We start from the raw sequence: 113178 nt of genomic DNA, 5'->3' as shown, positions 1-113178 counted from the left end.
TCGATGCGCGCCGCCTCCAGTAACTCCTTCGGCAAATCCTTGAAATATTGCGCGAAGAGGAAAATCGTCAGCCCGTCTGCAATCCATGGAATGATCTGCACATGCCAGGAGTTGAGCCATCCCCAGGTGAACCCGTTGCTGCCAATCCATGGCAGGTTGTTGACTTCCAGCAGCAGCGGCACGGCAATTGTTTCAAAGGGAATGATGAGCGTGGCGAGAATGATCGAGAAGAGAACATCCTTTCCGCGCCAGTTCAAAAAGGTGAAGGCGAAGGCGGCGAGCGAGCCAAGCAGCAGCGCGAGAAACACGGTAACGCCCGTCACCACAACCGAATTGAATATGAAGGTCGCAATCGGTGCCCGGGCGAAAGCTGCCGTATAGTTTTCAAGCGAGAGATTTCCCACCGGCAGGAAGGCTCGTATCGATGTGGCGTCACGCAGCAACTGGTCGTTCGGTTTTAGCGACGAGAACCCCATGAACAACAGGGGCAAAATGAAGATCGCCGCGAAGGCAAGCATGAGGGTATAGTTACCGATGAGAAAAGCGAGGCTTTTGCGTTGTCCGGCCTGCATCATGGCTTCTCCCTTGTGAGGTATCGCTGGGTTAGCGAGATACACAGGACAAGCAGGAACAGGACGACCGAAATTGCGGAACCGGCCGCGATGTCCTGCTGGCGGTATCCTCGCTCAACCGCCTGATAGACAATGCTCTGCGTGGAATCGCGAGGCCCGCCTTTGGTCATCACGTCGATCTGCGCAAAAAGGGCAAAAGCCTGCATGGTGATGACGATGATAATCAGCACGGCCGTGTTGCGCAGCAGCGGCCAGGTTATCATGCTGAACTTCTGCCAGCGGTTCGCGCCTTCGATATCGGCCGCCTCGTAAAAATCCGGAGAGATGGTTTGCAGACCGGAGAGCCATATGACCATGTGGAACCCGACGCCCTGCCAGACTGACATGATGAGGATGGCCCACAGGGCTGTATCCGTTTTGCCCAGCCAGTCGACTGGCTGGAACAGCCCGAAGCTCATATAACTCAAAAGGCTGTTCAGAAGCCCGTTATCCGCTGCGTAGATAAACCGCCAGAGCAGCGCCACCACCACCACCGACAGCACCACAGGCATGAAGTAGATCGCGCGGAAAATCGTGACGCCGGGGACCTTCTGGTTCACCAGCAGGGCAAGAAACAACGCCAGCGCCGCCTGAACCGGTGCAACGACCGCCACGAAGGCAAGCGTATTGACGAGCGCGGTCAAAAACACGACGTCGCGCGCCAGAATGACGATCTGGTTCTCACCCCAGGTGAAGCTCTTATATTCCCGCATCCCCTCCAGATGGGGATAGTCGGGATTGTTGCGGGTGAAATTGCGAATGCGCGGATAGGAGATGGCGCCATCTGCGCCCTGTTTAAGGCTCCCATCCGCCTCCCTTTCCGGCTCAAGCGTGAGCACACCAATACCCAGCAACCGGGTGTAATTTTCAACGCCGACAAACTCGGTTGGATTGGGAGATGTCAGCCGCTGGTTGGTGAAGGAAAAACCGAGCCCCAGCAGAAAGGGCGTGATCAGGAAAAGCCCGATCAGCACCAGCGCCGGTCCAGCCATGAACCAGCCCGTCAAGCCGTCCCGGGTCAGTTTCCCCTTTGAAGAAAAGAGCGCCATCGATCACACGCCCCTATTTGGGTTGGTAACCGGAATTGCGCTCTATGTTGTTGTTTATCTCGTCGGCCGCGTTGTCCAGCGTATCGGCAACATCCGCGCCGTTGGCAATGTCGGACACGGCCTTGGAAAAGACCGGTGAGATGAAGGCGTAAGCGGGCGTCACCGGGCGCAACGTTCCCTGACGTTTCGAGAGCTCGAAGAAAACCTCGAGCGGGCCGCCCTGTTTGTAGTTCTTCGTCATCTGGGCTGCCGAAGACGTGGCCGGGATGAGGCCGATCGCATCGGAGAACTGCGCGAGATATTTGTCCTGTATGGCGAATTCGATGAAGGCGGAGGCGCCTTCGGGATGTTTGCTGGTGGCTGAGACGCCAAACTGCCAGGAGCCTGCACCGATCTTTGGACCGTTCCCGAAATCAGGGGCAGGCAGGAACAGCAGGTCGTCTCCATATTTCTCCAGAGCCTTCACCGCAACCCAGTTGCCCATCCATTGCAGGGCATGGCGGCCTTCCAGAAAGCCGGTTTCATGGTCGGCAGGCGATTGCGATGTTCCGGGTGCGAGTTTTTTCTGGAACAGGGACTGCCACCATTCTCCGAACTTGATGGCGTTGTCTCCGTTGAGGGCGTTCTCGGCGGTTTGATAGTTTTCCTTGTCGATCAAACTGCCGCCGAAGCTTTCCAGAAACGGGCTGAAGGCATAGCTGTACCATTCGGTTTTATCGGCCATGCCGAGGTCGATCGCATATTCGAATTTGCCGCTGGCCGCGAGCTTTTCGAGCACTGCATTAAATTCCTCGCCGCTCCATGGCTGGTCCAGCGTTGGAATGCGAATGCCATTTTCATCGAGAATGGATTTACGGGCGAAGACCGCGACAGCCGCATCCCACAGGCCGACCGAATAGAGCTTGTCTCCCCACTTTCCCACCGCGCCGGGCAGAAAACCGGCAAGCTTTGCCTCATCGATCTGCAGTGGCTGCAGATAACCGGACCACGCCCAGTTCGGCATGTTGGGGCCGTCGACATCCAGAATGTCTGGCAGCTTGTTGGAGAGCGCGGCGGCGGTGACGGATTCGTTATAGGCGGTTTGGGGGAACTCCTGAAGCGACACCCGCCAGTCCGACTGGGACGAATTGAAGTCCTCGATGATGCCGGCCAGAATCTTGCGTTCTTCCACATTGCCCGCGCCGTGATACCACATGGTCAAGTCGGTCTGCGCCAGTGCCACGGTGGAAAAAAGCGTCGTCAGGGCAGCGGCTGCCCCCGCAAAAATGGCTTTGGTGATCATAGATTGTCCTCCTCCTGAGGAAGAGTAACTTCAGCATCCACCGATTGTTCCGCAGAAAATTTGTGTTCTGGCGGTCCGAAACAGACCATCAAAGTGAGGGGTTCTTTTCCACCGCTTCGACAGGCGTCGCCTGAATGACCTCCGGAGCGGCACCGTATTCCGATTTGTTTTGCCGCTGGAACGCGATAAATTGCCCGGCGGGGAGGGGCCTTGAAAAAAGCCAGCCCTGACCGAAGTCCACGCCGTGTTCCCGCAGATAGGCTGCCTGCTCCTCCGTCTCGATACCTTCGGCGACGGAGAACAGGCCAAGTTCACGCGCCATTCCGATAATATGGAGCGTGACGGTGCTGGTGGCGCTGTTCCTGCCGATCGTGTCGACGAAGGACTTGTCGATCTTCAGGGCATCCATGGGGAGCCCCTGCAAATATTGAAGGCTGGAATAGCCGGTGCCGAAGTCGTCTATTGCGACGGAATGACCCGCCCTGCGCGCTTTATCCAGGGTAATGCGGGCTGCGTCGATGTCGATGAAACCGCGCTCCGTCGCTTCGAGCCATATTTGCTCCTTGCGGATACCGGCAGGCGTCAGACGCTGATCGATGAAATCCAAAATTCGTCCGGTTTTGATGTCCTGGGCGCAGAGATTGACGGCGATGTGCAGCGTACGATCCTCAACGAGCATGGGCCCGATATCGGCAATAATGGCTTCGACGACCTGATCGGTAATAGGCTCTATCAATCCGGTCTCCTCAGCAAGGGGAATGAAAAAATCTGGTCTTACAAGGGTGCCATCGGGCCGTCTCCAGCGGACGAGCGCCTCTGCGCCGACGCATATATTGGTCTTCAGATCGATAATCGGCTGATAATGAACGACAAATTCGCGATTCCGAATTGCGATTTCCAATTCTGTTTGTGGGGACAACCGTTTGCGCGACATCCAGACGATGATTCCGACGATAAAGGACGCAATGAATGCTCCGATCGGCAAAAGAACCATCAGTTCGCGCAGGAGTTTCTCCCGCATAGCCGCCCTCGGTTCGAGGACGATTGCGGTCAGCCCATCGTCTTTTACGACAGAGTAAAGCGAAGCGTCATTGACACCCCGGCCCGCCTGCGCCGCAAGTGCCGTTACAACGCGCGCATCCGGCTGGTTCTGCGTGCTGATGACCTGCCCATGATCGTTGAGGAGCGCGAGGGATATTCCGTCTCGCAGTATGATATCGACAAAGCGGGAAGGCGCGACGAGCGCGTTGTGATGGCCGAGGTGCAGACTCGTCATCTGATCGCCATGGCTGACACCCGGCTGAATACGCAACGTCACTTCGATGCCTTCGGACGTGACATAATCGACATGGGATTTGGCGATATTTCCTGCGGTGCGGCCCCAGGACGTACATTTGATAACGCCGTTTTCGAAATAACCAATCTCCTCGATTGACGGAACATTGATCGTCACGATCCGCATTTGCGCGATATGTTGATCCGAACACGCAGGAAGATGCGCGGCTTCGATTGCTTCCAGCGCGCCTTGCGCTTCCTTGAATGTATTGTCGGCGCGCGCGAGTGACCTTTCGGCAACGAGAGCCAGGATGTCGAGTTCCTTTTGGACCGCGACCCGCCAGGAGGTCCAGGCCATGGCGGCAATGGGAAGCGCGGCTCCGATTATGGCCAGAAGTATCCCCACTGCTATTACGCGCCAACGCCGAGCCTGCATTGTTACTCTCCAACAGTAGCCGGAGAACAAATTGTCCTGTTCTCCTTAATTTTTGCTGTGCGCAAACTGGCGAAAGTCGTGGAGCAATTTTGGGTGCATCAGTTTCCAGAAGAGCCGCCAGCCACTGGGCGATGGTGACCGTTGCGGGCTTATTGCTTTGGCTTTCTCCTCAGATTCCCGACCCATCGAGCTCGCGGGCATCCTCGCCCTCCCATGGAGCGGGCATCGTGAGGCCATCGGTATTGGCGGAGGGCATAGGCATCCAGCACTTCAATTCCGGCTCCGAGTATTCGATGATCCGCCCCGGCGAAGAGTCCGAGGCACGCCAGCCTTCTGAACCGTACTGGTCGCCCTTCGACCAGTAGGCAAGGTCTACCTGGGACGGCCCTTGTTCGGACGACCGTATCGTGATGAGAATCCGATCTCCGTTTTTCGGCGCGCTTGCCATATGGCGCCATCGTTGTGGTTTGTCCATCATTTCCCCCTCGTTTCGGCATTCAAGTGTCGCCTCACCATCCAGGAGGGTCAACTCAAACTTTGTATGCAAGCGGGGTAGAAGCGGAACTCCAGGCTCTTTGGAACTTCTTCGCCGACAATTTTTTCGTATTCCATAGGTTCCAGTGTCAGCCCACCTTTCCCGTCGGTGCTCGCAGGGTCGTCCCGATCATGATCATCCTGACGGCATCTTCCGCCGCGCGCGCCTTCGGTGCCTATGAGATCGCGTCCTCCAGCGAGCAGGGTCGGATCAATATTGAGGCGAAAGCATCGATCCCGCAATCGAAATTGAGCCTGATACCCTTGCCGATCGTGCCTGCAAGGGCAATGACGGGAACGCCGGCCGTCTTGGCACGGCGGGCAATTTCAGCTGGAACCTTGCCGAAAGGTGTCTGCCCGTCGAGGCTTCCTTCCGCCGTGATTATGAGGTCGGCATCGTGGAGACGGGATGACGATCCACGGAAGAGGTCGGAAACGTTGCAGCGTTCTGGCCTACGCATCTCCGTGGGTAGAACTTCGTTCGCCCGGCTCCACTCCATCTCGACGCAATGCTGTCCGTAGTCAAAGAAGATGGGAAAAACATCCGCTCCCTCAGCGACGAGCGAATAGGTAAACGTAAGGACTGCTATTCGTACCGATCGTGGCGGCGGACCCAGTCCATTCCTTCGCCTTCGTTGCGTCCCTTCGGGGCGAGATCGAGTAGCTGATAGGTACCCATCATCGCCTCGACGCCGCGCCCATAGGTGGAGTAGGTGCGGAAGACCTGGCCGGCGTCGTCCTTGTAGAAGGCGCTGATGCCCGGCCACTCCTCGCCAAGTTCCGGCCACTCTCCGAAATTGTAGTCGATCTTGCCGGAGGCGACCTCGTCGGGTGTGAAGCTGACACGGAAATCGTGATTGAAGTCATTTCCGAAGGACGACACCCATTTGAAGCGCCAGCCCATCCGTTTACGGTAGCGCTCGAGGTCGGCGAGCGGTGCACGTGATATGGCGATCATGGTAACGTCGTGATGCGAAAGATGATTGTTCATGCCATCGGTATGATCGGCCATGAAAGAGCAGCTCGGGCAACCCTCCTTCCATCCCGGCGCGAACATGAAGTGCTGCACCAGAAGCTGCGATCGGCCATCGAACAGATCGGCAAGCGTTCTGGGGCCATCGAGCGTATCGAACACATATTCCTTTTCGATCTGCACCCATGGCAGCGCCAGCCGCTTTTGGGCGACCTCGTCACGGTGTCGAGTAAGCTCTTTCTCCGCTTTCAGAAAATCCCGCCGGGCGGCGAGCCAGTCTTTGGTTGAAACGATTTTGTGGTTCATTGTCAGTCTCCTCGGGTTTTAGGGGATGGACATTGCCGCCAGTAAGCGGAAGCGAGCTTCAGCCAGGGCGGCAGGTGAAAGAGGCTCATCAGCAGGTACATGAAGGCCATGTCGCTGATCGGCAGCGCGCCCGGCGAGGACGCGCAGATCCTCGCCTGCATGTCGTTCGCCGAAATCCAGGCCATCGACGCGAAGGTCGGCGAAGCTGCAAGAACGAGCCAGCCTGTGACATCGCATGATCGCAGCGTGTCCGAAGAGCGTTTTCTCGTTGGTTTGGACATTGCCATTTCTGAATTCCCAATTGAGGTTCGACAATGCTTCCTGCGACGCTTAACCTGACAAGAATCTATGTCCGAATGGCGGGAGAGTGTGAGTAACAAGTGTGACGGGATTTGAATGGACTCTCTGATTACCTTCGCGGCGCGGGCGCTTGCGGCGGGTGATCCGCTTGCAGCGCTCAAGCGCATCGCCTTACGCGCCGATGCCCCGGCGCTCGCCCTGCGCGGCATTGCCATGGCGCAGCTCGGCGACCTTGCACGCGCGAAGGAACTGCTGGGAAACGCGGCGCGCGCTTTCGGCAACCGGGAGCCCATGGCCCGTGCGCGATGTGCCGTTGCGGAGGCAGAGATCGCGTTGGTCTTGCGCGACCTCGGCCGTCCCATGGAGGGGCTCGCCGCCGCCCGGACAACGCTGGAGGCATTCGGCGACTTCGCGAACGCCGCGCATGCCGGCTATCTCGAAGCAAGGCGCTTGCTGTTGATCGGCCGTCTCGACGAGGCGGAGCGGGTTCTGAACGGCCTCGATGCTGGTGCGTTGCCGATGACATCGCGGGTAGGCTACGAGTTGGTGGTCGCGGGCATCGCGATGCGCCGCATACGCGCGAAGCCGGCTCGTGATGCGCTCGATCGCGCAGAAAACGCCGCGGAGGTCGTCGGCAATGCTGCATTGAAAGCCGAAGTCAATAGAGCCGTACGGGCCTTCGAAGCGCCTGCCGCGCGGCTGGTCGCGCGTAATGGAGAACGGCTTCTTCGGCTCGATGAGGTGGAGGCGCTCATTGCATCGGGGGCGCTTGTCATCGATGTGTGCCGGAACGTCGTGCGTGTCAATAAAGCCATCGTTTTTCTCGCGAATCGTCCGGTCCTGTTCGCGCTCATGCGCGTGCTTGGTCAGGCTTGGCCGGAAGATGTCCCGCGGGAGGAGCTTCTCGTCCGCGCCTTTCGTGCACGGGAAGCAGATGAATCGCACCGCGCTCGGCTGCGGGTTGAGATCGGGCGTCTGCGCGAGGCAATCAGGCCCTTGGCGCAGATACGCGCCACCGAGCAGGGGTTCGTATTGGAGTCACATGACGGCGGCGCGGTCGCGGTGCTTGCGCCGCCCGTCGAAGAAAAGCATAGCGACGTGCTGGCGCTTCTCGCCGATGGCGAGGCCTGGTCCAGCTCCGCGCTGGCGCTCGCGCTCGACGTCAGCCCGCGCACGGTGCAGCGGGCGCTCGATACCCTTGAGAAAAATGATAAGGTGGAGTGGTTCGGCCACGCACGCGCCCGTCGCTGGATTGCGACGAGCTTTCCGGGTTTTCCGACAAGCTTGTTACTCCCCGCCATCGGCATTTCAGGCTAGGATGAGGGCATGAAACACACAGCCGCCGAAATTATCCGTGAATATGGCCCTTTTCCCGGAGTGGATCACGTCCATGGGGTCAGCTTTGACGGCCGCCGCGTCTGGATGGCGACAGGTGCAAAACTGGAGGCGTTTGATCCCGACAGCGGAGACGTGCTGACCTCGCTCAATATTGCCGCGGATGCCGGCACGGCATTCGACGGCGAGTACCTGTTCCAGATTGCTGAAGCGGTGATTCGGAAGGTCGATCCACAGACTGGCGAGGTGCTCGCCACGATTCCCGCCCCCGGCAATGGAGGCGATTCCGGCCTTGCCTGGGCTGAAGGTTCGCTCTGGGTCGGGCAACATCGCGGCCGCAAAATCCATCAAATCGATCCCGAGACGGGAAAGGTGCTACGAACGATCGAAACCGATCGCTTCGTTACCGGGGTCACGTGGGTCGACGGCGAGCTCTGGCACGGTACGTGGGAGAACGACCAAAGCGATGTCCGCCGCATCGATCCTTCAACCGGTGAAGTGCTGGAGCGGTTGGATATGCCGGCGGAAATGGCAGTTTCGGGGCTTGAATCCGACGGACGCGATCGGTTCTTCTGCGGCGCTGGCGATAGCCCCAAAGTTCGCGCAATACGCAGGCCAAAGCGATCTGAAACCGCAATGTGAAACAAGAAGCAGTTCGCCGGCTTGTGCGATCTTTGTTCGATGGCCCTCTCGGCGGTAACCGTCGGCCTGCGAGAAAGTGGTTGTCGCTTTGCAGCGTCAGCCCGAACGAGGTTGCCAGCTCAGAACAATTACATGCACTGCCGTTCCGGGTCGCCGACAGTCCGCTCTCGCGGCGGCTCTGCCGTTTCGTGGTGCCGATCAAATGGCAGGTTTCAGGTGGCAGCATTGCATTGAATAGCTGACATCCCGTCGGGAGCCGTCAGAATCCTCAGTCGAAGGAGCTCTTTGACCTGTTGCAACCCTGCCTCGGATCTCCGGCAAGTCGAAGCTCGCTGAGGCGATACGTTATGTCGCCTCGCGTCGCTCTATCTTCGAGCGCTTTCTCACCGACGGCCGCATCGAGCTCGACAGCAACCTCGTTGAGCGGCTACAGCCATCACCCCTTGTTTTCGGCGCCGTCCTCCCACACTACCTCTTCGCGGGGCTGTGCCTTTAATCCAGCCACTTCGGTCTCCAGTCGATCCAGCCGTTTTTCCAATGCGGCGAGGTAGTCTCCCTGCGGATCGTCGATACCCAGGACGGCATCTTCCCACGATCGCCATTTTTCTCGAAAACGCTTCAACATTTCAAATCTCCATGGCCATCAATTTTACAAATCGGCGCTTGCAGGTCCCACAGTATGAGCGAGCATCACGCCATTCGCTCCGAAAGGTGGATCACCTCTGCCGGTTGTCTCAATCCGGTGGCGACAACGGAGACTCTCAGCCGCCCTTCAAGCGCATCATTGAATGTCGCGCCAACGACGATATTGGCGTCGTCATCGACTTCCTCGCGAACACGTGTTGCAGCTTCGTCGACATCAAAAAGGGTCATGTCCGGTCCGCCGGAGATCGAGACGAGAAGGCCTTTCGCTCCCCTGACGGACGCTTCATCGAACAGCGGATTGGCAATCGCTGCCTCGGCGGCATGTCGGGCGCGGGCGTCTCCTGTTGCCTCGCCCGTGCCCATGACCGCTCGACCCATGTCACGCATGACTGACCTTACATCGGCGAAGTCGAGATTGATCAATCCTTCCTTGACGATCAGATCGATGACGGAACTGACCCCGGCATGCAGCACATGATCTGCCATTTCGAAGGCATCCGCGAAGGTCGTCTTCGCATCGGCAACCCGGAAGAGGTTCTGATTGGGGATGACGATCACCGTGTCCGCGCATTCGCCGAGACGCTCGATTCCCTGCCGCGCTGTTCGCATTCGCTGGGTACCTTCGAATGTGAAGGGCATGGTGACGACGCCGACCGTCAGTATGCTTGCCTTGCGCGCAGCATGGGCGATAACGGGTGCGGCACCTGTTCCCGTTCCACCCCCCATGCCCGCCGTCACGAAACACATATGGGTTCCGTGGAGGTGATCCATGATCTCGTCAATCGACTCTTCGGCTGCCGCCTGTCCAATATCGGTCAATGATCCGGCGCCAAGTCCCTCCGTGACGGTCGGGCCAAGCTGGATAAGGCGTGGCGCTTTTGACATGGACAAAGCCTGGGCATCGGTGTTCGCAACGATAAACTCCGCGCCCTCGAGATCGTGCATGATCATGTTGTTGACAGCATTGCCGCCGCCACCGCCGACGCCGATGACGGCAATCCTTGGCTTGAGGAGCGTTATGCTGGGCGGCGAAACGACAGTCGTTGGTTGCATGGTGGGAGCGTCCTGGTGGAGACTATGTTCAAAGGGGACCGCGCACGAGGTTTAGTCAGCTAATGGCGTACGATTGCCTCTCCTCGGCCAGCGTCGAAACACTGCGCTGGCATTGACGCCACCGAAGCCGAAGCCATTGGATATTGCATATTCAACATCGAGGGGTCGGGCATCGTTTGCGACAAAGTCTATGCCATTGGCCTCAGGGTCCGGTGAACTGAGATTCAAGGTCGGGGGCGCGATCTGGTGCTGGAGCGCCAGGATCGTAAAAATAGCCTCAAGGCCGCCAGCGGCCCCCAGCAGGTGCCCCGTCGCCGATTTCGTCCCGCTGACCGCGATCGACTTTCTTTGGCCGAACAGGCTCTTGATCGCTCTGAGCTCTCCGAGATCTCCAACCGGGGTCGATGTCGCATGTGCGTTTAGATGGCCGATTTCGTGCGGCGCGATACCCGCCTGGGCGATGGCGATTTGCATTGCCCTGCGGGCGCCGCTTCCATCTTCCGGACCGGAGGTAATATGATGGGCGTCGGCCGTCGTTCCATATCCAACGAGTTCTGCTATCGGCGTCGCACCACGAGCAAGAGCGTGGCTTAACGCTTCAATGACGAGAATGCCTGCGCCTTCACCCATAACGAAGCCGTCGCGCGCGGTGTCGAAAGGACGTGACGCTTTGGCCGGAGTCTCGTTAAAGCCTGTCGATAGTGATCTTGCCGCTGCGAAACCACCAAGGCTGACAATGTTCATACAGGCCTCGGTGCCACCGCAAACCGCAATGTCGGCTTCATTGGACCTGATCAGTCGTGCTGCATCGCCAATCGCCTGAACGCCGGCGGCGCATGCCGTCACCGGCGCTCCCAGCGGGCCTCTAAAGCCATGCCGGATAGAGACTTGTCCGGCGGCGAGATTGACAAGAAAGGATGGAATGGTGAAGGGCGAGAGGCGGCGGACGCCGCGTTGGTCGACGGTACGCACCGCCTCCGTTATCGCGGGAAAGCCGCCGATGCCCGATGCGATGATGGTCGCCGTTCTCAGTTTTTCTTCTTCGGAAGCTGGCTTCCATTTCGCCTGCGCCAGAGCCTCTTCCGCCGCCGCCAGCGCAAAGATGATGAAGCGATCGACCTTCCGTTGATCCTTCGAGGACAGGGTCCTGTCAGGATCAAATCCTCCTTCAGGATCTGCTGCCAGTGAAGGGACAACACCTCCGATTTTTGAAGGCAAATCCCCGACGATGTCGTCATCCAGTCGCCGGATCCCGCTTTTGCCAGCAAGGAGCCGAGACCAGGAGATATCGACATTCGCACCAAGGGGGCTGACGGCTCCCATTCCCGTGACAACGACACGACGCATTTGCATTCCACCTGTCTATGATCAAAAATTTGGCATGCCTTCGGCGTGCGACCGAATGACCGGTCGTGAACTTGGGACATGCGGTTTGCGCTATACTCGCCTGATACGCGTCCGGATTCGGCTGAGCCGTGACAGCTATCGGCGACGAATATCCAAAAACTGTCTGTTAGTCGCTGCGATCGCGGCCAGCAATGCGCCGGACCTCGCTCGCTGCCGCGTCGAGTACACTCGTCGACAAAAGTTCATCCTCGATGATCCGGGATAGCGTCACTGCGCCGACCATCATGGACAATATTGCCATGGCCTTTCCGCTTCGAGCTCTATCGTCACCGTGTCCGATGAGTTCTTCGAGCACCTCGAAATGCGCCCGGATACCATCCTCAAACGGGCGCCGAACTTCGGCAGTCTGACGCGCAGCGTCGGAGCCGAGAGCAACAAGCGGGCATCCTTCCGCCTTCTCGCCGCTATGGTCTTTGGATAGGTAGAACCTGATGATCGACTCCAGGGGATCTGATGTGTCTCCTGCGGCATCAGACCACCTTCTCGTGGCGCTCTCGAGAGCACGCCGTGATGCGAGCGCCGCAAGATCGTCTTTCGATGCGAATTGCTTGTAGAATCCACCCTGGGTGAGGCCTGCACCCTTCATCAGGTCTTTCAGGCCGATCCCGTCGAAACCATGCTCTCGAAACAACCGGCTGGCGACGTTTATCACCCTCTCCCGGTTTTCCTCTGCCTGTACGCGGCTCACTCTCATGTGGATCTCCAATTAGATTTCATTTGACATCTATATGCCTTTTAGAGTTAGAGTGCAATCTAATATTTTTGAACAGGCCGTCAAGAAGGGACGATGAAATGAAACGGAAACTTGTTGTCACTGCAGCAGCAGTGCTGGCGCTGGCCGCAGGCGGAGCCGCAGCACTGCTGCTTCCGGCGCAGGCACCAGAGGCAAAGGCTGCCGATCCCCGGACCTTGGCGCCACTGGTCAACCTCGCGACGGCCAGGCTCCCTGGTAATTCGCGCAGCAGCTTTACCGGAACCGTTGGTGCCCGGGTCCAGAGCAATCTCGGCTTTCGCGTTCCCGGCAAGATCGTCGAACGTTTTGTCGACGTCGGGGAGCAGGTAAGCGCTGGACAGCCACTGATGAGGCTTGACGAAACTGATCTTCGCCTTGCTCTGACCGCCAAGCGAAACGCTGTCATTGCGGCACAGGCGACATTTGTCCAAGCGAAAGCCGATGAAAAACGTTTTGCCGTTCTGGTGAAGACCTCTGCTGCCTCGACGCAGCAATATGAACGATCGAAAGCCCTGCTGGATACGGCGACGGCACAGTTGGCCGCCGCTCAGGCTGAGGCGAATGTTGCCGAAAACGAGGCCCAATATACGGTTCTTGTTGCCGATGCAGATGGAACCATTGTCGAGACGCTCGGTGAACCGGGCCAGGTGGTAACCGCCGGGCAGCCGGTTGTCCGGCTCGCGAAGTCAGGTCCGCGCGAAGCCATTGTCTGGCTTCCCGAAACCATGCGCCCTGAAATCGGGGTTCAGGCTTCTGCCTCGGTGTACGGCAGAAACAATGTGGAGAAGGCCAAGCTGCGCCAGATCTCCGATTCTGCTGATCAGCAGACCCGCACTTATGAAACGCGCTGGGTACTTGAAGGGGGGGCTGCAAATGCGCCCCTGGGAGCGACCGTCACCATCGAAATCGAGAACAGGGATGTGCAGAATCATGCCGAACTGCCGATAGGCGCCCTGTTGGATGACGGGACGCGGACAGGCGTCTGGGTGATCGATCAGCAATCGTCCGTCGTGAAGTTTCGTGATGTGAACGTGGAGCGGGTGAGCGAAGAGAATGTGGTCGTCACTAATGTCAAGCCGGGAGAGGAGGTCGTTGCGCTTGGCGCACATCTTCTGAAGGATGGAGCGCAAGTTCGCACCAGTGTTGGTACAAAAGAGGCGGCAAACTGATGAACCTCAATCTGTCCGCCCTTGCGGTTCGCGAACGCGCCGTCACGCTATTCTTTATCGTCCTTCTGTCGCTTGCCGGCGTCTATGCCTTCGTCAAGCTGGGACGCGCTGAAGACCCCTCCTTTACCATCAAGACGTTGACGGTCACGACTGTCTGGCCGGGCGCAACCGCGCGCGAGATGCAGGATCTCGTTGCCGAGCCGCTGGAGAAGCGCATTCAGGAATTGGCCTGGTACGACCGGGTCGAGACAACGACGCGCCCCGGCTTTGCCTATCTTACCGTCACGCTCAAGGACAATACGCCGCCACACGCCGTCGCCGAAGAATTTTATCAGGCGCGCAAGAAGCTCGGCGATGAAGCCAGAAACCTGCCGCAGGGTGTTCTGGGACCGTTCGTGAACGACGAATATTCCGACGTCAGCTTCGGCCTTTACGCTCTCAAGGCGCAGGGCATGCCGATGCGCGATCTCGTCCGGGAGGCCGAAAAGATCAGACAGGACATGCTTCATGTTCCCGGCGTCAAGAAAATCAATATTCTCGGCGAACAGCCGGAGCAGATATTCGTAGAGTTCTCCTATGAGAAGCTCGCCACCCTCGGCATATCTTCTCAGGACATTGCCGCAGCCCTTCAACGGCGCAATACCGTTACGCCCGCTGGCTCAATAGATACGCAGGGTCCGCAGGTGTTCATTCGTCTCGACGGCGCCTATGACAGTGTTCAGTCTATCGCTGATACGCCCATCGTCGCTTCCGGCCGCTCGTTGAAGCTTTCCGACATTGCTGAGGTACGCCGGGGTTATCAGGAGCCGGCAAGCTATGTCATCCGTCATGACGGCGAGCCGGCCATCATGCTCGGTGTTGTCATGCAACAGGGCTGGAATGGTCTGGAGCTTGGCAAGGCTCTCGAGGAGCGCTCCAGCCGGATCGCACAGTCGTTACCCCTCGGCATAACGCTGACGAAGGTCAGCGATCAGGCCGTCAACATTGATGCGGCGGTGGGTGAATTCATGGTGAAGTTCGCCATGGCCCTCGGCGTCGTGCTCTTCGTCAGCCTCATTGCGCTCGGCTGGCGGGTGGGCATCGTCGTGGCTCTGGCCGTTCCGCTGACGCTCGCTGTTGTCTTCATCATCATGCTCGAGACGGGGCGCTTCTTCGACCGCATCACGCTCGGTGCATTGATCCTGGCACTTGGCCTGCTTGTCGACGATGCAATCATCGCCATCGAGGTGATGGTCGTGAAGATGGAGGAGGGCATGGATCGCATCAAGGCGGCTGCCTATGCCTGGAGCCACACTGCGGCACCGATGCTGTCGGGGACGCTTGTGACCATTATCGGCCTGATGCCGGTCGGTTTTGCCGCCTCTGCAGCCGGTGAATATGCGGGCAATATCTTCTGGATCGTCGGTTTCGCGCTGATCGTTTCGTGGTTCGTGGCGGTGATCTTTACGCCCTATCTCGGCGTAAAGCTGTTGCCCGATATCAAGCCGGTAGCAGGTGGCCATCATGCGATTTACGATACGCCGAACTACAGACGCCTGCGCGGCGCGATCGAATTCACCGTCAAGCACAAGTTCCTGACCTGCGCCATTGTCGGCGTCGTCATGGCGCTCTCAGTCGTCGGGATGGGTGCGGTGAAGCAGCAGTTCTTCCCCACATCGGACCGCCCTGAGGTTCTTGTCGAAGTCCGCTTGCCTGAAGGCACGAGCATCGAAACGACGACCGCCACGGTCAAGAAGCTCGAGGCCTGGTTGAAGCAGCAGCCCGAAACCAAGATCGCGACCAGTTACATCGGCCAGGGTGCGCCCCGCTTCTTCTTCGCCATGGCGCCCGAACTGCCCGATCCTGCCTTTGCAAAGATCGTTGTGCTGACATCCGACGCCCATGAGCGTGAGGTGCTGAAACTTCGTCTGCGGGAAGCCGTTGCGCAAGGGCTGGCGCCCGAGGCATTCGTCCGTGTGACGCAACTCGTCTTTGGCCCCTACACGCCATTCCCCGTCGAGTTTCGGATCAAAGGACCGGACGCCGAAGAGCTGTACAAAATCTCCGAACAGGCACTTGCTCTCATGAGCTCTGTACCTGACGTCAGAAATGCCAATCGTGACTGGGGTAACCGCACACCTGTTGTCCGGTTCGTTCCTGATCAGGATCGCCTGAACCTCATCGGCATGTCGTCCGCCGAGGCTGCCCAGCAGATACAGCTCCTGCTAAGTGGTGTTCCCGTCACACAAGTCCGTGAGAACATCCGAAACGTTCCTGTTGTGGCCAGAAGTGCCGGTGAAATCCGCCTCGATCCTGCAAGGCTAGCCGACTTCTCGCTCGTGACGAGAGACGGTCGTGCGATCCCGCTCGATCAGATCGGCCACACGGAGGTGCGCTTCGAGGAGCCGATCCTAAAGCGTCGTGACAGAACGCCGGTGGTGACGGTCCGGTCCGATATTAACGAGGCGACACAACCGCCGGAGGTTTCGCAACAGGTGATGACCGCTCTTCAGCCACTCGTTGCATCTCTGCCTGCTGGCTACACGATCGAGATGGGCGGCAATATAGAGGAATCACTCAAGGCGAATACTGCCCTGGTGAAGGTGTTCCCACTGATGATCGCGGCGACCCTGATCGTCATCATCCTTCAGGTACGCAGCCTGTCGACGATGACGATGGTGATGCTGACAGCACCGCTCGGTCTTGCAGGCGTCGTGCCGACCCTGATCCTGTTCAACCAGCCTTTCGGGTTTAACGCGATCCTGGGTCTTATCGGCCTGGCAGGCATCCTCATGCGCAACACGTTGATCCTGACCGAACAGATCAAGGAAAACAAGGCTGCGGGTCTGGACGACTACCATGCCGTTATCGAAGCCACGGTGCAGCGAACAAGGCCCGTCATCCTGACGGCGCTTGCCGCGGTCCTTGCCTTCATTCCCCTGACCCATTCGGTTTTCTGGGGTTCGATGGCCTACACGCTTATCGGCGGAACGGCGGTGGGCACGCTCATCATCCTGCTCTTCCTGCCGGCACTCTATGCTGCATGGTTCCGCATCAAGCCACCCAAGGCAGACATGGATTCGACGGAGCACGCGAATACGGAAACAGCTCAGCATTCGCTTGCTGCGGAATAGCCACCCGTCCCTCCGCAGCATCATCTGCTGCGGAGGGATCATACTGCTTGGTGAGATGTGGCCGTGTGTTTTGCGTGCCCAGGGCCCTTTCGGAAGCCATGTCTTCGTCCCGCCGAGAACCGCCGCATTAACTCGATCGATGTTTCGCGCGTCGAGGCGCCTCATCCCAAGTGTCGTGTGGGTTGACCACCCGTCTCCTCAATTTATGCAAACGCGTTTTATTACACTTGCAATCTAACGGAATTATAGATTACATATGAAATCTATATTAATTTCTAATCCAACGCTAATTTTGGAGAGCGTAGATGTCGACAGACAAGATTGTTGTGGTGACCGGAGCATCCTCCGGCATAGGGCAGGCGACCGTGAGGTTGCTGTCACAGAATGGGTTCAAGGTGTTTGCAGGATCGCGCAATCCGGACAAAAGTGGACCGGTTCCCGGTGTCGAGTACGGACGTCTCGATGTGGACAATGACGAGTCGGTGAGGCAATTCGTCGATTGGGTTCTGTCCCGTTCAGGCCGGATTGATGTCGTGGTGAACAATGCAGGCGTCTCTCTTGTCGGGCCGGTCGAAAGCACGTCGGACGATGAGGCGAAGGCCCTTTTTGAAACCAATCTCTTTGGCCCACTGCGCATGATGCGAGCGGTATTGCCCGCGATGCGGCAGCAGAATTCCGGCCTGATCGTCAATGTCAGCTCGGTCCTCGGCTTCCTCCCCGCACCGTACATGGGCCTCTATGCCAGTAGCAAGCATGCCCTGGAGGGACTGTCTGAAACGCTTGACCACGAAGTTCGGCAATTCAACATTCGCTCTGTCCTGGTCGAGCCGACGTTCACGAGGACAAGTCTCGATGTCAATGCGAAGCAGACGGAGGCGCGTATTGACGACTACGCTCCCCAATTTGCCAAATCCAATGAGGCCGTTCTTTCAGCCATTAAGACAGCAAGCAGCCCTCAGATTGTCGCTGCCGAAATCATGGCAGCAATCACAGGTCCTCACAAAATGCGCAGGCCGGTTGGAAAACAGGCTACGCTTCTGAGCCGCCTGAAACGGTTTGTTCCAGCCAAGGCATTGGATAGCGGCATCAGGAAGACGTTTGGGCTCTCCCGATCGTAAGCATTCGCGGAGCTTGCGCCCTAAAACCCGCAAAGTTAGGCATGCGGCATTCGGAAACTTCATGTCATCTATCGTCATGACTGACCGGGTGCCATAGTCGCGCCGACCGCCACATTCACTGCAGCGGTCGGTCGCACTGGCGAGAATATGTTTGCGCGCGCTCGGACCGACATGGGTCTAAAGCAGCGTTCACAACTGGCAGCCGCCAGTCGATGTCGAACGAGCGCAGCGTACGACGAAACGCTCTGCCGCCAGCGCCGACAGCAGTGCTGCCAGATAGACAAGTGGCGGAGGGAAGCGCGCACCCGCGCTAGCCGGTTCCATAGTCATCTCATCTTCCAATCTGTGCTTAAACCAACATCGACTGCTGGGCAAAGATACCCGCCATCGCGCCTTGCCATGTTGCGGTGGTGACAGAGGGGATTCCGGGGTTAGCGAGGTCGCCGGCGGCATAGATGCCGGGCATGCTGGTTTCGCGACACTCGTCGGTCTTGAGGGCGATGCCGGTTGGCGTATTGACCGTGGCGAGGTCCAGTGCTTCATGAAGGCTTGCGGACGGCTTGTTGCGCGGATGCGCGAACAGGATGTCGACTGCGACATCGGGGCCGATATCGAGCTTGATAGTGGCATTGTGGTCCCCATGACGGACGATCTCGGTGATCCGGCCATCAACGAGAGGTACCTTTCGGCCCGACAGATCGGCCCGGATGTCGGGTGCGATGTCGTGACCATCGGCAAAGACCGTCAAACTATCGGTCCAATCGTGAAAAAGCCTCACCTGATTCATCGACTGCGGACCCGACCACACGAGGCCCCAATGCTGGCCGGCGACTTCAAAGCCGTCGCAATAGGGGCATGGGATGACGGATGTACCCCAGCTTTCGGCAAAGCCTGGAACAACAGGCATCTGGTCGACAACGCCATAACTCAGGATCAGGCGGCGCGCGCTGAGGCTTTCGCCATCGCCAGTGAGGACGGAGAAATTGTCGATGGTACCGGAGATGCTGTCGGCCCGAGCGTTGACCAAATTGATCGCGGGATAACGCGCCAGTTGCTGCCGCGCCTCGGTCAGGATGTCCGATGGTGGCTTGTGATCGTGGCCGAGCACTCCGTGGGAACGGCCTGCGAAGCGATTGCGCGGCAGGCCGGTATCAAGAACGGTGACCTTGCGGCGGGCACGGCCGAGCTGCAGGGCAGCGGAGAGGCCGGCAAAGCTGCCGCCGATGATGATGACATCATTCATGGTGATGGGTTCCTTGTTGTGGATGGCGGGGGGCTGGGGCTGGCGGTGGCCTGAGCACGAGGAACGCTGATGGTGGAAAGCGCTGCCAGCTTCAGCAGTGTTCGTCGTTGCATGGCAACCTCGTGTTTTTCGACTGATTCTTTGGCTTGCTTATTTATGAAACTACATGGTATCTTAATTCACGAATAACGATACTGTCAAGGACTGTAATTATCGTGACTAAAAATAGTCAGAGCCGGCGCGGCCGGCCTGCCAACGAAACACTTGGCCAAACAATCGTCGACACCGCAGGGGAACTCTTTGCCGAACTGGGTTTTCAAGCGACGACCTTGGACAAGGTCGCTCAGCGGGCGAAGATATCCAAACTCAGCATCTATCGTCACTTCGAGAACAAGGAGGCGCTGTTTGGTGCAGCATTTGCGGCCCGCTGCCATCAGTTAATGCCGCAGGTCCTTTTTGAAGGCGTCGACGGTTCGGCCGAAGATCAGCTCATGGCGGTGGGATCATCCCTGCTTTGCACGCTGTTGCGCCCGGACGTTCGCAGTGTCGAAGCCATGGTCACGGCCGATGTCACAAGTCAAAAGTCGTTGAGCAAGATCCATTACGAAGCCGGTCCCGCCCATATGATCGCCCAAATCGAGGCCCTGCTGCGTCAATTGCATGCGAAGGCGCTTCTGAATGTGCCTGATCCTGTCCAGTCTGCCCGCCTGTTTGCCGCGCTTTTCAAAGGCTCTGATCTCCTGATTATCGCACGCTTCGATGAGGCGAGAGCAGAGGACGACAACGAAATCGAATCCTATTGCCGGTCGGCCGTCGCCATGTTCATGGCCGCGCACGGTGGCAACGACCACGCGGGCGCATAGCCTGGTTGAGAACGGATCGGAAAAGGAAGGATGTGGACATGGCAGAACAAAATGCCGATCAGATTGCCGACTGGAAAGGACAAAGCGGGGAGCGCTGGGGCGCCTACCAGACCCGGCTCGATACCATGATGGCGCCATTCGGCCAGGCTGCGATCAAAGCCGCCGCGCCCGCTACGGGTGAACGCGTGCTGGACGTCGGCTGCGGCGCGGGGGCGTCTAGCCGAGATCTGGCCGCTCGCGTCGGCGCGGAGGGCCATGTGCTGGGCGTGGACATATCCGAACCGCTGATCGATAGAGCGCGCCTGCTGGCGCAGGATACACCGGTCCTGTTCCAAGTGGCTGACGCCAGCAGCACCGAATTTCCCAAGGGTGCCTTCGACATCCTGTTCTCGCGGTTTGGAGTGATGTTCTTTGACGATCCTACAGCGGCGTTTACCCATATGCGCCACGCGCTCGCGCCGGGAGCGCGAGTTGCTTTTGTCTGTTGGCGCGACATCGCCGAGAACGATTGGGTACGTTTGCCGATGGGCGCGATTAAGGGCATCCTCCCGTCGATGACGCCGCCCGGTCCGGAAGCCCCTGGCCCGTTCTCGTTTGGCGACCCGGAGCGTGTGGAGCGTATTCTAACGGCGGCCAGTTTCACGGATGTTGCTATCGCGCCATTCAATGCCTCCATCCCGTTCGGCAAGGGGGAGACGCGAGACGCAGCGCTCGATGACGCGGTGAAGATGACACTCGAGGTCGGCCCGCTGGCGCGCGCGCTCGCTGATCAGTCCGACGATATCCGCGCCCGCGCCTCGGCTGCGGTTCGTGCCGTCTTCGCGGGGTGCCCTGGTGAGCGGTCAGTGATTATCGACGGCGCAGCGTGGATCGTCACCGCGCACAACCCGACAAGGTGACGGGATTAACAGTCGGCGGGTCTGAGAGCCCGACAAGAAGGCTGCCATGTTCGGACTCAACGTATTCCAGTAGGCATGGCCGATATGATTATGCCGTTTCCGTGCACAGCAGGTGCCCTATTCGGCGGCCAAGGCCCTGGTGAATCGCGACTCATCGACAATCGTTTCGGGGTAGCTCTCTTGCTTTGGAGGCTTGAGCCGGAACCACACGGCGTACAGCGCCGGAAGGCTTGTCGAGTTCACGTGTCGTTACGACCAGAATTGTCTGTTGTAGAGCGCCGTGCGCCGGCTTTACGACTTTCAAGGTCGCTTGGCTTAGCCTCGCACAGGAGCCCAGGAGAAAAAGGGCAGAAACACTAAGCAAGAGGCATAATGCCTGAACGGCGGATACTTAAAATATCTTGGTTTCCCTACCACGAAGACTAAAACACAGCTAGGTTGTCATGGTAAATAGGAACACGCTGAACGTTTCGTTGAAGCCAACATGGATTGGTGAATGGACGGCTTGTCATCCCAAGATTGTTGTTACAGCGTAGGGATCGATGTTTGCCAATTTACAAGTCTCCGCGCACTCAAGCCCCCGCAGCCAGATTACTACAAGACTGTCAAGACTTCGGCCTCCCAACGGGAGGCCGAAGTCTTTTACGGCTCGCACAGTTCGCCACCGCTCCACAGCACACTGTGCTATCCAAAATTACTATCCAGTCCGGGAACTCCGGTCGATGGTTCGCATCCCAAGGCGGCCACAAGTAAATTCACCTAAATCGTGATCCTAACAAATTCTCCATACCCGACTGTTGCGAGGGAACGACAAGCGTCAAGCGAATTAGTCCTGCTTTGTCCGAATGCGCAGGCAACGTTGGAGGCTACTCTCTTCCCTCGCCCCTAACCTCGGAACCATCTGCTTTTTCCTTTGTTAGTGCCATCCAAACGCAGCGCACGTTACAGAACCGCCGCTCTTGGGCGATAGGACAGGTGCGTTTTGCCTCAGCATCGGTGTCAGCCGTCAGGTGCAGTACGCTATGAACAGGTTCTTCACACTTTTTGCCAGCCGTACCGCGTCTTTTTCCGGCTCACCAACCGCATTTGTCGTCGCGCTCGGCACGATCATCGTCTGGGGAGTAAGCGGGCCGCTGTTTGGCTTTTCGGAGGTCTGGCAACTGGTCATCAATACGGGCACGACCATTGTCACCTTCCTCATGATTTTCCTCGTGCAGAACTCGCAGAACCGGGATTCCGCAGCGATGGAAGCAAAGCTGGACGAGCTTTTGAGGGCTGTTGAGCAGGCACGCGCGGATTTTATCGGGATCGAGCATCTCACGGAAGAAGAAATCGAGGAGATTCGTGCCCGGCTGGAAAAGGAAAACGGGCCTGAAGGCGAAAAGCCGCCTCCGTATCACGCCATGGCGCGGTTGCTTTCCCGGCGTTAGGTCAGACGGTTTGGCAGACGGAGGCGTCGGCCTCTCCCGCTCGCCGGGATATGGCCACCAAAACCAACATGCGGCAAAGGCCGCTGACAGAAGGAGCTATCATGTCTCTCAAAGTCCTCGCATTGAATGCGACACTCAAGTCCTCCGCTTCGACGGAGCCGTCCTCGACTGAAAGACTGCTGGCGTTGATCCTTCGGGAACTCGGCGATCATGATGTGCAAATCGAGACGGTCAGGCTTGCCGATCATGACATCAAAGCCGGCGTAACGTCCGATGAAGGCGAGGGGGACGCCTGGCCGGCCATCCGTCAAAAGATCGTCGCAGCCGACATTCTTCTGTTTGGAACGCCGATATGGCTCGGACAGCCCTCAAGCGTGTGCAAAAGAGCGCTGGAGCGCATGGATGCATTTCTGGACGAAACCGACGAACAGGGACGTATGGTGTCCTATGGCAAGGTCGCCGCGGCGGCGGTCGTGGGGAATGAGGACGGCGCCCACCATGTTTCGGCGGAACTTTTCCAGGCCCTGAATGATGTCGGCTTCACTATTCCTGCAAATGCGGTTGCCTACTGGGTAGGGGAGGCAATGGGTTCGAAGAATTTCGTTGATCTCGATGAAACCCCTGATGCCGTTAAAACCATGGTGAGCATGCTTGTGCGCAACACGGTGCATCTGGCTCTGCTCCTGAAGAACAGCCAATATCCGGGCGATGGGGCCTGAGATCATCAGTGCCGGCCTGCCGGATTTTCCTCACTCCTGGCCGTGAAGGGAGTCGTATAAAAACGACTGCTACCAGTTTTGGGCCATGCCCGTCCGGCGACGCGGGCAAGGCGATCATCGTGTGAGGCGGCATTCTCCCCTGCCGATAATTATTTTCGGAACTCTCTGCATGTCGGTTTGTTCGAGAGGCGTTCATGCCGGCCCGAGATGGGTTTCCCGTCTCTCGGAGGAAAACTCCCGAAAGGGAGGCTCGCAATCCACGATCCTAGCGGAGGAAAAATCCAAATGAAGAAAACTGTTTTCGTTGCGTTGCTCTTGGGCGGCGGTGCGCTGTCGGCTTTCGCCCAGCAGACGCCAACCGCCAATCCCGGTGGCGATACGCCGGCTGTCGCGACACCGGGCGCCAATAATCCTACGGCTCCGGTGGAGGGAGCAAACAGCTTCACCGAAGCGCAAGCCAAACAGAGGATGGAAGATGCCGGTTACACGCAGGTCAAGAACCTGACGAAAGACGACAAGGGTGTGTGGATGGCATCGGGCATGAAGGGCGGCAAGACCGTGGCCATAGCGCTCGATTATCAGGGCAACGTCGTCGCCAAGTAAGGCGCGCAGGATTTTGGGAGAAGTGACATGAGAACCGTAACCGGACTTTTCGACGACTATGATGATGCAAGCGCCGCCGTCTCGGAACTGGAAAGAGCGGGCGTGCCGTCAAGCGATATCAGCATCGTGGGCAGCAATGCCGACAGGCGGCATGGAGAGGATTCAGATTCCAACGCAGCTGAGGGCGCCGGCACAGGCGCCGGCATCGGTGCGCTTGTGGGTGGCGCCGGCGGTCTGCTGACGGGGCTTGGATTGATGGCGATCCCGGGCGTTGGGCCGGTGGTTGCAGCGGGCTGGCTTGCCGCAACGGCAGTCGGGGCAGCGGGCGGCGCTGTCGCCGGTGGCGCTGCCGGCGGGCTTATCGGAGCCATGACCCGCTCGGGCGTTTCCGAAGAGGATGCCAATCTTTACGCCGAAGGGGTGCGCAGGGGCGGTACGCTGGTAACCGCCCGCGTGGAAGATAATCTGGTGCCGGAGGCGGAGGCCGTGCTCAAGCGGCAAGGCTGGGTAGACCCTGCGGAACGCCGCGCAGCCTATCGCGAGCAGGGCTGGACGGGCTTCGACGAGGCCTCGAGACCCTATGCGCCGGAAGACGTTGAACAGGAGCGGAACCGGTACCGCCGCTCGGCGATTTGACGAGGTCACCGTCAATCCGGGGGCATGGTTCTGTCATGCCCCTGGTCAACGCCTTGCAGGAGCTAACATGGCCAGAAAACCAGATTCCACCTCTTCATCCGCCACCGCCACCGTTCACGACCAGAAGCTTGTTCGGGGGCCGGGCGGCGAACTGCACCAGACTGCCGCCGGGGACGAGCCCGTGCTGACGACCGCCCAGGGTGGGCCGGTGGCGGACGACCAGAATTCCCTTCGGGTTGGTCCTCGCGGGCCGCTTGTCGTGGATGATTTCCATTTTCGCGAGAAGATTTTCCATTTCGATCACGAAAGAATCCCCGAGCGCGTGGTTCACGCCCGCGGTTATGGTGCGCATGGCTACTTCGAGACCTATGAATCCCTTGCCGCCCACACCAGCGCCGATCTGTTTCAGCGGGCGGGTGAAAAGACCCCGGCCTTCGTGCGGTTCTCGACCGTCGCCGGCAACAAGGGGTCGGCCGACCTCGCGCGGGATGTGCGCGGTTTCGCCGTGAAGCTCTATACCAAGGAGAGTAACTGGGATCTCGTCGGCAACAATATCCCGGTATTCTTCATTCAGGACGCGATCAAGTTTCCGGATCTCATCCATGCCGCCAAGCAGGAGCCTGATCGCGCCTTTCCGCAGGCGCAAACCGCGCATGACACCTTCTGGGATTTCATTAGCCTTACGCCTGAAAGCATGAACATGGTGATGTGGATCATGTCCGATAGGACCATTCCGCGCTCCTTCCGGTTCATGGAAGGTTTTGGGGTGCACACCTTCCGCTTCATCAACGCGAAGGGGCAATCGACCTTCGTGAAGTTTCACTGGAAGCCGAAGCTCGGATTGCAGTCGGTGGCGTGGAACGAAGCGGTCAAGATCAACGGCGCCGATCCCGATTTTCACCGGCGCGATCTCTGGACTGCGATCCAGTCTGGCAACTTTCCGGAATGGGAGCTGCAGGTTCAGCTTTTCGATCAGGATTTCGCCGACAGCTTCGATTTCGATGTGCTCGACCCCACCAAGATCATCCCCGAGGAGATATTGGCGCCCAAACCGGTCGGCCGGCTTGTCCTCGACCGTATGCCGGACAATTTCTTTGCCGAGACCGAACAGGTGGCGTTCATGACGCAGAACGTTCCGCCTGGCATCGATTTCAGCAATGATCCGCTGTTGCAGGGCAGGAATTTTTCCTATCTCGATACGCAGTTGAAGCGTCTTGGCGGGCCGAACTTCACGCATCTGCCCATCAATGCGCCCAAGTGTCCTTTCGCGCATTTCCAGCAGGACGGCCATATGGCGATGCGCAATCCGACTGGACGGGCGAATTATCAGCCCAATTCCTTCGGGGAAGGGCCAAGGGAATCACCGACGCGCGGTTTCCAGCATTTCCCGGCCGAGGAGCAGGGCGCCAAGGCAAGGTTGCGGCCGGAAAGTTTCGCCGATCACTACAGCCAGGCACGCCAGTTCTACATCAGCCAGACGCCACCCGAGCAGCGCCATATCGCATGGGCGCTCACCTTCGAACTCAGCAAGGTGGAAACTCCCGTCATTCGTGAGAGGATGGTTTCGCATCTTCTCAATATCGATGAAACGCTTGCGGCAACGGTGGCGCAGAAGCTCGGCTTTCAGACCATGCCGAAACCGGCAGACGCCGCCATGCCGACCCGTCAGGATCTGGAGCCGTCGCCGGCCCTCAGCATCGTTCAACGGGGTCCCAAACGGTTCGAGGGTCGCAAGCTCGGCATTCTCATCACGGACGGGGTGGACGCCAAGCTGCTGAAGGGGCTGACCAAAGCGGTCGAGGTAGAAAAAGCTGTCTTCGAGTTTATCGCGCCCAAGGTCGGCGGGGTAACGGCGTCGGACGGCACCTTCATCGAGGCACATCACATGATTGATGGCGGGCCTTCGGTGCTGTTCGATGCCGTGGCGCTGCTGACATCGGCGGCGGCGATCGATGAGTTGATCAAGGAAGCAACTGCCAGGGATTTCGTCGCCGACGCGTTCCAGCACTGCAAGTTCATTGGCTACGACCAGTCGGCGCTGCCGTTGCTGGAAAAAGCGGGAATTGCCGATGTCATGGATGAAGGCATGCTGCCATTGCCGGGTGAAGGGGGGCTGGCTGCCTTCGTGTCAGAGCTCGGCAAACTTCGAGTCTGGGCGCGCGAACCGTCGCTCAAGCTCGGCAAGGCCTCCGTCCCCGTCGATAAGCAATGAAACATCCACTCCCACTCACCAACCAAAGCAACAGGAGACTAAAAATGGCTGAGAAGACATTGGAAGACCTTTTCCTCGATACGGTGAAGGATATTTATTTCGCGGAACGGCAGATTCTGAAGGTGCTTCCCAAAATGGCGCGGGCTGCGCAGTCAGCGGATTTGAAGGCGGCATTCGAAAAGCACAGGGACGAGACCGAGGTCCATGTGGAGCGATTGCAGAATGTCTTCGAGCTGCTCGGCAAGCCGGCACGCGGCAAGACCTGCGAGGCGATCCAGGGCATTATCTCGGAAGGCGAGGAAATCATGGAGGAGTTCAAGGGCTCACCCGCGCTCGATGCCGGGCTGATTTCTTCGGCGCAGGCCGTGGAGCACTACGAGATCACCCGTTATGGCACCTTGAAGACATGGGCGGTCGAACTCGGCATGAAGGAAGCGGCCAAATTGTTCGAGCAGACGCTGGGCGAAGAAAGCGCGACGGATACGGCTCTCTCTTCGCTTGCCCAGGCACGCGCAAACGTGAAGGCCAAATCCAGGGCGGCGTGAGCCGTCACGCGGACGTGCCGCTGATACCGGCGGCACGTTCAATTTTGCTGTTGTCTCTTTCCTGCGGAGCTGAACCATGAGGCTGTTTCGCGACAATGGATTGACGATTGTCCTTGTCCTGACTTCCCTGTTGACGATCGGTGGCATGCTCGCGACCGGCTGGGCTGTTTACAACGAGGAGCTTGCGCAGCATCAGGCGACGCCCCTTACGCTTTTTTCCTACGCAAAGAGCGGCCATTTTCTTTCCGCCCTGTTCGAAAACTGGGAGAGCGAATTTCTCCAGATGTCGGCGTATGTCATGCTGACCGCGTTTCTTTTTCAAAGAGGCTCGGCGGAATCCAAGGACCCCGATAAAGCGACATCGCAGGACGAAGATTCCGCGCAAAGAGCAGATGATGCCGAGGCGCCCTGGCCGGTGAAGGCAGGTGGATTCATCCGCACCCTCTATTCCTATTCTCTGGGATTGGCGCTGTTCTTCCTTTTCATCGTCAGTTTTGTTCTCCATCTGAAATACAGCGCTGATGCGGGGGCATTGGAAGCCGCCATGCATGGTGAGCCAGAGACATCGCTGTTTGCGCATCTGGGAAGTGTGGAGTTCTGGTTCGAATCCTTTCAGAACTGGCAATCGGAGTTTCTTTCGACCGCGGTTCTCGTCGTTCTCTCCATCTTTCTGCGCTTCCGCGGATCGCCGGAATCGAAGCCCGTTGCCGCTCCTCACAGTGAGACCGGCGGATAGGGGAGGAGGAAATTGGTCGCGTTTTCTGCCGAGGGAGACTGGCGGCATCTGTGCGTCGACATGCAGCGTATCTTCGCCGAGGATACGCCGTGGCATGTCGAATGGATGGACCGTATCAGCGAAGAGGTGGAGGCTGTGGTTCAAGGCGATCCCGCCCGATGCATCTTCACCTGTTTTGTACCGCCGAAGACCGTTGGGGAAGCCCCAGGTGCATGGCGGGCTTATTATGAAAAATGGCCGATGATGACGCGACAGGCGCTGGCGCCTGAACTCATCGACGTCATCCCCTCACTATCGCGCTACATTCCGCCCGCCCGTGTCTTTCGTAAAAGCGTGTATTCCCCGTGGCAGCATGGAGGCCTCGGCGAAATTCTGCGGCAGGAACAGGTCTCAACCCTGGTGATTACCGGTGGAGAAACCGATGTCTGCGTCCTCGCCACAGTTCTGGGCGCGATCGACCAGGGATTTCACGTCATTTTGGTCGAAGACGCGCTTTGCAGTGGAAGGGATGCGACACACGATGCGGCGTTGAAGCTGCTGTCCGGCCGTTTTTCGACGCAGTTGCAGGTGTGCGATACGGCGACCCTCCTTGCGGCGCTTCCCATGCAATCCGCTCCGCGCTTCCTGAGACCCTGACATCAGAATTGTCTCGGACGATCAGCGGAACCGGCCAGCGGTGTGCCACAAAGGTTCCGCGCCGTTTTGGTGATCGTAAGTGGTGGTAGGACGTCACCAAAGAAAGGAACAAGCCTGCCCGTGCGAAGTTAGGCCGCCTATCTTCACATGAACCGGAGGTTCCGCCGTGGCCCAGACCGTCGATCACGAAACCAGCAACAGCCTAAATATCGAGGCGGCGACCCCCAAGGTGATTAAGATCATAGTGGGGGAGCGGACGGTACTCGAGGGCGTGCTGAACACCGGCAGCGTCTTGAGGGTGCAGACAAAAGAAGGCGCCGAGCCACAATCCATCGAACTTGTGATCGAAGACCTGGCTCGGTGAAGGTTGTCGTGTGCGACCGGATTAACCCTGGAAATTGCCGTCGCTGGTGTCTCGTTCGTCGTAGTTCAAATCCCAGTCCTTCTCGGGTTTCTTGACGCCGGGCGGCAGCTTGTTGACCGTTGCGTCGTCCGAACCGGTGATAACCCTTGGCTTCGCGCTCGCCACGCCGTTGTTTTTCGAGGTTTTCTTGCCGCGCGCAAATTGCGGTTCACTGTCCTTGTGAATCTGCTTCAGCTTGTCGTTCTTGTTCATGACATCCTCCTTGATCCCTCCCAAACCGTTTTCCCGCGCCACTGTTCCCTCAATGCCTCAGCAAGATCGGAACCTCTTCATGGAGCTGCGGTTAGAAAGACCGGCCGGATAGCGGATCCGTCATTCCTGTAACCATAAGCGGAGATGAAGCGATGAACCGACTCGACAAGGATACCCAGCCGGAGCCCGGTACGGACGACGCCCGTTCCGGTGATAGTGAAGAAAGCCGCCGCGACAGGGAACAGACGAGAAAGAACGCTGAACGCATGATCGAACAGAGGCGGCGGAGGCAACCGGCCGGCCGCGAGGATGAGGCCTGAAATCACCCTGTCCCGCCTCAAGTATACGCGCGCCTGTGGTTTTCCAATCAATTCAGCCGCAATCTTCATTGATTGCGCCATTGTACGTTGGCGTACAGCAACCAAGCGTCTGCCGGGACATTTCCCCATAGTGAAAGGATGGGAAAATGGCCAAGCACGCTGTGAGTGGAGTTTCCGGAAACACATTGAGTGAAGCGCAGCTGGAGGTGTTGCGCATCGGTATTGCGGATCTGGCGCCGGCCCTGACGGCGTTTGCGCGCCGCTTCGTCAGAAATGAGGAGGATGTTGACGATCTCGTCCAGGAGACGATGTTGCGGGGGCTTCGGGCTCTGCACGGTTTTACCCCCGGCACGGCGTTGAAATCATGGCTCTTCACCATTTTGCGCAACACGTTCTGCACCCGCTACAAGGTGTCGAGGCGTGAATGCGTCGGTTTGCCGGTCGGTATCGAGCAATCCATGTCTACTCCTGCCAGCCAGGAATGGCGCGTGCAGCATCAGGAGGTCATGCGAGCTATCCGCCATCTCGACAAGGACCAGAAAAAAGCTCTGCTGCTCGTGGCGGCAGGGACGAGTTATTCCGATGCCGCCGCCATCTGCGGCTGCCGTGTTGGCACCATCAAAAGCCGCGTCAACAGGGCGAGGGAGTCGCTACGTCGAAATCTGGACTGAGTGCTGCTGGTGACAGCCAGCCATCTGCCGCGGACAGGCGGGCGCTACCTGTCCTGCTGGTGACCTTGATGTGTCGTGTTTATCTTTATGTTTGCCTGCCTGCCGGTCTGCGTTGAAACCTTCTGTTCCTTAACGACGGAGGTTTCTTCTGTGTTCAGACGGTCGTTGTCGCCGGGCCCTTGCTGGCTTCTGTTCTCTTCGGGAATGGGGAGTGTTTTCCTGGTCATGTTATACCTCGTCCGGCATGAGTTCAGTGGAGCCACCCGAACCATGCTTGCGCAGGTTTGTTCCCCTGTCCCTTGGCATGACGAGGCACGCGATTATCCGAAACCGTAGAGGAACGTCCTTTCAGACGTCACCGAACCTGAGACCAAGGCGAACGACAGCGGGGTAAGGCCGGAAAATCAGCCGACAAGCAATTTTGTTCGAAAATAGAGAGTTGCGAGCCGCTGAAGTTTCAGGGGATCGACAACGCCGCGATCATACATTTTCAGGACATAGCGGGCGACATCTGCCCGGCACAAAGCCGGGTCGCGTTCTGCGGACAGAACATTCTCGTAGGCTGCCTTAACGATGTTGATGTCTTCGTTCAGAAAAATTCCGGAACTCTGGTACTCGTGACTGGCGTGCATTTCACCTCCTTGAAACGCGTCCTGCATTTCACAGCGTGAGGGAAGATGAATCCATACTATAGGGAAACGGCCAAACGTAAATGTTCGGAAGCGTACCAACGACGATTGAGAAGGCCGTCCGGACTACCGAACCCCGCTGCTTTCGACAATGGTTAGGTCGCCAAGCGGGATTTCAGGCCGGAAGTCGGGCAGAAAGCGGGCGAACATACGATTGCTTTCCTCCTCGGGCATGCCGTAGAGATCGCGCGCATAGGTCTCGAGCATCTCGCGGTTCCTGATCGTAATTCTGCCCCTTTCGGAACGAATGAACCCATGGCTTTCGAGAACATGGAGGGCGTCCGTTACACTCGCGCGCCTGACGGCGAGCATGGTTGACAAAAAGTCGTGCGTCAGTGGCAGGTGATTGCCTTCTACGCGGTCGTGGCACATCAGCAGCCACCGGGCGAGCCGCTCCGTTACGGACTGGGTGGCATTGGAAGACGCCGTGTATTCCACCTGGGTTCTTGAGATGTGCAGGGCACAGACAAGGATATCGGAAAAGACGCGATATTTTGCAAGAAGCGCTTCAAACGACCGCATGTCCATGAAAAGCGCTTCGCCGGGAGCCTGTACCACGATTTCGGTCAGGTTCGTTTCCGCGCCAGCGACCGCCCCTGTCGGCACAAATCCCTCTCTCCCGACAAGTCCCGCTTCGGTTTTGCGTTCCGATTTGGTGACTACCACGACGGAGGCAATGCCGGATGACAGGAAGAAAACATGCTCGATGGGCGCGCCGGCGGATATCAGCACATCGCCCAATGCGAGCTTGATGGGTTTGCAGACGCCCGTTACTTCACGCCGGACGTCATCGGGCAGGAGAGAAAGCAGAAAATTCGCTTCGCCATGGCCATCGGGTTGTTCCAGCATGACACGTGCCTCGCTTCAATGTCTGATGCCCCCTCCTTGCGCCATCAAAGCGGAAACAATGTTTTCGATGTCTTCCGAACGTCCGGAGAGGACAAAAGGTCCCGGCTCGCTGTCGATAACCGTCTCCGGCACGAAAAAAAGATAAGGAATTGCCTCTTCGTCCAGTTGCTCGGTGAGACGCAGCATGACGTCCGCCTCGTAACGAACGTCAATAATCGCTGCGGCAAATTTGAGAGCGTCTTCACTTTCTATGAAGCTGGCGGAGTAGGGCCCTTCCAGGCCGATCTGGGCATGAAACCAGGCCATTCTGATTTCCGATGTAACAGTATCTGTCATGCCGATGATCGCTATGGTGAGGCGTTTAACAGTCTGCATGCTTTACTCCTCGCCTGCCATCGGCATGCGTGTGCCTGTTCCCCACCATAACGCCGGAGCAAGATGATTTCAGCCGCCCGGTGACTGAATTTATCAAATAAGCGCGAGGGGAATATTGCGGTGTCAGAAATCGATCCCGAAAAACGGCGGCCCATGCTCGAGTTCGAGAAGCAATGACCTGATGTTGCAAGCGTCCTGCTGCGGAACAATTGCGGATGGATGGGGTTAGGCGCGGTGGCACATGAGGGAATATCCGATGCACGCCAAAAATGAGGACATGGCCGATGCGCCGCGGGAAAGCATCAGGCCCGAGCAAGACATGAACAGACCATTGAGCGAAAGGCTCGATTCGAAATTCTCGCCCGTCGGCATAGATGACGGCGATTTTCGCGGGCGCAAACGGACGTGGAAAACCATGATGGTCTACACGCTGGTCATATTCGCGCTCGCTGTCGCGATTGCGCTCTATTTTCTGACAGGAACGCATCCCGGCCGCCCGGCTTGAGATGAAGCCGGCCCCGCCATCCGGTCTATATTTTGCCGGCTGCCAGATTGCGGCCGCCGATCAATGGACAGCTGACTTCTTCGCTTCTTCGCCGCAAGGGAATATCCACCTGATAGGGCACAGCCACCATCACCTGCAGGGAGGTGCGCAACCGGTTCGGCGCCGTGGTGTCGGTCAGGGTCAGATAGGTGGTGGCGGCAAGGCGTTCCGCCTCTTGCGTCGGGACCACATCGCTCTCCAGCAGCTTTGCAGCCGCCAAAGCCAGATGGCGGCTGGGGTAAACAGCCCTCACGACGTCAGAAACGACAACGGCCCACCCATTTTCATGCGCGATGATCTGGTATTCGATGTTCTTGTCCATGGTGTTCAAGCCTCCCGGTTCGGTCGCCCCTAACCACGATGGGAAAAGCTTGTTCCTGGCATTGCGGACGAATGCGGCAGGTCGGTTTCGCTAGGTCATCTCGCCAAGGATTTCGCCTATTTTGTGCAGGTCGGAAACAAAGGCGCGCTGCTGTCGCTCCGCCTCCTGCCGGTCGCGAAGGCGCAGCAGATAAGAGGGATGGATGGTGACGAGAAGGCGTGTGCCGCCCGGCGTCAAAAGAATATGCCCGCGTTCCTTCGTCACACCGCTCGTGCGTCCCGTCAGCGCATAAAAGGCCGTGGCGCCCATGGCCACGATAAGATCCGGATCGATAAGGCGCAGTTCTGCACCCAGCCACCAGGCGCAGCGCTGCACTTCCCCGCTGTTCGGGCGGGCATGCAGCCGTCGTTTCCCACGCTGCTCGAATTTAAAATGTTTTACGGCGTTGGTCACATAACATTGCGAACGATCTATCTCGGCTTCCTTGAGGCATTCCTCGAGCAGACGGCCTGCCGGGCCGACGAAAGGCCGGCCCTTCAGGTCTTCTTCATTGCCGGGCTGTTCGCCAACGAGGACCACGCGCGCCCGGCTGTCGCCGTCACTAAAAACCAGTTGGGTGGCGTGCCTGTAGAGGTCACATCTTTCGCAGCTTTCCGCCTCCTCATGTAAGACGCGGAGCGAGGGCGCGCCGGCGCTGTCGGGCTGGAAGGCGGGTGGTGGACGGTTTCTGCGCGTGCTTCTAGCCAAGGCGGTGGCTCCCGCTGTTACGGTCGCCCCGATTTCTGTGACGGTGCGGGGGCGACATACCCAATGACCGGGTTTCGATGTATGATGCTGCCTGAAAAATGGGCCAAAATTTGGAGTTGCGGCCATTCTGCGGCGCAGGAACGATCCGTTCTACAAAATGGTACGGAAACGTACTCACTGTTTTCATGTGATTTTCCGCTGCTAATATGACTGCTGCAGGTTGATGTTTTCGAGCAGAGGGGCGAACCGGCGAACCGCTATGCTTGGATCAGATTTTCTTGTTTATAACCGATTGTTGAAGACCCTCGGCGCAGAACGGCTGTCGCAGCTTGCGTCCCGGCTGGAGCCCGTGGATCTGCCGGCCGGGCATCAGCTCGTTGCCGCTGGCAAGCCCATTTCTCATCTCTGTTTTATCGAAACCGGCCTTGCATCGACCGTTGTTCATGATGACGGCGGCAAAAGCATTGAAACCGTGCTTGTCGGGCGGGAGGGCATCACCGGCTGGCCCGTTCTGCTGGGCGCGGAAACCACGCCGGATGAAACCACCATGGGCGTGGGCGGTCGCGGTTTCCTGATTCCGGCTGTTGAAATACGGCGGGAAATGGAGGAGGACGCGCGCCTGCGAGAGCTTTTGCTGGGCTATATCAATGTCTGCGTGCTTCAGGTTGGCCAGCTTGTGCTTGCAAATGGGCAATATAGTCTGCGGGAAAGGCTCGCACGCTGGCTGCTGATGTGTCATGACCGGCTCGATACGGATGATTTGCCCATTACCCATGAGTTTCTCTCCACGGTTCTGGGGGTGCGGCGGCCGGGCATCACCAACGAGCTGCATGTTCTCGAAGGCATTCATGCAATCCGCGCCAGCCGCGGAAACGTCCGGATCGTCAACCGCGGGATATTGGAAGATGTCGCCGACATGACCTATGGCGTTCCGGAAAGAGAATACGAAACACTGATGGCCCGTATGCAGTCGGATATTGCCGCGCCGTCAGTCTTTTCTGTCTAGAGCCTCGGAGAAGCGGACGACTTTCAGCACCTCGTGCTGCTTGTCCTGGATGATGATGGAACCTTCGGAAATGTCGCGCCCTTGCAGGATCGCCTCGCTCATCAAGGCGCGCGCGTCCTTGAGCGCCTCTTCAATCGCCCGGTCCAGTGAGGGTAGGTCGCTCCCCTCCTGGTCATCAAGGACGCTTTTGCCGCTGATCACAGTGAAGAAAAATCTTGGCATGGCGATATTCCCAAGAAATGACTTGTTCGCCGCTGGCGCTTGCAACGGCTGTTCCTCAGCCGAACTGCCGCAGATATTGGGCCTGTTTCTCAAGCCGTGTGGCAAGTTCGGAAATGCTCATATTTGTCGCGCATAAATGGATCGCGCATTCCAGAAATTGCAGCGACGAGCGCCTGAGAAAGTCCTGCTGCTGCTCATACGCAATTCTGGAGATGCGATCAGATTTGCCGGGTTTGTCCGTCATCGTCTGTCCCTCGGATTGAGTGTCTGGCCCGCCTAACCGGGGGGGAGCGCAATTGTTTCGAAAAAAATCCCCCTTTTGCCTCCCGGTCTTTGCGGAACATTGCCCCAGCAAAGTGGTTGGGGAGCGTTGAAACCCAACCGGAGGCAATCATGACCAATAATTCTCCACGAGACGGCGCTCCCGGCACCACAGACCAATCGCCGCGCTGGGAGGGGCCGAAGGAAAGCCGACCCAGAGGCTATATGAAACCCACCGACGACCCCGAGCACGATCGGGACGCTGTGGGTGAAAACCTCAAGGACCCACGGAAGAAGCGTGTTTCCGATGCGATGAAAACCCGCGACGACCAATAGGCCAGCGGTTTATCCGCTGCCACCCAACGACAGGAGGAATAAATGTCCACCTCGACAAAAACACCGGCAAGCATCCGGCAGGGCGGGCCGGGCTCTTCGCATGAAAACGCAAAGGCCCCGTTGGAGATCAAGAAACCTGCGGCAGACAATGACAAACGTTCGAAGAGCAGGGTTTCCGGCGGAGGGGGTGAACGTGACAGCCACCACACCCATGACCCCGAACGGAAATAATGATCGGCCGGGAGAAGAACGATGAAAAAGGCAAAAAAGAAAAAGAAGTGGTCACAGAAGGTGACGAGGGAAAGCGATGCGCTCGATCTTGAGAAGGAGGTGTTCACCAAGGACGATCCCTCGCAGATCGCACGGTCGCTGAAAGCCTCGGCGGAACAATCCTCCAGGCGCAAGACTAGCCCTTTCCGGTCTGCAATGTCGATGCTGGTGTTTTACATCAACCGTGCTGGCCGGACGTTGCCCGGAAAACGCAGGGAAGTGCTGGAAGATGCGAAGGATGAGCTTCGCAAGGAATTCGGAAAATCGCGATAGACGCATGTACGCCTGCCCTTCGCCCCTATTGCTCGAAGCCAGGCCGGGCTCGGGGCTGTTCCGTAAAAAATCGCTCCTCACGAAATATTAAATCTCGGAACTCCTGTGGCGCGGCATGGTTGGTCTAGGGCGGGCCACAAGGCACGCAAGTGAAAAATCACCATATGAGGAGTGACATATCATGCCAAATCAAGGTGGTACGCACGAACAGCACGTGAAGGCCGGCCAGCAGAGCCACAAGAACAGCGACAAGCGTTCGCAGTCCGCATCGGCCTCCAATAATGGCGACAATGGCAAGACCCGCGGTGGCACACATGAGCAACATGTGAAGGCGGGTCAGCAGAGCCACAAAAACTCCTAACGCTGACAGACTGGGAATCCCCGCGCGCGTCGTGGGGATTTCCTTGTTTTATTCCCTGACGAGACAGGCAGTTTCATGACCGCTTTCGATGGCCGGTCTGGAACGACCGCTGAGAGTTGAGGAACTGATCATGACGACCGCAGCAGATGTTCTGGTGGAGACATTGATCGACTGGAAGGTCCACACGATATTCGGCCTTCCAGGAGATGGCATCAATGGCGTCATGGAGGCGCTTCGCAAACGTCAGGATGCGATAAGGTTTGTCCAGGTCCGACACGAGCAATCCGCTGCCTTCATGGCGACGGCCTATGCCAAATGGACCGGCAGGCTCGGCGTCTGTCTTGCCACTTCGGGTCCCGGTGGCACCAATCTCCTGACCGGTCTTTATGACGCCAAGCTGGACCAAGTTCCTGTCCTCGCGATCACCGGCATGCAATATCACGACCTGATCGAAACTTTCACGCAGCAGGACGTCAACCTGACCCGGGTTTTTGAGGATGTCAGCGTTTATAATACCGTCGTTAGCGATGCTGCGCATGTGGAAAATGTCGCCAGCCTCGCCTGCCGCACGGCTATCGCGCGGCGTGGCGTCGCGCATCTCTCGATAGCAAACGACACGCAGGAAAAGCCAGCCGAGGAAGGACGGTCTCGCCGCAACCTGCCCAGGCATGTTCCGAATGACTGGTTCTCGTATCGTCCGAAACCCGCTGACGAACTCATCCACGAGGCAGCGTCCTTGCTCAATCGTGGCAGTAGGGTTGCGATACTTGCCGGACGCGGCGCCCTTGGCGCTGAGGAAGAATTGAAGCGAACCGCCGAACTGCTCGGCGCGCCGGTGGCGAAAGCGCTTCTGGGCAAGGCGGTCATGGATGATGACGACCCCTTTACCACCGGCGGAATTGGCATTCTGGGAACCGCCGCCTCCCAGGACATCATGAAAAATTGCGATACCCTGCTTATCGTGGGGTCGACATTTCCTTACATCGAATTTTATCCGGATCCAAACACCGTCAAGGCGGTTCAAATCGATCTTGACCCGCAGCGTATCGGACTTCGGCATCCCGTGCAGTGTGGCCTGGTGGGTGACGCAGGTGACATACTGAACCGGTTGAATTCGCTGCTGGAGAAAAAGAGCGACCGGAGTTTTCTGGAAGCCGCGCGGAAAGGAATGCGCACCTGGCGTGAACAGATGGCCGTCCTGACATCGGAGCAATCAACAAGGTTGAAACCGCAGCCAGTGGTGCATGCCTTCGGCAGGCGTATCGATGCAGACGGAATGCTTGTGACCGACTCCGGTCAGAACACGGAACTGGCTGCGCGTCACATCGATCTGAAAACCAGCAACGCCTTTGCCGTTTCGGGTGCGCTCGCTTCGATGGCCTCCGGCTTGCCCTACGCCATTGCCGCCGGATTGGCCTATTCCGGCCGTAACGTATATGCGGTTGTGGGCGATGGCGGACTTGCCATGCAACTCGGCGAATTCTCCACCGCCGTCCGGCATTGGTTGCCTCTGAAGATTCTGGCTATCTGCAATGGGATGCTGAATCAGATTGCATGGGAGCAGATGATGTTCCTTGGCCATCCGCAATTCGCCTGCGAACTCGCACCCATAGACTTTGCCAGTGCGGCCGATGCAATGGGCGGAAAGGGTTTTACGATTTCCGGGTTTGACGAGATAGAACCGGTCCTTGACGCGGCGTTCGCCGAGGATGGCCCTGTTATCATCCAGTCGATTGTCGATAAATACGAGCCGATGATGCCGCCGAAAATGCCGGACGACTATGCGGCGAATTTCAAGAAGGCGCTGCCCGATACGCCGGGGCATCGGCAGATAGAAGAGAATATGGCGCGCGAGCCGCTGCGGACGATGATGCGTGGAAAAGGTCTGCCAAAGGCTGACCCGTGATAACCGACGGCCATATCAGCTGTCCGACGCCGACAGAGGCATGGCGGAGCAATCATCTCTGCGCGCCGCCAACCCTTGCGCTGAGGCGTTCGTCGATTGCGTTCATTCGCTCGATTTCGATCCGCTGGCCGCGGGAAATTTCCGAACAGAGCGCCATCAGTTCCAGGTCAGTGATTACCGCTTTCCGGCACATGAGAATGGCGCCGGAATGATGGGGAACCATCGAAGCAATGAATTGCCGGTCGCCGATCAGGGTCTGGCTACGCGTCCCGGTGAAGGCCGCCACGAAGAGGAGGGCGAGACCGGCATGGAGAAAAAGGTTCAACCGCTTGTTTGGATACATCCCACCCATCGTCGCGAGCATGAGGATGCCCATCGGCGCAACCATGGTCAGCGCCATGTAAACCATGTTGAGATTGTGCCGGAAGTCGCCCCAGCCATCGATCATGGAGAACATGACGAGATACATGACCACAAGGCTGAGAACCATGTTAAGGGCGAAAGCCGCATAGGAATGGCTGGCGGTGTGGGCTTTCCTTTGACGAGGGGTGCCGTGATTGTCGTCCATCTGGTGCTCCCGTTGCCGCGCAGCGACTTGCCCGGGGAGGATTACAGCCCTCGCCGGTGAAGATCTAATCGGCCGGGACTGTCAAAACAGCCCCCGGGGCCATCGGTTTAATGCGGCTGCACGCCGGACTGGCTGTGGGTGCCGCCGGGACGGGAGATCGCTGCCAATGCCTCACCCACGCCGTTGCCGTCGGTTTCCACGGCGACATCGCCGAGGGACAGGATTCCCACCAGTTGCTTGTTGCGGTCGAGGACGGGAATACGGCGGATCTGCTGATCGCCGAGATTGCCGCAGGCATCTTCCACATCCTCGTCATCGAAGCAATATTTCACTTCTCTGGACATGATGTCGCTCGCTTTTGTGTCCGGACCTTTGCCTTCGGCAACCGCGCGAATTGCGATATCGCGGTCGGTCAGCATTCCTACCAGTTTGCCTTCCTTGCCGACCGGCAGCACACCGGCATCGATTTCCGCCATGATGCGGGCTGCTTCCTGAATGGTTTCTTCCGCATTTACGACACGCACATCATGCGTCATGACTTCCTGGACTTTCATCGCGGTAACTCCTTCTGACGGTAAATCCTTGCTGCGCACCCTTAGTGCTGGGCGTGCTGCTCATTGCGCTTGCGGGTGGCGGCGGCCTTTTTGGCGGAAGCGGATCGCTCTGCCTTCGGTCTTGCAGCAGCGGCCTCGCCGCCTTTGCGGCCACCCTTTTCGGAAGAGTCGTGGTTCTCGGCATGACCGCGACCGGAGCCGGATTTCTTGCCGCCGCCGCTTTCCTTGTTCACGGTGGCCCAGGCACGCCGCTCGGCCTCTTTCTCGCCAACGCCGCGATCCTCATATCCTTCTTCGATATGCTCGGCCTTGCGCTTCTGTTTGTCCGTATAGGAAGACTTGTCGCCACGGGGCATCGTGCTTCTCCTCTTGGTTGAAGCGCCCCTAACTACAGTGGTCAAACGATGTTCCCGAAGATGTGAGATCGGTTTTTCGTGTTCTGTGTCACTTCCGTTTGTAAATGGAAGGCTGCGATGCGCGCCCGTATTTTCGTTTTTAACGGCTCTAGCCAACCTGAATATGCTTGCTGGATCTGGCTCCGGGCAGCCCGAGCGCCTGCTGGAAATAGCTGCGAAATGCGAGCATCGCAGGTGTCAAGGTCGACCCCGTCCGCCAGGCAAGGCCGATGTCCATCGCCGGTATTTGCTCTTGAATGTTGATGGTCTCGATACGCCGGCCCTCGAGCGACCAGGGCCGATGAACCATGTCCGATAAAATGGCGATACCCTGGTTGTTGGCAACCATGGATCGCACGGCTTCGACCGAAGACGTGCGGAGAATCACGTTCGGGTGATAGGGTGTCCCGCTCCAATATCTCAAGGCGGACTTCTCCGCTTCATCGACCGTGAGCATGATATAGGGTTCTCTGGATACGTCCTGTAAGCTCACGATTGTATGCTGTAGCAGGTGATGCTGCGCCGACACCCACAATCGTCTGGCCGAACTCATCAGCGTTTCTGTCGTCAGCAGGGGATTTACGATGTTCGATGTCAGCAAAACCGACATGTCATAGCGGTTCGTCAGCAAACCTTCCTCGATGGCATCACGGTTCATTTCATAAAGCTGCACGCGAATCTTCGGGAACAGCCTGCGCATGCGTTCGATGTGCAGCGGCAGAAAATAGCCGATGACCGTGTAGGTGGCCGCGACGACCAGTTCGCCTTCAATGTCGCTGTTGATGAAATTGAGATGCATTGCCTCGTCAATCTTGGACAATATCTCATAGGCGTGAGAAAGGAATTCGCGTCCGGGCGGCGTCAATTCCATCCCCTGGCTCGTGCGATTGAACAACGGCACGCCGACGATCTGCTCAAGATCCTTGACAGCGGCCGTGATCGCCGATTGCGAAATGTTCTGGTTTATCGCGGCCTATGAAACCTGACCGAATTCCGCTCTGGCAACGAAATATCGAAGTTGCCGGATGCTGAGTGCCATAGGCGCAAATTTCCCTTATTTCCCAAATGTTGCATTGCAAAACCAAATAATGCCGCGCAATAAAGCGCCATATCTGAGTACAATTTTTGTGCAAATTTCGTAAATATTTGTTTATTATTGATGATTTTTGTTCGTGTCGAGACCGCAATATCTAAAATACAGATAATTGAGCGTAAAAGAATCTATTTTCAAGAGCTGAAATGGCGCTTACGCTGACGCTAACAATCAGGGACTGGCGAGCGCAAATAAGATGCATGCGCCCCGCGCAAGGGAGAACACGTTGAAAGCGACTGTCGATATCATCTGCGATATGGGGGAGGCTTTTGCGGAAGCTCTTGAATATGGCATGGTCGGCGTCAATACCGGCCTCATCTCGACCGAGACCGCGCCGTTCGGAGGCATCAAGCAATCGGGTCTTGGACGTGAGGGAGTCCAGGCACGGCGTCGAGGACTATCTCGAAATGAAATATATCTGCATGGGCGGTCTTTAACGGAGGACCTATGCCACTCGTGGCAAAACCTTTCCACAGGACGGGGGTATATAGAGGCTTGCGTTGGCACTCTCAGAGTGCGCGAGCCTCGATGAAATTTCTGAGGTGGGTAGACGGAGCCGGCCTTCTGTCATCCTGAGAGGAGATATTGTGAAACCGATCGTCGGAATAGTCCTGCTGGCGGCCGGTATGGCGCGGCGCATGGGATCGGACAGAAACCACAAGCTATTGGCGGAGTTCGATGGAGTGCCGCTCGTTCGCCGCTCGGCTTTCACTGCGGTGGATAGCGATGCCGCTTCGGTAACGGTTGTCGTCGGTCACCGCCAAAACGATATTCGCAGAGCGCTGGCCGGTCTGCCTGTGGCCATCGTTGCCAATCCCGACTATGCGACCGGGATTGCAAGCTCATTGAGGGTTGGAATTGCGGCTTTAGAGGAGAATGATGTCGACGGCGCCCTGGTCATGCTTGCCGATATGCCTGGGGTGACTGCGGCAGTTCTCAACCGGCTGATCGCAGCCTTTCGAAATGCTGATGGCCTGTCCGTCATCCGCGCAGTCGCACGCGGCAAGAATGGAAACCCCGTCATCCTGCCCCGTTCTCTATACGCGGCCATCTATCAGCTGGAGGGAGATGTCGGCGCCCGCCACCTTATCCAGAGTTCAGGACTCTCGGTGATTGATGTGGAGATCGGCGACGCAGCCGAGATGGACATAGATACACCCGAAGCAGTCAGAGCCGCCGGAGGCATTCCAGAGGATGATCTGGGATGATTTGACCTGACGGCTTCCTTGAACTTTTCCGACGAACCGAGCGCGAGGCCACCCGAACTTCAGGCTTCGACAGCTTCGCTGACATCATCCAGAAGAAAGTGCACGTTCACATAGCGCGTCGTGTATTTCTGACCGCTATCGGAGACGCTTTCGATGCTGCCGCCGTCGGAGGGGTGCCATTTCTGGTAATGGGGGTTGTTGGTGATCAGCGTAATCGCTTTGTCAGAGAACCTGCCGTTCAGCCGGTAGCGGGCCTCTGCGAGATGCCAGATTTTTTCAAAATCCTGCTGGCTGATCCGGGCTTTCAAGGCCTTTCTGGATATTGTTTTTCCGGGCGAACCATCGTCATGCGCCGCCGATGGAATATGTAGGTCAACCTCTTCTGCACCGTCCAGCAGAAACGCAAATTCGTCTGGCCACATCCGTCTCACGTATCGCTCCTCCCAAAGCTTACCGTCCTACAGCGTCGTCATGATAGCGTCTCCGCCGCGAGAGGCAATGGCGGATATGCACCTGTGTTTCCCTCGCGCGCCCTCAATCGATGCCGCGAGTTCGAATAGCTGGAACTTGAAATTGACCTGGAGATCGTGCTTGTTCACGGTCAACAGGGCACGTGCGCGTTCCCGCCGGTCGACGAACTGCATCGAGGAGCAAGGCATGAAGAAACTCATCAACGATCCAGCTACCGTTGTGCGGGACATGCTCGAAGGCGTGGTGGCCCTCAGCCCTGCAACCGTCCTGCTTGCGGATGAGAATGTCGTTATCCGGTCTGGCCTTCTGGACCCGGAAAAGCGCAGGGTGGCGGTCCTGTCGGGCGGGGGCAGCGGCCATGAGCCGGCCCATGCGGGTTATGTCGGCGCGGGCATGCTCACCGTTGCGGTGGCAGGCGATGTCTTCACCTCGCCGAGCACCGATGCGGTTCTTGCGGGCATCAGGGCTGCGGCCGGACCCGCCGGCGCTCTGGTTATCGTCAAGAACTACACGGGCGATCGGCTGAATTTCGGATTGGCGGCCGAACTGGCGCGGGCTGAGGGCATTCCGGTCGAGATCGTGGTCGTCGCCGATGACGTTGCGTTGAAGGACACAGTTCCCGACGATCGCCGCCGGGGTATTGCGGGCACAGTGCTTGTGCATAAGCTCGCCGGCGCGGCCGCGGAGCAGGGACTTCCCCTTCAAGAGGTGGCCCGCATCGCCCGGGAAGCTGCCGGAAAATTGGCCTCCATGGGAATATCGCTGGGGTCCTGCACGCTCCCTGCCGTCGGCAAGCCGGGCTTCGCCCTTGGCGACGCTGAAATCGAAGTCGGGCTCGGCATCCATGGCGAGCAGGGTGTCCGGCGGATGTCCATCGCATCGGCGGACGAGCTCGTGAAGCTGGTCCTCGAGACGATCGAAGCCGATGGCAGGCTGAAGAGCGGGGACCGGGTTGCGCTTCTGGTCAACGGACTGGGATCGACGCCGCCAATGGAACTTGCGGTCGTGGCGCGATCCGCCGTCGCGCGCCTGGAAGCAAAAGGCGTCATGGTCGAACGGGCATGGGCCGGTACCTTCCTCTCCGCCCTCGACATGCCCGGCTTTTCCCTGTCGGTCATGCATGTGGACGATGCAATGGTCAACCTCATCGATGCGCCAACCGATGCCGGCGCATGGCCGCGCGGCGGTGCGGTGAACCGCAACCGCGTCTTGCCTTCGGCAGGTGTTAAGAAGAGCGTGACTGCGGAAATCAGGATAACAGCCGCCGGTGAACGACTGCGTTCCGCGGCGGAGCGGATCGCCCGAGCCCTGATCGCCGCAGAGCCCATACTGACGCAGCTGGACAGTGTCACGGGCGACGGTGACCTTGGAACAAGCATGGTGCGAGGCGCCGAAGCAATATCGGCGCTGCCCGGGGAGAGCTTCGCAGATGTGTCCGGTGGTTTGATGGCGATGGCAAATGCGATGCGGAAGGCAATCGGCGGAAGCTCGGGCCCCTTTTACGCCACGGGCCTGATGCGCGCTTCGCGCCATCTTGCCGGGATCGAAAAGCCGACGGCCCAACAGATGGCGGAAGCGTTCGTGGCTGCCGTTCTCGCCGTCTCGGAACTCGGCGGCGCGAAACCGGGGGATCGTACGATGATAGATGCGCTTCATCCGGCCGCGGAAACGTTCCGGGACAAGCTCGCAGCCGGAGCTTCGGCCGACGTGGCCTGGCGATCCGCCGCGGCGGCAGGCATCGCAGGCGCCGAGGCGACGACGTCGATGAAGCCGCGGCTCGGGCGCGCAAGCTATCTTGGCGAGCGGGCTATAGGACATCCCGATGCGGGAGCGGTCGCCGTCAGCATCTGGCTTGAAGCAATCGGGAACGATTAGCGCCGATGGGCGGCGGGCCGGAACATGCATGCGCCGCCCAGGCACCTCTAGAACCCTGCAATGCCGAGCGTTGCGGGAGCCGGATGAGAAAGCGGATTGCCGCCGTGGCCGTGACGCTCAGATGCGCCGCGCCTTGATCGTGTTCATGACGAAGCTGGTCTCGATGGTCTCGACGCATTTCAGCTTTGCAATCTTGTCCTTGATGAAACGCTCGTAATCCTCCAGCCCACCGCACATGACCTTAAGCATGTAGTCCCTCGGACCCGTGACCAGATGACATTCGAGAACCTCGTCCCAGTCAAGCACGGCCGCCTCGAACATCCGGATTTCGTCATCGTGCTGGCGGCTGAGGCGGACGGACGCAAGCGCGGTCATGGTCCATCCCTCGATTGCCGGATTGATGATCGCGGAGTACCCTTTGATGGCGCCCATCTCTTCCAGGCGTCGAAGCCGCCGCAGGCACGCCGATGCCGACAGTCCGACCCGCTCGGCCAGTTCGTTGTTCGTGATCCGCGCATCGGCAGACAATTCCTTGAGTATCCGCCTGTCGATCGGGTCCGCAATTTTTTGCGACATAAATGACCCTTCTCCGCAATATATTGCTTCATGAGACAACTCGACGCTTCAGAATGCAAGGTATTTTGGTTTCACTGCGTGTAACCTGCAGGTAGTTCAACGCCAGCTGAGGGATCATCGGAAATGACCGCGCCGCATCCGTCCAAAACCCATATCGGCAACCACGCTCTCCATCCTGAAACCCAGATGCTCAATTACGGTTATGATCCGGAATTGTCGGAGGGCGCCGTAAAGCCTCCCGTGTTCCTGACATCGACCTTCGTTTTCAAATCGGCGGAAGACGGGCGCGACTTCTTCGACTATGTCTCCGGCCGCAAGGAGCCGCCGGAGGGCAGGGGCGCCGGCCTCGTCTATTCGCGCTTCAACCATCCGAACAGCGAAATCGTCGAGGATCGTCTTGCCGTTTATGAGCGCACCGAGAGCTGTGCGCTGTTCTCCTCGGGCATGTCCGCCATTTCGACGACACTTTTCGCCTTCGTCCGGCCCGGTGACACCGTGCTCCATTCCCAGCCGCTGTATGGCGGCACGGAGACGCTGCTGGCCAAGACCTTCCATAATTTCGGCGTCTCGGCAGTGGGGTTCGCCGATGGTGTCAGCGAGACCTCGGTGATGGCTGCCGCAGAGGAGGCGATGGCGAAAGGCAGGGTCTCCGTCATCCTCACCGAGACCCCCGCCAATCCGACAAACAGCATTGTCGACATTTCGATGATGAGCCGGGTCGCCGACGTGATCGGCGAAAGGCAGGGGCACAGGCCGATCATCGCCTGCGATAATACGCTTCTCGGCCCGGTGTTCCAGCGGCCCATCGAATACGGTGCGGACATCTCGCTCTATTCGCTGACGAAATATGTTGGCGGGCATTCCGACCTCATTGCCGGGGCAGCGCTCGGCCGGAAGGATGTCATGAAACAGGTGAAGGCGTTGCGTGGAGCAATCGGCACGCAGCTCGATCCGCATTCGTGCTGGATGCTCGGACGTTCCCTTGAGACGCTGCAGATCCGGATGGAGCGGGCGGACAGCAACGCCAGGGTCGTGGCGGAATTCCTGAACGCGCATCCCAAGGTCGAGAAAATCCATTACCTGCCGTTCAGCGATCCGGCATCCGCGGTTGGCAGGGTATTCGCCGCTCAATGCTCCGGCGCGGGATCGACCTTCTCGTTCGACATCGTCGGCGGGCAGGCAGCCTCTTTCAAATTCCTCAATGCGCTCAACATATTCAAACTCGCGGTAAGCCTCGGCGGCACGGAGTCTCTTGCCTCTCACCCCGCAACGATGACGCATTCGGGAGTTCCTGCCGATGTTCGCCAGCGCATCGGTGTGCTGGATTCCACGATCCGGCTGTCAATCGGCATCGAACATCCCGACGATCTTGTCGCCGACCTGACCCTTGCCCTGGATCAGGCCTGACGGACAGGGTCGCCGACAATCCGTAACCGCGCGCGCCAGCAGCCATAAAGGTTGTTCTGTGCAGGTGAATCGATGCTCGTGGTCTTCTGGGACTAGCGATAAAATGGCTATTGGCAGAACTCTGCGATTGTTATGTTAGGCTGACATTTTATGCGCCTACCGCAGCATCCGGGAGCGAGACGGAAATGGAGAAAGTAATCCAGGAATTCGAACGCCAGTTCGCACTGGAATTGCCTCCCCGGTTACGGGAAGCATTGCTCAATGATCTCATTCCAAACGAGAATGTGATGTTCGAAACACTGGACCACAAAGTTGCCGGCTGGATAACCGAGTTCTTCCCCGTCGAATCCGATGATAATTCCAGCTATGCATCCGAATATGAGCAGATATCGCTGAGCCAATTGTTGCCGCGCAATCTCCTGCCAATCGCGTTGGTTGCCAACCACGACCGCATTGTCATCTCGCTGAGTGGAAGAGACAGGGGCCATATCTACTACTGGGCTTGGGGGGGAGGAGCCGGACCCCGAGTCAAATTCGTACCAATATCTTCGTCGCATCGCTGTAGACTTCGCAGAATTTCTTTCTGGTTTACGGCGAGAAACCTGACATAGGTAAGCAAAACACATACACACATCACATGGGGTGCTCAGCGTTCCGCCATTGCCCCATTCTCTTCCGACGCAGCGGGACTTTGTCGGAACAATGCAAGATGAATGTGTCGGAGGGGACGCATGAAACTCAGGAGCCAGATTCTCGCATTGGCCATCGGGCCTCTCGTTCTTGCGATTATCGTCATCACAGCGCTGATTACGTGGCAGTCTATGACGCTGGCGCGCACGAGCATCGATGCGTTCGAACGCAACATGCTCGCTGCAAAGGAGGCTGAACTCCTCAACCTCACCAATCTTGCCCTTTCGGCGATCCGCTCGGTCTATGACAGGGCAGGGCCTGATGACGAGGCCGCGAAGGAAGAGGTCAAGCGCATCCTGACCGGTCTCGACTACGGCACTGACGGCTATTTCTTCGTCTATGACTATGACGGGCTGAACGTGGTCCATCCGCGACAGAATTTCCGGCCGGGGAATAACTGGCTGGATCTCCATGATCCCGATGGCAACCGGGTGATCTACGATCTGATCGTCGAGGCGAAAAAGGGGGGAGGGCTGGTCCAGTACAAGTGGGAAAAACCTTCCACCAAAAAAATGGCCGACAAGCTTTCCTTTGCGGCCGGCCTCGACAAATGGCGCTGGATGATCGGTACCGGCGTTTACCTCGACGACGTTTTTGCGACGACGGCGGCGGCGAAGGAGGAGTTGCGGCATTCAATCACCTGGAACTTCCTGATCGTCGCCCTGTTTGCGGTTCCCGCCGTATTGCTGGTGTTTGCCACCTGCATGCTGCTCAATCTGCGCCAGCAGCGGCTGGCGGATGGCCGGCTCAAGGAATTGATGCAAAGGATCATCGATACCCAGGAGGAGGAGCGTCTGCGCATTGCCCGGGAGCTGCATGACGGCATTTCCCAAAATCTCGTCGGCGTGCGTTTTGCGATCGATCTTGCGCGGCGCAAGGTCACGCCGGATAATGTCGGCGCTGTCGAGGCAATCGGCAAAGGCGCCATTGCGCTGAACGAAGCGATCAAGGAAGTCCGCCGCATCTCGCATGATCTTCGCCCGCGCGTCCTCGACGATCTGGGGCTGACGGCGGCTCTGGAATCCCTCATCTCGAGTTTTTCCGAACGCACGGGAATTGCGGCGACGCTTGAATCCGTGGCCTTCAAGCATATGCTTGTCCCGGAGGCACGCGTTGCGCTTTACCGTGTCGCACAGGAGGCGCTGACCAATATCGAGCGCCATGCCGGCGCGACGCAGGTCGCCATCCGGTTTTCCAGCCGCGACGAACGGGTCCAGATGGATGTCAGCGACAATGGCCGCGGCTTTCCGGCCGTTCGGACAGAGAACGGGATGCCGGCAAGCAAGGGGCTCGGTTTGAGAAACATGCAGGAACGCATGACGCATTTCGGGGGCAGGCTGGATGTCGAAAGCTCCGCCAGGGGAACTGTTCTGCGGGCGGTGTTGCCCATCACCGCCATGAAGGATCGCAATAGCGGCTTACAGGAGGCCGCCGAGTGACCGTTCATCCGATCCGTGTGTTGTTGATCGACAACCATCCTCTGGTTCTGGATGGGTTGAGGGCCGTCCTCGAGACTTACGAGCATCTCGCAGTCGTTGGAACCGCGGTGTCCGCCATGGCCGGTATCGACGCGGCTGTCGCCACGCGGCCCGATGTGGTGCTGATGGATATCAACATGCCGCAGATCAATGGCATCGATGCCCTGGAGCTGTTCAAGGAAAAGCAGCTTTCCGCCCGGGTGCTGATGCTGTCGATGCATGACAGCCGGGAATATATATCGACCTCGGTCATGTATGGTGCGGCCGGTTACATTCTGAAGGATGTGGCGACCGAAGAAATAGTCGCCGCAATCGAAACCGTGGCTGCCGGCGGCACCTATTTTTCCTCTGGCGTTCGCGATGTGCTGATGGAGAGGTCTTCCGGCAGGCTGAAGGCGCTGACGACACGCGAGCAGGAGGTTCTGCTGCTGATCGCGCGCGGAAAGAGCAATCGCGATGCTGCCCTGGCGCTCGACATCGCCGAGCGCACGATGGAAACCCACCGCAAGAATATCAAGAGGAAACTGGATATAGCGACGACCGCCGGTCTCATCCGCTATGCGATCGATAACGGGCTTATCAAAGAATAGCCGCTAAGGGCTTGAGGCCCCGGAATGTCGCCATCCAGGGGCCTCGGTAAAGTCTATGTCGGCTTATTTGCCGGCCGTCTGCATGGCATAGCCGTAGCTGTCATAGGTATATTCGGCGACGCGGAACCATTCGAAGCTTTCGTCGCGGAACTTCTTCCAGCCCGGATAGATCTTGGCCCATGCGGGATGCTTCTGCGTGTACTCGTCATAAAGCTCGAAGGTCGCCTTGTAGGCGGCGTCGAGCACATCGCGGGGCAGCGGGCGAAGCTGCGTGCCCTTGGAAACCAGCGAGCGGATCGCATCCTTGTTCTTGACGTCGTACAGCGCCTGCATGTTGATGTTAGCGGCCTTGCAGGCGGTGTCGAGCGCTGCCTTATATTCATCAGGCAGTGCTGCATATTGGTCCTTGTTGACGAAGAAGTGGATCGTCAGCCCACCTTCCCAGAACGCGGGATAATAGTAATAAGGCGCGATCTGGTAGAAGCCGAGCTTTTCGTCGTCATAGGGGCCGACCCATTCCGCGGCATCAATGGTGCCCCGCTCCAGCGCCGGATAGATGTCGCCACCCGGAAGCTGCTGCGGCACCGCGCCAAGCTTGGCGAGCACCTGTCCGGCGACGCCGGCAATACGCATCTTGAGGCCCTTGATATCCTCGATGCTCTTGATCTCCTTGCGATACCAGCCGCCCATCTGGGCGCCCGTCGCTCCACCGGGAATGCCGATGACGCCGTAGTCGGAAAGGAATTCGTTGTAAGCCTCGTTGCCGCCGCCATGATAGAGCCATGCGTTCTGCTGGCGGGCGTTCAGGCCGAAGGGGATGGTCGAACCGATGGCGAATGTCGGATCTTTCCCGGTGAAATAGTAGCCGCAGGTATGGGAAATCTCGACGGTATTGGCTTTTACGGCGTCGATGGCCTGGGCGCCGGGAACGATTTCACCGGCCTGAAAGACCTGGATTTCGAACTTGCCGCCCGTAATGGCCTTCAATGCATTGGCCATGACGACGGCGCCGCCATAGATCGTGTCCAGATTGTTCGGGAAGCCGGACGTGAGACGCCAGCGAACGGTCGGCAAAGACTGGGCTATGGCGGGTGTCGCAAGTGCCGAAGCAGCCGCAGCCGCCCCTGCAAGTACGCCGCCCGACAAGAGTTGTCTGCGACCTGGGTTGACCTTCATAGATTACCTCCTCCTATTGAACGTCAGCGATTTTTGTTGCGGCGGGCGCTCTTGCGCCCGGCCGATTGTCAGGGGGTGGCCGGCTTTCCGAAGCTCGGTGCGCTGTTGCCGGGCGCCAGGAAAGGATTGGCGAAGGGGTCGGCGTCCGTGCCTGCGCCGGGCATCGGTACATTGATATGGACGGCGGAAGGATCGACCTGCTTGGCGCCTGACTTGTAGTGCATCACGATGCCGGGGAAGGCGATGATGATGACGACCATCGTCAGCTGAATGAACAGATAGGGGATGGCGCCCAGATATATCTGGGACGAGGTGACCGGCTGGATGGTCTGTCCCGTGATCCGGTCCTTATAGGCGCGCGTCGGTGCGACGGACCGCAGGAAGAACAGCGAAAAACCGAAGGGCGGGTGCATGAACGACGTCTGCATGTTGACCGCCAGCATCACGCCAAACCAGATCAGGTCGATGCCAAGCGCATCGGCGACCGGCGCCAGCAGCGGGATGATGATGAAGGCCAGCTCGAAATAATCGAGGAAGAAGGCCAGGAAAAAGACCAGCAGGTTGGCGACGATCAGGAAGCCGATCTCGCCGCCCGGGATTGATGTCATCAGATGCTCGACCCAGACGTGGCCGTTCACGCCATAGAAGGTCAGGGAAAAGACGCGCGCGCCGAGCAGGATGAGCAGCACGAAGGACGACAGCTTTGCCGTGGCATGCAGCGACTGCTGGATCAGGCCGAAATTGAGCTTGCGGTTGGCAAGCGCAAGGGCAAGCGCCCCGACGGCACCCATGGCCCCGCCTTCCGTGGGGGTGGCGATCCCGAGGAAGATCGTGCCGAGCACGAGGAATATCAATACGAGCGGCGGCACCAGCGAGGTGATGACCTTGAGCAGCAGCTTGGTGCCGCGCAGGGTCCGCGCCTCCAGCGGCAGGGCCGGGACTTTCGTGGGGCTGATGATCGAGGTCACGATGATATAAAGCGCATAGGCCGCCACGAGCATGAGACCCGGAACGAGCGCGCCCTTGTACATGTCGCCCACCGAACGGCCGAGCTGGTCGGCCAGCACGATCAACACGAGGCTGGGCGGGATGATCTGCGCCAGCGTGCCGGAAGCCGCGATCGTGCCGGCGGCGACCTTGCGGTCATAACCATAGCGCAACATGATGGGAAGCGAGATGAGGCCCATCGAGATAACCGAGGCGGCGACGACGCCGGTGGTGGCGGCCAGAATTGCCCCGACGAAGATCACGGCAAACGCAATGCCGCCGCGAACCGGTCCAAACAGCTGGCCGATCGTGTCCAGCAAATCCTCCGCCATGCCGCTCTTTTCAAGAATGAGCCCCATGAAGGTGAAGAACGGTATCGCCAGCAGCGTTTCGTTCGACATCTGGCCGAATATGCGATCGGGAATGGCCTGGAACAGCGTCGCCGGCAGCAGGCCGAGTTCGATCCCGATGAAGCCGAAGAAAAAGCCGACAAAGGCTAGCGCGAAGGCCACGGGATAACCGAGCAACAGCACGATGATGAGCGCCGCAAACATGATGGGCGCGAGATTTTCCGCAATGAATGCCATTATTGTTTTTTCCTTCGATCAGAGCATTGCCGCCGCGGCGTCAGCCTCTGCAACGGGATCGGGGATATCGCCGCGCAGGATCGCGACACGCTTGATGAGTTCCGAAACGCCCTGAATGGCGAGAAGGCTGAAGCCAATCGGTATCAGCGCCCAGACGGGCCATTGAATGAGGCCGCCCGTGTTGTTTGAAACCTCACCGGAAGCGAGCTTCTGCAGAAACACCGGCCAGGAGAGATAGACCGTGATGAGGCAGAAGGGCATGAGAAAGAAAATGGTCCCGAGAATGTCGACCCACAGCTGCCCTTTGCGCGGAAGATTTCCGTAGACCAGATCGACCTTCACGTGCTCGTTGTTAAGAAGCGTGTAGGCGGCGGCGATCAGAAACACGGCGGAAAACAAATACCACTGCGATTCAAGCCAGGCGTTGGAGCTCATCGAAAACGCCTTGCGCATGGCGGCATTGATGGCGCTGATGAAAATGGCCGCGAGAAGCAGCCAGGAAATGCCTTTGCCAATGGCTGAATTGGCGGCATCGATGGCGCGCGAAACGGCCAACAGAAACTTCATGATATCCTCCCCGAGAGCGGCCGCGTACTCCTCAATACGTGTGTGACCGCCATAATTCAGGCAGGATAACCATGGCGGCCTGACGCTCAAGGGCGCGCGCCGGCGAATTTCCTGAGACGTACCGAGAACTGGGTATGGGCGGGATCAAAACCCGCATCCGAGCTTAATTTCGCTTCCCGCTGCCGGCCCAAATGCGTGATTGCACCTGCCAGCAGATCACCAGGCGAAGCCCATCTGAACACCGGCCGTCTGTTCAAATCCGTTTAAGTAGCAAGATACAGGCCCCCGCACGGTCGGCTGCCATGTCACTATTTGGCTGCGGTCGCCTCTTTTACCGCCAGCTCCGCCATGGCCAGTGCGGCATCGCGGGTTCTGGCCGCCGCGACAAATCGGCCGTTGTGGCAGAAGCTCGCGCCTTCGATGCCGCAAACCGCTTCCAGATCTTTGTCCGTCAGGCCGGCCCAGGCCGCCGGCAGATCCGCCCGCAGTTCAAAGCCTTCGTCCGCGCGGCGGATGCCGGTCAGGCACCAGTCGTTGTTGCGTGGATGAACGACGAAGAGCAGATGGTCGGCGCCCGCCTTCTTGATGGCGGGCCGAAACGGCATTCCCATCGGCAGTTCCAGAATATGTCCGTCGCCGGCATCCACGATAGCCCGGCTCACGAGCGCTTCAGCCCGCAATTTCGCCGCGCTGTTGGCAATCTTTGCCTCCACGAAGCTGCGGGCGATGGCCAGCGCGGCGTGGAAACTGCGATTGTCCGCTTCGGGATCTGTCTCGTCGAAAACAGGTTTCAGAGTTTCGAGCAGGACGGGCAGGGTCAGCCCGGCGAGTGCCCCTGCGGTGGAGGGGCTGAGCGCGCCATTGTCGACCAGATCGACCGGCAGCACGAAGCTGGCATCGAAAGAGGCGTGAATGGTTTCGATATGGTCTTCAGGAACGCCGAAGGCGGCAAGATAATCGCGGCCGAAATGCTTCCAGATCAGTCCGAACGAACTATAGGGCTGACCGTCCTCCCGCAACGGTGCACCGCGCTGGTGGTGATCAAAGGCGCCCTTTGCCGCGTCATAAACACCGCCGACGTCATAGACGATGCGGTCTGCGCCGGGTGCGATCCATTCGGGCGCCCTGCTGCGGATCAGGCGTGCCTGCGGGAAAAGCCGGGTCAGCACGACGCTCGACAGCAGTTCGTCGGCATGGAAGCCACCGGAATGGGTGACGAGGAAGTCCGGGATCATGTCAGGATGCGCCTTGTTGCTTGCGGAAGCTCCGCCTGGGAGTGGCACCTGATACCCTTTGCCGGACGGCATCTCAACCCGCCATTCGCAATGGAGGCTAAAAGCAACGATATGCTGGACGTCGTGATTTGAATGAAAGGCGGTTTGTTACCGCGTTTCAAGCCGTCTTCAGGATCGACAGGTTGGGCGCCGACCGGTCATTCTCGCTCGTTTTCCAGCGGTCAAAGGCGGCGCGTCCGAGAATGGCGACCGAGGTGTCCTCCTGGGGAGCATGGACGAGAACCGACTGGATATCGCGGAAATGCCGCTCAAGGCCAAGATCGGCGTTGAGGCCGGGATTGCCGATGGCGCGAACGGCTATCTGGACGGCCTCGCGGATTTGCCTGCCGGCGAGAAGCCGGGCCCTTATCAGGTGTTCTGCATCGCCGATATGGTTTGCGAGCGCGCCAAAGATGATCTGCCGGGCGCCGGAGACCAAAAGGTCGATCTCGCCCGAAAGCGTAACGAAACGTTCTGTCCGCGCAATGGGGTGGCCGAGATTGGCGGGCACGCGTTCATGGGCGAAGCGAATGAACGCTTCCTGGGCGGCCTCAGCCGCACCCAGATAGATTGCGGTCAGCGCAAGCGTCATCGCCGCATGGCCGCGATTATCCTGCTGGGCAACGGAGGGATCAACGAGTTCCAGCACATTTTCTGCCGGAATTTCAACGTCGGTATATTCGACATCGTGCGAACCGGTCGCCCGCATTCCGAGGCTCTTCCAGTTCTCTATGATCTTGATGCCGGGCAGGCCGTTGGGCACGACGAAGGTGCCGACGCGAGCCTGAGCCTCGTCGGTGTGCGCCCAGACGAGGAAGTGCGTGAGGCCGTGCGCGCCCGTCACGAAGCGCTTGCGGCCCGTGATCGACCAGCCATTCGCCGTCCGGTGCGCACGCGTGGCCGGCAATCCGCCACGGGCCGGCGAGCCGAGCTCGGGTTCCACACGGGCGGCGTTCAGCAGCAGCGGCTGGTGTTTGGCCCTGGAAAGAAGGTCCCTGTAAAGCCCGTCGGGCCAATGGTCCTTCGCCGCCTGTCCCAGATGCGTGAAGATCGTCATCGCGCTGATGAGCGCCACAGAGGGATCGCCGCGTCCCAGCGCCGCCAGAATATGGGCCGCGGTGCTCAAGGTTCCTTCCGGGCCACCGTAACGCGTGGCCACGGTGCTTTCGAGAAGTCCAGCCTGATGAACGGCGCGAATACCGGTCCAGGGAAACTGACCGGTCTGATCCGCATCCGGTGCGGCTTCGGAAACGGCGCGCACGGCGGCGTCAAGTGCGGTGGGATCGTAGGACATGCGGTAACGGCTTTCTGAAGGTCGGCGGGCGGGATCATCCGTTGCGGGCGTGGATGATCCCGGGAAGAAGAGGTGGATGGGTCCGACGGCGTGGCCGGACCGCCGTGATCAGGCGGCTGCCTTCTTCTTTGCCTCTTCGCGTTCGCGAATGCCCTCGCGGACGAGGGGCAGGATGTATCGCCCGTAGTCGACGGCATCGTTATAATTGTCATATCCACGGATCGAAATCAGATCGGCACCGAGATCGATATAGTCGAGAATGGAGTCCGCGATGGTGCGCGGCGATCCGACCAGAGCGGTTGTTGCGCCGCTTGCATTGGTCGCGGTGACCGTCGGATACCACAGTGCGCGGTCATGGACATCGCCGCGTTTGGCGATATCGAGCAGGCGCTGGGAGCCGATATTGGCGGGTGGTGTTGCGTTGACCGGCGCGCGGGAAAGACCCTTCTGACGGTTCTCGTTCAGACGGTCGAGAACCCTGTGCGCCTTATCCCAGGCCAGCTCATCCGTTTCAGCCACGATCGGTCGGAAGGTAACCCAGATGCGCGGGCGATCGGTCCGACCCGCTTTTGCTGCTTCGGCGTAGATGCGGTCAATCTGCTGCTTGGTTTCAGCGAGTGGTTCACCCCATAGGCCGAAAATGTCGCACAGCGAGCCGCCGATACGATAGGCGGCATCCGACGAACCGCCGAGCGAAATCGGGATCAGGCCGTTGGTGGGACGCACAGCACTGCGAAACTGCTTGAACTGGTAATATTTGCCGTCGAAATCGAAGGGTTCGGTCGAACTCCAGGCAAGACGAAGTATGCGGATATATTCTTCCTGCCGCTCGTAACGCTCTTCCTTGTTGAGGAAATCTCCCTCGCGCGCCTGCTCGTCATCGCTTCCGCCCGCGATGAAGTGGACGACGACGCGGCCACCGCTCAACTGGTCGAGCGTGGCGAGAGATTTGGCCGCAACCGTCGGATAAACGGTGTTGGGCCGGAGTGCGACGATGATCTTGATGTTCTTCGTATGCGCAAGCACCGTTGCGCCCAATGTGAAGGGATCGAATGAGGAAGAGGAATAGGGGATGAGCGTGTAGTTGAACCCGTAATCGTCCAGCGCACGCGCATAACGTTCCAGGAAAAGCGGATCGACCGGAGCATCCGGGATGGGGTTCAGATCATTGGACGCGTTGGGAAAGCTGACGCTGATGAATTCCGCAGCCATGGGAGCTCCTTGGTGTTTCTGGGTGTCGGGTAGAGGCTAAAGCCGGCATGCCATATGAGGAAGACAGGTCTTTCTATTTCTATGGAAAATATAGAAAATATTGCCTTACTATGCTGGCGGTCTAGAACCCTGCATTGCCGCCTGTTCCGGCCCTTGCTGATCGGAAGCGGGTTTCCACCCCAGAGAGGGGGCAACCGTTGTCGCAAGATCGGTGAGCAATCTTATGTTTTCGGGCAATCCGAAAGCGGGAGGCAGAAACAGGACGAGTTCATCTGCGGCTGCCAGTCCCGGGTCGCTCAACACCGCCTCTATGACCGCATCCGGTGTGCCTTGAAAGACCGGAGAAATCAGCGCGCCAACCGGCTGGCCGGCAGGAGCCAGCGCACCCTTCGGGCGTGAGGCGGCAATTCCCGCCGTGCGGCGCTCAAGATCGTAGGCCGCGTATTTCTCTCTCAGCTCCGGGGTGGTGCCGACCAGAACGGAAGCCGCAACGGCGACCGGCGGCGGCGTCGTTTTCCAGATGCGCAGCCAGTGGGTGCGATAGGCATCGATAATCCGCGCCTGATATTGACCGAAAGTTTCGCCTTCGGCCTGATCGTGAAGGACGGTTCCTGAAATCAGGCCAATCCCGAGTTCGGCGGCCTGTATCGCTGAATCGAGGCTGGCGGAGCCCTGGCGGATACGGCTGCGCAGGGTGGGGCTATGTGGCGTTACCCGTAACTCGGCTCCCGCAGGCGCGCCAATGTCTCGCTCGGTAACAGTGTGCAGAACATCGCCGGCAATGGCGGCGAGGAAGCGCGACTGGCGCCGTTTTGCCTCTGTCCGGGCATCGGTATCGACGGTTCCGAAAACGGCATCGAAGGCGCCGTTGGCTCCGGTCGAAATGGCGAGCTCAAGCCGGCCGTCGATCAATAGGTCGGTCGTTCCCGCCGCCTCGGCCAATAGGATCGGGTCCTGATAACGCATCGGGATGACGGCGGAGCCAAGTGTGATGTGCCGCGTATGCTGACCGACTGCCGCAAAGAAAGGTAACGGGGAAGAAAGATAATGGTCGAAGTGACGCTGATAGGCCCAGCCTGACTGATAACCCAGCCTTTCCGCCTGCTTGAACAATTCTATGCCCTGCCGCAACCCCTGTGCCGGACCGTCATCGTCGTTGAACGACACCCGCGTATTGAAGCCAAGCCGCCGTTTCGGTCGAAACAACGCGGGAAGGTCGCGGGAAGCTGCTGCAATATTCATGCGAGTTGCTCCTTCCGCAGAGTGTGCCGGACCGCGGGAACGCGAACCGTCCCGGCAATGCCCGACGGGATGGAGTTCAGCAGCGACGCGGTATATTCGTGTCTCGGATTGCCGAAAATCTCGTTGACGGCTCCATGCTCAACGATGCGTCCCCTCTGCATCACCGAAACGCTGTGCGCAAGTTGCCGGACCAGGGCGAGGTCATGCGAAACGAAAACATAGGTCAGGCCGAGCTTGGCCTGCAGCGACAGCAGAACCTCGACGATGTCAGCCTGAACGCTGACATCAAGAGCGGATGTGGGTTCGTCCAGCACGATCACATCCGGTTTGAGGACTAGCGAGCGGGCGATTGCCACACGCTGACGCTGCCCGCCGGAGAGAGCCGACGGTTTGCGTTCCAGCAAATGCTCACTCAAGCCGACATTCGCGAGAGCTTCCCGTACCCGCTCGGAGCGCTCTTTCGGCGTCCCGATCTCGAACCGGTCGAGTGGTTCACGAACAAGCTGCCCCACCTTCCATGTCGGGTCGAGTGACGTAAACGGGTTCTGGTAAACCAGCTGAAGATGCCGCCAGACGGACCGGAGCGAAGCCCGGCTTTTGCTCGTGACGGTCTCGTCGGCAACCGTGATCGTGCCGCTTTCCGGCTCTTCGAGCCCCAGCAGCAGGCGGATCGTCGTCGTCTTGCCGGAGCCGGATTCGCCGACGAGGGCATGGGTCGTGCCCGCCGGAACCGTAAATGAAATATTGTCCACCGCCGTCAGGGTTTTGCCATCCACGGTGAAATGTTTGGTGACACCCTCTACCGCGATCTTCGGCGACGTATCACCCTTCAGGAAACCGAACCCCGGATCGCGAAACTTTGCATAGCGGTCAGGGTTGAGGGCTGGCACGTCCCCATGGAGTTTCTTCGCATAGGAAGAGGAAGGGGAGGAAAAAACGGCAGACGTTTTGCCTGCCTCCTGCACGACGCCGTTCTTCAGCACGACGAGCTTATCTGCCCGCTCTGCCGCTATCGCGAGATCATGGGTAATGAGAAGCAGGCTGATGCTCAGCTCATCCCGAAGGCGGGACAGGAGATCGAGGATGCGTTTCTGGATCGTTACGTCCAGCGCCGAGGTCGGCTCGTCCGCCACCAGCAGGGCAGGACGCGGCAATATTGCGAGCGCGATCAGCACGCGCTGCAGCATCCCGCCGGACAGTTGATGTGGATAGGAATCGTAGACCCGTTGCGGATTGTCGAGACCCACCTTGGCGAATGTTTCGAGAATAAGTGTCTTGCGGATCGAAGGGTTGGCCTCTTCCGTCAGCGCCGCGGCCTCCAGCGCCTGCGAGCCGATTGTTCTCACGGGATTGAGAGAGTTGCCGGGATCCTGCGGCACGAAACCGATTTCACGGCCCCGAAACGGCCTGAAGCGCCGTTCCGGCAGTGCGAGAATGTTCTGCCTGTCGAAAACGACCTGACCCGTGGCGTTCGCACCGTTGGGAAGAAGCCGCAGCACGGCTTTCGCGATTGTCGATTTTCCAGAACCGGATTCCCCGATGAGGGCAAGGCTTTCGCCGCGCCCGATTTCGAAGCCGACATTATGGACGACCTCCTGCCTCCGGTAGGCAACGACAAGATTTTCCACCGCGAGGAGGGGCGTCGCGTGTTGTGGAGACGCCGCCACGAACTCGGGAAGGATTGGCGCTGTTTTCAGTGCGATTTGCGAAGCCATCGGCTGATCCTGTTGACAGAGAGGACGGTCACGATCGTAACGAACGCGGGCGCATAAACGAGCCAGGGCCATTTGAGGTAGTCCTTGCCGATTGAAATCAGCAGGCCCCAGTCGGAAGAGGGTGGCGGATCGCCGTAGCCGAGGAAGGCGAGGCTGGCGATGACAAGAATGGACTCGCCGAATTGCAGGACGGCAAGCGGCAGCATCGAGCGAGATGCGTTTGGCAGGACATGTCTCAGCACGATGTATCCGCGTGAGCCACCTGCGAGGAAAGATGCCTCCACGAAGGTCGCCTGGCGGGTCTTGATGACCTCCGAACGCGCCACGCGGGCGAAGAAGGCGATCGCCGATATGCCTGTCGCAATGGCGGCGTTGATCGTCTCGAAGCCGATTGCCGTGACGATGATGACCGCGAGCAGGAACTTCGGGATGGACAGCAGTACGTCGACAAAACGCGCAAAGACGATATCCACCCATCCGCCGAAAAATCCAGCGAGCAGACCGATCACGCCGCCGACCAACACGCCAATGACGACGGCGACGAGCGCGCTCGATACCGAGGACGCGGTGCCATAAACGACGCGCGTGTAGAGATCGCGCCCCAGATGATCCGTGCCGAACCAATGTGCCACACTGGGCGCTAGGAGCTTGTTGGCCGGGACACCGTTGACCGGGCTCAGACTTGTGAAGAGCTGCGGTGCAACCGACCAGGCGACGACGATGGCAATGACAAGCAGGGAGAGGGCGACCGTCGCAGTTATGTTGAGACCTTTCAGTCTCTCCAACGGAATGCTGACGGAAACCGGGCTGGAGATAAGGCTCATGGTTTGGCCCCCGTTTCAAGGCCAAGCGACGTGTCGTCGATGGTCGACAGGCGGCGTTTTCGGCCAACGATAATTTTCACCCGTGGATCGAGCAGCGGATAGAGAAGATCGGCGACGAGGTTGACGATGACGAACACCACGGCTCCCAACGAGACGATCGCCTGCAGGACCGGCAGGTCCTGGGTGCTGACGGAACGCTGTACGAGACTGCCGATACCGGTCCGGCCGAATACGGTTTCCGTGATCAGCGAGTTGCCCAGAAGTTCGCCAACGGTCAAAGCGATAACCGTCACGACAGGCAAGGAGGCGGGCTTGAGGAGATGTGTTGCGAAAAGCCGTCTCGGCCCGATGCCGCGGCTGCGGGCAACCGCTGCGTAATCCTGCTCGGCCTCATGATCGAGATTGGCAATCAGGACTTCCGCGATCTGTGCGGAAAACGGTATGCCGATGGTGATCGCCGCAAACAGCGTGGCCCAGAAGCTGTCCGGTTCGATGACGCGGAACAGCCTGAGCTGAAAACCGAAGAGGTGGATCAGAAACAGGCCGATGACGAAATTAGGTGTCGACAGGAACAGAGATGGGAAAGCGCGCAGCAGTCCTTGGCCGTAACGCTTCGGCACGACCTGTGTGCCATAGGCAACCGCAAAGGCGAGGATCAAGGCGACCGTTAGCCCGGCGGAGGCCAAAACCAGCGTCGATGGCAGCACCTCGGCAATGAGTGTCGAGACCGGTCGGTTGGAGCGCATGGAAATGCCGAGGTCGCCCGTCAGGAATGCCGACAGGGAGTGCCAGAGCTGCACGACGATCGGCCTGTCCAGCCCCTGTGCAGCAATGATCTCGGCGATCTCCTGCTCGGTGAAACCGTTCTGCGGGTTGCGCAGAACGCTGGTGATCGGGTCGCCAGGCAAAACGCTGACGACCACGAAGGTGAAGACATAGGCCAGAAGGATGACGACGATCGCCTGGCCGAGCCGCTTTGCGGCATAGGTTAGGTAGGCATTGCTCATGCCGTCACCTCCTTGACGTTACTCGGTGGGTGCTCGCCTCATTCGGCAATGAACGCTGTGTAATAGCTGGCGTAAGCGACACCGTTATAGACTTCGCCCTTCAGCTTCGGCGATTGCACGTAAATGCGCTGAACGATTTGCGTGCGCGGTATGAAGTAGCCCTGTTCGAGCAGATATTTCTGCAGGCTGTCCAGAAGCGGCTTTCGGTCTTCGACGGAACCTGCACCGGCGATTTTGTCGCGCAGATCGTTGAGCGTCGCATCGCGCTCATCGAGTGCAAACCAGTTCTCGCCATTGTTGGCGTTGGTCAGGATGCTGGCAACCGTGCCGGCATCGATGAAGCTGCGCGTGACTTCATATGCGGGAACTGCGGCGCCGCCGAATTTGACCTTCTCGCCATAGGTCACGACATCATAAGCCCTGATGTTGACCTTCCATCCGAGCCGGCCGAGCTGCTGGGCAATCAGCTCATCGACGGATTTCGAAGTTGCCAGGTAAGGATTGGAATGGATCGTCAATTCCAGCGGCTTGCCGTCTTTCACCCGAACGCCGTCCGCGCCCTTGACCCATCCGGCTTCATCCAGAAGCTTCTGCGACTTGTCCGGGTTATAGGCGAGGAGATCGCTGTGATCCGTAGCGCCGGGGACGTTGCTCTGGATGAACGACGTCGCAAGCTTCCAGTCCTGCGTATAGACGGTGTCGATGATTTCCTGACGGTTGATGCCTACCTGGAGTGCTTGGCGCACCTTTACGTCATCATAGGGCTGTAGCTTGGTGTTGACGGCCCAGCCGTTGACGAAGCCGAGATAACGCGGGGTCGCAACAGTGAAGCCTTCTTCCTTCAGCGATTTCAGTTCCTGGGGCGAGGCGTTGTAGGCGACGTCCGCCTGACCGGACTGAACGGAGGCGACGCGAAGGGATGGCTCCGATACAAGTTTGTAAGTGATGGTATCGAGATAGGCAGGGCCGGTATGGCCGACGGCGGCTGGGCCCCAATTATAATCCTTGCGCTTGACGAGGGTGACATGGTCGCCCTCTTTCCACGACTCCACCACGTAAGGTCCGCTGCCGGCGGTCTTGCTGAGATCTGCCTGCGCGCTTGCGGGCTGGGCGATGCTCTTGGGGGAGATCAGGATGGAACCGTGATAGCCAAGCGTTGGAATGAAACCCAGCGTCGGCTTCTTGAAGAAAACCTTGACCGTCGTCGCATCAACGGCTTCGGCGTGATCGTAGGTCTTGGGGAAGAGGCCGATCGGGTTGATCCCCTCGTTCTTGCGGCCGGCATACCAGATGTCGAGATTGGCGACGACGGCCTTCGCATCAAGCGGTTCGCCATCCGAGAAAGTCACGCCGCTTTTGAGGTGGAGGGTGAATTCCGTTGCGGTGTCGTTCTGCTCCCAGCGTTCGGCGATCCATGGGCTGACCTTGCCTTCGGCATCGACGTAAAGCAGCTTATCCGTGACATGACCCCATATGTGGCCCTGGAAACTGGAGATCGCGCTGTTGTTGGGGATCCAGGTGTCACCCAGTGAATCGATCAGAAATGTGATGTCACCGCCATCGCGCGGCGTATCCGCCGCCAGTGCGCTCAGAGGTGCCGCTGTCGATAAAAACAGCGAGGCGGAGACTGCCAGAGAGGCCGTGAAAAGCAGCCGGCGACGTGACAGGGAGAATGAGAAAGAACGTCTTGTCATGATATGATCCTGAAAAATTCAAAGTTTTTTCGTTGCAATTTCGGCATCTCCTGCGGACGCACATGCGGCGGCCGTTATTGGCAGCAGGCATGTCAAACCGTTGCCGCGTCGGCCTTTCAGCCGAGCGGGAGAATGCTTGAATTCATTGGGCAGTCGGGTCGGGCGTCGCGAGGGTTAGCGAGCGGCTCGTGGGAGTTCGCTTGGCTGAGGAGCGCGCCCGCTTCTACATATTCCAGTCATGACGCGGTCCCTCGTTGCGTGTTTATCTTGCCCATAAACTAGCAGCCGGGCGTGAGGGAGAAAGACTGGTTATTCTTTTTCTATCGATTTAGTGAATTATTTTATCGCCATTTTGCCGACTGTTTGGATTGGCGTTTCAGACGCCCTGAATTGCCGTCGCGCTCCGGCGGTCGATGACGGTCTGGCGACGAAGACGCTTTGTCACGCGGCGCAAATGTCATGGCTTCGAAAACCCTGACGGGCGGCAAGTCGCCGGTGAAAAGCTCAATCTCCACCCTGGCGATCTGGCCGGTCGAACCCTGCGACAGTTTCGAAGTGCCGATGTCGCGGGTCAGGATATTGGGATTGCCATGGATGCAGATGGAATTGTCCACTGCGGGATCCTGTGGCTCGAACCATGCGCCGGTGGCAAGCTGCATCACGCCCGGCATGACGTCTTCACTGATGACGGCGCCAGCGAGACAGCTGCCGCGCGCATTAAAAAGCCTGACGATATCGCCGTCAGATATTCCACGGGCTGAAGCGTCGGCCGGATGGATACGGACGGGCTCCCGATCCCTGATCTTGGTCGAACGGCTGAAATCGCCATAATCCAGCTGGCTGTGCAGACGTTGATATGGCTGATTGCAGACAAGATGCAGGGGATGGAGGCGGGCATCATCGGGCGTCTCCATTCTTGGCGGATACCAGCGCGGATGACCTTTGCAGTCATCATATCCGAAGCTCTCGACAGTCTCGGAAAAGATTTCGATTTTTCCTGACGGTGTCGCCAGCGGCTTCGTCCCGGAGTCGTGAAGGAAAGCGCGCGCCGGGCCACCGTCGTCTGGCTTGACTGGAAGGAGCAGCTCCCCTCGCTTCCAGAAGGTCTCAAAGTCCGGTGCGTCGTGGCCGCCGGCCGCAAGCGCCTGACGGGTCGTCTCGTACAGGAAGGCGAGCCATTCTCTGCTGTTGCGGTTTTCGGTAAAGGCATCGAACCTGCCAAGTTCCCGCGCAATCCCGGCAAATATTTCATAATCGTCGCGTGCTTCGCCGACAGGGTCGATCAGGCGCTTCATGGCGATCATCAGCGGATCGCGATCGGCGGCGCCGATGTCGTCACGTTCAAGCGTGGTCGTGGCGGGTAGCACGATATCGGCGTGTCGCGCCGTCGAGGTCCAGGCCGACTCGTGGACGATGATCGTTTCGGGACGCCTGAAAGCGGCCCGCAGCCGGTTGATATCCTGGTGGTGGTGAAATGGATTGCCGCCCGCCCAATAGACAAGCCTGATATCGGGATAGTGAAGCGTGTGCCCGTTGTAATGGAACTCGGCACCGGGATTGAGCAGCATATCGGCGATGCGCGCGCAGGGGATATAGTCCGGCACGGGGTTTTTGAATTGCTGCAGCGTTGGCAAGGAAACGGCGAGCAGGTTCTTGCCGATATTACCCAACGCGCCGAGGGAATAGGAAAATCCGCCGCCGTCCAATCCGATCTGGCCGAGCAGGGCGGCAAGGACGATGCCCATCCACACCGGCTGTTCGCCATAATCGGCCCGCTGAAGCGAATGGCTGACCGTGATCAGGGTTCTCGAACCGGCCATCCTGCGCGCCAGCTTGCGGATCGTCTCCGGGGCGATGTTGCAGATCGCGGCCGCCCATTCCGGGCTTTTGTGCTGGCCGTCCTCCCTGCCAAGAAGATAGTTCTCGAACCGGTCATATCCAGCCGTATAACGGTCCAGAAACGCCCGGTCGTGCAGCTCTTCGGGGACGAGGACGTGCGCAAGCCCGAGCATCATCGCCACGTCCGTACCCGGAATAATGGGAAGCCACTCGGCACCCGCATCAGCGGGAAAATCGTCCGCCAAGGGGCTGATGAATGTGAAATGCGCACCGCGAGCCCTCGCGCCGGCCAGTTTCTGCCGGACCGTGTGCGTGCTGATCCCTCCGCCGTGGACATCGGCATTCTTGATTGCCATCCCGCCGAATGCGAGCACCAGCTCACTGCTGCGTTCGATCGCATCCCAGGTCACGCTCTTGCGGTCGAAACTGTCATACGGTCCAAGCACATGGGGGATTATAACCATGGCCGCGCCGGAACTATATGTGTTGACGGACCGGACATATCCGCCAAGAACATTCAAGAAGCGGTGAATCTGGCTTTGTGCATGATGAAACCGGCCGGCGCTCGACCAGCCATAGGAGCCGCCGAATACCGCGCTCGGACCATGACGGTCATAGACCCGTCTCAGCTCATCCGCGACCAGCTTCGTCGCTTCGGCCCAGCTGACTTCGACGTAGTCGTCAGCGCCGCGTCGCTGCGCGTGGCCGGTCTCGCGTTCAAGCCAGCCCCGCCGGACGGCAGGCCGTCTGATGCGAACGGGGCTGTCGGCAATCGCCGGAAGATTGCCCAGCAGCGGCGATGGATGCGGATCACCGGGATGGGGCTCGATCTCAAGTCGCCCATTTGCAAGCCGCCCGGAGAATGCCCCCCAGTGGGAACTGTGAGTTTTGAAGGAATTCATCGCATGGCCTCACGATCATCGACTGCAAAGTGGCAATTCTAGTTCGGCAGGATTTTCCCCGGATTCATGATGCCCGCAGGGTCGACCGCATGTTTGATGAGCGCCATCAGATCGACCGCGTCGCCATGTTCCTCGCGCAGATAAGCGATCTTCCCGGTGCCGACACCATGTTCGCCGGTCGAGGTGCCGCCGACAGACAGCGCGTATCGCACCATCTTCTTGTTGATCGCCGCCACTTCGCCGAGTTCTTCCGCATTGCCGGGATCAACCGCGAAGACGACATGATAATTGCCGTCGCCGACATGGCCGAGGATAGCCGCCGGTACGCTGCAATCTTTCAGAAGTTCGCGGGTCTTCAATATGCAATTGCTGAGCTGCGAGACCGGAACACAGACATCCGATGACCAGCCTTTGGCGTTTGGCCTCTGCGATACGACGGCATAAAACGCATTATGCCTCGCTTTCCAGAGACGGTTGCGATCTTCAGGCGCATTGGCCCACTCGAAATCCTTGCCGCCATGTTCCTCCACAATGGCGGATACCATGTCGACCTGCTCCTGAACGCCGGCGGGCGAGCCATGAAACTCGAAAGCCAACGTATCCTCGATCTTCAGGTCCAACCCGGAATAGGCGTTGACAGCCCTGATCAGGCCACGGTCCATCAGCTCCATGCGAGCGACCGGGATGCCAAGCTGCACGACCTGAATGGCAGCCGCCACCGCCTGTTCGACGCTCTCGAAAGAGCAGAGAGCGGCCGAGATGGTTTCCGGAATTCCGTAGAGACGCAGCGTTACCTCGGTGATGATCCCCAGCGTTCCTTCCGAGCCCACGAACAGCCGCGTCAGGTCATATCCGGCGGAAGATTTTCTGGCGCGACCGCCGGTTTTGATGATCTGACCGGTCGGCAGCACCACGGTCAGCCCGAGCACGTTTTCCCGCATCGTTCCGTAGCGGACGGCATTGGTTCCCGAAGCGCGGGTTGCAGCCATGCCGCCAATCGAGGCGTTTGCGCCGGGATCGATGGGAAAGAACAATCCCATGTCGCGCAGATATGTGTTCAACTGCTCCCGCGTGACACCGGCCTCAACCGTGCAATCCAGATCGTCACCGCTGATACGGGCGATCTTCGACATGCGCGAAAGGTCGATCGAGACCCCGCCATTAACGGCCGTCAAATGCCCCTCAAGCGAAGTGCCGGCGCCGAAAGCGATGACGGGCACCCCCTCCGCCGCGCATAGCCGCACGATCTCGGATACCTCCGACGTGGTTTCGGCGAAAGCGACCGCATCGGGAAACACGGCTGCATGATGGGCTTCGCCGCGCCCATGCTGCTCGCGCAGTGTCAGCGACGTTGAAAGACGCTCCCCGAGGAGGTTCCGCAGCGATTGGATGAGAGGAGGTGAGAGGTCAGGCATAAGAAAATTCCATGGGAATCTGCATTGAAGGCGAAGCGCCCCGCCCGGCAAAACGCCGGGACTGTCTCCGCTTTCTGGCGGCGATCTCAGGCGGCGAGCTTTTCACCTCTGAGATGACGCTCCAGGAACGGAAGGCTGTCCTGCCCCCAGTAGAGCTCATCCTGATAGCGATAGGTCGGCACCCCGAACACACCGGCTGTCTTGGCCGCCTCGAAGCTGGCCTTTTGCAATGCCACAACCGTATCGCTTTGGCCGTGCTCATCAAGCGCGGCACTATCAAAGCCTGCGGCTGTCGCAATCGCCCGGCGGACGTCCGCCTTGCCAATGTCTTCCCCGCGAACCCAGAAGGCTTCCTGAAGCGCAGCTGCCAGCTTCAGCCAGTCCTCGCCCGTTTCTATCGCCGCGGCAACCATCAGTCCGGCCGGTGAGGGATCCGAGAGAGCGGCGCGGTTGTCGAAATTCAGCACTTTTCCGCGCAATGCCGCCCAGCGCTTCAGATCCCTGATCCAGTAGGCGCGTCTGGCCTCCGGCCGGTTTCGCGAATAAATGCCGCCGTTTTCCTCGATCAGCGGAATGACATGGGGGCGGATCGTGGCGCCCTGTTCTTTCGCCAGCGCAGCAAACGGTTCAAGACCGATGAAGGCCCAGGGAGAGCCGATGCTGAAAAAATAATCGATCGTCTTTGTCATTGTCTGCTGCTTTCAGTTGGGTTGATCGGTGGAGGCGGCGGTGTCGAAGACGGAGAGCGCACAGTCACGCGCAATCAGCACTGCTTTGGGATCGCGTCCGACGGCAACGGTCGCCAACGCCCCTTCGTAGAGGAGCGAAAGATGGGCGGCGGCAATCTCCACGGTGCTGCCGGCTCTTGCAAGAACAGCGGCAAACACGTCCCTGACCTTCGCCTTATGGGCGCGCGCAACGACCACGACACGCTCGGATTCGCCATGTTCCGCAACCGCAAGAGCGAAGGCGCAGCCGCGAAAATCTGGGCTGTCGGCCTTTTCGTGGAGCTGCTCGAAGATCAACCGGATCTGCTCCTTCGGAGCCATGTCCGCATCCAGCACTTTCTGAAGCGAATAGATCACGCGCTCATGACGCGCTTCCAGATAGGCCGCAACGAGATGATCCTTCGACGGGAAATGCCGATAGAGCGTCGCCTTTGCAACATTCGCCTCTTCGATGATCCGATCTATGCCGACAGCCCGGATGCCCTCTCGATAGAAGAGCGTGCCAGCGGCGGCGAGGATATGGTCTGATATGGCTTCTCGCATTATCGTTTCACACGTCGTTTCAAAAGTCGCACTGCTACAGGCCGCCGCTCATGAAGAAGCGGCGGGATTGGCATGCGCCGTCCGGTCCGGGGCGGCGATGAGAGACGTGATTGCATCGAGTGGCAGCGGCTTTGAAAACCCGCCCTGATGCGCCAGTTTTCCGGCAAGCGTTTGAACGGCTTCGTTATAGGGCGTCGGAACATTGTGAAGCCGGCCCAGCAGAACGATTTCGCCGTTGAGGAAATCCACTTCGCTCGAGGCTCCGCGCCTGAAACTCTGCCATGTCGATTGCTGGCCCGGATGAATTCCGCTGTTCGGCGCCACCCGCCAGTTCGAAATGTCGACGGTTCGCTCGGAGGGCGAGGCTAGGGTGTAGCCTGCCGCTTCCAGCACATGACGGGCCTCATCCACCAGAGCCGCGGTGACCCTGTCGTTCAGATCGGCCGGACCGTCGAAAAGTTCGAGGACGTTGCGAACGTTGTGAAGGAGCTTCGCTGCTTTCCAGCGGCGAATATCGTCGCTTGCCTCGGCTAGATATCCAGCCCTGTTCAGGTCCGCCGCGACCTGCGCGGTCACGTCATCCTGTCCAAGCGGAAAACGCCCGACTGTCACGATGCCCAATTGCGGTTCGCCGCCCACCACTACCTTGCCGGTTTCAGTGAACCGCGCCGGTGTCAGAATGCTTGCACCATAGACCCGGGCAAATGTTCTCAGGGCATTCGGTTCTGTCGCCAGTCCGTTTTGAAAAGTCACGATAGGCAGGTTTGCCGCTGCCGGTGTTGTCGTGTTCGAGACGCTTTGCCAGGACCAGAAGGCGAGCGCGCTTACGGCATCCTGAGCTTTCACCGTGAGCAGGAGGATATCGTCCGGCGTCAATTCCGGAAGATCCGTCAGGTCGAAAACCTTCAGATCGATCTGCCGCGTCTCCGCGGGGCGCTGAAAGGTGAGGCCATGCTGCCTGATATGGCTGATCTGGGCGCCCCGTCCGAAAAGCGCATAGTCAATGCCGGAAAGTGCGAATTGTGCTGCAAGGCTCGCGCCCACCGCGCCGGCGCCAATGATAACGTAACGTGGCATCTGTCGTTTCTCGTCCTGTCTTTTGCGCTCCGGATTTTCCGGAGGATGTGGGTTATTGATTGGTTCGGCGGTCGGTGCGGGCGGGCGATTGAGGACGGTGGCAGGATGCGGTTCAGAAGCAGTCTGTAACGGATCGTAAGGCCTTCGAGCTATAAAGGAAGACCGGTCATTCTATATCTACTAATTTTATAGAAAATCAGTTCCCGAAATCGGCAATTTCGGGAGAGATTGCGCTGCCCTTCGCTTTCCTCGGAAGGCGGCAGCCGCATAGGTTTCCCCAGCGACCGCCGTCACTTTTATGTCTTCGATTGTCGCCGCGCCTATCCCGTTTCATGAAGAGCCGATCTGAGCTTTCTGCCGGCGCGGCGATGAGATTGCGAGGGGTAGCGCCGTTGCGACCACCGGCACGATCAGTGCGGACCATGCTGCCCCGTAGCCAAAATGATCGACCAGAAGGCCGAATATATAGGGGCCGATTGCCATGACACCCAGGCAGATCGTGGAAGCGAAGGCGATCGTCGACGCTATCGAACCTTCCGGTGCGCTTTCGGCGATCTGCAGAAGATAAAGTGGAAACCACCCGATCCCGAATATTCCCAGCACGACAAGCACGACGAGGATGACAGGTGCCGGGGCGTCGATGGACAGAGCCGCGAGGATTGCGGCAGCGCCTGCGGCAATGACGGATACCAGGCCGAAGGATTGCGTGCGAAGGCCGGGTCGGAAACGGTCGCTGAGCCATGGCAGCAAAATCCGGCCAGGAATGCCCGCAAGCTGCGTTGCGGCAAACATGGACGAAGCGGCAAAAAGGCCGAGCCCCAACCCATCCGCCATGAAGCCGATGACGTGTGCGGTGAGGGTGAATTGAAACGCGGACATGGCGATACCAAGCCGCAATACAGGCCAGAAGCTCGGATTCTGCCCTACCTCACGGGCGAGTCTTGCCAGGGGAAGCGGGCGCTCGGTTTTTGCGGCCGCATCGCCTCCCTCGCGATAGAGACCCCAGAAGAGTGCGGCGCCCATGACGGAAACACCGGCGCAGAGCCATGCTGCCGCGTGCCATCCGTAACGAACCGCCATGAACGGGAGGAGGGTGGCGGCGATCATCGTTCCGAAAGGAACCGCAGCCTGCCGAAACCCTGTCGCTATGCCGCGTTTGGCAGGCGGGAACCAGCGCATGATCGCCCGCGTGCCGCCCGGTTGGACCGCAGCATAGGTGCCGCCCAGAAACGCGATGCACAAAAGCAGCGCGGGCAGGCTGTTTGCGAATGCCGCCGCGCCGGCCATCGCGAGCGCCATGCCGAGCATGGCAATGCCGACAATGCGGCGCTCACCGTGAATATCGATGGCGCGGCCGAGCGTGAACATCGTCACGATCTGCACACCGTTCATGACGGTCACGGCAAGGGACGCGGATGCGAGGGAGATGCCGAATGCTTCCCGCCAAAAGGGCACGAGGATGTAAATCCCCTGGGATACGAACGAGCCGGCGGTTTGCGTTGCGACGGCGACGGCAAGGACTGCCCAGATCCGGCGGTCGGCGGCTGGCGTGAGCGAGGAAATCTGTGAAGACACGAAAAGCTCCTATCGAGAGTTTTCGTGTGCAATAGCGCTCGCGAGAACCCGATAGAATTAGGGGCTTGCGCATTTCAGCGATAACAGCTTGTTATGCAAAACATGCGCTCATTGGATCCCGAGGCCGTCGAGGCTTTCCTTCTCGTTGCCGAATTGCAGTCGTTCACGCGGGTTGCAGGCGTGATGAACACGTCACAGGCGGCGATATCGCTGCGCCTGCGCCGGCTTGAGGACATGTTGGGGCATCGTCTCGTCGAACGGACGCCGCGCCGCGTGCGTTTGACGGCCGCCGGCGAACGCTTTCTGGAGCCCGCGCGGGCTTATGTTGCGGCCGGTCGTCGTGCGCTCGATGTCTTTGGGCAGGAGCCGACCCGCCTCGCGATCGGTTTCACGCATCATTTGATCGGGGCCGACCTGCCCCGGATACTCCGGGTGATCAGCGAGCGTGAGACGAGCGTTACGCTTCATCTGCGCACCGCCGGCACCAGGACCCTGCTTGAGCTCTACGATGCCGGCGCGCTCGATGCGATCGTCGTGTTGCGGCATGACGACATCCGCCGCGATGGCGAGTTGCTGTTTCAGGAAAGCTTCGGCTGGTACTGCAGCGCGGATTTCGATCTGTCTTCGAACCTGCCGGTGCCGCTGGTGCTTCAACCGGAGCCCTGCAATTTGCGAGCCATGGCCCTTCGGGCGCTGGAGGCGGCGGACATCGCCTGGCGTGAGGTATTCGTCGGAACCGGGGCAACGGCGGTGGGAGCGGCTGCCGAAGCAGGGATCGGCGTCGCACTGCTGGCGCGAAGTGTAGCGTCTGCCGGTCTGCGGGAGGTGAGGGAAGGCCTGCTCCCAGAACTTTCAAAACTGGACGTGGTGATGATTTCCGCAGTCACCGGCGATCACGCGAACGCCGTGCTGCGACGGATCACCCGGGCATTTCAGTCCCCTCGAGCCTGAATGGCCTATTTTCGAGTTTCATCTTCGACCGTGATTGAATCTCATTGGCAACCTTACTAACATGTTAGATACATGCATTGGAGGTTCGCTCATTGGTAGAGAAAAAGAAAAAGGATGGCCGTAGCCTGAGAAATGCGGAGGGGCACGTCAATCAGAGAGACCGCGCCTATTCCAGTTTCACGGAGCACCTTCTTTCCCGCCAGCTTCGCCCCGGACAATTTGTTTCGCAACGGCAATTGGTCGAGCTTACCCAGTTGCCGCTTGCGGCGATCCGTGAGCTGATCCCGCGCCTTGAGGCCGAAGGGCTGCTGGTGACGGTTCCGCAGCGTGGCATGCAGATTGCACAGGTCGATCTCAATCTGGTGCAGGATGCATTTCAGGTCAGGCTGTTTCTGGAAAAGGAGGCTGTCCAGATATTCGCGCGGCTGGTTAGCGATGAGACGCTGGAGGCCATCCGGCAGGAACATTTGGATATCATCGATGCCTGCAATGCCGAACCGGACGCCAATCACGTCTCCAGAGCCCTTGTGGACAGGGCGCAGGAACTGGATTCCCGATTTCATCACGGGATGATCGATTCCCTGCAGAATTCGATCCTCACCAATATCTACCGCGTGAACGCCATAAAAATCCGGCTGATCCGCCAGGCGCATACACAGCTCAATCCTCCGCTCGTCCTGCCCACGATGTACGATCACCTGAACCTTCTCGATGCGATTGCCTCACGCGATCCGGCCGCTGCAGCAGCAGCGATGGAACAGCACATTCACAATGCCAAAAACCGCGCGATCGCACGGTAGCCGCCCTTCTGGCGGGCTTTCCGGGCTGTTTTCCCATGCTTGGGGCAGCCACCCCAGAGCGTGACGTCAAATGAAACCGCTGCCGAATGCATAAGGGCGCCGCAGGTGGAATGTTGCTATCAATCAAGGTAACATGTTAGCTATTGCGGCAGTGAAATTTTCCTGCTAGCTTCCGTCTGTCTTGAGGGAGGAGATGCGGTCGCGCAGCAAATCCGCGCCGACCGGGAGGGAGAGGTATGCGCCCGCATTCTCATCCGGGGCGATACGTCATTGAGGAAAATAACCGAGATTTGGGAGGACATGATTGACATGAAATTTTTCAGGAACAGTCTTGCGGCGGCGTCAAAAATGGCAGCCCTTGCATCATGCGTCGTTTTTACCGGTTCGATTGCGGGAGCCGCCGATTTCAACTGGCGTTCACAGGAAGGCCAGACAATAAATGTTCTGTTCACGAACCATCCCTGGCCGAACGCCATCAAGGATATGACCAGTGAATTTACGGAAAAGACCGGCATCAAGGTGCGTGTCGAGATTCTCAATGAAGACCCGATCCGCGCGCGTCTGTCGACGCTCATGCAGGCCAGGTCATCGGATGTCGATGCCTTCATTTCGCTGAAAATCCGTGAGGGCGCGGTCTACAACAAGGCTGGCTGGTATGCCGATCTCAACCCGCTGCTGAAGGATGCGAGCCTGACCTCGCCGGATTTCAATTTCGAGGATTTCGGCGAGGGACTGCGCAAGAACGAGATTTTCGATGGCAAGCTGACCGGCGTGCCGATCAATGTCGAAGGTCCGCTGTTCTACTGGCGCAAGGATATCTTTGCCAAGTGCAACGTTCCTGAACCGCAATATCTCGAAGACATTCCCGCCGCCGCAAAAACAATTTCGGAATGCGACAAGTCGGTCAACGCCTGGACGGCGCGCGGCGTGCGCAATGCGATACCCTATCCGATGGCGTCTTTCGTCTTCAATCTTGGCGGCGACTTCAAGTCCGCGGACAAGACCAAGCCGGGCCTGTGCCAGGAAAAGACCATAGCCGGCCTGCAGATGTATGGCGATCTTCTGAAAACCTATGGCGCCGTCGGTGCTTCCAACCATTCCTTCCCGCAGGTCGTCGAGCTTCTCGGTCAGGGCAAGGTCGCCATGACGCATGAGTCCTCCAACGAATTCTCCAATATCGTCAAATTCCCCGGCCGCGCTGAAGATCTTGCCATCAAGGTGCTGCCGCCCGGCAAGGAGACCGGCATTTCCAAGCCCGTTGCCTTCGGTTGGGGGCTTTCGATGTCGAATTTCTCCAAACGCAAGGAGGCCACCTGGCTGTTCATGCAATGGGCAACGTCGCCGGAGATCGAGGCCCGTCTCATTCAGGCCGGTGTCGCGCCGCCGCGCAGCTCGGTCTTTGATGGTGCGGATATGAAAAAATTCACCGACGAATTGCCGATCCGCAAGAGCTGGGCCGACGCCATCAGGCAGATCAGCAAAACCGGCACCGGCGACTACGCATCGCCGACCGACAAGGTGCCGCAGACCCGCGAGATCATCGGCAAGGTGGTTCAGGATTACCTGCTCGGCAACAATACGATCAAGGATGGCGCCTGCGAGGCGGACAAGGCCCTGCTCGCCCTGCAATAATTCGCCGGCTCCAGGAATTCCTCCCGGGAAATCCGGTTCCGTGCTGCAAAGTCCGGAGCCGGATCCCCGGCGGGAAATATTGCTCTCCCCAATCGTTGCCCAGGCCGCCGGTCAGTTTCACGGCGAGCGGCCTGGCGCGGCTTGGGCCACGCAATTGCAGACACAAATATCATTTTCATGAGGGATCCCCGTGTGATGACCGCTTCGATGCCTTCCCGCATCTCCGGCCCCGGCCAGACCGTTCTTTCCTTTCGCTGGATGATGGCGCCCGCCGTAGCATTCGTCGGCTTGATGATCGTTTTCCCCATTCTTTATGCGATCTGGCTTTCGCTTCGCGAAAACTCGCTCGGCATGGACGACCGTTTCGTCGGTCTTGCGAATTATCTCGAGCTGCTTTCAGACGGGGAATTTCACAACGCCTTCATTCTGACATGGGTGCTTTATGGACTCGCGCTCGCCATGCAGATGGTAATCGGCACCTGGCTCGGTTTCACCCTCAACCGGGTGCGTAGCGCGCGCAATCTCGTTCGCACGGTGGCTGTCATGCCCTTCATGATGCCGCCGGTGGTCGTGGGCATGATGGCTATCGTCATTCTCGATCCGGCCGTCGGCGTTGCGAACTGGCTGCTCGGGGAGGTGGGGATCGGCCCGAGCCTCTGGCTCGCCGATCCCAAGTGGGTCCTTCTGACGGTTGCCGCCGTCGATACCTGGCAATGGTCGCCGCTGATCGGACTTCTGGTTCTGGGTGGCCTTCAGTCCCTGCCGACGAAGGTGTTCGAGGCGGCGGAAATCGATGGCGTGATCGGCTGGAAGAGGCTCGTTCACATCACCCTGCCATTGCTTGCATCGACACTGCTGTCCGCCGCGATCCTGCGCTCGGTCGATCTGCTGCGTTTCTTCGACGTGATCTACATCACCACGCGCGGCGGGCCGGGCAATGCGTCGACCACGCTCAATATCTATGCCTACCAGCAGGGCTTCGAGTTTTCCCGTTTCGGCTACGCCTCGGCCGGCATGATCACGCTCGCAGCCGTCGTCATGGTCACCGTCGTCGCCTTTTCCCGACTGCGACAGGCCGTCACCTGGTAAATCGAGGAGGAATTTTCATGCACGAACACGAGGCATATCAGCCTTCCCTTGCCGAAAGACTGCGCGGCGGCCTAAGCACCGCCATTCTGGTCATCGCCGCGATCACCCCGATCCTCTGGATGATCCTGTCGTCCTTCAAGGATCGTTATGAGGTGACGAAGCTGCCGCCGAGCCTCTTTTTCACACCCACCCTGGACAATTACCGCCAGCTTTTCGAGCGCACGGAATTTCTGTCCAATACGCTGAATTCGCTCATCGTTTCGACGGGTGCGACATTGCTCGGCATCCTGCTCGCATTTCCGGCGGCCTTTGCCGTCTCTTGGCATCGCACCACATGGCCCGCGACACTGGCGCTGTTTTCACGCATGGCGCCGGGCACGCTGTTCCTGCTGCCCTGGTTCATCATCTTTTCCGAACTTGGGCTGGTCGGTTCCTACACGGTGTTGATCCTGACCCATGCCGTCATCGCCATGCCGGTCGCCCTGTGGACGATGCTGCCCTATTTCGACGCCATGCCGCGCGAACTGGTGGAAGCCGCTCAGATGGACGGTTGCCGTCCGCTGTCGGTGCTCTGGCGCATCGTTCTTCCGGTGGTCATGCCCGGCGTGGTGGTGTCATCCATTCTCTGCTTCATCTTCACCTGGAACTATTTCCTGTTCGCTCTGGCGCTCTCCGGCTTCGACACCAAGACCGCCATCGTCGCGTCGTTCAATTTCATCGGCGAGGGCGTCACCAACTGGGGTGCGCTGATGGCCGCCGCAACCATGATCGCTCTTCCGCCGCTCATTCTTACCCTGCTCGTCCAGCGCCGCCTTGTCGCGGGCCTGTCCGCAGGGGCAGTCAAAGGATAATTCCATGGCCACTCTTTCCATCCAGAACGTCGTCAAGGCTTACGGCGCGCACCGTGTCATCCATGGCCTCTCCTTCGATATTGTCGATGGCGAATTCATCGTCTTCGTCGGTCCTTCCGGCTGCGGAAAATCGACGCTGCTGCGCATGATTGCCGGTCTGGAGAATTTTCAGGAGGGTTCGATCTCCATTGACGGAACGGTCGTCAACAGGCTCCGCCCCTGGGAGCGGGATGTGGCGATGGTGTTTCAGGAATATGCGCTTTATCCGCATATGACCGTGGAAAAGAACATCGGCTTTGCCCTGCGGATGAACGGTGTGCCGGAAGCGCAGGTGAAGCAGCGCGTCGAAGACGTGTCGCGCACCCTGCAGCTTACCCATCTGCTGAAGCGGCGCCCGCGCGAACTTTCCGGTGGCCAGCGCCAGCGTGTGGCGATGGGGCGCGCCATGGTGCGCGGACCGAAGGTTTTTCTCTTTGATGAGCCGCTCTCCAATCTCGACGCGCAACTGCGTGTCGATCTGCGTGCGGAAATCAAGCAGCTCCACCAGCGGCTCGGCAGCACCATGATCTATGTCACCCACGATCAGGTGGAAGCCATGACCATGGCCGATCGTATCGTTGTGCTGAAGGACGGTCACATCCAGCAGATCGGTGCGCCGCAGGAGCTTTACCGCAACCCGAGAACCCGCTTCGTCGCCGGTTTTATCGGTGCGCCGGCCATGAATTTCCTGCCCGTGCAGCTTTCGAAGGGTGTCGCAACCTTGCCGGATGGCACGCGCATCCCCGTTTCGGTCGAACGCCGGGACTATGAAGGTGCAGCGGAACTCGGCGTGCGGCCAGAACATCTTTCGCTGGATTCGGCCCATCGGCCTTCGTCGTCCGCCACGATTTCCGGTCCCGTTCAACTGATCGAACCATTGGGGGCCGACACGCTCGCCTTGCTGGATATTGCCGGTAACCGGCTGAATTGCCGTCTGCCGGGCGATATGGCGCCTGCGCCGGGCGAAATCCTGACCGTGAGTTTCGATCCCGATCGCTGCGTTCTGTTCGATCAGGCCGGTGCACGTCTTTAATCCGATTTTCCGAGAGACACTGAAATGAGCAAGACCGTACTGGTAACGGCAACGAATTATTCCCGCTATTGCGCGGACGCCAAGGCGATGCTGGAGGCGGAAGGTATCGACGTCGTTGAAAACGGCTTCGGGCGGCCGATGACATTTGACGAATTATCGGCAAGACTTGGCGAAGTCGATGCCGTTATCGCCGGTGTCGATACCTGGAACGACCGTGTTTTCGACCTTGCCCCGCGACTGAAGGCGATCGCGCGTTTTGGCGTCGGTGTCGATAATATCGATATCGATGCGGCCCACCGGCATGGCATCGCGGTGACGAATGCGCCGGGCGGCAATGCCAATGCGGTGGCCGAGCTGACGCTCGGGCTGATCCTTTCGGCAATGCGCCGGATACCCTATCTGCACGATGCCTTGCGCGGTGGCGCGTGGGACCGGTTCGTCGGGCAGGAACTGATCGGCCGTCGTGTCGGCCTCCTCGGTTTCGGTAACATCGCCCGCAAGATCGCGCGCAAACTCTCCGGTTTTGATGTGGAGGTGATCGCTTACGACAAGTTTCCCGACCAGGCTGCCGCAACGAAGCTTGGTGTGCGGATGTGCGAGATGGATGAGGTGCTTTCGTCTTCCGACATTCTCGTGATGATGATGCCGAGCCTGCCGGAGACACGCCGTCTCATGGATGCCGGACGTTTTGCCCGGATGAAACCCGGCTCGATTTTCATAAACACGGCGCGCGGAGCCCTTGTGGATGAGAAGGCGCTTTACGACGCCATCGTCAGCGGCCATCTTCAGGCAGCGGCGATCGATGTCTATGAGATGGAGCCTGCCTTGCCCGATAATCCGCTCTTCACCCTGCCGCAGATCGTCACCACGCCGCACACGGCCGCGGAAACCTATGAAACCTACACGTCTATCGGCCGGATTACCGCCGAGGCCGTGATCGATGTGCTCGCGAACCGCCAGCCACGCAACCAGCTCTGATCCACGCCGGCAAGGCTCCGCATCGGAATGCCGGGACCACATATGTTTGACAGGACGAAAACAATGACCAAGCGTATCGAAGGCATCATTCCCGTGATGATCACCCCCTTCAGGGGCGGCAAGATAGATTTCGAGGGCGTCGCCAATCTCGTGGAATGGTACATCGCCAATGGATCGGACGCGCTGTTTGCCGTTTGCCAGTCTTCTGAAATGATGTTCCTCACCCTTCAGGAGCGCGTGGAACTGGCTGCCTTTGTCAAGAAGGCCGCAGCCGGCCGCATTCCCGTCATTGCCTCGGGCCATATCAGCGAGACGCTTGAAGATCAGCAGAAAGAGCTCAATGCCATCGCGCAGACGGGTGTTGACGGCATGGTGCTTGTCACCAACCGGCTGGATGCCCGGCAGGAGGGCGGCTCTAAGTTTCTCGACGATCTCGGCTGGCTCCTTGAGCGTCTGCCTTCGGACCTGCCACTTGGTCTTTACGAATGCCCGGCACCTTATCGCCGTCTTATGACCGATGCGGAAATTTCTTTCTGCGCCAATAGCGGTCGTTTCGTTATCCTGAAGGATGTCTCCTGTGATCTTGAAACGGTCAAGCGGCGTGTAGCGCTCACCGCGAATACGCCGCTCGCCATCGTCAACGCCAATGCGGCAATTGCATTCGACGCCATGAAAGCGGGATCGCGCGGTTTCACCGGGGTCTTCACCAATTTCCATCCCGATCTCTACAAATGGCTGCTGACGGAAGCCAGCCGGCAACCGGAACTGGCTAACGAGCTGTCGGTCTATCTGGCGCTCGCCGCCATGGCGGAGCCTATGGGCTATCCCAAACTGGCGAAGCTCTATCACCAGCGCCTCGGCACCATAAGCGACATCGAAAGCCGTGCGGTGACGTTCGATATTCAGGAGCGTTTCTGGGCGATAGAGGCTCTTCTGGACAAGATCATGCAGGGCACGGAGGAATTCCGGCGGCGCATATCCAGATAGCGGCGTCCCCTGTCATCAACGGCCAGACAAATGCGAAAAACAGTTCTGCCGGCCATGGCATGTCATGCCCAGCCTTTCAGCGCCCGCCCGGAATAATAGCTGGGCGTGGTGGCGCGGTAGATTGGTATGCTGGCGGCGCCCAGATGAGGCAGGTCGCTCATGATCGATTTGCGTATTTCCGGAGGCTCGACGAAAAAATCTTCCCCGAGTATGTCCAGCGAACCGATACGCCCCACGATATGTTCGAGAATCCAGTCAGGCAACGATCCACCAAAAATGATGGCTGCTGGATCCATTGTGCGGGCGACCGTCAGTGAAAGCAGGCGAAGCTGATCCGTTGCCCGCTCCAGCCACGACACCACGGCGGGATGGTCGGCATAACTCTCGTCAATGTCCTTCAGGCGTCGAATGCCGACGCCTTGAGCAGCCAGAGCGTCGCACAGGTCCTGTCCCGAGGGACGGGGATGGGATTTTGGAAACAATCCGCCGAACTCGCCGGCATTGCCATTGGTGCCGCGATAGAGATGGCGCTGCACCACCAGCGCGCCGCCAATGCCATATGTCAGCCAGATCATCGCGAAATTTCGGATATTGCGGCCTGCACCATAATAGAGTTCCGAAAGAATGACGGTGTTGCCGTCATTTTCGTGAAAGACCGGGAAATCGAAATATGGTTGGAAGTCCTTTTCGACGTCGATATCGCGCCAGCTTTCAAACTGCTTGATGCGGAAGACATGGCCGCGATCCCGCTTGAAATGGCCGGGAAAGCTGATGCCGCAGCCCAGCACATCTTTCTTTTTTATCTTCGCTTTTTCAAGCACTTGCAGGGCGGATGCCTCGGCCATCTCCATAATATGCTCGAAACTGTGCCCTTCCAGTTCCGATCTGATTTCCTGCCTTATCGTGCCGTTGAGATCGGCCACGCAGACACGGAGATCGTCTGGATTGAAGTAGACCCCCAGCGTGAAAAGCCCGTTCGGGTTGATTTCGATGGCGGTGGACGGTTTGCCCCTTTTACCGTCGTTGCGGGCCTCCTCCGCTTCGACGATGAGGCCGGATTCCAGGAGATTGGCCGTCAGACGGGTAAGGGTCGGTGCGGAAACATTCATCTCCCGCGCCAGTTCGATACGCGACATGCCTCCCTTGCCACGCAAAATCTCGAGCAGACGCCGCTCATTGTAGCCGAGATCGATCAAACAAGTCTCCCGCGAGAAGTCACCGCCGATGAATAGCGCAAATCGTGCGATTGTACACCTCGGTTTGCCGGAAAACCTGCCATTGAGATTGAAGGGTTGCAAGTGAAAATCATAAAAAATTCTTTCTTTTCAATTATATATTTTATTTTAGCGTTCACGATAAATTCCGGCTTGACTAATTAATTTACGTAAAGAAAATAAATAATAGGCAGCGGGTGGCGACAGGCAAAATCAAAAAGAAATCATGTCGCAGGGCCGGTCTGTCAGGGAACAAAAAAACGGAGACCCCTTATGCGTAAATCATGCACTATTTTCGCGCGCCTTTTTGCCGGCGCCACTTTCCTTGCCAGCGCGGCTTTCGCTCATGCCGAAGGTACCGTCGTGGTCTATTCCGCCGCCCCGCAGCAGCTCATGGACGAATTGCTGCCCATGTTCGAAAAGAAAACCGGCACCAAGGTCGAGCTTGTCAAAGCCGGGTCCGGCGAGCTGATGAACCGCATCAAGGCGGAGAGCGGCAAGGCGGCGGGCGATGTGATCTGGAGCGTCGACGGGACGGTCATCGATTTCTCCGCCGACCTTTTCGAGCCATACAAGCCGGTTGAGGCTGCGTCGATCAACCCTGCCTTCTCACCGAGCGCGAACTGGGTGCCTTTCACGGCTGTCGTCACGGCCTTTATCGTCAATAAGGAGGCCCTGAAAGGCGCTCCCGTTCCGACATCCTGGGCCGATCTCGCCAAGCCGGAATATAAGGGCCTGATTTCGTCGGCCCGCGCCGATCAGTCCGGCTCGGCCTATATTCAGATGGCAACGGTATTGCAGGATTTCGACAGCGAGGAAAAAGGCTGGGAAATTTATACCGGCATCCTCGGCAACTCGGTTCTTTCCACCTCTTCAGGCGCGGTTCCGCGTTTCGTCAACGATGGCGAACAGGCCGTTGGCATTACGCTGGAAGATGCCGCGCTCCGCTATAAGCTCGGCAGCGCGCCGGTCGAAATCGTTTATCCGAAAGAGGGTACGGCAATTGCGCCTGATGGCATGGCGCTCGTGAAGGGAGCGCCGAATGCCGACAATGGCAGGGCCTTCATCGATTTCATCGTCTCCAAGGAAGCGCAGGAAATCGTGGTGAAGGCGGGTCGTCGTTCGGTTCGAACCGATGTTCCCGCCAATCCGGCTCTCGTTCCGCTTTCCGATGTTCCAGACGCGAAATACGATTTCAAATGGGCTGCGGACAATCGCGCGCGCCTGATGGAAAAGTGGAACGAGACATTGCTCGACGTTCAGTAAGATAATTGCCGGGGACGGCGCAGAAGCGGCGTCCCCCTTTATCCCATTCACAATTCGCTTTTCGTTTGTCCAGCGTGGTCACCGGCCGTGCAGGATCTGTCATGGAGCAGCACATGGCCGCCGTGGAAATTACCAGCATCAAGAAGAGTTACCGGGATGTCGTCGCCCTCTCCGACATCAATATCTCCATCCCCTCGGGATCGTTTTTTACGCTTCTCGGTCCGAGCGGATGCGGCAAGACGACCCTCCTGCGCACGATTGCCGGGTTTCACCAGCAGGACAGCGGTAGTATCAGCATCGAAAGACAGGCGATCGAACATGTGCCTGCGCATAAGCGCGATGTTGGCATGGTCTTTCAGGATTATGCGGTCTTCCCGCATATTTCCGTATTTGACAACATCGCCTTCGGTTTGAAGCAGCGCAAGGCGTCTTCCGCCGAGATTCGTGAACGCGTCGGCAAGATTCTCAATATCGTGCAGCTCGCTCCCTACGCCAAGCGCATGCCACATGAATTATCCGGCGGTCAGCAGCAGCGCGTCGGCCTGGCGCGTGCGCTCGTCATCAATCCGAAAGTGCTGTTGATGGACGAGCCACTATCCAACCTCGATGCGAAACTGCGGGTGGATCTGCGGCGCGAGTTGCGCGAAATCCAGCAGGCCATGAACATTACCACGGTCTATGTGACCCACGATCAGGAGGAGGCGCTTGCCATGTCCGATCTGGTCTGTGTGATGTATGGCGGCGTCATCCAGCAGGCCGCAGCGCCCTGGGAAGTTTATAACAACCCCGCCAACCGTTTCGTCGCCTCCTTCGTGGGGGCAAACAACTTCCTGACGCTGGATCGTTCGGGTGGCCAGACATCCATTTCCGGGCACAGGGTGGGGCTGCCACAGGTCGATGCCATTGCGCCGCAACGAACGGTCGTTGCCGCCATCCGTCCCGAAGCGATTACCGTTGGCTCGCGGGCAACCGATGGCGGAGACCGCATCGAACTACCTGTCACCATAAGACAGGTGAGCTTCACCGGCCGCGAGATGAATGTTGCCGCGGTACTGTCGTCGGGAGAGGAAATCGAGGCTATCACCAAGCCGTCGGCTGATATCATCGCCCTTCAGCCCGGCCAAAAAACGGTTTTCTCCTGGCCTGCTGTTGATACCAAGCTCTTTGGCGAGGGCGTTACCGGGGAGCGCCTGTCATGACGGATATGACTGCGACTTCAATGCCTGAAGGTTTTCGCCTGCGAATGCCGGGTTTCTGGACAAGCGTAACGGTACTCGCCGCTATCCTCCTGGGGATATTCCTGATCCTGCCGATCTTCAGCGTATTCTTCATCAGTTTCTTCGATGCCAAGACGGGTGCTTTCGGTTTCGGCAACTATGTTCAGGTGTTGACGCGGCGTTTTTATACCGTAGCATTGTGGAATACGCTCGTCATCGGCGTGCTCGGCATGTTGGGGGCCTGCCTGCTCGGTATTCCGCTTGCCTTCTGCACCTCGCGATACCGCATCAAGGGCCGCACCTTCATTGCCACCTTTGCTGTGCTGGTTCTGTGCGCGCCGCCTTTCATCGGCGCCTATGCCTGGATCATGCTGTTCGGCGCCAACGGTGCGGTCACCAATCTCCTGTCTTTCGCCGGCATTTCACTGCCGACCATCTACGGGATACCCGGCATCGTGATGGTCTTCAGCCTGAAGTTCTTTCCCTACATCTTCCTGATGACGGAAAATGCGCTGAACACCATCAACAAATCCTATGAGGATGCGGCGGAAAACCTCGGCTGCACGGCGTTCCAACGGTTCCGCAAGATCACCTTGCCGCTGGTCTTTCCGGCAGTCAGCACCGGTGCGATCATCTGCTTCGTATTGTCCATTGCAGACTTCGGAACGCCGGCAATCCTCGGCAAGGGCATCAGGACGCTCTCGACCATCGCCTATGCGCAATATACCTCCGAAATGGCCGGCACACCGACCATGGCAGTCACGATTTCCATGGTGATGATCGCCATTTCCATGGCCGCACTTCTGTTGCAGCGGCACATTCTCGCCAAGCGCCGTTATGCCAGTTCATTGACCAACCGGCCGGTAAAGCGCTCCATGCGCCCGCTGAAATCGTTTATCGTGCACGGTTTCTGCTATCTGGTCGTCTTTGTCGCCATGCTGCCGTCCCTTACAGTCATCTATACATCGTTCCTCGCAACGAACGGTCCCGTCTTTACAGGCGGTTTCGGGTTGGACAGCTATGCCCGCATTCTTCGCGATTCACCGCAGGCGATTGCCAACAGCTTCACCTTTGCGATTGCCGCCGTGGTGTTGATCGCCATCGTTTCCGGCCTGCTCTCTTTCATCGTGGTCAGGCGGGACAATGCAGTATCGGGTTCGCTCGATCTTCTGCTGATGGTGCCCTATCTGATACCCGGCGTCGTCATGGCAATCGGCTATGTTACGACGTTCCGTTATCCGCCTTTTGACATTACCGGCACGGCACTCATCATCATCCTGCTAGTGTTTATCCGCCGCCTGCCTTACGGCGTGCGCTCCACGACCTCGATCCTGCGGCAGATCAAGCCGTCCATCGAGGAGGCCGCGGTCAATCTCGGCGCTTCGCCGGCAAAGACGTTCATATCGGTGACGGTGCCGCTGATGTTGCCGGGTCTCATCATCGGTTCGTTGATGAGCTTCATCACCGCCATCAACGAATTGTCCTCGACGCTGATCCTCTACACGGCGCGGACGATTACGATGCCCGTGCTGATCTATATTCAGGTGATTGACGGTGAGTTCGGCACGGCCGCGGCACTTTCCACCTTGCTTCTCGTCAGCACCGGACTTTGCGTCTTCGTCGTCTTCCGGCTTTCGGAAGACAAGGAAGCCTCTTTCGTCTGAAACCATCAAATATCATTCAAAACTGCAGCAGCGGCGACCCATGTGTCGCCGCCAGCCTCCCTCTGCAAGGACACAAGAAAGATGAATATCGCGAGCTTTTCGCAATCGAAATACAAGAACGCCGCAAAGCCGGGGGACGATGTGGCACTTCTCATACCCGGACGGGTTCTGGCCGTTTTCGATGGTGCGACCGATCCGACCGGAGCAAGTTACGGTGGGCTTAGTTCCGGCCGCATCGCAGCCCTTGCCGCCGCCAATGCCGTTGCTGAGATGAGCCTTGACGGCAGGCTGGAAACGCTCGCCGCGCCCGCGCTTTTTCAGAATATCAGCGATATTCTGAAAAAGGAGGCGCAGCGCATCAATGCCGGCCATCCGCCATCGACCACCCTGGCGATCGTGGCGGATATGGGCGACAACTTCCGCCTGCTGCTTGCCGGCGATTCCGGCGTGAGGGTCAATGGCACCCGTCTGTTTCAGCATACGAAGCTGATCGATACGGTAAGCACTTCGGCGCGTATATTCGTGTTCAAACAGCTTCTCGCCGCCATCGGTGATGGTGATGTGGCCGAGGCGCGCACGCGTGCGACGATCTTTTCAGGCCTGCGTTCGGCTGTCGCAAACGGCATCATGACGGCGCGGGATGCGGAAAATGTCGTCATTGCCGCAGCGGGCATGAGCGGTCTCGAGAATAACATCGAAACGGTCGAGGAATTCCTGATGGGTGGAATCCGTGTCCAGCCGCAATTCGCAAACCGGCATGGGCATGTACTGGGTTACGCCTCGGTGAATGGCGGAACCGTCATGCAGGAGGGGACGGTTGACCTCCGCATCGCCAAAGACGGACTCTCGAGCGTTGAAATATTCTCCGACGGCTATTTATCCCTGCCGGTGGGGACGGATGTTGCAGCCTGGGAAGCGGAATTCGCGCGTGTCGAAGCGGCGGATTTTCACAAGCTGGGTGAGTATCCGTCCGTCAAAGGTTCGACAACGGCGGAATTCAGCGATGACAGGACCGTCATTTGCCTCAACCTGGTTCAAGGGTAGTCCAGTCTACGAGCCTCACCTGAGCCGGCCGACATCGCGTATCGATGTCGGCATCATTCGCGGTCGGTCAGCTTGAGATGTTTGCTGACGGAGACGGCCATGCCGCGCCGGCTGACGCCAAGCTTCGCGTAGATGTTCTTCAGGTGGAATTTCACGGTCGCTTCCGAAAGGCCGAGATCGCGGGCCATTTCCTTGTTGCTGCGGCCTTCGGAGAGAAGTTTCAAAACGGTGGTCTCCCGCCCGCTCAGCAGTCCGGCGGCATGTGTTGCGCCGTCATCATTGCCACCCAGCGGCATCACCATACGCGGTTGGCGGCCAAGGCCGTGTCCGACAATGCGGCTCATGAATTCCACCGCGTTCGGGCTGAATACCTTCAGGCCGAAACGGCGCACGATGGCGCGCAATGTGGTGGCAAGATCGTGCCCTTCATCGGTAAAGAGCTGCGTCGCTTCGTGAGCGCGGGCAAGGGCGATGGCCGATTGCAGATAGGCGAAGGCCTGTTGTTGCCGGCCCGCTTTCCACGATGCCTGTACCGCCATGATTTCGGCCAGCATGCGGTGATAGGCGCGGCCGGATGTCTTGGCGGAAAGGATCAGGGCTTCGAGCCTCAGCAATGCCTGCGGCGCCTGCTCCTGCGCAAGCGCGAACCGGGCGCTGGCGATGTCGAAATCATAGGCCTCGCGCCAGGTCCAGTTGCCGGGACCGCCCGCCTGTTTCAGGGTTTCCACCCGCTCCATCGCCTGCGTTGCCGACTCGATCATGCCGGCTCTGACGAGCAGATCGACACGCATGATCGCAGCCGCAGTCTTCAGGCGGGGCAGGTTGCGCTCCACCGCCACTTCCTCCGCCTTGTCGATTGCGGCAGCGGCGGCGTCGAAGCCGCTGACCTGAAGACGGCTGCGGGCCAGCAGCCAGAACAGGCGCATGAAAAGGTCGACCCAGCTTTCGCCGCGTATCAGCGGCTCCACGCATTCCGTGAGCGTCTGCTCGACATGAAGCACCTCACCGTGCTGATAAAGCACATCGGCAGTTGCGAGGCGGACGATGGCGAGCAGGTTCCTGTCCGTCCAGTGCACCCGTTCCACCAGTTCCTCGGCCTCCCGGCAAAACTGCAGGGCGGCGGAAAATTCACCGGTCAGTGTGCTGACGAGGCCGAGATGGATGAGCATGAAGACCTGGGCATAGGGCGTTTTTTCCTCACGATAATATCCGAGCGCCTTCAACGCCGCCCGCCGCGCCTCCTCAAGCTCGCCGGTCCGGGTGTAAATGATGCAGAGGTGGTTGAAGAGCCAGGCGAGTTCCCACGTGGCATGCGGCGGCAGGGCGGCGGCGGCCCGTTCCAGCCGTTGCGCCTCGGCAGGGCTCATGCGGCGGTCTTCATAAACATCGATCAGGCTGTCGATATGGTCGAGGACGCTACGGTCGACGGCGGCAAGTGCGGCAGCGGACCATTCGCCGTTTTCTTTCAGAATATCGAGCCGTTCGCGCCCGGCCGCCGCATTGCCGCGCTTGGAGAGCACCACGGCATAACAGACCATCAGGCCGGGCGATGCGTGCAGGATTTCCGGCGGAAAATTATCGATGAGGTGCTCCAGCACCTGATGCCCGGCCCGCAGGAAAATATCGACACCGCCGGCCTTGCCGATGATTTCTTCCGCCATATGGAAATCGCCGCTCTGGGCCGCGTGGGAAACGGCGCGTTCCAGATGGGCGCGGGTTGCAAACCAGAGGGCGGCCTGGCGATGCAACGCCTTCTTTTCCGTTTCCGAAACGAAGGCGGTGTCCCGTTCGAGGCAGGTGCGAAGCACGGGGTGCAGGGAGAGCCAGCCATTTGGCCCGTTTTCGATAATGGGATGCATCGCCTCCAGCATGGCCAGATCCTCCTCCGTCAAGCTGGGCAAACCGAGGTCGGAGGCGAGATCGAGACGAAATTCCGAGAAAGGCGACAATCGGCGCAGGGTGGACAGGAGCGCCGGAGAAAGCCGGTTGATGACGGTTTCGCGCGTGTAGTCCATCAGATCGGCATGGGTTCCGGCGAGCAACAGGCGGCGCTCATCTTCCGTCGGGCCTCCGGTCACGATGCCGGCGGCGAGTTGCGCCAGCGCGGGCCAGCCACGGGTGATTTCCATCAGGGGGTCGACAAGCGCCGCCATCGCGCCACGGGCCAGCAGCCGCCGCAGGTCGGATCGCCCGAATTCGAGCTCTCGCGCGGTCACCTCCGTCAATACGCCGCGTGCTTTCAGCCGGGCAAGCGGCAATTGCGCGGGAGAACAGGACGAGCAGGCGATGCGAAGCGTATCGGGCGCGGAAAGAATGAGCTGCTCCAGAAGCCGGTATCGGCTGCCGGTGTCGATTTCGTCGACATTGTCGATGAAAAGAATGGTCAGGCCCTCACGCCGAGCCACCGCTTCCATGGCGTCCGTCATCGCATCCTGCGTGTCCGCCATTGCGGCAAGGCCAAGCGATTGACGCAATTCACCGACGAAACGCTCAGGGGATGCAATGCCGGATGCGTTGAGCCAGGAGCAATGGGAAACCGCCGTATCGCGCATATCCGGCAAAGTAAGGGTGCCGTCCACCAGGCGCTCATAGGCCGCTTTCATCAGGGCGGTCTTGCCGAAACCGGGCGGGGCGCGAAGAACGACGATCTGTCTGGAAAGTCCTGCGGCCAGCTTGGAGAGCGGATAGGGTCTTTCGATGCCTGAAAAAAGCATGCGCGGCGGGCTGAAGCGCAACGCGGCGCCGGTAAAGGTTCTTACGGCATGCAACGGCTTTTCACGCAAGACACGGCTCGGCATCGGTCCTCTTTCGTCACTGAACGACCGGCCCCGGCCGGAATGATGTCCGGAAAGGGCAGGGCATTATCAGCGCCTGATGCCGGGCGTTCGTCAAGAGCCGAGTGGCCGGTAGGCTTGCGACAGGCCGAAGGCGGCGGGACCGAAGACGGCAAGCGCTTCCGGCGTGCGCATGATGGGCGGTACACGCACGGCAAGCACGTTCACGCGTTGCCCATAACGCAGCCTCTCGGTGGTGATGGCTTCGGCCGTGTCGATGTCGAGCACGGTGATGAGATCGGGAACGATCGCCAGCACGCGGCCGCTTTCCTCCTCGGCGACGAGATTTTCGTTCTGGATGCGGATTTTGACCTTCGGTTTCGAGGTGTCGAAGGGCTCGATGGTTGCAATCCCCACCGACCAGCCGTTTTCTTCCTTGCGGGCGACATCGCAGACCTTGCCGGAGGTGATGATTTCGGCATGGCCGTAATGCGTGCCCGCAAAAAAATCGACAAGCGCCCGGACCGGGTCGAGATGCCCTGCGACCGCCTCGCGCAGGGTCCGGCCAATGCCGACGGCAAGCGACATGGTGGCCGGCACCGAGACGCGTTTTGCCGTTGCGCCATCCATGCCGTAATTGACGATATAGGCCTGCCCGCCCATGCGGATGGTTACGCCACGGGCCAGCCACTCGGCCTTTGCGGCGTCTTCGGTCTCGATCAGCACGCGGTTGCCGCGTTCATCGGCCACCGCCACCGGGCTTGCCGGCACGCCGTAGACGTTGAAGGTTTCCATTTCGAGCTGCGGGAAGGCGCGGCCCATGCCGTCCGCATCGATGACCGGCACGCGCTTTTTGGCCGCCAGCACGATGGGTATCATGGAATTGATGCCGCCCGCCTCGAAGGGAATGATGGCGCCGACATCGATACCGGTGTGGTCCTCATAGGTCTCAAGCGCAAGGTCGCCTTCTTCGCCCGAGGGAATTTTTTCGATCAGAATGGTGGGCGCTCCCATCGCGCCGCAGGCGACAACGGCTGCGCCATCGGGCACCGCGTCGAGCGAGATCAGGTCCACCGACCCGTATTTTTCAATGGCGGCCTTGGCCAGAAGTTTGCCGATATAGGGATCGCCGCCGCCGCCGGTGCCGAGAACGGCCGCGCCGACGGCCAGATCGTCTATGTCCTGCTCCGTAATGATTGCCATGTCAGTCGATCTCCTCGATGGAGGTAAAGGGTTCCTTCAGGCCGAAGCAGGCCGGGCCGAAGACGTTGAGCGCTTCCGGGGTGCGCATGATCTCGGGCACCGAGACGGCGACCACGGTGACGCGCTGGCCGTAACGCAGGTTTTCGCTGGTGATTGGCTCGGCGGTTTCCGTGTTCATGATCGAGATCAGGTCCGGCACGATGGCTCTTACCCTGCCATCCTGCCTGGCGATCAGGTTCTCGTTCTGGATTTCTATTTCCATCTGCGAGGTAAATGGCGCGACGGCTTCGATGCGGGCGCGGCCGATGGTGAAACCGGCTTTGGTTTCGCGCATCACATCGACGATCTTTCCCTGAAAGATGACGCGGCCATAACGGTAAAGCGTGGAGGGCAGGAAGCCGAGAAGCGCCTCGATGGGATTGATGTGGTCCTCCTGCGCCTTGCGCAACACCTTGCCGATGTGGATCGCCAGTGTCAGCGTATTGGGAATTGCCGTGCGCTTCACCTCCGCGCCGCTCATGGCATATTCCGCAATATAGGCGCAGCCGCCCATGCGAATGGCGACGGCGCGGGAGAGCCATTCCATCTGCCTGTTATCGACGGCTTCGATCAGCGCACAATCGCCCCATTCGTTGCTGACCGCCATGGGGGAACCGGATATGCCGTAAACGCCGAATGTTTCCATTTCGAGAAACGGAAAGGCGCGCCCCATGCCGTCTGCATCGACGATGGGCAGGCCGAGCCGTGCGCCGACGACCAGCGGAATGGTGGAGTTGATGCCGCCTATCTCAATGGGCATGGTGTAGCCGGCTTTTTTACCGAGCCGTTTCTCAAGGCGACGGAGCGAGAAGATGGCCTCTTCGCCAGACGGGATTTTCTCCACCAGCACGGTCGGCGCACCCATCATGGCTGTCGGAATGACGAGACTGTCGTCCGGCAACTCGCTGGGGTCGATCAGCTCGACCTCGCAGCCTTCGTCCAGGCATTGCTGCACCATCATGCGCCCGACATAGGGGTCGCCGCCGCCGCCGGTTCCGAGAAAAGCCGCGCCGACGGCAAGATCGGCAAGATGTTCGCGTGTGAGTTTCATCGCCATGCCCTCAACCGATCACTAGGTCGCCGACCGCCTTGACGCGGATGCGGGTGGCGCTGCCTGGGAGATAGGCGAGCGGCACTTCCTCGATATCCATGATCTTGACGGAGGCTGCAGTCGCCCCCGCCTTTACCGCCCGTTCAGAAGCCTCGGCCTTTGCGCTCGCCAGAACGGCGTCGCGCGATGTGCCTTCCAGCGAGAAGATGCGATCCACCTCGCCGCCCACCTGTGCGATGGCGGCGCCGATGGCATTGGCGACGGAAGCGTTTTCTGGCCTCAGAACTTTCGATGCCGAAGGCAGGTCGCGCGAGACCAGAATGGAACCGCCGCCCACCAGAATGACGGGGAGCGGATCGGCGCTGGTCTTCATGCGGTCCACGGCCTCATCGACCATGCGGTGCATGGTGTCCAGTGCGGTTTCGATGGTTTTTGCGGGAATATGCGCAACGCGGGAGCGGTCGCCGATATCCTCCAGACCGGCCGCCACGACGATATCCGTGGTTGTCAGCGTATCGCCGCCGAAAACCAGCGCCTTGCTGGTGATCTCGTAACCGACGGAATCGGGGCCGATGCGCTTACCCTCGTCACGCACGAGAGAGCCGCCGCCAAGCCCGATGGCCAGCACGTCCGGCATGCGGAAATTGGTGCGCACACCGCCAATATCGACCGCAACCGCCGATTCTCGCGGAAAACCGTGAACGAGCATGCCGACGTCCGATGTCGTGCCGCCAATATCCACTACCATGGCTTCCTTGACGCCGGCCAGCATGGCAGCGCCACGCATGGAATTGGTGGGACCGGAGGCGAAGGTGAGGACGGGATAACGCTCCACATAGTCGGGAGACATCAATGTTCCGTCGTTCTGGCTGATGAAAAAGGGCGCCTTGATGTCCAGTTCCTTCAGCGCGCTGCGGAAGGAGGAGACAACCTTGCGGGAGAGCTCGGCCAGCGAGGCATTCATGATCGAGGCGTTTTCACGCTCAAGAAAGCCTACCCTGCCGATTTCATGGCTGAGCGAGATGGTGACGTCAGGAACCGCGTCGCGCAGGATTTCGGCAGCACGAAGCTCCATTTCCGGCGTGACCGGCGAAAAAACCGAGGTGATGGCCGCCGTCTTCAGGCCGCGTTCGCGCACGGTGGCGGCAACCTCCATCAATCCCTTTTCATCGAGAGGCGCGATGGTGCGCCCGTCGAATTCATGTCCGCCGCGCAGCATGAAGGTGTGGCGGCCAAGCGTGTCGGCCAAGTCCTTCGGCCAGTCGGTCAGCGGCGGCAGGCCCTTGGTGGCCGGCAGGCCGAGGCGGATGGCGGCGACTTCCAGCAGGCGCTTGCGCTCGACCACGGCATTGGTGAAATGGGTCGTGCCGATCATCACCGCCTGAATTTGCGAGACGGACACACCGGTCATGCCAAGAAGCTTTTTCAGCACCGCCACAATGCCCGAGCCGACATCGGCCGTTGTCGGGCTTTTGCAGGCGCCAATGACCGCTGCCCCATCCATAAGGGCGGCGTCGGTATTCGTGCCACCCACATCAATGCCAATACGCATGTCTTTCTCCTGTCGATAGACAAGGGAAGGGCGCCTGCGCGGCCGGTCGCCGCACATTGCATCCTTTCCCGATTTTCTGGTTCCGGTGCCGGGCCTCAGGCCACCAGCACTTCGGATCGTTCCGGGTCCCACGTCACGCCGATCGCCTGTCCGGGCGACAGCTTTGCGAGATGGGACTGGTTCTGCCGCTCGGCGACGATATCCTGCCCGCCGACCGAAAGATGGTAACGGACAAGGGCGCCCTGATAGGTTTCCGAAACGACGGTTGCCGCAAGGCCGGTGCCGGCCTCGCCGATGATGATGTTCTCCGGCCTGACCACCAGCTTGACGGCCTTGCCTTCGGCAAAATTGCCGGATGGAAGCCGGGTCAGCGCCGTGCTGTCGCCGAAGCGGACCGCGAGCCTTTCGCCTTCGCGGCCTCTCACCGTGGCATCGATGACGTTGGACTGGCCGATGAAGGTGGTGACGAAAAGCGTCTTCGGCCTTTCGTAGATTTCCTGCGGCGTGCCCACCTGCTCGACTTTGGCCTTCTGCATCACGCCGATGCGGTCGGACATGGTGAGCGCCTCATCCTGATCGTGGGTCACATAAACGGTGGTGATGCCGAGCTTCTTCTGCAGGTCCTTGATCCAGTATTTCATCTCCTCCCTCAGCGATTTGTCGAGCGCCGAAAGCGGCTCATCCAGAAGCAGGATGCGCGGTTCGGTGACCAGCACGCGGGCAAGGGCCACACGCTGCTGCTCGCCGCCGGAGAGCTGGCGCTGATAGCGGTTTTCATATCCCATCAGCCCGACCTGGCGTAACGCGAAGGCGACGGAGCTGTCGATTTCCCCCCTGGATTTCTTCCGCAGCTTCAGGCCGAAGGCGATGTTTTCCGCCACGCTCATATGCGGAAAAATCGCATAATTCTGGAAGACGATGCCGATGTCGCGCTTTTCGGGCGGCAGATAGGTGACGTCATCCGATCCAATCAGGATCTGCCCCGATGTCGGGCGGATGAAGCCGGCGATCATGCGCAATGTCGTGGACTTGCCACAGCCGGAAGGTCCCAGCAGCGAGAAGAACTCGCCCTGCTCTATGTGCAGATCGATGCCCGCGACCGCGACATTGTCGCCATATGATTTGACGAGGCTTTTCAGTTGAATATCCGACATCGGCTTCCGTTGTCCTTTCCCTCTGGGGCGTGGCCGGCGGGGCCGGCCACGACGTTCTGCGGGTGCGAGGGTCAGCCCGCGAAGATTTCGTTCACGGTCTCGACGATATCGTCTTCGTTTTCGAGATAGGCCTTCCAGTCCGGCAGCCAGAAATCCTTGGTGGCGTCGGCGCTGTTGACGATGCCGGCCTTGACGAGATTGTCCGGCAGGACGGCATTGGAGACGGTGGGGCGCAGGTAGAATTCCTTGCCCATATTGGTCATGAAGGACGGCTCCAGCGCCCGGTTGAGAAGCGCATAGGCAAGCTTCTTCTGGGTCGGCTCGGAATAGCGGCTGACCGTGTAGGTCTGGGTGAGGATCGGTTGCAGTTCCTTCCAGTACATGACGGCGAAGGGAGCGCCCTTGTCGCGGGCCTGCATGGGTTCGGCGTCGCTCTGCACGGCGATGACCACTTCACCGCGATCCATCAGCGTCTGCATGTTGCCGGTGAAATCCGAAATCTTGGCGGGCATCAATTCCTTCATCGCCTTGTAACCGGCGTCGAGATCGTACTGATCCTTGCCGAAGAGCGAGCAGGCGACGAGGAAGAAGTCCATCTGCAGGGTGTTGGAGGTGATGTAGGTGCCGCGCTTGCCGGCGAATTCCGGCTTCCACATGTCCTTGAAGCTGGTCGGCGGCGGGGTAACGAGGTCTGTGCGATAGGCATGCACATACTGGTTGAAGGCCCAGGTGACGCCGACGCCGTTCGCGGTGGCGAAGGGCCAGAGATTTTTGCCGTTCGGCACATTGGGAAGGATTTCGTCGATCGTGTGGAAGAAATCGCCCGCCGCCGCCGTCTTGAACATTTCCGGCAGGTTCCAGTTGGTAATGTCAAGCGGTGGTTTCTTCGGCCCATTGGCGACGAATTTCGGAAACCACGGCCAGGTGGAATCATATTCGATCTTGCAGTTGAAATCTTTCGCGAAGTCGGTCAGCAGATATTTGTGCACCAGTTCGCCCCACGGGCCGCCCCATTCCCCGATCCGCAACACCGCCCCGCCGGCATCGAAAACGGAACCGTCATAGGTCACATCCTGCGAGAAGGCGTGGTTGATGTTAAAGAGCGGCAGGGTTGCCGCTGCAGCACCCATCTTGAGGAGCCTGCGGCGGCCGGGATCGAATGTCATTCCTGTCATGTCCATGTTCCCCTTGTTTTTGAATCTATGGATACGGGTATTTCATTGAATGTCCGGCGGGGCCCTAGCCGCCGAAAATGCGCTTCAGATTGATGAGCCTGGAGGTTGCCACCATCGAGACGACGACGAGGAGGATGGCGAAGATGCCTGCTGCCGCCGCGGTGGGTTCGAAGGCGTAGCGCAGCGCCACATACATCGCCATCGGCAGCGTCTGCAGGTTTGGCGTCGAGAGAAACAGCGTCACTTCGAACTGGCCGAAGGAAATGATGAAGGCGAAGATGGTGCCCGCTGAGATGGCCGGCGAAATGATCTTCAGCGTCACGAGGCGGAAAGCGGTGAAGGGAGACGCTCCGAGCGAGCGCGCCGCCTCTTCCAGGCTGCGGTCGAAGCCGACGAGTGCGGCGGTGACCGTGGCGATGACGAAGGGGCAGGTGACGATGACATGGCCGACAATCAGGCCCGCCATGCTCCGCGCCAGCCCGATGCCGGTGGTGACGTAGAACACATAGAGCGCAAGACCAAGCACCACCCCCGGCAGGACGATGGGCATCATGAAGAAGGCGCGTAAAGGTGCAACAAGACGGCTGGGGGAGCGGGTCAAGAAAAGGGCCGCCATGGTGCCGAGCACTGTCGAGATCGCTGTCGAGATGCCGGCGACGAGGAAGGAAACGCCATAGGCCGAAAGGAAGGTTGGCGAAGTCAGGAAGGCGTAGACCCAGCGCAACGAAAAACCCTGCGGCGGAAAGGTCAGATAGTCGCCGGCATTCAGCCCAGACAGGATGACGATGATGACGGGGACCAGCAAAACCGTCAGCGTCAGGGCCGACAGAAGCCTGAAAACAAGCGGAATGGATGATTCCTCACGCATCAACTGCGCCCTCCCGTGGTGCGCATGGCAGCGCGGTGATAGACGGCGATCGCCATCAGGCTGGTGACGAAGAGCACCACGGCGATTGCCGCGCCGAATTGCCAGCGGCCGGTTTCCGCCACCTGCTGGTAGATGTGGATCGGCATGACCATGACCTTCCAGCCGCCCATCAGCGCCGGCACGACATAGGATGAGATGGCGAGTGCGAAGACCAGCAGCGTGCCCGCCAGAATTCCCGGCATGGAAAGCGGCAGCACGATGGAGAAGAAGGCTCGCATGCGGGAGGCGCCAAGCGATCTGGCCGCTTCTTCCAGCGCCGGATGGATGGATTTGATGATGCCGATCAGGGAGAGGATCATGAAAGGCAGCGTGATCTGCACCAGCCCGACCACGACGCCGAAGATGTTGTACATCAGCGGCAGCGGCTGCGAAACGATGCCCATGCGGATGAGCGCGCCGTTAATGAGACCGTTATCGCCCAGAAGTACCATCAGCCCATAGAGCCGGATGACCATGTCGAGCTGCATGGACGATAATACGAGGATCATCAGCAGGGTGTTACGGCCGGGATTGACCGTTTTGGCGATGACATAGGCAAGCGGATATCCGAGCACCAGACAGACCAGCGCCACCACGGCGGCAATGCCGACGGAACGCAAGATGGCCTCGTAATAGATGGCGCGGGTGAAGATGCGCACGAAATTGTCGAAGGTGATCGCGCTCGACAATGTGATGACGCCGGCCACCGATTTGTTGAAGGCGAGGGCGAAAAGCGAGGCGGTGGGCACGACGAAAAAGGCGATGAAAAAAATCAGCGCGGGCAGCAGGAGCAGCCAGAAGCCGAAACCGTCATTGAAGCGTTTTCGCGCCGGCGAAACCTGAGCGAGGGGCAGGCCGTCCATCTGCTTGTCCGTTGTCGTCATTGCGGATACCGCCATGTTGCGTGCTCTCCCGTCATTCGGCCGCTTGCGGCAACATGGCCCTGTGCAGTGCGTCGTAACCGATCAGTTCCTTTTCCGGCGGTGCCGGATAGGTCGTCTTGCTCTGGGAAAGGCCGGCGCGGACGAGGGCGGCGGCAATGGAAACGGCTGTCGGGATGGGGTCGACGACGGGAACGTCGATGCCTTCGGCGAGTAACCCTTCACGCAGGCCGGCGGCGCATCCCATCAGGCCGGTGCAGCCGAAGATCAGGGCTTCCGCACCATCTTCCTCCACCGCTTTCCTGCCTTCCTCGACGAGGCGGCGGGCGGTGGCGGCAAGGTCCGCTTCAAGATCCAGCACGGGAATATCGACGCTGCGCACGGAGGCCAGCTTGCTGGAAAGGCCACTAAGGGCGGCGGTGTTTTCAAAAGACGGGATCAGGCGGCGCATGACGGTAATGACGGAGAATTTGTGTCCCAGCATGGAGGCAACATGCATGCCGGTTTGGCATGGCCCGAGAACGACCATGCCGGAAATCTCCCGGGCCGGGCGCAGGCCGGGATCGCCCATGCAATCGATAATGACGGCATCGACGCCTTCCCGTTCGGCGCGGGCTATTTCAAGCAGGGTGCCGGGAACGGACATCGCCGCCTCGAACTCGCTTTCAATCGAGCCCGGCCCGGTGGCTATTTCGGCGTGGGAAAGGCTGATGCCGGGATATTCCAGCGCCTTGAGATCCGCCAGCTTGCGAAAGCCGCGCGTTACGATGGGGGATACGACACGAACATGGACGTCACGCATTCTCGATATCTCCTTCAGCACCGCAATGACTTGCATATGCGGGCAAAACCAGGCCTGAAGTTGCGTATCCGACGCCTGCCGAGCCTCCGGTGACTGCGCCGCTTGTTCCGATGCCTTACGGTGCATCGGCTTGCCGCCGGACGAAAGAGCTTAGGCGAATAGGGGCTTCACTCTTTTGGGTGGGTAGTATGGCTTGTTTGAAAGCGCAGTACCTATCCGTTTAGATAGGTACCGCTGCATAAAACAGATGCGCCTGCGATATTTGATTAAACATTGGGCGATCAAAGTCGTAAAATGAGGCGTTTCTGGCGTTTTGCGAACGGTTTAACCGCAAGCGGGCCTTACGGGAGGCGCAGCGCCCGTACCCAGTCGTGACCCGGGTGCAGGCGCTCGAGGCAATCCCGCAGCCAAAGGCGTTCCGAAAGAGGTAGCTTTGGCCGGGCTCTTGCGAAATCGTCCTCGTCCTTGGGGCGCCTGTGCTTTGCCTTGAACAGAAGCACGGCGGAGGGATTGAGATAAGGGATGCCGTCTGCGGTCAGCGACACTATTTCGATCCGCGGCCGCGTTATTTCCGGATTTCTCTTGTAAACCCAGGTGTCATTCGTCCCCGGTTCGATCATCATATCGGCGCGCCAGCACCCGGCAGGGCGATCGAAGCACCATATTTGAAAAATCTCGGGAGCCGGGTGCTGGTCCGCCGGCAGCGGTTCGATAGTGCCATCGTTGACGGTATAGAACTCCATGTCACCCAGTTTCCGGCGAAAGATACCCAGATCTTCGCGCAGGACGGTGAATTCGAGATCGTCATGTTCGCGCACCTTGCTCCCCTGCCACAGATCGAGAGCCCAGCCGCCGACAACGCACCATGGCCGCGATACGCCGTCCAGTCGCTGGGACAGTTCGGCAGGGCTCCAGGGGCTCCACGCATTCTGGTCCGGCGCAAGCGGGTGATTACTCATAATATTCGGTCGCTTCCATGCAATTTTCGTATTGCCGTTTATTTGCCGATGGCCTCAAGGCCAACGCTTCAGCAGCCCCGCCAGAAGCGTCAGCGCCTCCGTGAGATCGTCGAATGACGGGCCGCCGAGACAGAGCCGAATACCGCTCGCCGGATCGTCGGGATTCACCAGCATGGATTCCGGAGGGGTCAACTTGATGCGCATCGCCGCAGCGGCGAATGCGAAGCGATAGGCGGCGTCGCGTTCCATCGGCAGCCAGACGTTGTATGCATCGGGATGCGAGCCAAGCCGGTTCGTGCCGAGCAGCGAAACCGCCAGGCTGGAGCGTCGTCGGGCCTCGTGGCGTAGATCCCGCTGGATTGACGAGATGATGCCGGAGGTCAGCCAATCTTCAACCACCGCGCAGGAGAGGGCGGATGGGGCCATCGGCATGTCCTGCAGAAGGTCTTCGGCGGTGTCGTACAGCCCGGCCGGCAATGCAAGCACGCCGATCTGCAGGCCGGGACCAAGCGACTTGGAGAGCCCGTTCACATGAAACGAGATTTCAGGAGCCAATGAGGCGAGCGGCGGCAAGGCCTCGGCCGATGCCGCATAAACGCCGTCCTCGATGATCCATACGCCCGCCCGGCGGCAAATATCCGCAATGACCTGCCGCCGCGCCGCGCCCATGGTGACGGTTGTCGGATTATGCAGCGTCGGCGTCAGATAGACTGCGGTGCCGTCACGCGACGTCGTGCCGGCGAGCGCTGCGGCAAGCGCTTCCGGCACCATGCCTTCGGCATCGATTTCGATACCCTGCATCCGGTATCCTTTACGCCGGGCCAGTGCGATCGCGCCGGGATAGGTGATCCGTTCGGTCAGGAGCAGGCCCTTCGGGCCGCAGGCGAGATCGAAAGCCAGGGCCAGCGCCTGGCGGGCGCCGCTCGTCAGCACCAGATGTGACGGATCGACGGTCAGACCCAGCGTTTCGAGCCAATGGGCGAGAAGGCGGCGGTGTTCCAGATGTCCGGCGGGCGGGGCGTAAAGATTGATGTGATCCGCATCGATCCTGCGGGCGATCCCCGTTAGCGTCTTCGCCAGAATGCGGGCGTTGAGCGTGGCCGGTGGCGCATTGGAGGAGAGGTCGAACTGCCGATCCTTGTGCGCCTCCTGAAGCGCCACGAATGTTCCCCGCCCCTTGACGCTGCGTGTCAGCCCGCGCTGTTCGAGAACTGAATAGGCTTTTGTCACCGTGCCAAGGCCCACCCCCAGTTTCCATGCCAGATCGCGATGGGCGGGCAGACGGTCGCCGCCCGTCAGCCGCCCCTCGATGATGTCATCGGCAAGCGCAAGCACCAGCCGTTCTGCGGCATTCGCCTCAATATCTGCAAGACGGGGAGTCCAGGGGGATTGCAGCAGCACGGTCGTACCTTCGATAAAAGTGTCACGTTACACTATTTCAATAAACATCAAGTGTAACATAGGCTATGACGACGCTGATTGAAATCCACACTTTACGGCGGGCGATCGGCCATGATGCCGGCGCCTGGAGGATCGAATGTTCAGCCATGTAACCGTCGGAACACGCGATCTTGAGCGGGCGGAACGCTTCTACGATGCGGTGCTTGTCCCGCTCGGCCTGACGCGGCGGGTCGTTACCCCGGATGGCGGGCCTGCGGCGCTTTGCTGGGTGGCAGCACACTCCCCGTTGCCCCGCTTTTATGTCTATCGTCCTTTCAACGGCGAGCCGCCCACGGTTGGCAACGGCGGCATGGTCGCCTTTCTGGCGCCGTCGAAAGAGGCGGTGGAGATGGCCTATGCCGGCGGCCTTTCGCATGGCGGCATGGATGAAGGAGGTCCGGGGCCGCGCCCGCATTACGGAGACGGATATTTCGGCGCCTATCTGCGTGACCCTGACGGTAACAAGGTCCACATCGTTTATCGCGGAGACCTCCAGCAATAGTGCTGGGGAAAGTATCCTGCTTCTGGAGAAATCGGAATGATCGCCAGCCAGATCGCCCTCGTCTACGGCACCTATATCGTCGCCACCGCCAGCCCGGGGCCAAGCAACATGGCGATCATGGGCACGGCGATGCGTGATGGCCGTATGCCCGCCCTTGCTTTGGCGGCCGGTGTCATCACCGGTTCGCTCTTCTGGGCGATCCTTGCGGCGACGGGCATGTCCGCCGTGCTGGCCGCCTATGCCCAGGCGCTTTTCATCATCAAGATATTTGGCGGCGTCTACCTGCTTTATCTGGCCTTTCGAGCGGGCAGGTCGGCCCTCAAGCCGGTCTCCGACCTTGTGGGGATGAATACCGGGCGTGCGACGCCGCCCTATCGGGCGCTCTACCGGCAGGGTCTCCTCATGCATATCGGAAATCCGAAAGCCATCATGGCCTGGATAGCGATCATGTCGCTGGGGTTTCGCGAGGACGCGCCTGCGGGCATGTTGCCGGCGATCATTGGCGGCTGCGCCCTTCTCGGCGTCATTGTATTCGGCAGCTATGCGCTTCTCTTTTCCACCGCTTCGATGATTTCGCTCTACACCAGATTGCGGCGCTGGATCGAATCCGTGCTTTCTGCGGTATTTGCCGTTGCGGGACTGAAATTGCTTCTCTCGCAGAATTGAGAGCCCCACCATCGGCGTTGCCGATCAATCCCAACTGAAAAGAGCCATGCCATGAGTTTTGTTATCCATATGATCGACGTGTTCGGCTCCGGGCCGCTTTCCGGCAATCCGTTGGCGGTCGTCATCGGCGCCGATGCTTTGTCGGCGGATGAAATGCAGCGATTGACGCGGTGGTTCAACCTTTCCGAAACCACCTTTCTGCTGCAACCCACCCATCCGCAGGCTGATTACCGGGTCAGGATATTCTCGCTGGACAGGGAATTGCCCTTTGCCGGGCATCCCACACTTGGCAGCTGCCATGCCTGGCTCTCCGCCAACGGCATGCCAAAAAATCAAACCGCTATTGTTCAGGAATGCGGTGCGGGACTGGTCACGATCCGGCGCTTGCATGGGCGACTTTGTTTTGCCGCTCCGCCGCTTATCCGTTCCGGCGCACCGACGCCGGCCGAACTGGAAGAAGCGCGGCAGCTATTGAGGATCGAGGCTTGCGATATCATCGGCGCCGCCTGGATCGATAATGGTCCCGGCTGGCTGGGAATCAGGCTGGCATCGGCCGAAAAGGTGCTTGGCCTCGACCCGGCCCGCAATTGGCCCGGCCGTATCGATATCGGTGTGGTTGGCCCTCATGCGCCAGGCGGCGAGATCGCCTTTGAGGTTCGCGCCTTCTTCAGCGATCATCTGGGCGTCATCGTCGAAGACCCCGTCACCGGAAGCCTCAACGCCTCGCTGGCGCAATGGCTCTTCGCGACGGGCGTGGTTGGCGAAGACTATGTCGCGGCGCAGGGAACGCGCCTTGGCCGCCACGGCCGGATCTACCTGACCCGCGACGATGCCGGCCGGATATGGGTTGGCGGCGAAACGTGCACGCATGTCGAAGGCCGGTTGCAAGGCCTTTGAAAAGACAGATGAAAACGAGGTGAATTTGATGAGTAGCAGTGTTTACCGCCCCATTTCCGAACGCGTATTGGCGGATGATTGGGGACGGCTGACCAAGTATGAGTATGAACTTCAACTGAGGGACGGAAGCTGGCAACGGCAGACCCGGGAGGCCTATGATCGCGGCAACGGGGCGACATGCCTGTTGTACAATCCGGCAAGCGACAATGTGCTGCTGACCCGCCAGTTCCGGTTGCCTGTGCTTTTGAATGGCGGTCTGGAATCGCTGATCGAGACACCGGCGGGGCTGCTGGAAGGCGCTGACCCGGCGACGCGAATGCGCGCGGAACTGATCGAGGAAACCGGTTATGAGGTTTCCGAACTTACGCATCTGTTCGATATCTATATGAGCCCCGGATCGGTCACGGAATATCTCGCCTTTTTCTACGGTGAATATGCCGAGAAACATAAGGTCGGGGCAGGTGGCGGTTCCGAGGACGAGGGTGAAGACATCGACGTGCTGGAAATCGCCTTGCCCGAGGCGATGCGGATGATCGGCCGCGGCGATATTCGCGATGCCAAGACGATCATTCTGATCCAGCATCTCGCCATCCGGCTCTTGCAGGAAAAGATCACGGCACGCTGATCGTGATCCAAATGCCTCCGGTCCGGGGCGTCGGCTCCGGATCAACCCGATCATCGTTTTTGAAGTTCAAAAATACGAAGGAGTTTCAGCATGGGTATTGCGCCGCTCAGCCCCGTTCATGCTTCCACCGCCTCGGCAACGGATACCCTGAAAATGCTGGTACGTTACAAGGCCTGGGCGAACGGGTTGACGTTCAGAAGCGTGATGGAGCTGCCGGAAGGTGAAGCCCTTCGGCAGAGGCCAACGCGGTTCGGAAACATGGTGCATACGCTGAACCACGTTTATGTGGTGGACGATATTTTCAGGCATCATTTACAAGGAAAGAAACACGGCTACACCGCCCGCAACACCGACCATCCGCCCGCAATTGGCGAATTATGGCAAGCCGTTCAGGAAATGGACCGCTGGTATGTCGATATGGTCGACACCTGGTCGGACGTAGACCTCGCGACAGCCGTTCATTTCGAATTTGTCGGAGGAGGGGAAGGCGTCATGACCCGCGAGCAGATCGTGCTGCATATCGTCAATCATGGCACCTATCACCGCGGCTTTGTCGGCGACATGATGTATCAGGTGCCTTTTACGCCGCCGTCAAACGATCTTCCCGTCTTTATCAGGGATCATTATCGCGGCGCTTACTGAGCGCTTGCCGTCGGTTCGATCACCGGGCGAAAAGATTGGCGGCCATATAGTCTACAAATGCTCTGACTTTTGGAGAGAGATATCGATTGGTCGGCCAGAGGACGCGGAAGGTCCCTGTGTCGGCCATATAATCGTCCAGCAGCGATACCAGTTTCCCCTGAGCGATTTCGGATGTCACCGCGAATGAGGGCAGGCATGTTATCCCGAATGATCGTTCCGCAAGATAGATCAGGGGTTCCAGCGTGCTCGCAACGGTGGCGACCGGCAGATCGATCCTGATTTCGCGTCCTTCGCGAACCAGCGGCCACGGCTCAAGCTTTCCGGAATTGGCGAAGCGATGGTGGAGACAGCGGTGCCGGACAAGATCTTCCGGAACCTCCGGGCGTCCATGCGCCTTGAGGTAGTCGGATGCCGCCACGACGCTGTGTCTGAAAGTGCCGAGCTTGCGGCTCATCAGCCGTGTGTCCCTGATCTCGCCCGTTCGGATGACGGCGTCGAATCCCTCTTCGATGACGTCAACCAGACGATCGGTAAAATCGAGGTCGAGGCTGATTTCGGGATATACCTCCATGAAGGCGGATATCGTCGGCATCAGAAGCATGCCCGCAAGCGGAAGGCTCACCCGAAGTTGCCCGCGCGGAACGGCCTGCGATCTCGACAGTTGCGCCTGCACTGTCTCATATTCGGACTGGATGCGTCGGCATGTATCGAGGAAGAAACTTCCATCCTCCGTCAGGGCCATGCTGCGCGTCGAGCGATTGAACAGTCTTACGCCCAGTTCCTCCTCCAGACGCGCAATGGCTTTTCCGACGGCGGATCCTGAGATGCCGAGGCGATGCCCGGCGGCCACGAAGCTTCCCGCTTCCGCCACCTGAATGAATATGCCGAGTGTTCCGAGCTTGTCCATGACGCTGCGATTAAGGAATTTTTGTCCGGTATGTTAAGAATAGCAGCTCGTTTATCCGCTATTTTGCTTCCGATATCCAGATGTCGTCGCGGCCGAAATGGCCCGAGCTTCAAATGGAGATAACTCATGGAAACGAAACCTATCGCAGCTTTTGCGGGTTCCCCCGCTCCCACGACCTTCGTTGTCAACGTCATTCATGCCCATCCGGGAAAGCAGGACGAAGCCTTCGCCATTATTCAGGATGTCGTTCACTATGTTGCCGAACGAAAGGAAGGGTTCCTCTGGAGCAGCCTTGCGAAAAGCACCGACGGAGAGACGGTCGTCAACGTCGAGGCCATTCAGGGAACCGGCAATGTCGACGAGTTCTTTTCCGATCCGCAATTCGTCGAAAAATTCCGGAAACTGGACACCGTCTCCAGAAGCGAGTTTCACACATACACCGTCGGCGACCTGGTTCTCCCGAGGCCCATTGCTGAGTGACGGATAGAGCGCGCTCGTTTTTGAAAACGCGCCGGTCAGGTGGCGGCCGGGGGGCTTCCCCCGGCATTGGAACGGAACACCGTCGCCGGGCCATGGTCAAAGCACTCGATTAGCATTTCGGTCAGCACCCGGATTTTTCTTGCCGGATGCTGGCCGGGCGGTCTGACGACAAATATTCCCGCCGGCGGCGGCGGATAGCGTTTCATGACGCGGACCAGCTCGCCCGAGTCCAGATGATCCTTGATGAGATCGTCGGGCAACACGGCGATCCCCAAACCGGCAACTGCTGCGACGGCGAGGGCGGCTCCGTTGTCGGCCTTGAAACGTCCCTGTGGGCGAATGTTTGTCACCCTGTCTCCATCCATCACTTGCCAAGTTTCCGTTCCCTGCATGAGAGCCTGATGGGTGAGGAGTTCTTCCGGTGTCTCCGGAGAACCATGGACCCTGATATAGTCCGGGCTGGCGACGAAACTTCCGTAGAGGGGGCCGACACGTCTGGCGACAAGGTTGGAATCCTGAAGGTGGCCGACCCGGATCGCACAATCATACCCTTCTGCGATCAGATCCACGAAACGATCCGTGTAACAGGTCTGGATCTGGAGTTGGGGATAGCGGCGCGCCATTTGCGCAATCACCATTGCAAAATGCGTCGGGCCGAAAGAAAGCGGCGCAGCAATCCGCAGACGCCCGCGGAGCTCGCCAGCCGGAAGAATTGTCTCCCTCGCCACATCGATTTCGGCTGAAATCCTTGCCGCATAGTCCCTGAAGGTTGCGCCCGCCTCCGTCAGGGAAGCGCCGCGTGTGGATCGGGCCAGAAGCTGGACGCCAAGCTCGGCTTCAAGCCGCAAGAGCCGTCGGCTGACCATCGACTTGGAGATGCCGAGCCGCAGTGCGGCCGAAGTGACGCCTCCCGCATCTGCAACTTCGACGAATGTCCGAAGATCTTCGATATCCACTCAGCGTTCCTCATTCTGCGACACAGCTCGGCGCTGACAAGGACTACCGCATCATAAACAGGAATGACAAGTTTCGTCCCGCGGCAACGCCCGAAGGGGCGCATGTCTTTGCGCAAGCGCTTCAATAAACCGCCAACACAGGATGAACCCATGACCTTTCGTAACGGCCTCGATTCACTTCTCCGCCCCGAAGATTCCGTCCTCGTTCTGATCGATCATCAGCCCTATCAACTCGCAAACCTGAACAGCCACGATCCGCAGGCTGTGGTCAACCTCACGACCGCACTGGCGAAGCTGGCAAAAGCCTTCAATGTTCCGACGGTTCTTACCAGCGTGATCGCGGCGCGCGGCGGACTGCTCTTCAAGCAGATTACCGACGTGTTTCCCGGCCAGGAAGTCATCGATCGCACCTGGGTGAACACCTGGCAGGACGAGAATGTGGTGAACGTCGTCAAGGCGACCGGCCGCAAGCAACTGATCATCGCCGGCCTGTGGACCGAGGTCTGCGTTGCAATGCCCGTCATCCAGGCAGCCGGCGAAGGCTGGGACGTGACCGTGATCACCGATGCGTCGGGCGGGATTTCGAAGGAGTCTCACGAAGTTGCCATCCAGCGCATGATCGCGGCCGGCGCGAACCCGATGACCGTGATGGCGCTCGCCGGCGAATGGCAGCGCGATTGGGCGCGCACCGAGCATGTCGAGGAACTGACCGAAATCCTCATCCAGCATTTCGGCGGCAGCGGCATCGCCTATCTCTGGGAGCAGCAGCTTCTCAACACGCCGGTGCCGGCCACAAAGGGCGGTCACTAAGAACCGGGCAGGAATGGCGGGTGCCTGTTGGCTCCCGCCATTCTCCCGCTCTGCAAACGAGGCCGGCGCAATCCCGTGAGAAAGGGAGGCGCCGGCTTTGATCGCTTGCCTATGGGCGCGCGCATCGGACATACTGCCCCTTGAACCACAAAGGCCAAGGGCAAGACGAAGCCAGAGACTTGGAACTGGATCGCGGAGCCATGCGAGAAGATTGAGCCCATGAATACGCGATTCCTCGAAACTTTTCTCTGGGCTGCCCGATTGAGCAGCTTTTCGGCAGCCGCGGAACGTTTGCACACAACGCAAGCATCGGTGTCCAACCGGATCGCCGCTTTGGAGCGGGAGCTCGGTGTCGTGCTGTTCACGCGCGATGTGCGCTGCGTCAACCTGACGCCCGCCGGTCGTCTGGCGCTGCAACATGCCGAAAAGATCGTCAACCTCACCGGCGAATTCCGGCAGATCGTCAGTAACCGCGAGGCGCTGAGGGGTACGGTGCGGATAGGTGCCGCTGATACGATCGTCTATGCCTGGCTGCCGCTGCTTATCCGCCGCGTGAACGAGCAATATCCCGGTGTCAGCCTCGATCTGACCATTGATACCAGCCTGAAACTCTCGCAGCGCATTCAGAACGGCGAGGTGGATGTCGGTTTCATCATGGGGCCGATCATGGCTGCGGATATTTATAATTCACCGCTTTGCACCTTCGAATCCTGCTGGGTCGGCGCCGTCGAGCTGCCGCTGCCGGAAACCGGTGTCACGCTTGAAGATATCGCGCATTTTCCGCTTCTTACCTTCTCGACCGGCTCACAACCGCACCAGGCATTGCGGGCGCTTCTCGATTCGCACGGGCTGTCCGACAGCCGCATCTACAATTCCAATTCGCTGTCGATCATGACGCGTCTTGTGGCCACGGCCGTCGGGGTGGGCGCCTTGCCGCGCGTTTTGGTGGACGGCATCATCAAATCGGGCGAAGCGCGTATTCTCGACATCACGCCGCCGGTGCCGCCTCTTACCTTCCACACGGTTTATCAGGAGCGAGGCGACAACGCGCTTGCCCGCGCCATTGCCGACATGGCGACGGAAATCGTCAGTGAAACCACCACGCAATGGATGACGGCCGCAGCTTAAATTTTATGCTGCAACGCAAAATGATTAATCTATAAGCTTACCTTATGGGTTTCGATAGAGTTTTTCCGTTTGTCAGGAAAACAGTTCCCGTTCTTAATTCTCCTCGCAACATGAGAGGAGAGCAACGTGAAAGTCTCACTTGTTCAAATGAATACCCAGAACGACAAGGCAGAAAACCTCAAGGTTGCTGCCGATTTAATTGAGAAGGCAGTCAAGGCGGATAATCCTGATCTTGTTGTTCTTCCAGAATACTTCGCATTTCTTGGAGATAATCCTCAGGAAATGCATGAGAGCGGGGAAGAATTCCCCGGCGGCGAGATTTACTCGCTGCTTTCGGATCTGGCCAGAAAGCACGCGATCACGCTGCATGCCGGTTCCATCGTCGAGAAGGAAGGCAACCGCTTCTACAATTCGACGCTCGTTTTCGGCCCGGACGGCAAACAGATCGCCCGTTACCGTAAAATTCACCTGTTCGACGTCGATACGCCGAACGGCATCAGCTACCGCGAATCCGATTCCGTTGCCCGTGGTGAAGAGGTCGTGACCTACAAGGTTGGCGACAGGACGGTCGGTTGCGGCATCTGCTACGACATCCGCTTCCCGGAACTGTTCCGCGCCCTGCGGGACAAGGGTGCAGATGTCATCGTTCTGCCGGCCGCTTTCACGCTGATGACAGGCAAGGACCATTGGGAAGTGCTGGCCCGCGCCCGCGCTGTCGAAACCCAGACATATTTCCTCGCTGTCGGCCAGATCGGCACCCATGCGGGCGGCAAGAAGGCTTGCTGGGGTCATTCCATGGTCATCGATCCGTGGGGTCACATCGTCGCGCAATGCTCCGACACTGTCGGAACTGCCGGCGCCGTTCTCGATTTCGACTATTCGGCCAAGGTGCGCGCCAACGTGCCGGTGGCGAACCACCACGTTCTCTGATCGGAGAAAGACCCAATGTTTATCGTCAACCCCATGCCGGAACAGATCGGCGCCGACATCATCGAGCTTCTTGAAAAGGTCGAAGTCGCAACGATCGGCCATGTGCTTCATTCCGGTTTCGTCGATCCTGAAATCCGGGCCGTTCTTCCGGGCAAGCGCGTGGCGGGCACCGCCGTCACGCTGCGCATCCCGAATGCGGATTCGACCATGCTCCACTACCTGACGCAACTCGTGCGTCCGGGCGATATCGTTCTCATAGACCGTTGCGGTGATACCCGTCACGCCTGCTGGGGCGGCGTCATCACCAACACCATGAAGATGGCGGGTGTAAAAGCCGGTGTCGTCGATGGCCCGGCGACCGATTTCTCGGAGTTCACCAAGGTCGACATGCCCATGTGGTGCCGCGGCCCATCACCCATCACCACCAAGATCCTTGGTCTGGAAGGCGCGATCAACATTCCGATCAGCGTCGGTGGCCAGATGATCAATCCGGGCGATGCGATCCTGTGCGATGAAAGCGGTGTTGTCGCCCTTCATCCGAGCCAGGCCCGTGCCATGGCGGAACGCGCCATCGGCATGCAGGAAGCCGAGATCGTACTTCTGGAGCGCCTGCGCAACGGCGAGAAGCTGCCGGACATTTCCGGCGCCAATAAATTCGTCCAGGCCATGCTGAGCGCCTGACACAATCTTTCGGGTGGCGGATCCGTTCGCCACTCCCAATAACAATAGAGGAGAACAGGACAATGAAGAAATCGATACTTCTGAGTGGGATTCTCATGCTTGGCGCGGCCGCCCTGCCGGCGCACGCCCAGCAGACCGTAACGTTCCTCGGCTATAGCGGCCTTTTCCAGGAGCGTTACACCAAGGCCGTCATCGAACCTTTCATGGCCGCCAACCCGGATATCAAGGTAGACTATTTCCCGCAGCAGGGTTCCGCCGCCATGCTCGGCTCGCTGCGCGCGCAGAAAGCTGCTCCGCAATCCGATATCGCGCTGATGGACGTCTCCGTCGCCAAAACCGGCACGGACGAAGGCCTGTTCGACAAGGTCGATGAAAGCGTTACCAAGAACGTTGCCGACCTCTATCCGAACGCCCGCTTCGAAGGCGTCGCCGGTGTCGGCGTGACTTTCGACAACCTCGTTCTCATCTACAATACCGATGCAATCAAGACCGCACCGGACAGCTGGAACGCCCTGAAAGACAGCGCCTTAAAGGGCAAGATCGCTATGCTGAGCGCTCCTGACATCGTCGGTATCGGTACGACCATCATCATGGACCACATGAATGGCGGCACCGACTTCATCAAGAATATCGACGCCGGCATCAATGCCATGGCGGAAGTCGCGCTGAACGTCCAGACCTGGGAACCGAAGCCGGAAGTCTATCCGACTGTGGTTAACGGCCAGGTGTCGCTGGGCGTGGGCTGGAATGCCCGCAGCCAGGTGAATGCCGATGGTTCCAAGGGCAAGATGAAGGTCGTTCTTCCGAAGGAGGGCACGATCCTGCAGATCAATACGCTCAACCTCGTCAAGGGCGGCCCGTCGTCCGATGCGGCCCGCAAGTTCATCGATTACGCGCTGAGCCCGGAAGCTCAGGCCGCCTTCACCGCCGCCATGTATTATGCGCCGACCAACGCCAAGGCCACGGTGGCTCCCGATGTCAGCGATCGTACGGTCGTCAAGGCGATGGACAAGGTTATCCCGGTCGACTGGATCGGCCTCTCGAAGGTTCGTGACCAGATCACGCAGGACTGGCGCCGCAAGGTCATCCCCCTCAGCCGTTAAGGCTTTCGCGTCTCTGTCGTGAAAAATGGCAAGACTTCCGCATCCCCTTCGGGCGGATGCGGAAACGGCATGGGCCCCGGCTCATTTCCTCCGTCGGTGTTGGGATCGATGGAGGGGTGGGTGGTCCGAGGGCCTGCATAGGGAAAGCGCCGCGCAGAGTGCAGGTGAATTTCCGCCGCGATTGCATAGATCAAGGGACAGGGCATGTCCGCGACCCCGCCGGGATGGGACATGTTCTGGAGAAAGGCAAAAAGCCAGAATGGGAACTTCAGACATCATGCAGCCAGGATTTCTCTCGATTCGTTCATTGACCAAGCGCTACGAAACCATGGTCGCCGTGGATAATCTCAATCTCGAGATTCCCAAGGGCGAACTGGTTGCCTTCCTCGGTCCATCCGGCTGCGGCAAGTCAACATCGCTGCGCATGATTGCCGGCCTTGCCCCCGTGACGTCAGGTTCGATCCTGATCGACGGCAAGGATGTGACCCAGCTTGCGCCCTATAAGCGCGATATCGGCCTCGTTTTTCAGAGCTACGCGCTTTTCCCGCATATGACGGTTCTCAAGAACGTCATGTTCGGTCTTGAAATGCGCAAGGTGCCGGCTGCCGAAGCGGAACGGCGCGCACGCGAAGCGATTGCCATGGTGCGGCTGGAAGGGCGCGAGGATCGCCGGCCCGCCCAGCTTTCCGGCGGCCAGCAGCAGCGCGTCGCACTGGCGCGTGCACTGGTCATCCAGCCCTCCATCCTTTTGTTCGATGAACCTCTTTCCAATCTCGACGCCAAGCTGCGCGACGAGATGCGCTCTGAAATCCGCCGTATCCAGAAACAGCTCGGCATCACCTCCATCTTCGTCACCCATGATCAGGTCGAGGCGCTCAGTATGTGCGACAAGGTCGCCGTGCTCAATGGCGGGCGTCTGGAACAGCTCGGCACGCCGCACGATCTCTACGAGCGCCCTGCAACGGCTTTCGTCGCCTCCTTCGTCGGCCGCACCAACAGGCTGGTCGGTAATGCCGTCGGCGATCACATCACGGTCGGGGATGCGGTATTGCGTGCGCCCGGCTCGCACAGTGGCACCATCGACCTTATGGTACGGCCGCACCGCATGGCCATGACGGTTGCCGGTGACGCCGCACCCGATTTCGACGGAGCGCCGGTCAATCGCATCGCCGGTGAGGTTCGCGATGTCTATTATGCAGGCGATATCCTTCACTACGAGATCGCCGCGGGCGGACAGACATTGTCGGTTGAGCGTGCGACTTCCGGCGGGGAAACACCTGTGGCGGCGGGCAGCGCGGTCAGCCTCGTCTGGCGGGTGGAGGACACGCTGGTCTTCGGAGCAGGCCAATGACAGCGGCGGTCATGATCACGGCTCCCGGCAGCCGCACATCCTCCATGGTGTTTCTCGCAACGCTTCTTCTCGGGCCGATCATTGCGGTCAATGGGCTGGCCTTCGTTATGCCCGTCTTCAATCTGCTCCTGCTTTCCTTTCGTGAAAGCCTTGGCGGCGGCGGTCTCGGGGAGGCCCACACGCTCGACAACTGGTCGTCCACCCTGACCGACGGTTTTTATATCGAACTGATCGGCCAGAGCATCCTGACAAGCCTTCTAATCACGGTTCTCACACTCATCGCCTCCTATCCCATCGCGCTTTATCTTCACCGGGCGCAGGGCCGCTGGAAGACGCTGCTGCTGGTGCTCGTCATTTCGCCATTGCTCACCTCGGCCGTGGTGCGCACCTATGGCTGGATCGCGATCCTTGCCGATGACGGCCTCATCAACAACATCCTCTTCGCACTGGGCGCTGAAAGCGGCGTGCGGCTGCTGTTCAACAAGGTCGGCGTCGTCATCGGGCTAACCGAAATCCTGATGCCCTATATGATCCTGGCGCTGCTTGCCGGTTTCGGCAGGCTCGATCCGCGTGTCGAAGAGGCGGCGGAAACGCTCGGCGCGTCGCCGTGGAAGGTATTCTGGCGGATCATCGTGCCGCTTACCATGCCCGGCGTCGCCCTCGGTTGCCTGCTTTCCTTCGTTCTCGCCGTCAGTTCGTTCATCACCCCCAAGCTGCTTGGCGGCGGACGTGTCTTCCTTCTGGCGACGGAAATCTACGATCAGGCCATCGTGACGCTCAACTGGCCGCTCGCCGCGACGCTGTCGATGATCATCCTCGTGATTTTCGGCGCTGCCCTGGTGCTCTATTCCCGGCTTCTGCGGGCCATTCTTTAAAAGGAGATCGAAGATGGAAGAACGTCCCGCTCCGCTGGCGCTGAAAATCGTCGCCTTCATCATGTTCCTTTTCCTGCTGGCGCCCGTCGTTCTCGTCGTGCCGATCGCGTTTTCGGCCGATAGCTACATGACCTTTCCGCCCTCCGGCTGGAGCCTGCGCTGGTATGTCGATCTCATGCATAATTCCAAGATGATGGGAGCGCTCGGCACCAGCACCCTTCTCGCCGTCATCGTCACCGCGCTCTCCATGCTGATAGCGCTGCCCGCCTCCTATGCCATCGTGCGCATGCGGGTGATTGGGGCGGATGCGCTTCTCGCCTTCTTCACCGCGCCGCTGCTGCTGCCGACCATCGTTCTCGGCCTCGCGATCCTGATCGTCTTTGCCGGTGCGGGCCTGCTCGGCACCTTCACGGGTCTGGTGATTGCCCATCTCATCATCGTGCTGCCCTATGCGCTGCGTGTTCTCACCACCTCGCTTGCCGGCCTGCCGCTGATCTTCGAGGAGGCCGCCTCCACGCTCGGGGCATCCCCGCTCACGATTTTCCGACGCGTGACCATGCCGATGATCGCGCCGGGCGTGGTGGCCACGGCGGCACTTTCCTTTCTGGTGTCGTTCGATGAAGCAGTGATTTCGCTGTTCCTCACCGGCCCGCGCATCACCACGCTTCCCGTCGCCATGTATCAGCATGTGGAAACGCAGGCCGATCCGCTCGTTGCGGCCATTTCCGTTCTCTTGATCGTGCTCACCCTTGCCGTCGTCCTCATCGTCGACCGCACGGCGGGCCTGACCAAGACTTTCGTGAAATAAAGTCGCGGGGCCGCCCGCTGGCGCTGGCTGCCCCTACTGGCACAGGCGCGAATTTCACTCCCGTTTATGAACGCTGCTGCTGCATCGGCGCGATCCGTCGCGCCCGTTGATTTCGCTTTGAAAGACGAAGGCAAAGGGAAGCCCATGGCTGAAATCCCCTCCACGGAATTTGATGTCGCCGTCATCGGCGCCGGTGTGGTCGGTTGCGCGGTCGCCCGCCGTTTCGCGCTGGCCGGTGCGAAGGTGGTGGTCATCGAGAAAGGCCCCGATATCCTCTCCGG

General features: G+C 59.2%; 115 protein-coding genes and 4 pseudogenes (2 of these 119 running past the window's edge). 61 read left to right on the top strand and 58 right to left on the bottom strand.

Annotated features, from left to right (window positions below; genetic code table 11):
- The 7 genes from EM858_RS13345 to EM858_RS13315 form a co-directional block, all read right to left on the bottom strand.
- Window positions 1-575, bottom strand: partial view of a carbohydrate ABC transporter permease gene (locus EM858_RS13345; protein ID WP_080820146.1) — the 5' portion only. It extends 307 nt beyond the left edge of the window; the window shows 575 of its 882 coding nt (coding positions 1-575); it begins with the start codon at window positions 573-575; its stop codon lies beyond the left edge, outside the window.
- Complete coding sequence (locus EM858_RS13340) at window positions 572-1660, bottom strand: sugar ABC transporter permease (RefSeq protein ID WP_127756891.1); 1089 nt, start codon at window positions 1658-1660, stop codon at window positions 572-574. Before EM858_RS13340 ends, EM858_RS13345 begins: the two co-directional genes overlap by 4 nt.
- 13 nt (window positions 1661-1673) lie before the next feature.
- Window positions 1674-2942 (bottom strand): extracellular solute-binding protein, encoded by a 1269-nt coding sequence (locus EM858_RS13335; RefSeq protein WP_080820149.1) that lies wholly within the window; start codon window positions 2940-2942, stop codon window positions 1674-1676.
- Between the two features lie 88 nt (window positions 2943-3030).
- Entirely contained in the window at window positions 3031-4653 is a 1623-nt protein-coding gene (locus EM858_RS13330) for an EAL domain-containing protein (RefSeq protein WP_080820151.1), read from the bottom strand.
- Window positions 4654-4822: 169 nt separating this feature from the next.
- A complete protein-coding gene (locus EM858_RS13325; RefSeq protein ID WP_080821040.1) occupies window positions 4823-5128 on the bottom strand; it encodes a hypothetical protein in 306 nt (101 codons plus the stop codon).
- A 235-nt stretch (window positions 5129-5363) separates the two neighbouring features.
- Window positions 5364-5648: a glycerate kinase gene (locus tag EM858_RS13320; protein ID WP_244557350.1), complete on the bottom strand. Its 285-nt coding sequence runs from the start codon at window positions 5646-5648 to the stop codon at window positions 5364-5366.
- A gap of 125 nt (window positions 5649-5773) precedes the next feature.
- Entirely contained in the window at window positions 5774-6466 is a 693-nt protein-coding gene (locus EM858_RS13315) for a thioredoxin family protein (RefSeq protein ID WP_080820153.1), read from the bottom strand.
- 108 nt (window positions 6467-6574) lie between these two features.
- Between EM858_RS13315 and EM858_RS27115 the strand changes: the two genes are divergently transcribed.
- The 4 genes and pseudogenes from EM858_RS27115 to EM858_RS13295 form a co-directional block, all read left to right on the top strand.
- Entirely contained in the window at window positions 6575-6805 is a 231-nt protein-coding gene (locus EM858_RS27115; RefSeq protein WP_162936909.1) for a hypothetical protein, read from the top strand.
- A gap of 57 nt (window positions 6806-6862) precedes the next feature.
- The gene (locus EM858_RS13305; RefSeq protein WP_080820157.1) at window positions 6863-8083 is read left to right on the top strand and encodes an HTH domain-containing protein; all 1221 of its coding nucleotides are present in this window, start codon (window positions 6863-6865) and stop codon (window positions 8081-8083) included.
- A 9-nt stretch (window positions 8084-8092) separates the two neighbouring features.
- Window positions 8093-8743: a glutaminyl-peptide cyclotransferase gene (locus EM858_RS13300; RefSeq protein WP_080820159.1), complete on the top strand. Its 651-nt coding sequence runs from the start codon at window positions 8093-8095 to the stop codon at window positions 8741-8743.
- Window positions 8744-9038: 295 nt separating this feature from the next.
- A pseudogene (locus tag EM858_RS13295) lies at window positions 9039-9239 on the top strand (transposase); the annotation flags it as partial.
- Here EM858_RS13295 and EM858_RS13290 read toward each other — a convergent pair.
- From EM858_RS13290 to EM858_RS13275, 4 genes are all read right to left on the bottom strand, one after another.
- Window positions 9180-9368, bottom strand: a complete 189-nt coding sequence (locus tag EM858_RS13290) for a hypothetical protein (RefSeq protein WP_080820160.1) — start codon at window positions 9366-9368, stop codon at window positions 9180-9182. The pseudogene EM858_RS13295 and the gene EM858_RS13290 sit on opposite strands and share 60 nt — an antisense overlap.
- 65 nt (window positions 9369-9433) lie before the next feature.
- The gene (gene ftsZ, locus EM858_RS13285) at window positions 9434-10441 is read right to left on the bottom strand and encodes a cell division protein FtsZ (RefSeq protein WP_080820162.1); all 1008 of its coding nucleotides are present in this window, start codon (window positions 10439-10441) and stop codon (window positions 9434-9436) included.
- Between the two features lie 51 nt (window positions 10442-10492).
- The gene (gene fabF / locus EM858_RS13280) at window positions 10493-11788 is read right to left on the bottom strand and encodes a beta-ketoacyl-ACP synthase II (protein ID WP_127756890.1); all 1296 of its coding nucleotides are present in this window, start codon (window positions 11786-11788) and stop codon (window positions 10493-10495) included.
- 166 nt (window positions 11789-11954) lie between these two features.
- Window positions 11955-12542, bottom strand: coding sequence for a TetR/AcrR family transcriptional regulator (locus EM858_RS13275; protein WP_080820164.1), 588 nt, complete (start codon window positions 12540-12542; stop codon window positions 11955-11957).
- Window positions 12543-12640: 98 nt separating this feature from the next.
- On the opposite strand from EM858_RS13275, the gene EM858_RS13270 reads away from it, so the two are divergent.
- From EM858_RS13270 to EM858_RS13260, 3 genes are all read left to right on the top strand, one after another.
- A complete protein-coding gene (locus tag EM858_RS13270) occupies window positions 12641-13750 on the top strand; it encodes an efflux RND transporter periplasmic adaptor subunit (protein ID WP_080820166.1) in 1110 nt (369 codons plus the stop codon).
- Window positions 13750-16863 (top strand): efflux RND transporter permease subunit, encoded by a 3114-nt coding sequence (locus tag EM858_RS13265; protein ID WP_080820167.1) that lies wholly within the window; start codon window positions 13750-13752, stop codon window positions 16861-16863. Before EM858_RS13270 ends, EM858_RS13265 begins: the two co-directional genes overlap by 1 nt.
- A 305-nt stretch (window positions 16864-17168) precedes the next feature.
- On the top strand, window positions 17169-17981 hold the full coding sequence (locus EM858_RS13260; protein WP_080820170.1) for an oxidoreductase: 813 nt from the start codon (window positions 17169-17171) through the stop codon (window positions 17979-17981).
- A 193-nt stretch (window positions 17982-18174) separates the two neighbouring features.
- Here the strand turns inward: EM858_RS13260 and EM858_RS13255 are convergent.
- Both EM858_RS13255 and EM858_RS13250 read right to left on the bottom strand, forming a co-directional pair.
- Window positions 18175-18311, bottom strand: a pseudogene (locus EM858_RS13255) (isoprenylcysteine carboxylmethyltransferase family protein); the annotation flags it as partial.
- Window positions 18312-18330: 19 nt separating this feature from the next.
- Entirely contained in the window at window positions 18331-19224 is an 894-nt protein-coding gene (locus EM858_RS13250; protein ID WP_080820173.1) for an NAD(P)/FAD-dependent oxidoreductase, read from the bottom strand.
- Window positions 19225-19439: 215 nt separating this feature from the next.
- On the opposite strand from EM858_RS13250, the gene EM858_RS13245 reads away from it, so the two are divergent.
- The 11 genes from EM858_RS13245 to EM858_RS13195 all read left to right on the top strand — a co-directional run bounded on the left by EM858_RS13245 (window position 19440) and on the right by EM858_RS13195 (window position 28867).
- Window positions 19440-20087: a TetR/AcrR family transcriptional regulator gene (locus EM858_RS13245; RefSeq protein ID WP_162936910.1), complete on the top strand. Its 648-nt coding sequence runs from the start codon at window positions 19440-19442 to the stop codon at window positions 20085-20087.
- A 38-nt stretch (window positions 20088-20125) separates the two neighbouring features.
- Window positions 20126-20986, top strand: coding sequence for a class I SAM-dependent methyltransferase (locus EM858_RS13240; RefSeq protein WP_080820175.1), 861 nt, complete (start codon window positions 20126-20128; stop codon window positions 20984-20986).
- 1022 nt (window positions 20987-22008) lie between these two features.
- Complete coding sequence (locus EM858_RS13235; RefSeq protein ID WP_080820178.1) at window positions 22009-22416, top strand: low affinity iron permease family protein; 408 nt, start codon at window positions 22009-22011, stop codon at window positions 22414-22416.
- Window positions 22417-22517: 101 nt separating this feature from the next.
- Window positions 22518-23135, top strand: coding sequence for an NAD(P)H-dependent oxidoreductase (locus tag EM858_RS13230; RefSeq protein WP_080821044.1), 618 nt, complete (start codon window positions 22518-22520; stop codon window positions 23133-23135).
- 285 nt (window positions 23136-23420) lie between these two features.
- The gene (locus EM858_RS13225; protein WP_080820179.1) at window positions 23421-23738 is read left to right on the top strand and encodes a PepSY domain-containing protein; all 318 of its coding nucleotides are present in this window, start codon (window positions 23421-23423) and stop codon (window positions 23736-23738) included.
- 27 nt (window positions 23739-23765) lie between these two features.
- The gene (locus EM858_RS13220; protein ID WP_080820180.1) at window positions 23766-24374 is read left to right on the top strand and encodes a general stress protein; all 609 of its coding nucleotides are present in this window, start codon (window positions 23766-23768) and stop codon (window positions 24372-24374) included.
- 67 nt (window positions 24375-24441) lie between these two features.
- A complete protein-coding gene (gene catE / locus EM858_RS13215) occupies window positions 24442-26586 on the top strand; it encodes a catalase C (protein WP_127756889.1) in 2145 nt (714 codons plus the stop codon).
- A gap of 44 nt (window positions 26587-26630) precedes the next feature.
- Window positions 26631-27131, top strand: coding sequence for a ferritin-like domain-containing protein (locus EM858_RS13210; protein WP_127756888.1), 501 nt, complete (start codon window positions 26631-26633; stop codon window positions 27129-27131).
- 76 nt (window positions 27132-27207) lie between these two features.
- Window positions 27208-27867: a DUF6766 family protein gene (locus EM858_RS13205; RefSeq protein ID WP_164865419.1), complete on the top strand. Its 660-nt coding sequence runs from the start codon at window positions 27208-27210 to the stop codon at window positions 27865-27867.
- Window positions 27868-27879: 12 nt separating this feature from the next.
- The gene (locus EM858_RS13200) at window positions 27880-28503 is read left to right on the top strand and encodes an isochorismatase family cysteine hydrolase (RefSeq protein WP_164865418.1); all 624 of its coding nucleotides are present in this window, start codon (window positions 27880-27882) and stop codon (window positions 28501-28503) included.
- Between the two features lie 166 nt (window positions 28504-28669).
- Window positions 28670-28867: a hypothetical protein gene (locus EM858_RS13195; protein ID WP_080820184.1), complete on the top strand. Its 198-nt coding sequence runs from the start codon at window positions 28670-28672 to the stop codon at window positions 28865-28867.
- A gap of 21 nt (window positions 28868-28888) precedes the next feature.
- Here the strand turns inward: EM858_RS13195 and EM858_RS13190 are convergent, their stop codons facing one another.
- On the bottom strand, window positions 28889-29119 hold the full coding sequence (locus EM858_RS13190; RefSeq protein ID WP_003520650.1) for a hypothetical protein: 231 nt from the start codon (window positions 29117-29119) through the stop codon (window positions 28889-28891).
- 152 nt (window positions 29120-29271) lie between these two features.
- Between EM858_RS13190 and EM858_RS27110 the strand changes: the two genes are divergently transcribed.
- Together EM858_RS27110 and EM858_RS13180 are read left to right on the top strand one after the other, a co-directional pair.
- The gene (locus EM858_RS27110; RefSeq protein WP_164865417.1) at window positions 29272-29439 is read left to right on the top strand and encodes a hypothetical protein; all 168 of its coding nucleotides are present in this window, start codon (window positions 29272-29274) and stop codon (window positions 29437-29439) included.
- Between the two features lie 146 nt (window positions 29440-29585).
- On the top strand, window positions 29586-30110 hold the full coding sequence (locus EM858_RS13180; protein WP_080820186.1) for a sigma-70 family RNA polymerase sigma factor: 525 nt from the start codon (window positions 29586-29588) through the stop codon (window positions 30108-30110).
- Between the two features lie 404 nt (window positions 30111-30514).
- On the opposite strand, the gene EM858_RS13170 is transcribed toward EM858_RS13180, so the two are convergent.
- The 3 genes from EM858_RS13170 to EM858_RS13160 form a co-directional block, all read right to left on the bottom strand.
- Window positions 30515-30742, bottom strand: coding sequence for a hypothetical protein (locus EM858_RS13170; protein WP_080820189.1), 228 nt, complete (start codon window positions 30740-30742; stop codon window positions 30515-30517).
- 123 nt (window positions 30743-30865) lie between these two features.
- The gene (locus EM858_RS13165; RefSeq protein ID WP_080820190.1) at window positions 30866-31648 is read right to left on the bottom strand and encodes a Crp/Fnr family transcriptional regulator; all 783 of its coding nucleotides are present in this window, start codon (window positions 31646-31648) and stop codon (window positions 30866-30868) included.
- Window positions 31649-31663: 15 nt separating this feature from the next.
- Window positions 31664-32023, bottom strand: a complete 360-nt coding sequence (locus EM858_RS13160; RefSeq protein WP_003520657.1) for a hypothetical protein — start codon at window positions 32021-32023, stop codon at window positions 31664-31666.
- A 256-nt stretch (window positions 32024-32279) separates the two neighbouring features.
- On the opposite strand from EM858_RS13160, the gene EM858_RS13155 reads away from it, so the two are divergent.
- The gene (locus tag EM858_RS13155; RefSeq protein ID WP_080821048.1) at window positions 32280-32528 is read left to right on the top strand and encodes a hypothetical protein; all 249 of its coding nucleotides are present in this window, start codon (window positions 32280-32282) and stop codon (window positions 32526-32528) included.
- 25 nt (window positions 32529-32553) lie between these two features.
- On the opposite strand, the gene EM858_RS13150 is transcribed toward EM858_RS13155, so the two are convergent.
- Window positions 32554-32889 carry a hypothetical protein gene (locus EM858_RS13150; RefSeq protein WP_080820192.1) on the bottom strand — a complete coding sequence of 112 codons (336 nt, stop codon included), beginning with the start codon at window positions 32887-32889 and terminating at the stop codon, window positions 32554-32556.
- Window positions 32890-32979: 90 nt separating this feature from the next.
- Complete coding sequence (locus EM858_RS13145) at window positions 32980-33636, bottom strand: UdgX family uracil-DNA binding protein (RefSeq protein WP_080820193.1); 657 nt, start codon at window positions 33634-33636, stop codon at window positions 32980-32982.
- Window positions 33637-33895: 259 nt separating this feature from the next.
- Between EM858_RS13145 and EM858_RS13140 the strand changes: the two genes are divergently transcribed.
- Window positions 33896-34642 carry a Crp/Fnr family transcriptional regulator gene (locus EM858_RS13140; RefSeq protein WP_080820195.1) on the top strand — a complete coding sequence of 249 codons (747 nt, stop codon included), beginning with the start codon at window positions 33896-33898 and terminating at the stop codon, window positions 34640-34642.
- Here the strand turns inward: EM858_RS13140 and EM858_RS13135 are convergent.
- The gene (locus EM858_RS13135) at window positions 34625-34864 is read right to left on the bottom strand and encodes a hypothetical protein (RefSeq protein ID WP_080821049.1); all 240 of its coding nucleotides are present in this window, start codon (window positions 34862-34864) and stop codon (window positions 34625-34627) included. The genes EM858_RS13140 and EM858_RS13135 overlap by 18 nt on opposite strands.
- 55 nt (window positions 34865-34919) lie before the next feature.
- The gene (locus tag EM858_RS13130) at window positions 34920-35108 is read right to left on the bottom strand and encodes a hypothetical protein (RefSeq protein ID WP_080820199.1); all 189 of its coding nucleotides are present in this window, start codon (window positions 35106-35108) and stop codon (window positions 34920-34922) included.
- 149 nt (window positions 35109-35257) lie between these two features.
- Between EM858_RS13130 and EM858_RS13125 the strand changes: the two genes are divergently transcribed.
- The 5 genes from EM858_RS13125 (at window position 35258) to EM858_RS13105 (ending at window position 38271) form a co-directional block, all read left to right on the top strand.
- On the top strand, window positions 35258-35461 hold the full coding sequence (locus EM858_RS13125) for a hypothetical protein (RefSeq protein ID WP_035237037.1): 204 nt from the start codon (window positions 35258-35260) through the stop codon (window positions 35459-35461).
- 42 nt (window positions 35462-35503) lie between these two features.
- Window positions 35504-35692 (top strand): hypothetical protein, encoded by a 189-nt coding sequence (locus EM858_RS13120; protein WP_078051594.1) that lies wholly within the window; start codon window positions 35504-35506, stop codon window positions 35690-35692.
- A gap of 21 nt (window positions 35693-35713) precedes the next feature.
- On the top strand, window positions 35714-36004 hold the full coding sequence (locus EM858_RS13115) for a DUF3175 domain-containing protein (protein ID WP_080820200.1): 291 nt from the start codon (window positions 35714-35716) through the stop codon (window positions 36002-36004).
- Between the two features lie 181 nt (window positions 36005-36185).
- Window positions 36186-36365, top strand: a complete 180-nt coding sequence (locus tag EM858_RS13110) for a hypothetical protein (RefSeq protein WP_080820202.1) — start codon at window positions 36186-36188, stop codon at window positions 36363-36365.
- A gap of 130 nt (window positions 36366-36495) precedes the next feature.
- Complete coding sequence (locus EM858_RS13105; RefSeq protein ID WP_080821050.1) at window positions 36496-38271, top strand: thiamine pyrophosphate-binding protein; 1776 nt, start codon at window positions 36496-36498, stop codon at window positions 38269-38271.
- Window positions 38272-38323: 52 nt separating this feature from the next.
- Here EM858_RS13105 and EM858_RS13100 read toward each other — a convergent pair whose 3' ends face one another.
- From EM858_RS13100 to EM858_RS13085, 4 genes and pseudogenes are all read right to left on the bottom strand, one after another.
- Window positions 38324-38839 carry a DUF305 domain-containing protein gene (locus tag EM858_RS13100; protein WP_080820203.1) on the bottom strand — a complete coding sequence of 172 codons (516 nt, stop codon included), beginning with the start codon at window positions 38837-38839 and terminating at the stop codon, window positions 38324-38326.
- 107 nt (window positions 38840-38946) lie between these two features.
- Complete coding sequence (locus EM858_RS13095) at window positions 38947-39393, bottom strand: CBS domain-containing protein (RefSeq protein ID WP_080820205.1); 447 nt, start codon at window positions 39391-39393, stop codon at window positions 38947-38949.
- 41 nt (window positions 39394-39434) lie between these two features.
- Entirely contained in the window at window positions 39435-39749 is a 315-nt protein-coding gene (locus EM858_RS13090) for a plasmid stabilization protein (RefSeq protein WP_080820207.1), read from the bottom strand.
- A gap of 148 nt (window positions 39750-39897) precedes the next feature.
- Window positions 39898-40827 (bottom strand): annotated as a pseudogene (locus EM858_RS13085) (LysR family transcriptional regulator).
- Between the two features lie 325 nt (window positions 40828-41152).
- Between EM858_RS13085 and EM858_RS27310 the strand changes: the two are divergent.
- Window positions 41153-41318: pseudogene (locus EM858_RS27310) on the top strand (aldehyde dehydrogenase family protein); the annotation flags it as partial.
- A 150-nt stretch (window positions 41319-41468) separates the two neighbouring features.
- Window positions 41469-42089 carry a nucleotidyltransferase family protein gene (locus tag EM858_RS13075; protein WP_080820209.1) on the top strand — a complete coding sequence of 207 codons (621 nt, stop codon included), beginning with the start codon at window positions 41469-41471 and terminating at the stop codon, window positions 42087-42089.
- Between the two features lie 59 nt (window positions 42090-42148).
- Here EM858_RS13075 and EM858_RS13070 read toward each other — a convergent pair whose 3' ends face one another.
- A complete protein-coding gene (locus EM858_RS13070) occupies window positions 42149-42511 on the bottom strand; it encodes a hypothetical protein (RefSeq protein ID WP_080820211.1) in 363 nt (120 codons plus the stop codon).
- 235 nt (window positions 42512-42746) lie between these two features.
- Here EM858_RS13070 and EM858_RS13065 point away from each other — a divergent pair, with 235 nt between their 5' ends.
- Window positions 42747-44435 (top strand): dihydroxyacetone kinase family protein, encoded by a 1689-nt coding sequence (locus EM858_RS13065; protein WP_080820215.1) that lies wholly within the window; start codon window positions 42747-42749, stop codon window positions 44433-44435.
- Window positions 44436-44552: 117 nt separating this feature from the next.
- On the opposite strand, the gene EM858_RS13060 is transcribed toward EM858_RS13065, so the two are convergent.
- Window positions 44553-45011 (bottom strand): Lrp/AsnC family transcriptional regulator, encoded by a 459-nt coding sequence (locus tag EM858_RS13060; protein WP_003521846.1) that lies wholly within the window; start codon window positions 45009-45011, stop codon window positions 44553-44555.
- Window positions 45012-45134: 123 nt separating this feature from the next.
- On the opposite strand from EM858_RS13060, the gene EM858_RS13055 reads away from it, so the two are divergent.
- The 4 genes from EM858_RS13055 to EM858_RS13040 all read left to right on the top strand — a co-directional run bounded on the left by EM858_RS13055 (window position 45135) and on the right by EM858_RS13040 (window position 49176).
- Window positions 45135-46418, top strand: coding sequence for a cystathionine gamma-synthase family protein (locus EM858_RS13055; protein ID WP_080820217.1), 1284 nt, complete (start codon window positions 45135-45137; stop codon window positions 46416-46418).
- Between the two features lie 185 nt (window positions 46419-46603).
- Window positions 46604-47029, top strand: coding sequence for an SMI1/KNR4 family protein (locus EM858_RS13050; RefSeq protein ID WP_080820219.1), 426 nt, complete (start codon window positions 46604-46606; stop codon window positions 47027-47029).
- A gap of 120 nt (window positions 47030-47149) precedes the next feature.
- Entirely contained in the window at window positions 47150-48547 is a 1398-nt protein-coding gene (locus EM858_RS13045) for a cache domain-containing protein (RefSeq protein ID WP_020809086.1), read from the top strand.
- A complete protein-coding gene (locus EM858_RS13040) occupies window positions 48544-49176 on the top strand; it encodes a response regulator transcription factor (protein ID WP_080820223.1) in 633 nt (210 codons plus the stop codon). Before EM858_RS13045 ends, EM858_RS13040 begins: the two co-directional genes overlap by 4 nt.
- A 63-nt stretch (window positions 49177-49239) precedes the next feature.
- On the opposite strand, the gene EM858_RS13035 is transcribed toward EM858_RS13040, so the two are convergent.
- From EM858_RS13035 to EM858_RS12950, 17 genes are all read right to left on the bottom strand, one after another.
- Window positions 49240-50352: a TRAP transporter substrate-binding protein gene (locus tag EM858_RS13035; protein ID WP_020809088.1), complete on the bottom strand. Its 1113-nt coding sequence runs from the start codon at window positions 50350-50352 to the stop codon at window positions 49240-49242.
- Between the two features lie 68 nt (window positions 50353-50420).
- Window positions 50421-51929, bottom strand: a complete 1509-nt coding sequence (locus EM858_RS13030; protein WP_049832270.1) for a TRAP transporter large permease subunit — start codon at window positions 51927-51929, stop codon at window positions 50421-50423.
- A 15-nt stretch (window positions 51930-51944) separates the two neighbouring features.
- A complete protein-coding gene (locus EM858_RS13025; RefSeq protein ID WP_080820225.1) occupies window positions 51945-52493 on the bottom strand; it encodes a TRAP transporter small permease subunit in 549 nt (182 codons plus the stop codon).
- Between the two features lie 308 nt (window positions 52494-52801).
- The gene (locus tag EM858_RS13020; protein WP_080820227.1) at window positions 52802-53728 is read right to left on the bottom strand and encodes an MYG1 family protein; all 927 of its coding nucleotides are present in this window, start codon (window positions 53726-53728) and stop codon (window positions 52802-52804) included.
- Window positions 53729-53885: 157 nt separating this feature from the next.
- Window positions 53886-55061, bottom strand: a complete 1176-nt coding sequence (locus EM858_RS13015; RefSeq protein ID WP_080820228.1) for an acyl-CoA dehydrogenase family protein — start codon at window positions 55059-55061, stop codon at window positions 53886-53888.
- A gap of 108 nt (window positions 55062-55169) precedes the next feature.
- Window positions 55170-56273: an LLM class flavin-dependent oxidoreductase gene (locus EM858_RS13010; RefSeq protein ID WP_080820230.1), complete on the bottom strand. Its 1104-nt coding sequence runs from the start codon at window positions 56271-56273 to the stop codon at window positions 55170-55172.
- Window positions 56274-56381: 108 nt separating this feature from the next.
- Entirely contained in the window at window positions 56382-57515 is a 1134-nt protein-coding gene (locus EM858_RS13005) for an LLM class flavin-dependent oxidoreductase (RefSeq protein WP_080820232.1), read from the bottom strand.
- Window positions 57512-59230: an ABC transporter ATP-binding protein gene (locus EM858_RS13000; protein ID WP_080820233.1), complete on the bottom strand. Its 1719-nt coding sequence runs from the start codon at window positions 59228-59230 to the stop codon at window positions 57512-57514. The genes EM858_RS13005 and EM858_RS13000 overlap by 4 nt, the downstream gene beginning before the upstream one ends.
- The gene (locus tag EM858_RS12995; RefSeq protein ID WP_080820235.1) at window positions 59209-60054 is read right to left on the bottom strand and encodes an ABC transporter permease; all 846 of its coding nucleotides are present in this window, start codon (window positions 60052-60054) and stop codon (window positions 59209-59211) included. Before EM858_RS12995 ends, EM858_RS13000 begins: the two co-directional genes overlap by 22 nt.
- On the bottom strand, window positions 60051-61061 hold the full coding sequence (locus EM858_RS12990; protein ID WP_080820236.1) for an ABC transporter permease: 1011 nt from the start codon (window positions 61059-61061) through the stop codon (window positions 60051-60053). The genes EM858_RS12995 and EM858_RS12990 overlap by 4 nt, the downstream gene beginning before the upstream one ends.
- Window positions 61062-61099: 38 nt before the next feature.
- Complete coding sequence (locus EM858_RS12985) at window positions 61100-62755, bottom strand: ABC transporter substrate-binding protein (protein WP_080820238.1); 1656 nt, start codon at window positions 62753-62755, stop codon at window positions 61100-61102.
- Window positions 62756-63096: 341 nt separating this feature from the next.
- Window positions 63097-65496: a molybdopterin guanine dinucleotide-containing S/N-oxide reductase gene (locus EM858_RS12975; RefSeq protein ID WP_245482994.1), complete on the bottom strand. Its 2400-nt coding sequence runs from the start codon at window positions 65494-65496 to the stop codon at window positions 63097-63099.
- A gap of 38 nt (window positions 65497-65534) precedes the next feature.
- The gene (locus EM858_RS12970) at window positions 65535-66911 is read right to left on the bottom strand and encodes an FAD-linked oxidase C-terminal domain-containing protein (RefSeq protein ID WP_080820240.1); all 1377 of its coding nucleotides are present in this window, start codon (window positions 66909-66911) and stop codon (window positions 65535-65537) included.
- 86 nt (window positions 66912-66997) lie between these two features.
- Complete coding sequence (locus EM858_RS12965) at window positions 66998-67600, bottom strand: DsbA family protein (RefSeq protein ID WP_080820242.1); 603 nt, start codon at window positions 67598-67600, stop codon at window positions 66998-67000.
- 12 nt (window positions 67601-67612) lie between these two features.
- The gene (locus tag EM858_RS12960) at window positions 67613-68182 is read right to left on the bottom strand and encodes a TetR/AcrR family transcriptional regulator (RefSeq protein WP_080820244.1); all 570 of its coding nucleotides are present in this window, start codon (window positions 68180-68182) and stop codon (window positions 67613-67615) included.
- 48 nt (window positions 68183-68230) lie between these two features.
- Window positions 68231-69259, bottom strand: coding sequence for a 2-dehydropantoate 2-reductase N-terminal domain-containing protein (locus EM858_RS12955; RefSeq protein WP_080820246.1), 1029 nt, complete (start codon window positions 69257-69259; stop codon window positions 68231-68233).
- Between the two features lie 330 nt (window positions 69260-69589).
- Window positions 69590-70834, bottom strand: coding sequence for an MFS transporter (locus EM858_RS12950; RefSeq protein WP_080820248.1), 1245 nt, complete (start codon window positions 70832-70834; stop codon window positions 69590-69592).
- Window positions 70835-70927: 93 nt separating this feature from the next.
- On the opposite strand from EM858_RS12950, the gene EM858_RS12945 reads away from it, so the two are divergent.
- The 8 genes from EM858_RS12945 to EM858_RS12910 all read left to right on the top strand — a co-directional run bounded on the left by EM858_RS12945 (window position 70928) and on the right by EM858_RS12910 (window position 79194).
- Window positions 70928-71785: a LysR family transcriptional regulator gene (locus EM858_RS12945; protein ID WP_080820250.1), complete on the top strand. Its 858-nt coding sequence runs from the start codon at window positions 70928-70930 to the stop codon at window positions 71783-71785.
- Between the two features lie 125 nt (window positions 71786-71910).
- Window positions 71911-72585 (top strand): GntR family transcriptional regulator, encoded by a 675-nt coding sequence (locus EM858_RS12940; protein WP_031234333.1) that lies wholly within the window; start codon window positions 71911-71913, stop codon window positions 72583-72585.
- Window positions 72586-72894: 309 nt separating this feature from the next.
- Window positions 72895-74217: an ABC transporter substrate-binding protein gene (locus tag EM858_RS12935; protein ID WP_236775831.1), complete on the top strand. Its 1323-nt coding sequence runs from the start codon at window positions 72895-72897 to the stop codon at window positions 74215-74217.
- A gap of 195 nt (window positions 74218-74412) precedes the next feature.
- Window positions 74413-75306, top strand: coding sequence for a sugar ABC transporter permease (locus EM858_RS12930; RefSeq protein WP_080820254.1), 894 nt, complete (start codon window positions 74413-74415; stop codon window positions 75304-75306).
- Window positions 75307-75323: 17 nt separating this feature from the next.
- Window positions 75324-76157 carry a carbohydrate ABC transporter permease gene (locus EM858_RS12925; RefSeq protein ID WP_020812374.1) on the top strand — a complete coding sequence of 278 codons (834 nt, stop codon included), beginning with the start codon at window positions 75324-75326 and terminating at the stop codon, window positions 76155-76157.
- Window positions 76158-76161: 4 nt separating this feature from the next.
- Window positions 76162-77229, top strand: coding sequence for a sn-glycerol-3-phosphate ABC transporter ATP-binding protein UgpC (gene ugpC, locus EM858_RS12920; RefSeq protein WP_080820255.1), 1068 nt, complete (start codon window positions 76162-76164; stop codon window positions 77227-77229).
- Between the two features lie 24 nt (window positions 77230-77253).
- Window positions 77254-78207, top strand: a complete 954-nt coding sequence (locus EM858_RS12915; protein WP_080820257.1) for a phosphoglycerate dehydrogenase — start codon at window positions 77254-77256, stop codon at window positions 78205-78207.
- A 63-nt stretch (window positions 78208-78270) separates the two neighbouring features.
- A complete protein-coding gene (locus EM858_RS12910) occupies window positions 78271-79194 on the top strand; it encodes a dihydrodipicolinate synthase family protein (RefSeq protein WP_080820259.1) in 924 nt (307 codons plus the stop codon).
- 62 nt (window positions 79195-79256) lie between these two features.
- Here the strand turns inward: EM858_RS12910 and EM858_RS12905 are convergent, their stop codons facing one another.
- Window positions 79257-80390 carry an ROK family transcriptional regulator gene (locus tag EM858_RS12905; protein ID WP_080820261.1) on the bottom strand — a complete coding sequence of 378 codons (1134 nt, stop codon included), beginning with the start codon at window positions 80388-80390 and terminating at the stop codon, window positions 79257-79259.
- A 291-nt stretch (window positions 80391-80681) separates the two neighbouring features.
- On the opposite strand from EM858_RS12905, the gene EM858_RS12900 reads away from it, so the two are divergent.
- The 4 genes from EM858_RS12900 (at window position 80682) to EM858_RS12885 (ending at window position 85599) form a co-directional block, all read left to right on the top strand.
- Window positions 80682-81674, top strand: coding sequence for an ABC transporter substrate-binding protein (locus EM858_RS12900; protein WP_080820263.1), 993 nt, complete (start codon window positions 80682-80684; stop codon window positions 81672-81674).
- Window positions 81675-81775: 101 nt separating this feature from the next.
- Window positions 81776-82873 carry an ABC transporter ATP-binding protein gene (locus EM858_RS12895; protein WP_245482993.1) on the top strand — a complete coding sequence of 366 codons (1098 nt, stop codon included), beginning with the start codon at window positions 81776-81778 and terminating at the stop codon, window positions 82871-82873.
- The gene (locus tag EM858_RS12890; protein WP_080820265.1) at window positions 82870-84555 is read left to right on the top strand and encodes an iron ABC transporter permease; all 1686 of its coding nucleotides are present in this window, start codon (window positions 82870-82872) and stop codon (window positions 84553-84555) included. The genes EM858_RS12895 and EM858_RS12890 overlap by 4 nt, the downstream gene beginning before the upstream one ends.
- A gap of 81 nt (window positions 84556-84636) precedes the next feature.
- Window positions 84637-85599 carry a hypothetical protein gene (locus EM858_RS12885; RefSeq protein WP_080820266.1) on the top strand — a complete coding sequence of 321 codons (963 nt, stop codon included), beginning with the start codon at window positions 84637-84639 and terminating at the stop codon, window positions 85597-85599.
- Window positions 85600-85652: 53 nt separating this feature from the next.
- Here the strand turns inward: EM858_RS12885 and EM858_RS12880 are convergent, their stop codons facing one another.
- The 11 genes from EM858_RS12880 to EM858_RS12830 form a co-directional block, all read right to left on the bottom strand.
- Window positions 85653-88397: a LuxR C-terminal-related transcriptional regulator gene (locus tag EM858_RS12880; RefSeq protein WP_245482992.1), complete on the bottom strand. Its 2745-nt coding sequence runs from the start codon at window positions 88395-88397 to the stop codon at window positions 85653-85655.
- A 90-nt stretch (window positions 88398-88487) separates the two neighbouring features.
- Window positions 88488-89576, bottom strand: a complete 1089-nt coding sequence (locus tag EM858_RS12875) for a DUF917 domain-containing protein (protein WP_080820270.1) — start codon at window positions 89574-89576, stop codon at window positions 88488-88490.
- Between the two features lies 1 nt (window position 89577).
- Window positions 89578-90666 carry a DUF917 domain-containing protein gene (locus EM858_RS12870; RefSeq protein WP_080821052.1) on the bottom strand — a complete coding sequence of 363 codons (1089 nt, stop codon included), beginning with the start codon at window positions 90664-90666 and terminating at the stop codon, window positions 89578-89580.
- Window positions 90667-90676: 10 nt separating this feature from the next.
- On the bottom strand, window positions 90677-92218 hold the full coding sequence (locus tag EM858_RS12865) for a hydantoinase/oxoprolinase family protein (protein ID WP_080820272.1): 1542 nt from the start codon (window positions 92216-92218) through the stop codon (window positions 90677-90679).
- Window positions 92219-92313: 95 nt separating this feature from the next.
- Entirely contained in the window at window positions 92314-93372 is a 1059-nt protein-coding gene (locus tag EM858_RS12860; RefSeq protein WP_080820273.1) for an ABC transporter ATP-binding protein, read from the bottom strand.
- Window positions 93373-93443: 71 nt separating this feature from the next.
- Window positions 93444-94547, bottom strand: a complete 1104-nt coding sequence (locus EM858_RS12855) for an ABC transporter substrate-binding protein (RefSeq protein ID WP_244557355.1) — start codon at window positions 94545-94547, stop codon at window positions 93444-93446.
- Window positions 94548-94611: 64 nt separating this feature from the next.
- Window positions 94612-95415, bottom strand: coding sequence for an ABC transporter permease (locus EM858_RS12850; RefSeq protein WP_080820277.1), 804 nt, complete (start codon window positions 95413-95415; stop codon window positions 94612-94614).
- The gene (locus EM858_RS12845; protein WP_080820279.1) at window positions 95415-96353 is read right to left on the bottom strand and encodes an ABC transporter permease; all 939 of its coding nucleotides are present in this window, start codon (window positions 96351-96353) and stop codon (window positions 95415-95417) included. Before EM858_RS12845 ends, EM858_RS12850 begins: the two co-directional genes overlap by 1 nt.
- 16 nt (window positions 96354-96369) lie before the next feature.
- Window positions 96370-97137, bottom strand: a complete 768-nt coding sequence (locus EM858_RS12840) for an aspartate/glutamate racemase family protein (RefSeq protein WP_080820281.1) — start codon at window positions 97135-97137, stop codon at window positions 96370-96372.
- A 341-nt stretch (window positions 97138-97478) separates the two neighbouring features.
- A complete protein-coding gene (locus EM858_RS12835) occupies window positions 97479-98096 on the bottom strand; it encodes an amino acid transporter (RefSeq protein ID WP_080820283.1) in 618 nt (205 codons plus the stop codon).
- 54 nt (window positions 98097-98150) lie between these two features.
- Window positions 98151-99497 (bottom strand): PLP-dependent aminotransferase family protein, encoded by a 1347-nt coding sequence (locus tag EM858_RS12830; RefSeq protein ID WP_127756886.1) that lies wholly within the window; start codon window positions 99495-99497, stop codon window positions 98151-98153.
- A 136-nt stretch (window positions 99498-99633) separates the two neighbouring features.
- Here EM858_RS12830 and EM858_RS12825 point away from each other — a divergent pair, with 136 nt between their 5' ends.
- The 5 genes from EM858_RS12825 to EM858_RS12805 all read left to right on the top strand — a co-directional run bounded on the left by EM858_RS12825 (window position 99634) and on the right by EM858_RS12805 (window position 102868).
- The gene (locus tag EM858_RS12825; protein ID WP_080820286.1) at window positions 99634-100038 is read left to right on the top strand and encodes a VOC family protein; all 405 of its coding nucleotides are present in this window, start codon (window positions 99634-99636) and stop codon (window positions 100036-100038) included.
- Between the two features lie 36 nt (window positions 100039-100074).
- Window positions 100075-100704: a LysE family translocator gene (locus EM858_RS12820; protein ID WP_080820288.1), complete on the top strand. Its 630-nt coding sequence runs from the start codon at window positions 100075-100077 to the stop codon at window positions 100702-100704.
- Between the two features lie 51 nt (window positions 100705-100755).
- Window positions 100756-101601, top strand: coding sequence for a PhzF family phenazine biosynthesis protein (locus tag EM858_RS12815; protein ID WP_080820290.1), 846 nt, complete (start codon window positions 100756-100758; stop codon window positions 101599-101601).
- A 28-nt stretch (window positions 101602-101629) separates the two neighbouring features.
- On the top strand, window positions 101630-102226 hold the full coding sequence (locus tag EM858_RS12810; protein WP_127756885.1) for an NUDIX domain-containing protein: 597 nt from the start codon (window positions 101630-101632) through the stop codon (window positions 102224-102226).
- A gap of 90 nt (window positions 102227-102316) precedes the next feature.
- Window positions 102317-102868 (top strand): DinB family protein, encoded by a 552-nt coding sequence (locus tag EM858_RS12805; protein ID WP_127756884.1) that lies wholly within the window; start codon window positions 102317-102319, stop codon window positions 102866-102868.
- Window positions 102869-102887: 19 nt separating this feature from the next.
- On the opposite strand, the gene EM858_RS12800 is transcribed toward EM858_RS12805, so the two are convergent.
- Window positions 102888-103775: a LysR family transcriptional regulator gene (locus EM858_RS12800; protein ID WP_080820294.1), complete on the bottom strand. Its 888-nt coding sequence runs from the start codon at window positions 103773-103775 to the stop codon at window positions 102888-102890.
- 126 nt (window positions 103776-103901) lie between these two features.
- On the opposite strand from EM858_RS12800, the gene EM858_RS12795 reads away from it, so the two are divergent.
- Complete coding sequence (locus EM858_RS12795; RefSeq protein ID WP_080820300.1) at window positions 103902-104255, top strand: antibiotic biosynthesis monooxygenase; 354 nt, start codon at window positions 103902-103904, stop codon at window positions 104253-104255.
- A gap of 35 nt (window positions 104256-104290) precedes the next feature.
- On the opposite strand, the gene EM858_RS12790 is transcribed toward EM858_RS12795, so the two are convergent.
- Complete coding sequence (locus tag EM858_RS12790; RefSeq protein WP_080820304.1) at window positions 104291-105211, bottom strand: LysR family transcriptional regulator; 921 nt, start codon at window positions 105209-105211, stop codon at window positions 104291-104293.
- A gap of 150 nt (window positions 105212-105361) precedes the next feature.
- Here EM858_RS12790 and EM858_RS12785 point away from each other — a divergent pair, with 150 nt between their 5' ends.
- From EM858_RS12785 to EM858_RS12745, 9 genes are all read left to right on the top strand, one after another.
- The gene (locus tag EM858_RS12785; protein WP_003521973.1) at window positions 105362-106021 is read left to right on the top strand and encodes a hydrolase; all 660 of its coding nucleotides are present in this window, start codon (window positions 105362-105364) and stop codon (window positions 106019-106021) included.
- Between the two features lie 219 nt (window positions 106022-106240).
- Window positions 106241-107149 (top strand): LysR family transcriptional regulator, encoded by a 909-nt coding sequence (locus EM858_RS12780; protein ID WP_020812348.1) that lies wholly within the window; start codon window positions 106241-106243, stop codon window positions 107147-107149.
- Between the two features lie 147 nt (window positions 107150-107296).
- Window positions 107297-108079, top strand: a complete 783-nt coding sequence (locus tag EM858_RS12775; RefSeq protein ID WP_210305586.1) for a carbon-nitrogen hydrolase family protein — start codon at window positions 107297-107299, stop codon at window positions 108077-108079.
- A 15-nt stretch (window positions 108080-108094) separates the two neighbouring features.
- Window positions 108095-108760 (top strand): RraA family protein, encoded by a 666-nt coding sequence (locus EM858_RS12770; RefSeq protein WP_080820308.1) that lies wholly within the window; start codon window positions 108095-108097, stop codon window positions 108758-108760.
- Window positions 108761-108822: 62 nt separating this feature from the next.
- The gene (locus EM858_RS12765) at window positions 108823-109863 is read left to right on the top strand and encodes an ABC transporter substrate-binding protein (protein WP_080820309.1); all 1041 of its coding nucleotides are present in this window, start codon (window positions 108823-108825) and stop codon (window positions 109861-109863) included.
- A 277-nt stretch (window positions 109864-110140) separates the two neighbouring features.
- The gene (locus EM858_RS12760; RefSeq protein WP_020812345.1) at window positions 110141-111214 is read left to right on the top strand and encodes an ABC transporter ATP-binding protein; all 1074 of its coding nucleotides are present in this window, start codon (window positions 110141-110143) and stop codon (window positions 111212-111214) included.
- Window positions 111211-112089 carry an ABC transporter permease gene (locus EM858_RS12755; RefSeq protein ID WP_080820311.1) on the top strand — a complete coding sequence of 293 codons (879 nt, stop codon included), beginning with the start codon at window positions 111211-111213 and terminating at the stop codon, window positions 112087-112089. Before EM858_RS12760 ends, EM858_RS12755 begins: the two co-directional genes overlap by 4 nt.
- Window positions 112090-112102: 13 nt before the next feature.
- Window positions 112103-112897 (top strand): ABC transporter permease, encoded by a 795-nt coding sequence (locus EM858_RS12750; protein WP_127756883.1) that lies wholly within the window; start codon window positions 112103-112105, stop codon window positions 112895-112897.
- Window positions 112898-113041: 144 nt separating this feature from the next.
- A protein-coding gene (locus EM858_RS12745; RefSeq protein WP_080821055.1) for an NAD(P)/FAD-dependent oxidoreductase crosses the window boundary here: on the top strand, window positions 113042-113178 show its 5' end (the start). It continues 1261 nt past the right edge of the window; only the first 137 of its 1398 coding nucleotides appear in the window; it begins with the start codon at window positions 113042-113044; its stop codon lies off the right edge, out of view.

It is taken from the genome of Agrobacterium sp. CNPSo 2736 (genome assembly GCF_004005385.1).
In the GTDB taxonomy this organism is placed as follows: domain Bacteria; phylum Pseudomonadota; class Alphaproteobacteria; order Rhizobiales; family Rhizobiaceae; genus Agrobacterium; species Agrobacterium leguminum.
Note: the sequence above shows the minus strand (reverse complement) of the source record. Positions and strands in the feature narration are given on the sequence as shown.

Coding starts and splice junctions, on each gene's coding strand:
- EM858_RS13340 (WP_127756891.1), bottom strand. CDS start 1,660: ATGGCGCTCTTTTCTTCAAAGGGGAAACTGACCCGGGACGGCTTGACG.
- EM858_RS13335 (WP_080820149.1), bottom strand. CDS start 2,942: ATGATCACCAAAGCCATTTTTGCGGGGGCAGCCGCTGCCCTGACGACG.
- EM858_RS13330 (WP_080820151.1), bottom strand. CDS start 4,653: ATGCAGGCTCGGCGTTGGCGCGTAATAGCAGTGGGGATACTTCTGGCC.
- EM858_RS13325 (WP_080821040.1), bottom strand. CDS start 5,128: ATGGACAAACCACAACGATGGCGCCATATGGCAAGCGCGCCGAAAAAC.
- EM858_RS13320 (WP_244557350.1), bottom strand. CDS start 5,648: ATGCGTAGGCCAGAACGCTGCAACGTTTCCGACCTCTTCCGTGGATCG.
- EM858_RS13315 (WP_080820153.1), bottom strand. CDS start 6,466: ATGAACCACAAAATCGTTTCAACCAAAGACTGGCTCGCCGCCCGGCGG.
- EM858_RS27115 (WP_162936909.1), top strand. CDS start 6,575: ATGTCGCTGATCGGCAGCGCGCCCGGCGAGGACGCGCAGATCCTCGCC.
- EM858_RS13305 (WP_080820157.1), top strand. CDS start 6,863: ATGGACTCTCTGATTACCTTCGCGGCGCGGGCGCTTGCGGCGGGTGAT.
- EM858_RS13300 (WP_080820159.1), top strand. CDS start 8,093: ATGAAACACACAGCCGCCGAAATTATCCGTGAATATGGCCCTTTTCCC.
- EM858_RS13290 (WP_080820160.1), bottom strand. CDS start 9,368: ATGTTGAAGCGTTTTCGAGAAAAATGGCGATCGTGGGAAGATGCCGTC.
- ftsZ (WP_080820162.1), bottom strand. CDS start 10,441: ATGCAACCAACGACTGTCGTTTCGCCGCCCAGCATAACGCTCCTCAAG.
- fabF (WP_127756890.1), bottom strand. CDS start 11,788: ATGCGTCGTGTCGTTGTCACGGGAATGGGAGCCGTCAGCCCCCTTGGT.
- EM858_RS13275 (WP_080820164.1), bottom strand. CDS start 12,542: ATGAGAGTGAGCCGCGTACAGGCAGAGGAAAACCGGGAGAGGGTGATA.
- EM858_RS13270 (WP_080820166.1), top strand. CDS start 12,641: ATGAAACGGAAACTTGTTGTCACTGCAGCAGCAGTGCTGGCGCTGGCC.
- EM858_RS13265 (WP_080820167.1), top strand. CDS start 13,750: ATGAACCTCAATCTGTCCGCCCTTGCGGTTCGCGAACGCGCCGTCACG.
- EM858_RS13260 (WP_080820170.1), top strand. CDS start 17,169: ATGTCGACAGACAAGATTGTTGTGGTGACCGGAGCATCCTCCGGCATA.
- EM858_RS13250 (WP_080820173.1), bottom strand. CDS start 19,224: ATGAATGATGTCATCATCATCGGCGGCAGCTTTGCCGGCCTCTCCGCT.
- EM858_RS13240 (WP_080820175.1), top strand. CDS start 20,126: ATGGCAGAACAAAATGCCGATCAGATTGCCGACTGGAAAGGACAAAGC.
- EM858_RS13235 (WP_080820178.1), top strand. CDS start 22,009: ATGAACAGGTTCTTCACACTTTTTGCCAGCCGTACCGCGTCTTTTTCC.
- EM858_RS13230 (WP_080821044.1), top strand. CDS start 22,518: ATGTCTCTCAAAGTCCTCGCATTGAATGCGACACTCAAGTCCTCCGCT.
- EM858_RS13225 (WP_080820179.1), top strand. CDS start 23,421: ATGAAGAAAACTGTTTTCGTTGCGTTGCTCTTGGGCGGCGGTGCGCTG.
- EM858_RS13220 (WP_080820180.1), top strand. CDS start 23,766: ATGAGAACCGTAACCGGACTTTTCGACGACTATGATGATGCAAGCGCC.
- catE (WP_127756889.1), top strand. CDS start 24,442: ATGGCCAGAAAACCAGATTCCACCTCTTCATCCGCCACCGCCACCGTT.
- EM858_RS13210 (WP_127756888.1), top strand. CDS start 26,631: ATGGCTGAGAAGACATTGGAAGACCTTTTCCTCGATACGGTGAAGGAT.
- EM858_RS13205 (WP_164865419.1), top strand. CDS start 27,208: ATGAGGCTGTTTCGCGACAATGGATTGACGATTGTCCTTGTCCTGACT.
- EM858_RS13190 (WP_003520650.1), bottom strand. CDS start 29,119: ATGAACAAGAACGACAAGCTGAAGCAGATTCACAAGGACAGTGAACCG.
- EM858_RS27110 (WP_164865417.1), top strand. CDS start 29,272: ATGAACCGACTCGACAAGGATACCCAGCCGGAGCCCGGTACGGACGAC.
- EM858_RS13180 (WP_080820186.1), top strand. CDS start 29,586: ATGGCCAAGCACGCTGTGAGTGGAGTTTCCGGAAACACATTGAGTGAA.
- EM858_RS13170 (WP_080820189.1), bottom strand. CDS start 30,742: ATGCACGCCAGTCACGAGTACCAGAGTTCCGGAATTTTTCTGAACGAA.
- EM858_RS13165 (WP_080820190.1), bottom strand. CDS start 31,648: ATGCTGGAACAACCCGATGGCCATGGCGAAGCGAATTTTCTGCTTTCT.
- EM858_RS13160 (WP_003520657.1), bottom strand. CDS start 32,023: ATGCAGACTGTTAAACGCCTCACCATAGCGATCATCGGCATGACAGAT.
- EM858_RS13155 (WP_080821048.1), top strand. CDS start 32,280: ATGCACGCCAAAAATGAGGACATGGCCGATGCGCCGCGGGAAAGCATC.
- EM858_RS13150 (WP_080820192.1), bottom strand. CDS start 32,889: ATGGACAAGAACATCGAATACCAGATCATCGCGCATGAAAATGGGTGG.
- EM858_RS13140 (WP_080820195.1), top strand. CDS start 33,896: ATGCTTGGATCAGATTTTCTTGTTTATAACCGATTGTTGAAGACCCTC.
- EM858_RS13135 (WP_080821049.1), bottom strand. CDS start 34,864: ATGCCAAGATTTTTCTTCACTGTGATCAGCGGCAAAAGCGTCCTTGAT.
- EM858_RS13130 (WP_080820199.1), bottom strand. CDS start 35,108: ATGACGGACAAACCCGGCAAATCTGATCGCATCTCCAGAATTGCGTAT.
- EM858_RS13125 (WP_035237037.1), top strand. CDS start 35,258: ATGACCAATAATTCTCCACGAGACGGCGCTCCCGGCACCACAGACCAA.
- EM858_RS13120 (WP_078051594.1), top strand. CDS start 35,504: ATGTCCACCTCGACAAAAACACCGGCAAGCATCCGGCAGGGCGGGCCG.
- EM858_RS13115 (WP_080820200.1), top strand. CDS start 35,714: ATGAAAAAGGCAAAAAAGAAAAAGAAGTGGTCACAGAAGGTGACGAGG.
- EM858_RS13110 (WP_080820202.1), top strand. CDS start 36,186: ATGCCAAATCAAGGTGGTACGCACGAACAGCACGTGAAGGCCGGCCAG.
- EM858_RS13105 (WP_080821050.1), top strand. CDS start 36,496: ATGACGACCGCAGCAGATGTTCTGGTGGAGACATTGATCGACTGGAAG.
- EM858_RS13100 (WP_080820203.1), bottom strand. CDS start 38,839: ATGGACGACAATCACGGCACCCCTCGTCAAAGGAAAGCCCACACCGCC.
- EM858_RS13095 (WP_080820205.1), bottom strand. CDS start 39,393: ATGAAAGTCCAGGAAGTCATGACGCATGATGTGCGTGTCGTAAATGCG.
- EM858_RS13090 (WP_080820207.1), bottom strand. CDS start 39,749: ATGCCCCGTGGCGACAAGTCTTCCTATACGGACAAACAGAAGCGCAAG.
- EM858_RS13070 (WP_080820211.1), bottom strand. CDS start 42,511: ATGTGGCCAGACGAATTTGCGTTTCTGCTGGACGGTGCAGAAGAGGTT.
- EM858_RS13065 (WP_080820215.1), top strand. CDS start 42,747: ATGAAGAAACTCATCAACGATCCAGCTACCGTTGTGCGGGACATGCTC.
- EM858_RS13060 (WP_003521846.1), bottom strand. CDS start 45,011: ATGTCGCAAAAAATTGCGGACCCGATCGACAGGCGGATACTCAAGGAA.
- EM858_RS13055 (WP_080820217.1), top strand. CDS start 45,135: ATGACCGCGCCGCATCCGTCCAAAACCCATATCGGCAACCACGCTCTC.
- EM858_RS13050 (WP_080820219.1), top strand. CDS start 46,604: ATGGAGAAAGTAATCCAGGAATTCGAACGCCAGTTCGCACTGGAATTG.
- EM858_RS13045 (WP_020809086.1), top strand. CDS start 47,150: ATGAAACTCAGGAGCCAGATTCTCGCATTGGCCATCGGGCCTCTCGTT.
- EM858_RS13035 (WP_020809088.1), bottom strand. CDS start 50,352: ATGAAGGTCAACCCAGGTCGCAGACAACTCTTGTCGGGCGGCGTACTT.
- EM858_RS13025 (WP_080820225.1), bottom strand. CDS start 52,493: ATGAAGTTTCTGTTGGCCGTTTCGCGCGCCATCGATGCCGCCAATTCA.
- EM858_RS13020 (WP_080820227.1), bottom strand. CDS start 53,728: ATGATCCCGGACTTCCTCGTCACCCATTCCGGTGGCTTCCATGCCGAC.
- EM858_RS13015 (WP_080820228.1), bottom strand. CDS start 55,061: ATGTCCTACGATCCCACCGCACTTGACGCCGCCGTGCGCGCCGTTTCC.
- EM858_RS13010 (WP_080820230.1), bottom strand. CDS start 56,273: ATGGCTGCGGAATTCATCAGCGTCAGCTTTCCCAACGCGTCCAATGAT.
- EM858_RS13005 (WP_080820232.1), bottom strand. CDS start 57,515: ATGAATATTGCAGCAGCTTCCCGCGACCTTCCCGCGTTGTTTCGACCG.
- EM858_RS13000 (WP_080820233.1), bottom strand. CDS start 59,230: ATGGCTTCGCAAATCGCACTGAAAACAGCGCCAATCCTTCCCGAGTTC.
- EM858_RS12995 (WP_080820235.1), bottom strand. CDS start 60,054: ATGAGCCTTATCTCCAGCCCGGTTTCCGTCAGCATTCCGTTGGAGAGA.
- EM858_RS12990 (WP_080820236.1), bottom strand. CDS start 61,061: ATGAGCAATGCCTACCTAACCTATGCCGCAAAGCGGCTCGGCCAGGCG.
- EM858_RS12985 (WP_080820238.1), bottom strand. CDS start 62,755: ATGACAAGACGTTCTTTCTCATTCTCCCTGTCACGTCGCCGGCTGCTT.
- EM858_RS12975 (WP_245482994.1), bottom strand. CDS start 65,496: ATGAATTCCTTCAAAACTCACAGTTCCCACTGGGGGGCATTCTCCGGG.
- EM858_RS12970 (WP_080820240.1), bottom strand. CDS start 66,911: ATGCCTGACCTCTCACCTCCTCTCATCCAATCGCTGCGGAACCTCCTC.
- EM858_RS12965 (WP_080820242.1), bottom strand. CDS start 67,600: ATGACAAAGACGATCGATTATTTTTTCAGCATCGGCTCTCCCTGGGCC.
- EM858_RS12960 (WP_080820244.1), bottom strand. CDS start 68,182: ATGCGAGAAGCCATATCAGACCATATCCTCGCCGCCGCTGGCACGCTC.
- EM858_RS12955 (WP_080820246.1), bottom strand. CDS start 69,259: ATGCCACGTTACGTTATCATTGGCGCCGGCGCGGTGGGCGCGAGCCTT.
- EM858_RS12945 (WP_080820250.1), top strand. CDS start 70,928: ATGCAAAACATGCGCTCATTGGATCCCGAGGCCGTCGAGGCTTTCCTT.
- EM858_RS12935 (WP_236775831.1), top strand. CDS start 72,895: ATGAAATTTTTCAGGAACAGTCTTGCGGCGGCGTCAAAAATGGCAGCC.
- EM858_RS12930 (WP_080820254.1), top strand. CDS start 74,413: ATGACCGCTTCGATGCCTTCCCGCATCTCCGGCCCCGGCCAGACCGTT.
- EM858_RS12925 (WP_020812374.1), top strand. CDS start 75,324: ATGCACGAACACGAGGCATATCAGCCTTCCCTTGCCGAAAGACTGCGC.
- ugpC (WP_080820255.1), top strand. CDS start 76,162: ATGGCCACTCTTTCCATCCAGAACGTCGTCAAGGCTTACGGCGCGCAC.
- EM858_RS12915 (WP_080820257.1), top strand. CDS start 77,254: ATGAGCAAGACCGTACTGGTAACGGCAACGAATTATTCCCGCTATTGC.
- EM858_RS12910 (WP_080820259.1), top strand. CDS start 78,271: ATGACCAAGCGTATCGAAGGCATCATTCCCGTGATGATCACCCCCTTC.
- EM858_RS12900 (WP_080820263.1), top strand. CDS start 80,682: ATGCGTAAATCATGCACTATTTTCGCGCGCCTTTTTGCCGGCGCCACT.
- EM858_RS12895 (WP_245482993.1), top strand. CDS start 81,776: ATGGAGCAGCACATGGCCGCCGTGGAAATTACCAGCATCAAGAAGAGT.
- EM858_RS12890 (WP_080820265.1), top strand. CDS start 82,870: ATGACGGATATGACTGCGACTTCAATGCCTGAAGGTTTTCGCCTGCGA.
- EM858_RS12885 (WP_080820266.1), top strand. CDS start 84,637: ATGAATATCGCGAGCTTTTCGCAATCGAAATACAAGAACGCCGCAAAG.
- EM858_RS12880 (WP_245482992.1), bottom strand. CDS start 88,397: ATGCCGAGCCGTGTCTTGCGTGAAAAGCCGTTGCATGCCGTAAGAACC.
- EM858_RS12875 (WP_080820270.1), bottom strand. CDS start 89,576: ATGGCAATCATTACGGAGCAGGACATAGACGATCTGGCCGTCGGCGCG.
- EM858_RS12870 (WP_080821052.1), bottom strand. CDS start 90,666: ATGAAACTCACACGCGAACATCTTGCCGATCTTGCCGTCGGCGCGGCT.
- EM858_RS12865 (WP_080820272.1), bottom strand. CDS start 92,218: ATGCGTATTGGCATTGATGTGGGTGGCACGAATACCGACGCCGCCCTT.
- EM858_RS12860 (WP_080820273.1), bottom strand. CDS start 93,372: ATGTCGGATATTCAACTGAAAAGCCTCGTCAAATCATATGGCGACAAT.
- EM858_RS12855 (WP_244557355.1), bottom strand. CDS start 94,547: ATGACAGGAATGACATTCGATCCCGGCCGCCGCAGGCTCCTCAAGATG.
- EM858_RS12850 (WP_080820277.1), bottom strand. CDS start 95,415: ATGCGTGAGGAATCATCCATTCCGCTTGTTTTCAGGCTTCTGTCGGCC.
- EM858_RS12845 (WP_080820279.1), bottom strand. CDS start 96,353: ATGGCGGTATCCGCAATGACGACAACGGACAAGCAGATGGACGGCCTG.
- EM858_RS12840 (WP_080820281.1), bottom strand. CDS start 97,137: ATGCGTGACGTCCATGTTCGTGTCGTATCCCCCATCGTAACGCGCGGC.
- EM858_RS12835 (WP_080820283.1), bottom strand. CDS start 98,096: ATGAGTAATCACCCGCTTGCGCCGGACCAGAATGCGTGGAGCCCCTGG.
- EM858_RS12825 (WP_080820286.1), top strand. CDS start 99,634: ATGTTCAGCCATGTAACCGTCGGAACACGCGATCTTGAGCGGGCGGAA.
- EM858_RS12820 (WP_080820288.1), top strand. CDS start 100,075: ATGATCGCCAGCCAGATCGCCCTCGTCTACGGCACCTATATCGTCGCC.
- EM858_RS12815 (WP_080820290.1), top strand. CDS start 100,756: ATGAGTTTTGTTATCCATATGATCGACGTGTTCGGCTCCGGGCCGCTT.
- EM858_RS12810 (WP_127756885.1), top strand. CDS start 101,630: ATGAGTAGCAGTGTTTACCGCCCCATTTCCGAACGCGTATTGGCGGAT.
- EM858_RS12805 (WP_127756884.1), top strand. CDS start 102,317: ATGGGTATTGCGCCGCTCAGCCCCGTTCATGCTTCCACCGCCTCGGCA.
- EM858_RS12800 (WP_080820294.1), bottom strand. CDS start 103,775: ATGGACAAGCTCGGAACACTCGGCATATTCATTCAGGTGGCGGAAGCG.
- EM858_RS12795 (WP_080820300.1), top strand. CDS start 103,902: ATGGAAACGAAACCTATCGCAGCTTTTGCGGGTTCCCCCGCTCCCACG.
- EM858_RS12785 (WP_003521973.1), top strand. CDS start 105,362: ATGACCTTTCGTAACGGCCTCGATTCACTTCTCCGCCCCGAAGATTCC.
- EM858_RS12780 (WP_020812348.1), top strand. CDS start 106,241: ATGAATACGCGATTCCTCGAAACTTTTCTCTGGGCTGCCCGATTGAGC.
- EM858_RS12775 (WP_210305586.1), top strand. CDS start 107,297: ATGAATACCCAGAACGACAAGGCAGAAAACCTCAAGGTTGCTGCCGAT.
- EM858_RS12770 (WP_080820308.1), top strand. CDS start 108,095: ATGTTTATCGTCAACCCCATGCCGGAACAGATCGGCGCCGACATCATC.
- EM858_RS12765 (WP_080820309.1), top strand. CDS start 108,823: ATGAAGAAATCGATACTTCTGAGTGGGATTCTCATGCTTGGCGCGGCC.
- EM858_RS12760 (WP_020812345.1), top strand. CDS start 110,141: ATGCAGCCAGGATTTCTCTCGATTCGTTCATTGACCAAGCGCTACGAA.
- EM858_RS12755 (WP_080820311.1), top strand. CDS start 111,211: ATGACAGCGGCGGTCATGATCACGGCTCCCGGCAGCCGCACATCCTCC.
- EM858_RS12750 (WP_127756883.1), top strand. CDS start 112,103: ATGGAAGAACGTCCCGCTCCGCTGGCGCTGAAAATCGTCGCCTTCATC.